General features: G+C 52.3%; 108 protein-coding genes, 1 pseudogene and 1 riboswitch (1 of these 110 running past the window's edge). Of the genes and pseudogenes, 71 read left to right on the top strand and 38 right to left on the bottom strand.

Annotated features, from left to right (window positions below; all coding sequences use genetic code 11):
- Positions 1-437 precede the first annotated feature (437 nt).
- Positions 438-653, top strand: coding sequence for a hypothetical protein (locus tag J9253_RS10815; RefSeq protein WP_210221024.1), 216 nt, complete (start codon positions 438-440; stop codon positions 651-653).
- A gap of 77 nt (positions 654-730) precedes the next feature.
- Here J9253_RS10815 and J9253_RS10810 read toward each other — a convergent pair whose 3' ends face one another.
- The 15 genes from J9253_RS10810 to J9253_RS10740 all read right to left on the bottom strand — a co-directional run bounded on the left by J9253_RS10810 (position 731) and on the right by J9253_RS10740 (position 13306).
- Complete coding sequence (locus tag J9253_RS10810; RefSeq protein WP_210221023.1) at positions 731-1039, bottom strand: hypothetical protein; 309 nt, start codon at positions 1037-1039, stop codon at positions 731-733.
- 16 nt (positions 1040-1055) lie between these two features.
- Positions 1056-2072 carry a glycoside hydrolase family 26 protein gene (locus J9253_RS10805; protein ID WP_210221022.1) on the bottom strand — a complete coding sequence of 339 codons (1017 nt, stop codon included), beginning with the start codon at positions 2070-2072 and terminating at the stop codon, positions 1056-1058.
- 147 nt (positions 2073-2219) lie between these two features.
- On the bottom strand, positions 2220-2714 hold the full coding sequence (locus J9253_RS10800; protein WP_228291353.1) for a ferritin family protein: 495 nt from the start codon (positions 2712-2714) through the stop codon (positions 2220-2222).
- On the bottom strand, positions 2711-4513 hold the full coding sequence (locus tag J9253_RS10795; RefSeq protein ID WP_210221021.1) for an FAD-dependent oxidoreductase: 1803 nt from the start codon (positions 4511-4513) through the stop codon (positions 2711-2713). The genes J9253_RS10800 and J9253_RS10795 overlap by 4 nt, the downstream gene beginning before the upstream one ends.
- Positions 4510-5682, bottom strand: coding sequence for an NADH-quinone oxidoreductase subunit D-related protein (locus J9253_RS10790; protein ID WP_210221020.1), 1173 nt, complete (start codon positions 5680-5682; stop codon positions 4510-4512). Before J9253_RS10790 ends, J9253_RS10795 begins: the two co-directional genes overlap by 4 nt.
- A complete protein-coding gene (locus tag J9253_RS10785; RefSeq protein WP_228291352.1) occupies positions 5675-6211 on the bottom strand; it encodes an NADH-quinone oxidoreductase subunit C in 537 nt (178 codons plus the stop codon). The genes J9253_RS10790 and J9253_RS10785 overlap by 8 nt, the downstream gene beginning before the upstream one ends.
- A gap of 5 nt (positions 6212-6216) precedes the next feature.
- Complete coding sequence (locus J9253_RS10780) at positions 6217-6858, bottom strand: NuoB/complex I 20 kDa subunit family protein (RefSeq protein WP_210221019.1); 642 nt, start codon at positions 6856-6858, stop codon at positions 6217-6219.
- A gap of 4 nt (positions 6859-6862) precedes the next feature.
- Positions 6863-7783: a respiratory chain complex I subunit 1 family protein gene (locus J9253_RS10775; RefSeq protein ID WP_210221018.1), complete on the bottom strand. Its 921-nt coding sequence runs from the start codon at positions 7781-7783 to the stop codon at positions 6863-6865.
- Positions 7780-10914 (bottom strand): proton-conducting transporter transmembrane domain-containing protein, encoded by a 3135-nt coding sequence (locus J9253_RS10770; RefSeq protein ID WP_210221017.1) that lies wholly within the window; start codon positions 10912-10914, stop codon positions 7780-7782. The genes J9253_RS10775 and J9253_RS10770 overlap by 4 nt, the downstream gene beginning before the upstream one ends.
- Positions 10908-11264: a sodium:proton antiporter gene (locus J9253_RS10765; protein ID WP_210221016.1), complete on the bottom strand. Its 357-nt coding sequence runs from the start codon at positions 11262-11264 to the stop codon at positions 10908-10910. The genes J9253_RS10770 and J9253_RS10765 overlap by 7 nt, the downstream gene beginning before the upstream one ends.
- Complete coding sequence (locus J9253_RS10760; protein WP_210221015.1) at positions 11264-11965, bottom strand: Na(+)/H(+) antiporter subunit B; 702 nt, start codon at positions 11963-11965, stop codon at positions 11264-11266. Before J9253_RS10760 ends, J9253_RS10765 begins: the two co-directional genes overlap by 1 nt.
- Positions 11958-12212 (bottom strand): hydrogenase subunit MbhD domain-containing protein, encoded by a 255-nt coding sequence (locus J9253_RS10755; protein ID WP_210221014.1) that lies wholly within the window; start codon positions 12210-12212, stop codon positions 11958-11960. Before J9253_RS10755 ends, J9253_RS10760 begins: the two co-directional genes overlap by 8 nt.
- Positions 12209-12547 carry a monovalent cation/H(+) antiporter subunit G gene (mnhG, locus tag J9253_RS10750; RefSeq protein WP_210221013.1) on the bottom strand — a complete coding sequence of 113 codons (339 nt, stop codon included), beginning with the start codon at positions 12545-12547 and terminating at the stop codon, positions 12209-12211. Before mnhG ends, J9253_RS10755 begins: the two co-directional genes overlap by 4 nt.
- The gene (locus J9253_RS10745) at positions 12547-12807 is read right to left on the bottom strand and encodes a monovalent cation/H+ antiporter complex subunit F (protein WP_210221012.1); all 261 of its coding nucleotides are present in this window, start codon (positions 12805-12807) and stop codon (positions 12547-12549) included. Before J9253_RS10745 ends, mnhG begins: the two co-directional genes overlap by 1 nt.
- Positions 12800-13306, bottom strand: a complete 507-nt coding sequence (locus J9253_RS10740) for a Na+/H+ antiporter subunit E (protein WP_228291351.1) — start codon at positions 13304-13306, stop codon at positions 12800-12802. Before J9253_RS10740 ends, J9253_RS10745 begins: the two co-directional genes overlap by 8 nt.
- A 287-nt stretch (positions 13307-13593) precedes the next feature.
- A riboswitch (glycine riboswitch) is annotated at positions 13594-13691 on the top strand.
- A gap of 148 nt (positions 13692-13839) precedes the next feature.
- On the opposite strand from J9253_RS10740, the gene gcvT reads away from it, so the two are divergent.
- From gcvT to J9253_RS10700, 8 genes are all read left to right on the top strand, one after another.
- Positions 13840-14922, top strand: a complete 1083-nt coding sequence (gcvT, locus tag J9253_RS10735) for a glycine cleavage system aminomethyltransferase GcvT (protein WP_028490149.1) — start codon at positions 13840-13842, stop codon at positions 14920-14922.
- 17 nt (positions 14923-14939) lie between these two features.
- The gene (gene gcvH / locus J9253_RS10730; protein WP_028490148.1) at positions 14940-15326 is read left to right on the top strand and encodes a glycine cleavage system protein GcvH; all 387 of its coding nucleotides are present in this window, start codon (positions 14940-14942) and stop codon (positions 15324-15326) included.
- A 14-nt stretch (positions 15327-15340) separates the two neighbouring features.
- Positions 15341-18238 (top strand): aminomethyl-transferring glycine dehydrogenase, encoded by a 2898-nt coding sequence (gene gcvP / locus J9253_RS10725; RefSeq protein ID WP_210221010.1) that lies wholly within the window; start codon positions 15341-15343, stop codon positions 18236-18238.
- 90 nt (positions 18239-18328) lie between these two features.
- Positions 18329-19438 (top strand): DUF262 domain-containing protein, encoded by a 1110-nt coding sequence (locus J9253_RS10720; protein ID WP_210221009.1) that lies wholly within the window; start codon positions 18329-18331, stop codon positions 19436-19438.
- Positions 19435-20088, top strand: a complete 654-nt coding sequence (locus J9253_RS10715) for an MAE_28990/MAE_18760 family HEPN-like nuclease (RefSeq protein WP_210221008.1) — start codon at positions 19435-19437, stop codon at positions 20086-20088. The genes J9253_RS10720 and J9253_RS10715 overlap by 4 nt, the downstream gene beginning before the upstream one ends.
- A 113-nt stretch (positions 20089-20201) precedes the next feature.
- Positions 20202-20951 (top strand): YhfG family protein, encoded by a 750-nt coding sequence (locus tag J9253_RS10710; RefSeq protein WP_210221007.1) that lies wholly within the window; start codon positions 20202-20204, stop codon positions 20949-20951.
- Positions 20935-21525 (top strand): putative adenosine monophosphate-protein transferase Fic, encoded by a 591-nt coding sequence (locus tag J9253_RS10705; RefSeq protein ID WP_210221006.1) that lies wholly within the window; start codon positions 20935-20937, stop codon positions 21523-21525. Before J9253_RS10710 ends, J9253_RS10705 begins: the two co-directional genes overlap by 17 nt.
- Before the next feature lie 38 nt (positions 21526-21563).
- Complete coding sequence (locus J9253_RS10700; RefSeq protein WP_210221005.1) at positions 21564-22100, top strand: hypothetical protein; 537 nt, start codon at positions 21564-21566, stop codon at positions 22098-22100.
- A gap of 157 nt (positions 22101-22257) precedes the next feature.
- Here J9253_RS10700 and J9253_RS10695 read toward each other — a convergent pair whose 3' ends face one another.
- On the bottom strand, positions 22258-22881 hold the full coding sequence (locus tag J9253_RS10695) for a hypothetical protein (RefSeq protein WP_210221004.1): 624 nt from the start codon (positions 22879-22881) through the stop codon (positions 22258-22260).
- Positions 22882-23048: 167 nt separating this feature from the next.
- Here J9253_RS10695 and J9253_RS10690 point away from each other — a divergent pair, with 167 nt between their 5' ends.
- Both J9253_RS10690 and J9253_RS10685 read left to right on the top strand, forming a co-directional pair.
- On the top strand, positions 23049-23507 hold the full coding sequence (locus J9253_RS10690; protein WP_210221003.1) for a PIN domain-containing protein: 459 nt from the start codon (positions 23049-23051) through the stop codon (positions 23505-23507).
- Between the two features lie 73 nt (positions 23508-23580).
- Positions 23581-24792, top strand: a complete 1212-nt coding sequence (locus J9253_RS10685; protein WP_210221002.1) for an RNA-guided endonuclease InsQ/TnpB family protein — start codon at positions 23581-23583, stop codon at positions 24790-24792.
- 116 nt (positions 24793-24908) lie between these two features.
- On the opposite strand, the gene J9253_RS10680 is transcribed toward J9253_RS10685, so the two are convergent.
- Together J9253_RS10680 and J9253_RS10675 are read right to left on the bottom strand one after the other, a co-directional pair.
- Complete coding sequence (locus J9253_RS10680) at positions 24909-26705, bottom strand: AAA family ATPase (RefSeq protein ID WP_210221001.1); 1797 nt, start codon at positions 26703-26705, stop codon at positions 24909-24911.
- A 49-nt stretch (positions 26706-26754) separates the two neighbouring features.
- Positions 26755-27420: an alpha/beta hydrolase gene (locus tag J9253_RS10675; protein WP_210221000.1), complete on the bottom strand. Its 666-nt coding sequence runs from the start codon at positions 27418-27420 to the stop codon at positions 26755-26757.
- Positions 27421-27551: 131 nt separating this feature from the next.
- Here J9253_RS10675 and J9253_RS10670 point away from each other — a divergent pair, with 131 nt between their 5' ends.
- From J9253_RS10670 to murB, 10 genes and pseudogenes are all read left to right on the top strand, one after another.
- Entirely contained in the window at positions 27552-30575 is a 3024-nt protein-coding gene (locus J9253_RS10670) for an SdrD B-like domain-containing protein (protein WP_210220999.1), read from the top strand.
- A 13-nt stretch (positions 30576-30588) separates the two neighbouring features.
- A complete protein-coding gene (locus J9253_RS10665; RefSeq protein WP_210220998.1) occupies positions 30589-31488 on the top strand; it encodes a DMT family transporter in 900 nt (299 codons plus the stop codon).
- 709 nt (positions 31489-32197) lie between these two features.
- Positions 32198-32299, top strand: a pseudogene (locus J9253_RS21335) (SEC-C metal-binding domain-containing protein); the annotation flags it as partial.
- Between the two features lie 9 nt (positions 32300-32308).
- On the top strand, positions 32309-32641 hold the full coding sequence (locus J9253_RS10655) for a hypothetical protein (protein WP_210220997.1): 333 nt from the start codon (positions 32309-32311) through the stop codon (positions 32639-32641).
- A complete protein-coding gene (locus J9253_RS10650; protein ID WP_210220996.1) occupies positions 32614-32973 on the top strand; it encodes a diacylglycerol kinase in 360 nt (119 codons plus the stop codon). The genes J9253_RS10655 and J9253_RS10650 overlap by 28 nt, the downstream gene beginning before the upstream one ends.
- 157 nt (positions 32974-33130) lie before the next feature.
- A complete protein-coding gene (ccoN, locus tag J9253_RS10645; protein ID WP_210220995.1) occupies positions 33131-34576 on the top strand; it encodes a cytochrome-c oxidase, cbb3-type subunit I in 1446 nt (481 codons plus the stop codon).
- A 17-nt stretch (positions 34577-34593) separates the two neighbouring features.
- The gene (gene ccoO, locus J9253_RS10640) at positions 34594-35352 is read left to right on the top strand and encodes a cytochrome-c oxidase, cbb3-type subunit II (protein WP_210220994.1); all 759 of its coding nucleotides are present in this window, start codon (positions 34594-34596) and stop codon (positions 35350-35352) included.
- A gap of 48 nt (positions 35353-35400) precedes the next feature.
- The gene (locus tag J9253_RS10635; RefSeq protein WP_210220993.1) at positions 35401-35625 is read left to right on the top strand and encodes a cbb3-type cytochrome oxidase subunit 3; all 225 of its coding nucleotides are present in this window, start codon (positions 35401-35403) and stop codon (positions 35623-35625) included.
- Between the two features lie 2 nt (positions 35626-35627).
- Positions 35628-36578 (top strand): cytochrome-c oxidase, cbb3-type subunit III, encoded by a 951-nt coding sequence (gene ccoP / locus J9253_RS10630; protein ID WP_210220992.1) that lies wholly within the window; start codon positions 35628-35630, stop codon positions 36576-36578.
- Positions 36579-36662: 84 nt separating this feature from the next.
- The gene (gene murB, locus J9253_RS10625; RefSeq protein ID WP_210220991.1) at positions 36663-37670 is read left to right on the top strand and encodes a UDP-N-acetylmuramate dehydrogenase; all 1008 of its coding nucleotides are present in this window, start codon (positions 36663-36665) and stop codon (positions 37668-37670) included.
- Here murB and J9253_RS10620 read toward each other — a convergent pair.
- Entirely contained in the window at positions 37639-39477 is a 1839-nt protein-coding gene (locus tag J9253_RS10620) for a response regulator (protein ID WP_210220990.1), read from the bottom strand. The two genes, murB and J9253_RS10620, sit on opposite strands and share 32 nt — an antisense overlap.
- Positions 39464-40606, bottom strand: a complete 1143-nt coding sequence (locus J9253_RS10615) for an FIST signal transduction protein (RefSeq protein ID WP_210220989.1) — start codon at positions 40604-40606, stop codon at positions 39464-39466. The genes J9253_RS10620 and J9253_RS10615 overlap by 14 nt, the downstream gene beginning before the upstream one ends.
- 159 nt (positions 40607-40765) lie before the next feature.
- Between J9253_RS10615 and J9253_RS10610 the strand changes: the two genes are divergently transcribed.
- Together J9253_RS10610 and ybeY are read left to right on the top strand one after the other, a co-directional pair.
- Positions 40766-41776: a PhoH family protein gene (locus J9253_RS10610; RefSeq protein WP_228291350.1), complete on the top strand. Its 1011-nt coding sequence runs from the start codon at positions 40766-40768 to the stop codon at positions 41774-41776.
- Positions 41773-42252, top strand: a complete 480-nt coding sequence (ybeY, locus tag J9253_RS10605; RefSeq protein WP_028488107.1) for an rRNA maturation RNase YbeY — start codon at positions 41773-41775, stop codon at positions 42250-42252. The genes J9253_RS10610 and ybeY overlap by 4 nt, the downstream gene beginning before the upstream one ends.
- A gap of 48 nt (positions 42253-42300) precedes the next feature.
- On the opposite strand, the gene J9253_RS10600 is transcribed toward ybeY, so the two are convergent.
- The gene (locus J9253_RS10600; protein ID WP_210220988.1) at positions 42301-43452 is read right to left on the bottom strand and encodes an RNA-guided endonuclease InsQ/TnpB family protein; all 1152 of its coding nucleotides are present in this window, start codon (positions 43450-43452) and stop codon (positions 42301-42303) included.
- Positions 43453-43691: 239 nt separating this feature from the next.
- On the opposite strand from J9253_RS10600, the gene J9253_RS10595 reads away from it, so the two are divergent.
- The 9 genes from J9253_RS10595 to J9253_RS10555 all read left to right on the top strand — a co-directional run bounded on the left by J9253_RS10595 (position 43692) and on the right by J9253_RS10555 (position 52692).
- Positions 43692-44468 (top strand): HlyC/CorC family transporter, encoded by a 777-nt coding sequence (locus J9253_RS10595; RefSeq protein ID WP_228291349.1) that lies wholly within the window; start codon positions 43692-43694, stop codon positions 44466-44468.
- A 34-nt stretch (positions 44469-44502) separates the two neighbouring features.
- Positions 44503-46059: an apolipoprotein N-acyltransferase gene (gene lnt / locus J9253_RS10590; RefSeq protein WP_210220986.1), complete on the top strand. Its 1557-nt coding sequence runs from the start codon at positions 44503-44505 to the stop codon at positions 46057-46059.
- 15 nt (positions 46060-46074) lie between these two features.
- The gene (locus tag J9253_RS10585; protein WP_210220985.1) at positions 46075-47106 is read left to right on the top strand and encodes an amino acid ABC transporter substrate-binding protein; all 1032 of its coding nucleotides are present in this window, start codon (positions 46075-46077) and stop codon (positions 47104-47106) included.
- 9 nt (positions 47107-47115) lie between these two features.
- Complete coding sequence (locus tag J9253_RS10580; RefSeq protein WP_210220984.1) at positions 47116-48069, top strand: amino acid ABC transporter permease; 954 nt, start codon at positions 47116-47118, stop codon at positions 48067-48069.
- Between the two features lies 1 nt (position 48070).
- Entirely contained in the window at positions 48071-49117 is a 1047-nt protein-coding gene (locus J9253_RS10575; RefSeq protein ID WP_038140452.1) for an amino acid ABC transporter permease, read from the top strand.
- On the top strand, positions 49117-49869 hold the full coding sequence (locus J9253_RS10570; protein ID WP_456121455.1) for an amino acid ABC transporter ATP-binding protein: 753 nt from the start codon (positions 49117-49119) through the stop codon (positions 49867-49869). Before J9253_RS10575 ends, J9253_RS10570 begins: the two co-directional genes overlap by 1 nt.
- Before the next feature lie 92 nt (positions 49870-49961).
- Positions 49962-50345: a DUF6394 family protein gene (locus tag J9253_RS10565; protein ID WP_210220983.1), complete on the top strand. Its 384-nt coding sequence runs from the start codon at positions 49962-49964 to the stop codon at positions 50343-50345.
- 15 nt (positions 50346-50360) lie between these two features.
- Positions 50361-52049, top strand: coding sequence for a potassium channel family protein (locus tag J9253_RS10560; protein ID WP_210220982.1), 1689 nt, complete (start codon positions 50361-50363; stop codon positions 52047-52049).
- A gap of 109 nt (positions 52050-52158) precedes the next feature.
- The gene (locus J9253_RS10555) at positions 52159-52692 is read left to right on the top strand and encodes a helix-hairpin-helix domain-containing protein (protein ID WP_210220981.1); all 534 of its coding nucleotides are present in this window, start codon (positions 52159-52161) and stop codon (positions 52690-52692) included.
- A 61-nt stretch (positions 52693-52753) separates the two neighbouring features.
- On the opposite strand, the gene J9253_RS10550 is transcribed toward J9253_RS10555, so the two are convergent.
- The 4 genes from J9253_RS10550 to map form a co-directional block, all read right to left on the bottom strand.
- Positions 52754-53437 carry a cell division protein ZipA C-terminal FtsZ-binding domain-containing protein gene (locus J9253_RS10550; RefSeq protein WP_210220980.1) on the bottom strand — a complete coding sequence of 228 codons (684 nt, stop codon included), beginning with the start codon at positions 53435-53437 and terminating at the stop codon, positions 52754-52756.
- 33 nt (positions 53438-53470) lie between these two features.
- A complete protein-coding gene (smc, locus tag J9253_RS10545) occupies positions 53471-56959 on the bottom strand; it encodes a chromosome segregation protein SMC (protein ID WP_210220979.1) in 3489 nt (1162 codons plus the stop codon).
- Positions 56960-57033: 74 nt separating this feature from the next.
- The gene (gene glnD, locus J9253_RS10540) at positions 57034-59679 is read right to left on the bottom strand and encodes a [protein-PII] uridylyltransferase (protein ID WP_210220978.1); all 2646 of its coding nucleotides are present in this window, start codon (positions 59677-59679) and stop codon (positions 57034-57036) included.
- Positions 59676-60488: a type I methionyl aminopeptidase gene (gene map, locus J9253_RS10535; RefSeq protein WP_028488121.1), complete on the bottom strand. Its 813-nt coding sequence runs from the start codon at positions 60486-60488 to the stop codon at positions 59676-59678. Before map ends, glnD begins: the two co-directional genes overlap by 4 nt.
- A 195-nt stretch (positions 60489-60683) precedes the next feature.
- Between map and rpsB the strand changes: the two genes are divergently transcribed.
- Positions 60684-61457, top strand: a complete 774-nt coding sequence (gene rpsB, locus J9253_RS10530; RefSeq protein WP_028488122.1) for a 30S ribosomal protein S2 — start codon at positions 60684-60686, stop codon at positions 61455-61457.
- Between the two features lie 30 nt (positions 61458-61487).
- Entirely contained in the window at positions 61488-62360 is an 873-nt protein-coding gene (gene tsf, locus J9253_RS10525) for a translation elongation factor Ts (protein ID WP_028488123.1), read from the top strand.
- A 59-nt stretch (positions 62361-62419) separates the two neighbouring features.
- Here tsf and J9253_RS10520 read toward each other — a convergent pair whose 3' ends face one another.
- The 3 genes from J9253_RS10520 to J9253_RS10510 form a co-directional block, all read right to left on the bottom strand.
- Positions 62420-62668, bottom strand: coding sequence for a Uma2 family endonuclease (locus J9253_RS10520; RefSeq protein ID WP_228291348.1), 249 nt, complete (start codon positions 62666-62668; stop codon positions 62420-62422).
- 174 nt (positions 62669-62842) lie between these two features.
- Complete coding sequence (locus J9253_RS10515; protein WP_210220977.1) at positions 62843-64054, bottom strand: RNA-guided endonuclease InsQ/TnpB family protein; 1212 nt, start codon at positions 64052-64054, stop codon at positions 62843-62845.
- A 73-nt stretch (positions 64055-64127) separates the two neighbouring features.
- Positions 64128-64340: a hypothetical protein gene (locus J9253_RS10510; RefSeq protein ID WP_210220976.1), complete on the bottom strand. Its 213-nt coding sequence runs from the start codon at positions 64338-64340 to the stop codon at positions 64128-64130.
- A gap of 92 nt (positions 64341-64432) precedes the next feature.
- Between J9253_RS10510 and pyrH the strand changes: the two genes are divergently transcribed.
- From pyrH to J9253_RS10435, 15 genes are read left to right on the top strand one after another with little or no spacing between them, the layout of a single operon-like run.
- Positions 64433-65167: a UMP kinase gene (pyrH, locus tag J9253_RS10505; protein WP_210220975.1), complete on the top strand. Its 735-nt coding sequence runs from the start codon at positions 64433-64435 to the stop codon at positions 65165-65167.
- 5 nt (positions 65168-65172) lie between these two features.
- Positions 65173-65730 (top strand): ribosome recycling factor, encoded by a 558-nt coding sequence (frr, locus tag J9253_RS10500; RefSeq protein WP_028488126.1) that lies wholly within the window; start codon positions 65173-65175, stop codon positions 65728-65730.
- Positions 65731-65782: 52 nt separating this feature from the next.
- Positions 65783-66532 carry a polyprenyl diphosphate synthase gene (gene uppS / locus J9253_RS10495; protein WP_210220974.1) on the top strand — a complete coding sequence of 250 codons (750 nt, stop codon included), beginning with the start codon at positions 65783-65785 and terminating at the stop codon, positions 66530-66532.
- Complete coding sequence (locus J9253_RS10490) at positions 66525-67343, top strand: phosphatidate cytidylyltransferase (protein ID WP_210220973.1); 819 nt, start codon at positions 66525-66527, stop codon at positions 67341-67343. Before uppS ends, J9253_RS10490 begins: the two co-directional genes overlap by 8 nt.
- Positions 67333-68529 (top strand): 1-deoxy-D-xylulose-5-phosphate reductoisomerase, encoded by a 1197-nt coding sequence (ispC, locus tag J9253_RS10485; RefSeq protein ID WP_210220972.1) that lies wholly within the window; start codon positions 67333-67335, stop codon positions 68527-68529. Before J9253_RS10490 ends, ispC begins: the two co-directional genes overlap by 11 nt.
- 3 nt (positions 68530-68532) lie before the next feature.
- On the top strand, positions 68533-69915 hold the full coding sequence (gene rseP, locus J9253_RS10480) for an RIP metalloprotease RseP (protein WP_210220971.1): 1383 nt from the start codon (positions 68533-68535) through the stop codon (positions 69913-69915).
- 2 nt (positions 69916-69917) lie between these two features.
- Entirely contained in the window at positions 69918-72209 is a 2292-nt protein-coding gene (gene bamA, locus J9253_RS10475) for an outer membrane protein assembly factor BamA (protein WP_210220970.1), read from the top strand.
- 3 nt (positions 72210-72212) lie between these two features.
- Positions 72213-72803: an OmpH family outer membrane protein gene (locus tag J9253_RS10470; protein WP_210220969.1), complete on the top strand. Its 591-nt coding sequence runs from the start codon at positions 72213-72215 to the stop codon at positions 72801-72803.
- A gap of 3 nt (positions 72804-72806) precedes the next feature.
- The gene (gene lpxD / locus J9253_RS10465; protein WP_210220968.1) at positions 72807-73796 is read left to right on the top strand and encodes a UDP-3-O-(3-hydroxymyristoyl)glucosamine N-acyltransferase; all 990 of its coding nucleotides are present in this window, start codon (positions 72807-72809) and stop codon (positions 73794-73796) included.
- 6 nt (positions 73797-73802) lie between these two features.
- Positions 73803-74255, top strand: a complete 453-nt coding sequence (gene fabZ, locus J9253_RS10460; RefSeq protein ID WP_210220967.1) for a 3-hydroxyacyl-ACP dehydratase FabZ — start codon at positions 73803-73805, stop codon at positions 74253-74255.
- A 5-nt stretch (positions 74256-74260) separates the two neighbouring features.
- Positions 74261-75031: an acyl-ACP--UDP-N-acetylglucosamine O-acyltransferase gene (gene lpxA, locus J9253_RS10455; protein WP_210224593.1), complete on the top strand. Its 771-nt coding sequence runs from the start codon at positions 74261-74263 to the stop codon at positions 75029-75031.
- A 3-nt stretch (positions 75032-75034) separates the two neighbouring features.
- Positions 75035-76189 (top strand): lipid-A-disaccharide synthase, encoded by a 1155-nt coding sequence (lpxB, locus tag J9253_RS10450; protein ID WP_210220966.1) that lies wholly within the window; start codon positions 75035-75037, stop codon positions 76187-76189.
- Positions 76190-76201: 12 nt separating this feature from the next.
- Positions 76202-76741: a hypothetical protein gene (locus J9253_RS10445; protein ID WP_028488136.1), complete on the top strand. Its 540-nt coding sequence runs from the start codon at positions 76202-76204 to the stop codon at positions 76739-76741.
- Positions 76741-77313, top strand: coding sequence for a ribonuclease HII (rnhB, locus tag J9253_RS10440; protein WP_028488137.1), 573 nt, complete (start codon positions 76741-76743; stop codon positions 77311-77313). The genes J9253_RS10445 and rnhB overlap by 1 nt, the downstream gene beginning before the upstream one ends.
- Before the next feature lie 14 nt (positions 77314-77327).
- Entirely contained in the window at positions 77328-79691 is a 2364-nt protein-coding gene (locus tag J9253_RS10435; protein ID WP_210220965.1) for a sugar-binding protein, read from the top strand.
- On the opposite strand, the gene J9253_RS10430 is transcribed toward J9253_RS10435, so the two are convergent.
- On the bottom strand, positions 79674-80216 hold the full coding sequence (locus tag J9253_RS10430) for a hypothetical protein (protein WP_210220964.1): 543 nt from the start codon (positions 80214-80216) through the stop codon (positions 79674-79676). The genes J9253_RS10435 and J9253_RS10430 overlap by 18 nt on opposite strands.
- A gap of 77 nt (positions 80217-80293) precedes the next feature.
- Between J9253_RS10430 and J9253_RS10425 the strand changes: the two genes are divergently transcribed.
- The 17 genes from J9253_RS10425 to J9253_RS10345 all read left to right on the top strand — a co-directional run bounded on the left by J9253_RS10425 (position 80294) and on the right by J9253_RS10345 (position 98636).
- Positions 80294-80632, top strand: coding sequence for a nucleotide pyrophosphohydrolase (locus J9253_RS10425; protein WP_210220963.1), 339 nt, complete (start codon positions 80294-80296; stop codon positions 80630-80632).
- Between the two features lie 226 nt (positions 80633-80858).
- Positions 80859-81029, top strand: a complete 171-nt coding sequence (locus tag J9253_RS21330) for a lmo0937 family membrane protein (RefSeq protein ID WP_407701768.1) — start codon at positions 80859-80861, stop codon at positions 81027-81029.
- Between the two features lie 47 nt (positions 81030-81076).
- Positions 81077-81394, top strand: coding sequence for a DUF883 family protein (locus tag J9253_RS10415; protein WP_210220961.1), 318 nt, complete (start codon positions 81077-81079; stop codon positions 81392-81394).
- A gap of 4 nt (positions 81395-81398) precedes the next feature.
- Positions 81399-81680 carry a hypothetical protein gene (locus tag J9253_RS10410; protein ID WP_210220960.1) on the top strand — a complete coding sequence of 94 codons (282 nt, stop codon included), beginning with the start codon at positions 81399-81401 and terminating at the stop codon, positions 81678-81680.
- On the top strand, positions 81647-81865 hold the full coding sequence (locus tag J9253_RS10405) for a hypothetical protein (protein ID WP_210220959.1): 219 nt from the start codon (positions 81647-81649) through the stop codon (positions 81863-81865). The genes J9253_RS10410 and J9253_RS10405 overlap by 34 nt, the downstream gene beginning before the upstream one ends.
- A gap of 16 nt (positions 81866-81881) precedes the next feature.
- On the top strand, positions 81882-82916 hold the full coding sequence (locus tag J9253_RS10400; RefSeq protein WP_210220958.1) for an AI-2E family transporter: 1035 nt from the start codon (positions 81882-81884) through the stop codon (positions 82914-82916).
- Positions 82913-91474, top strand: coding sequence for a GH36-type glycosyl hydrolase domain-containing protein (locus tag J9253_RS10395; protein ID WP_210220957.1), 8562 nt, complete (start codon positions 82913-82915; stop codon positions 91472-91474). The genes J9253_RS10400 and J9253_RS10395 overlap by 4 nt, the downstream gene beginning before the upstream one ends.
- A gap of 165 nt (positions 91475-91639) precedes the next feature.
- Positions 91640-91930, top strand: a complete 291-nt coding sequence (locus J9253_RS10390) for a sll1863 family stress response protein (RefSeq protein ID WP_210220956.1) — start codon at positions 91640-91642, stop codon at positions 91928-91930.
- A 145-nt stretch (positions 91931-92075) separates the two neighbouring features.
- A complete protein-coding gene (locus tag J9253_RS10385; RefSeq protein WP_210220955.1) occupies positions 92076-92300 on the top strand; it encodes a CsbD family protein in 225 nt (74 codons plus the stop codon).
- Positions 92301-92310: 10 nt separating this feature from the next.
- Complete coding sequence (locus J9253_RS10380) at positions 92311-92631, top strand: hypothetical protein (protein WP_210220954.1); 321 nt, start codon at positions 92311-92313, stop codon at positions 92629-92631.
- A gap of 56 nt (positions 92632-92687) precedes the next feature.
- Positions 92688-93872, top strand: a complete 1185-nt coding sequence (locus tag J9253_RS10375) for a DUF481 domain-containing protein (protein WP_228291346.1) — start codon at positions 92688-92690, stop codon at positions 93870-93872.
- A gap of 64 nt (positions 93873-93936) precedes the next feature.
- On the top strand, positions 93937-94149 hold the full coding sequence (locus J9253_RS10370; RefSeq protein ID WP_210220952.1) for a glycine zipper 2TM domain-containing protein: 213 nt from the start codon (positions 93937-93939) through the stop codon (positions 94147-94149).
- Positions 94150-94295: 146 nt separating this feature from the next.
- Entirely contained in the window at positions 94296-95087 is a 792-nt protein-coding gene (locus tag J9253_RS10365; protein WP_210220951.1) for a transglutaminase-like domain-containing protein, read from the top strand.
- 203 nt (positions 95088-95290) lie between these two features.
- A complete protein-coding gene (locus J9253_RS10360; protein ID WP_210220950.1) occupies positions 95291-95440 on the top strand; it encodes a CcoQ/FixQ family Cbb3-type cytochrome c oxidase assembly chaperone in 150 nt (49 codons plus the stop codon).
- A complete protein-coding gene (locus tag J9253_RS10355; RefSeq protein ID WP_210220949.1) occupies positions 95421-96704 on the top strand; it encodes an efflux RND transporter periplasmic adaptor subunit in 1284 nt (427 codons plus the stop codon). The genes J9253_RS10360 and J9253_RS10355 overlap by 20 nt, the downstream gene beginning before the upstream one ends.
- Positions 96701-97927 carry an ABC transporter permease gene (locus J9253_RS10350; RefSeq protein ID WP_210224484.1) on the top strand — a complete coding sequence of 409 codons (1227 nt, stop codon included), beginning with the start codon at positions 96701-96703 and terminating at the stop codon, positions 97925-97927. The genes J9253_RS10355 and J9253_RS10350 overlap by 4 nt, the downstream gene beginning before the upstream one ends.
- On the top strand, positions 97920-98636 hold the full coding sequence (locus tag J9253_RS10345; RefSeq protein ID WP_210224483.1) for an ABC transporter ATP-binding protein: 717 nt from the start codon (positions 97920-97922) through the stop codon (positions 98634-98636). Before J9253_RS10350 ends, J9253_RS10345 begins: the two co-directional genes overlap by 8 nt.
- On the opposite strand, the gene J9253_RS10340 is transcribed toward J9253_RS10345, so the two are convergent.
- The 4 genes from J9253_RS10340 to J9253_RS10325 form a co-directional block, all read right to left on the bottom strand.
- On the bottom strand, positions 98633-100420 hold the full coding sequence (locus J9253_RS10340) for an AAA family ATPase (RefSeq protein ID WP_210224482.1): 1788 nt from the start codon (positions 100418-100420) through the stop codon (positions 98633-98635). The genes J9253_RS10345 and J9253_RS10340 overlap by 4 nt on opposite strands.
- Positions 100421-100487: 67 nt before the next feature.
- Positions 100488-102899, bottom strand: a complete 2412-nt coding sequence (locus tag J9253_RS10335) for a DUF262 domain-containing protein (RefSeq protein WP_210224481.1) — start codon at positions 102897-102899, stop codon at positions 100488-100490.
- Positions 102896-104749 carry a DUF262 domain-containing protein gene (locus J9253_RS10330; protein WP_210224480.1) on the bottom strand — a complete coding sequence of 618 codons (1854 nt, stop codon included), beginning with the start codon at positions 104747-104749 and terminating at the stop codon, positions 102896-102898. Before J9253_RS10330 ends, J9253_RS10335 begins: the two co-directional genes overlap by 4 nt.
- Positions 104750-104856: 107 nt before the next feature.
- Entirely contained in the window at positions 104857-106644 is a 1788-nt protein-coding gene (locus tag J9253_RS10325; RefSeq protein ID WP_210224479.1) for an AAA family ATPase, read from the bottom strand.
- A gap of 118 nt (positions 106645-106762) precedes the next feature.
- On the opposite strand from J9253_RS10325, the gene J9253_RS10320 reads away from it, so the two are divergent.
- Positions 106763-109297 (top strand): cation-translocating P-type ATPase, encoded by a 2535-nt coding sequence (locus tag J9253_RS10320; RefSeq protein ID WP_210224478.1) that lies wholly within the window; start codon positions 106763-106765, stop codon positions 109295-109297.
- 11 nt (positions 109298-109308) lie between these two features.
- Here J9253_RS10320 and J9253_RS10315 read toward each other — a convergent pair whose 3' ends face one another.
- The 5 genes from J9253_RS10315 to J9253_RS10295 are packed head-to-tail and all read right to left on the bottom strand — an operon-like array spanning position 109309 to position 111932.
- Positions 109309-109596: an encapsulin-associated ferritin-like protein gene (locus tag J9253_RS10315; protein WP_210224477.1), complete on the bottom strand. Its 288-nt coding sequence runs from the start codon at positions 109594-109596 to the stop codon at positions 109309-109311.
- Between the two features lie 3 nt (positions 109597-109599).
- Positions 109600-109941, bottom strand: a complete 342-nt coding sequence (locus J9253_RS10310) for a chaperone modulator CbpM (protein WP_228291562.1) — start codon at positions 109939-109941, stop codon at positions 109600-109602.
- A 3-nt stretch (positions 109942-109944) separates the two neighbouring features.
- The gene (locus tag J9253_RS10305) at positions 109945-110856 is read right to left on the bottom strand and encodes a DnaJ C-terminal domain-containing protein (RefSeq protein ID WP_308395521.1); all 912 of its coding nucleotides are present in this window, start codon (positions 110854-110856) and stop codon (positions 109945-109947) included.
- 18 nt (positions 110857-110874) lie between these two features.
- A complete protein-coding gene (locus J9253_RS10300; protein WP_210224476.1) occupies positions 110875-111315 on the bottom strand; it encodes a host attachment protein in 441 nt (146 codons plus the stop codon).
- A 47-nt stretch (positions 111316-111362) separates the two neighbouring features.
- Positions 111363-111932, bottom strand: coding sequence for a hypothetical protein (locus tag J9253_RS10295; protein ID WP_210224475.1), 570 nt, complete (start codon positions 111930-111932; stop codon positions 111363-111365).
- A gap of 244 nt (positions 111933-112176) precedes the next feature.
- On the opposite strand from J9253_RS10295, the gene J9253_RS10290 reads away from it, so the two are divergent.
- The 4 genes from J9253_RS10290 to J9253_RS10275 all read left to right on the top strand — a co-directional run.
- Positions 112177-112542 (top strand): hypothetical protein, encoded by a 366-nt coding sequence (locus J9253_RS10290; RefSeq protein WP_210224474.1) that lies wholly within the window; start codon positions 112177-112179, stop codon positions 112540-112542.
- Between the two features lie 510 nt (positions 112543-113052).
- Entirely contained in the window at positions 113053-113436 is a 384-nt protein-coding gene (locus J9253_RS10285) for a DUF302 domain-containing protein (protein WP_210224473.1), read from the top strand.
- An 11-nt stretch (positions 113437-113447) separates the two neighbouring features.
- Positions 113448-114335, top strand: coding sequence for an ADP-polyphosphate phosphotransferase (locus tag J9253_RS10280; RefSeq protein WP_210224472.1), 888 nt, complete (start codon positions 113448-113450; stop codon positions 114333-114335).
- A gap of 17 nt (positions 114336-114352) precedes the next feature.
- Positions 114353-114456, top strand: partial view of a phosphoketolase family protein gene (locus J9253_RS10275; RefSeq protein WP_210224471.1) — the start only. It continues 2266 nt past the right edge of the window; the window shows 104 of its 2370 coding nt (coding positions 1-104); its start codon is at positions 114353-114355; its stop codon lies beyond the right edge, outside the window.

The following is a 114456-nucleotide window of genomic DNA, read 5'->3' as shown; positions in this document are numbered from 1 at the left end:
TAACTTCAAAGTGTCCCCTGAGGTGGGGTTTGATATTCAAGTTATTAGAAAAAACGATAAGTCAGGGTGCGATTGGGCAGGTTCAGGATTATTACAAGTAGGTTGTATGAATGCAGGTTTGCTGGGTCGCATGTTTGGTGGTGCTGTCGCCGAAGTCATGGGCGGGTCAGTAGCCACGGAGCAGCAGAAGTTTATCGCTTTCACTAATCAATAGGCAGCGCAATACATCCGACGAACGTTTTGAGGTGGTTGTGTCTTCAATGGGGTTGGTTCTACCGTTTGTCGGATATATCCGTCAGTTTCGTGATGGCTCGGTTTTGAGGGAGATTCTGGTTGATTTAGGTCAATCATTCTCAGGTTTTACGCGCTATCATCAGCGCAATTATTGAAAATTCTAATGGGATCACAGATTCCCACCACACTAAGGAGATTTAAGCATGGCTATTAGCAAGGCAGTGCAGCGCGGCACATTAATTTACATCTACGATCAGGACGGTCAGGCAGTCACTTCGATTTCTGCTCCGAGTCGATGGCCTACCGATGGTCTGAAGGCTTATACCGCCAGCTCGATCAGCGTGCAAAAAGGCTCGTTGCTGTACGCTTATAATAAGCAGGGACAGCAGACGGGCATTACATCACTGAATGTAAAGTAACCCGCCTCGAAATTGCCGCCCATACCGAGAATGGTGGGGCGGGTCGTCGTTGGATTGATGTGCTGTACCCGTGGCGCTCAAATATCAGGAATGAGGCGGCTTAAACGCCAATTATAGATTGCTGCGGGTGTTAACTGACGTAGCCCCTCAGCTTCAAGTGCCAGCTTTTCAACGCCCACAATGGCAGGGCGCTTGCTTAATGCTAAAGCCCTTCGTGCAGCGGCAGCAGTCTTATGGGCATCACTGTTATTATTCGAGGCAGGTCTGGTCGGTGTTGCGGAGGTTGGCACGTTTGCATTTGGCGTCGTCGATTCTGCCCATGCGCCAGTATTCACCAGCAGGGTCATGCTAAACGCGAGAGACGTTAATGTCAGGGTTTTCATCATTACTCTCCTTCATCAATTATTGGGTAATAGGGCTATAAGTGCTGCTGTAATGCGAGCTTTGAGTGGTGGCTTTGTAAGCCGTCAATCCGGTGTTATTGGGTTGATCCAATGCCCAGTTTAGCTCCTTGTTGATATTGAACCAGCTAACGGCGCGGATGGCGGGGTAAGATTCTTCAATACGGGTGAACATATTCGCAACCCAAGCTTCTTTGCTTTCATGGCGGTCAGTGTCATTACCATTTTGGCCGTAATTAGGGTTGGGTAAGTCGCTTGGTTCGGGAGCACCGACTTCGGCAATAAGAATGGGTTTGCTTGGGTAGTTGTCAATCAGCTTGTTATAGGGTGCGCTGAATACTTCATCAAAGCTTTTCCAACTGGAAAAGGAGTAATTACTGCCCCAGTTATAACCATCCAGTGATGTCCAGTCGACATAAGCGTCACCAGGATAATAACGGGTTATATCTTTAACGGAATCTACGTCGGCATTATTGGCGCACCAGACCCATTCGATATAAGGGTTAATACCAGCTTGTTCAAAGCGGTCATGAATATGCTGCCAAGCTGCCTTGAAGTTTTCCGGGTCATTGCCCCACGGATACCAGTTGCCATTGAATTCATGTCCGAACCGCAACATGATGTTTGAATGGGAACCAGCCGGTACGCCGGAGCGCCACCATTTGAAACCGTTGATCCAACGGTCGATATACGCATCCCACTGCCCGGCGGCAATTTCCGGTAGCAGGTTGGCATTCAGGCGGGTAGAAGTGGCGGGCATCCACGAAATCAAAGGTACGCCGCCCCGGGAAATAATATTGTCTGACTGGTACTTCAAATAGCCCCAGTGATAGTCAAAATTAGTAAATAAATTCGTCACTGCCATCGGTTTTCCCGTGGCTAAATTAAATTCATCCATTGCACTGAGAGACCAGCCATCGCTTTTAACATAGGCACCAAGCATGGTATCTGCTTGAATGGCGGGTGGAGTGCATAACGCCGCTGCGACGATAGCACCGAGAATGAGCCGGTTGCTCATGGGGACACCTCATTATTGTATTATTGGGGGTTTGAATTTTTCTATTAATAAATAATATAGGTAAATTGCTACTATTAATAGTGTTTTCGCCAAGGTGAACCAATAGCTTTTGGTCTGTTTGTAACCCATGAGGGTTACTGTGGTGATTTATACCCCACCGCTATGCACGATTTCGTAATAAACCTTCTCAAGCTCATTTTTGTGCTTGGTTTCCTCATTGGCAAGGAACAGGAACAGGTCGTGAATCGGCCCCGGTTCTGTGCTCTGCGCCAATGAGTGATACTGTTCCATCGCCGCGTGTTCGCGCATCAAGGCATATTGCAGCACAGCCTGATCATCGGGCTGCTCGCCGAGGTCGGGTAACTGAATGCAATCGGAAAATTTGTGATCACTGACCGGACGTTCGATCTCGGCTTTCAGTTGCCCACCAATATCATCTCGCGCCGCCAGTTCCGTAAACAGGTCGTAATGGCGCTGTTCTTCTTCCGCCAGTTCCTGCACCAGCCAGCGGATATTTTTGCGTACCTTGGGGGCGAGGTCAGCATAAAAATCGCGGGCAGTACGCTCAAATTCGGTGGCGACTTCGAGGATTTCCCCGAGTGTGGTTTTGCTTTTCAGCCTGTTGATGCTGGCTTCGCTCATGATTTTACCTCCTGCTGGGTGAATACGCGGTCGATGCTGGCGGCGACGCGGTGTCCGTCGGCAACGGCGTTGATGACATCCGGGCCTTTGACGCAATCGCCTGCTGACCAAAGCCAGTGTTCGGACGTGCGCCCGTTGCGGTCGATCTGGATGCGGCCACGGTTCCATTCCAGCTTTTCGGTGAGGGTATCGCCGAGCAAGCTGACATCCGCCATTTGACCGATGGCCTCAATCACCATGTCGCCTTCATGAATCTGTTCGTCGGATTCGTCGTATTTTGGGGCGAAACGGTGCTCTTCGTCGAATATCGACAGGACTTTCCAGGTTTTTAGGCCGAGCAGTTTGCCGTCGTCGTCAATGACGCAGGCTTGCGGGCCACGGCTGTCGAGAATGTTGACCTGCTCTTCGCCGGATTCCTTGATTTCTACCGGGTCGGCGAGGAAGTGCGCCTTGTCTTCCAGTGCCGTCAGGGTGACGCGGATTTCGCCATGTTGCTGCAATTGCAGACGTGCCATGCTGCGGGCAATGTCCATTGCCACGTTGCCGCCGCCGATCACGACTAGGGATTTGGGCACTTCGATCTTTTCACCGGCAGTAATCTGGCGCAACAGGTCAACGGCCTTGCGTACCTGCGGATGGTCGGAACCGGGGATGCGGGTGGAACGCCCCTGATGCAGGCCGATTGCTAGCATCACCGCGTCGTAATCACTTTCCAGTTGCTGCATGGCAATGTCTGTGCCAACGCGCTGGTTGTATTTGATGTCGACACCCATCGCGGTGATCACGGCAATGTCCCGGTCCAGCGCATCGTAGGGCAGGCGGTATTCGGGGATGCCGTAGCGGGTCATGCCGCCGCCAGCCGCCTGCGCTTCAAACACCGTAACCGCGTGGCCTTTGCGGGCAAGGTCAAACGCAGCCGTCAAACCAGCCGGGCCAGCACCCACAACGGCGACTTTCTTGCCAGTTGGTGCAGCAGGTTTGCCGATCAGCTCAATGACCTTTTCCTGCGGAACCTGATCAATGATGTGGCGCTTGAGCCAGCGGATAGCGATCGGGTCGCCTTCGTGACGTGACGCGCAGGAATCTTCGCAACGGTGGGTGCAAACCCTGCCGCAGACCTGTGAAAACGGGTTGGTTTCATACAGCAATTGCACGCCGCGTTCATAATCGCCGTCGCGTACCGCCTGAATGTATTGGGGAATCGCCATGTGCGCCGGGCAGGTGGCAATGCACAGCCCGCAGGATACACAGCGGTCTGCTTCCAGTTTGGCCTGTTCGATGCTGTAACCGTGGACGATTTCGACAAAGGAGTCGATCCGCGCTGCTGGCTCCAGTTCCGGCATCTCGATGCGCTCAACCGGCATCAGGTGCTTTTCTTCGTGGCGCTGGTAGCCGAGCTCGGCATTGTCCCAATGCTTCTTGTCCACGCCGGGCATGTAGAGGTATTTGTCGGGGTCGCTCTCGATCCACTTGTATTCGTTGGACATGGTGAGCGAGCCGGTCATGCACACATCCACGCACAGCGCACACCAGCAGCAGCGCCCGTAGTCGATGCGTGGGCGCAGGCCGGAATCGCCTTGCACGGTGGGAATACCTTCCACCGGCAGCATGTCGATTGCGCCGTTCTGGCAAATGGTTTCGCAGGTGCCGCAACCGATGCATTTACTCATGTCGTTCTGGTGGAAGCCGCGATAACGGGCGGAACCGGGGCGCTCGTTGAGCGGGTCTTTAATCGTTACCGGGTCGCGAAACAGGTTTTTCCACGCGGTAAACGGGGAGATAACGTCACGGATACTCATCTTTCGATCTCCGGTGGATAGGTGTGCAGTGACACCAGCAGGGCAGCGACATCCGAAATATTGGTGTTCACCACCATGCGTTCAAACAGGGCGATGGAATGGGTGTAGGACGGCCCGCGCACATTCACCCGGCGCGGGTAGCCGCTGCCATCGGTAACGAGGTAATAGCCGTATTCACCGCGCGAACATTCGCCACGCACATAAGTTTCGCCGCGCGGGATTTTCCAGTGCAACACGTTGGGCAACGCTGCCATCACGTCGCCGCTTTTGGGCATTTTCACCAGTATCTGCCGGATCAAATCGACTGACAGCAACAGGTCGCGGCGGCGCACATCGGCACGGGTGTAAATGTCGGAATCCTTGCCGGTGACGATCTCGAAATCGAGTTCGGGGTAGACCAGATAGGGCTGATCCTTGCGCACATCCTTGGCGACTCCAGCGGCACGGGCATTGGGGCCGGTGATGCCGTAACTGTCTACCCAGCCGGGTTCGATCACGCCGACACCGACGGTGCGTTTCTTGAATACGGCGTTGTGGAACATGACGCGCTCGACATCGGCCATCACGCTTTCGATTTCCTGCAAGGTGTCTTCCATGCGCCCGGCGAAACCGTCCGGCAGCCGGTCACGCACCCCGCCGGGCAGGATGAACATGTGGTAGATGCGAGCGCCAGTCAGTTCCTCGAAACGGTCGAGCATCAGGTCGCGCACGTAGGTTGTCCATTGCCCGATCACGCCGAGGCCGAGTGCGCCCGCTTGTCCGCCGAGGTACATCAGGTAGCTGTTGAGCCGCCCCATTTCGAGGATCATGGCGCGGATCCATTTGGCCATTTCCGGTGCTTCCAGCCCAGCGAGTTCTTCGACGGCGGCGGCGTAGCAGTATTCGTTGAAATCCGGTTCCGGTACGCAAATACGGCAAACGATGGGGAAGCACTGCATGAAGGTGCGGCGTTCCATCAGCTTTTCAAAGCCGCGATGCAGGTAGCCGACGTGGGTTTTGCCTTCTACCACTTCGTCGCCGCACACGGTCAGCTCAATCGCCATATTGCCGGTAATGCCGGGGTGCTGCGGGCCTTGCCATAGCTTGAGGTATTTGCCGGAGGTCAGGTCAATGTCCAGCGTGCCGTCGGCTTTCTTTTGTGGGTACTGGCTACGGTCTAGTTCAAACATCGCCTTTGTCCCCGTACAGTTGTTGTTTCATGTGCGCCGCCGGGTCGCGGGTTTCGCGTCCGGGGCGGTCACGGTAAGTTTTGCGGGCATATTCCAGTGTGTCGAAATCGCGCCGGTAGGGGGGCATATCGTTCCAGCCTTCCAGAATGAATTCCTCGTTGACGCGCGGGCTGCCGGGGAAGTCGATGCCGAACATTTCACGCAGTTCGCGCTGGTAAGTACTGGCGGCAGGCCACAGGTCGTGGATGCTTTCCATGCTGGCCTGATCACGCGGAATCATGACCCGCAAGCCCACATCCTGACATTTGGTGCGATTGTTGAGCAGGTAAGTGAGCTGGAATTGCCCCTCTTCCAGCCAGTCCACCGCCGTTAGCAGCACCAGATGGGAAAAACCTTCGTGGTCGCGCAGGTAACGCAGCAGCGGGTACAGCCGCACCGCTTCCAGCGTGATGAACGCCAGATTGTCACGTTGCGCGGTAAATTCGCCCAGCGGGAAGCGTTGTTTCAAGGTGTCGTAAAGTGCCTGCATAACCATCACCAGTTGTAGTCCGGCATATCCCAATCGTGGATGACGCTTTTCTGGTTTGCCTTGTACCATGCAAAGTTCTCGGCATATTGATTAGCGCCTTCCGCTTTGCCTGCGCGGATAATCTTTTTCAGTTCTTCAAACCCGGCGAGCAAGGCTTCCGGGCGCGGCATACAGCCAGCGATGTACACATCCACCGGCAGGTAATCGTCCAGCCGCTTGATGGTGTTGTAGGAATCCCAGTACATGCCGCCGTTGATGGTGCAGGAACCCAGTCCCACCACGTATTTCGGCCCTTGCATCTGCTCGTAGGAGCGGATCACGCGCTTGAGCGTTTTCACCGACAAATAGCCGGAAATCACGAACAAATTGGACTGCCGAGGCGTCGCCCGCCACTGAATGCCATAACGGTAAGCGTCGAAACGCGGTGTCATCAGTGGGCGCATTTCAATCGCCCCGCAGCCGGTGCCGAAACCCAGAATCCACAGCGACTCGGAACGTGCCCAGTTGAACAGCTTTTCGATAATCGCGGTGTAAGCGGGCGGCTGTACTGTCGGGCCTTCCTGACAGTAATAATCCAGCAGCGGCTCGATCTCGATTTCCTGACCATCAGGCGTTTTCACGATACGTTTGAGTAATTCTTCTTTCATAGCCTTACACCATTACCACGGCGATGATGCCCAATGGCACCGCCCAGATTAAAAACCAGCGGATCGCCTGTTCCACCCGGAAACGCGGGAATACCACACCGACAAACGCCGACCACATGTACAGCAGGAATACCTTGAGGAAAAACACCGGCCAGCTTGCCGCCCCGCCAAAGAACAGGCTGGTATACACCGCCATCTTGGCGATTGGGAACAGTGCCCGGTTGGTCTGCATCATCGCCAGAAACGAGGAATGGTATTCGGTCGGCGGGCCGATAGGGATTTCCTGCGGTGCGAGCACCACGTCAAACGGTGGGCGCATCATCGAGCCAAGGAACGACAGCATCGCCGCCGCCACTGCAAACGGATTGGTGAACACTGTCCAGTTGAGTACGCCGCCTTGTTGCGCCGCCACAATGTCGGTGATGGAAAGCGTTTGGTATTGCAAGGCCACCGAAAACACTGCCAGCGCAAACGGCAGTTCCGCCGCTGTCATCAGCGACAGGCCACGGGTAATGCCAATGGCGGAATAGGGATGCCCGCTTTCGGCAGCGCCCAGCGCCATGCCCAGCGTACCGAAGAACACGAAATACAGCGCCAGAATTAAATCACCCGCAAACGAGAAGTTGCTGAACATGTCCGAGCCATAAATGATCGGCACGAACATCAACAACCCGATCCCACCGGAGAGCCGGAACACCGGTCCTAGATAGAACATCACCCCGTGGGTAATGGAGGTGCGCATCGCATAGTTCTTAATCATGTCGACATAGTTTTGCCAGATCGGAATGCCATGCCGCCGCCCGACTCGCGCCGCGATTTTCTGGATCGTGGCGTTCATCAGGAAACCGAAGTTGAAGACGATAAAAATCGTCAGTAACGCCCACGGGATCCGCATCCAGTTGAATTCCACCAGTGATTCCATCATGGCTTACCCCCCATCCACAGCACGTAGACAATGATGACAAAGCCCAGCAAATGAATGGCGTAAGTCTGGCCATTGCCGGTATAGAAACGCCGCAGGATGTCGGCAGCCGAATGCAGCAGTTCCACCACGGTTTCCCAGAAGCGCGTGACCAGCGGTTCGGTCAGGAAACCCAGCGCCTTGCGGTACGGTGCAAAGAAGTTCCACGCATAATGGGTGGTTTCCGGGCGGAACGGACGTTCACCCGAATACACGATATTGAACTGTTTCACCGGCTGCGCCTTGCGGTTGACGAACAGCAGCCACAGCAACAGCGTGGTGAAAATCACCCCGATAATGAGCATGATCGCCACCGGACTCCAGTAACCAAACTCGCTGGTAATGGTCAGCCCTTCCCAGTGCAGGCTGCCGTTGCCCGCAAAGAATGGCGACATGTAAGCATCCACCTTGCGCAGTGCCATGCCCGGCACGACCGCAAACACCAGCAGGGCAACGACGAAAATCATCTGCGGCAGAATGATCCAGAAAGGTGCTTCCTTGATTTTGCGGAACTCATCCTTCAACTGCCCCAAGAAAATGGTGTGGATCAGCCGGAACAGGTAGAGGAACGCAATCGGCCCGGCGAGGAAAATGATCACCATCGGCAAGCGGTAATCGGCTGTCATGATCGCGTTGTAGAAAATCCAGCGCCCGCCAAAGCCGGACAGTGGCGGTACGCCGGACATCGCAATAATGCCGACCATCACCGCAATGTACGACAGTGGCATCAGCGTGATCAGCCCGCCCATGCGGTACATCAGGCGCGTGCCAGTACGTTTGGCTACGCCCCCGACGGACAGGAACAGCATGGATTTGTAGATGAAATGGTTGATGACGAACATCAGTGCCATCAGCCAGCCCAGATGGTTCATCAGCGCCAGACCGAACACCGCGTAACCCATCTGCCCGATCGAGGAATAGGCCAGCAGGCGCTTGGCATCTTCCTGAAAAATCGCCAGCAAGTTACCCGTCAGCGCCGAAATCGCGCCAATCCACAACATTACGTGGGTCAGTTCCACCCCGTAAAGCTGCTGCTTGCCCATGGTAATCAGCAACATGAACAGGCCGAACAGCCCCGCTTTCAGCAGGATACCGGACACCAGCGGCGATACGTCGGTTTCCGCCTCGGCATGAGCGCCGGGCAGCCAGATATGCACGCCCACCGCCGCCGTTTTGGTCATGAAACCAATCGCCAGCATTGCAAATACCCACGGTGCATACGGTTGCGCCACCTGTGCCAGCGCCGCCAGCGGGAATTCCGGCACACCTTGCGCCGCAATGGAGAACCCCGCCAGGATCAGGAACGCCCCACCCAGCGAGAACACCAGATAAGACAGCGCATGAGGTTCAGAATGCTTGCCACGCAGGATCAGGAAATACGACCCCACCGTCAGCAATTCCCACGCCGCAAAGAAATCGAAAGAGGTCTGCGCGTTGATCAGCATTGCTAACCCGGCAAACATCAACATCGCGGCAGGATAGAAGCCAATGCGCCGTTGCTGCGTCTGGAAACTGGCGAGCAGGATCAGCGCCCCACCCGGCAGCATTACCGCCGCAAAAATCAGTTTCAGCGGGTCATAGGCCGGATAGTTGAGGTAGAACCAGTACAGTAGCCCACTAATTGCCAGCACGTTTTTGAGTTTCGCAGGCAACCAGTCCAACGGCAGGAAAGCCAGCGCAAACAGCAGCGGAATCGCGTGCAACAGGTTGCCATGACCCGACAATTCTCCCCACAGGTACGCCAGCAGCCAAGCCACAATCACCGCACTGAAAGCCACATCGGCTTTGAGGGGCTGCCATGTCAGGCCATGCTCATCCGCTTCACGCTTGATCACATAGCCAAACCAGCGGAACAGGTAAGCCGCTTCCACCAGCGCCCCGAACAGGATCAAGCCCAGCAGCCACAGCCTGCCTTCAGCCGCCAGATGATGCGCCAGATCCCACTTCGCATAGAAACCGGGGAAGGGGGGCAAACCCACCAGCAAGGCAAGGAAGGTCGCAAATGCAAATACCAACACCGGCTGACTGCGCAACGCAGCCCAGTCGGTCAACTCGCGTTTCGCCACCAACCCGGACAGCCAAAACAACCCAGCCTTGGACACTGCATGAGCCAGCAAAATACCGCCTGCAATGTAGTAGTAAGCCTCACCCAGAATGTCACGCTGCCCCACCACCGTCAGCAGCAAACCAATCTGCGCTACAGAGGAATAACCCAGCAGCCGCCGATCATTGTTTTGCACCAGCGCAAAGGTATTGGCAGCCAAAAAGGTAATGATGCCGATCGCCGTTGTTGCGGGTAGCCATTCCGTGCCACCAATCTGCAACATCTTGTCTGCTGCATAGATAGTCGCGCCACCCGTTGCGGTCGAAAAAATTGCCGAAAACGCTGGATGTGCCGACTCATAAATATCCAGCCCCCAGCCATTCGCCGGGAACGGTTTCAACTCAGCCAGCACTGCAATGAACAGCAGGAAAAACGCCATCGCCCCGCCTTGCAGTAGGTTGACCTGCGCAGCCGCCATGCCGTCGATATTCAACGTGCCCGTCGCGTGATACAGGAAGATAATGCCGATCAGCAGCAGGATCGACACCAGTTGCGACACGATCAGGTACTTGAGGCCAGCGCCCAACGCCCGGCGGTCAGCCGACAGCAGCACCAGCCCGGCGGTGGCAATGACCACCAGTTCCATGAACACAAACAGGTTGAACACGTCGCGGGTGAAGATCACCCCGCACAGCGCCATGATGAAAATCAGCAACACCGCCATCGCCCGCCGCCCCTGCTTGAACAGGGTGTCTTTCATGTACAGCGCGGAATGCAGCCCAACCAGCGTGGTCAGCAGCGCCAACGCCGCTTCCGCCAGCCCGACCCGGAAGTTGATGGCAAACGGTGGTTGCGTGCCTGCGGTGAAGATTTCCACGCTGGCAACGCCATTGACGGTGAAGGCATACAGCCAGCTTCCGGCAATCCACGCCATGCTGGTCAGTGCCAGCAGGATCACGGCGTAAGCGGTATTGCGCCATTTGTTGGGCAACAGACCCAGCAGGAAAGCGCCGCTCAGCCCGACAGCAATGATGTAGATTGGGCTTACCATTTCAGATCCCTGCATTTGGAGATGTCGAGCGTGCCTTTTTCTTCATGCAGTTTGTAGGCATAGGTCAGCATCATTGCGGTAATGCCAAGGCCGATCACGATTGCGGTCAGCACCAGCGCTTGCGGCACCGGGTCAATAATGCGCGTCACGGCGTCGGCGGCAGAGACCGCCTTGTCCAGAATCGGCGCAGTACGCCCGTGCATGTAACCCACCGCTACCAGCACCAGATTTACCCCGGTATTGGCAACCGTAAACGACACGATGATACGCAGGATATTGCGGTCAGTCAGTGCGCCATACAGCCCCATCAGGATCAGGATGAACCCCGTGGTCATTGCAATCCAGTCCATTATGATTTCTCCGTTTCTGCCAGATGGGTCAGCATTGAAGTGAATTCCGCGCCAACTTTCAGGCCGACGAAACTGTAAATCAGCGGGATGGCTCCGGCAGAGAACAGCGCCCCGAATTCACCGATCGGCAGGATGCGATTATCCAGAAACCCGCCCGCCAGCAGCAGACCCATTATGCCAACCCCAATAAATACCAGCCCGGATACCGATTCCACCACCGCAATCAGCTTATGGCTGAAGCGTTGGAGCGGGTTAGTCAGCAATAACAGCAAGGCTGCCGAAGCAAGGATTGCCCCACCCTGAAAACCGCCACCGGGTGTCAGATGACCATTCACAAACACATAAGCGCCAAACAGCAAGATCAGCGGAACCAGCAAGCGGCTACCCGTGGTGAGCAATTCTCCGGCAGGCGGCAGTTTGCGTTGCAGCGCCCGCTGACGTTTGCCACCTTGCGCCAGCACCATGCCGATGATGGTGGAAGCCAGGAACAGCACGGTGACTTCCCCGAGCGTATCCAGCCCCCGGTAGGTGACGATGATGGCGGTAACGATATTGGCAGCACCCAAATCGGGCGCGGCGTGTTCCGCGTAGTAACGCGCCGTCTGGTTGAGTTCGGTTGCGGGTGCATAACCTTGCAACAGGTGCAGGAAAATGCCCCCCAGACCCAGCAGCAACAGGAAAACGGCAAAATTCCTAATCATCGCTGCCTCCCCGTACCCGTCCGAGCACAAAGAAAAACAGGAAGGTGGTCAGGCCGCTGCCAATCGCGGCTTCGGTCATCGCCACATCGGGAGCCGCCAGAAACAGGAACATGACCGAGGCAAACAGGCTGACCAGCCCCGCCGCGAGCATCGCCGTCGCGACCTTTTTGGCACGGATCGTTACCCATGCCGCGCCGATCATGGCGACTGCCAGTAATACGCTGATGGCAAGCAATACCATATTCATACCTTGCCCTCCCGCTCTTCAGCCAGTCGGTCGACCTTGGTCAACGGGGATTTCGCCGCCCCACGGCGGTGGGCAGTACTTGCCAACACTTGCGCCGATACCGGGTTGGTAAAGATCAGGAACACGCCGATCAGCAGCAGTTTCAGGCTCCACGCCGGTTGCAGACAAGCTGCGCCCGCCAGCGTCAGTAAAGTGCCCAGTGTGGTGGTTTTCGCACCGGCCTGGATACGGTTGTAAATATCCGGCATCCGCACCAGCCCCAGCCCGCCAAACAGCAGGAAGGCCGCGCCGCCCACCAGCAACAGGCCACCAATCATGTCGAGGATCAGACCCATCAGAAACGTCCCTCCAGATAGCGGGCAATGGAGATAACACCGAGGAAGGACAACAGCGCGTAGACCAGCGCCGCATCCAGATACACGCCCCGGCCTTCCAGCAGTGCCGCCAGCACAATGAAGGTGATGGCAATGACGGTCAGCACGTCAAACGCCACGACCCGATCCAGCCTTGAGGGGCCGCGCACAAAACGCACCAGCGCCAGCAGGAATGCAGCCCCGGCAAGCCCGGCAGCCAGCATGATCAGCACATCAACCATACATCACCTCTAAATAGGACTCGAAACCACTGACAATGCACGCCGTGGCCTCCTCAATATCGTCGGTTTCCATTCTCACCCAGTGGATATACAGCCATTCGCCATCCATCTCGACGCTCAGCGTCCCCGGTGTCAGGGTAATGGAATTGGCCAGCATCAGCCGCCCCATGCGGCTTTTCAGCTTGGTGCGTACCTTGACGATGGCAGGTTTGACCGGCAGGGAAGGTGACAGCACGATAGCGGCCAGCTTGACGTTGGACTTGAACAGTTCCTTGAAGAAATAACCGTAGTAGCGGAAGCCAGCCATGAAGGCGGCAGGCGTGAAACGGAATTCGGTGAAGAAAGACAGGCCGTCGCGGTACATCAGCGCGATAACGAAGGAAACGACCGTGCCAACGATGAGGACATCAGTATCCAGCTTGCCGTTCAGCATTAGCCAAAACAGCATCAGCGTGATGAATAGAATGGCGACATTGCGCCCTTTAGTTGTTTTACCCATGAGCATACTGGTTCTCCCTGACATCCAGCCATCTGCGATTATTGTTATGCTTCGACTGCACTATATTCGCAGTCTCTAATAGATGAAAAGGGAAAAAAGGGCTTTTTGAGTGTCTTCTGATAAATAGCAAGGAATGCGAAGGTTTCAACAAATTATCTTCCCCAGGATGGTGCAGGCAGTAGGCAAAGGTGCATAAATAGTCCTGTTTCAAGGCATTTTTGCGTGGAAACTCTTGTGCATGGCACTTCCGTTGTTGCACTGCATTCCGTACAATGCCGCACATTCAGTAAACACTGGCAGGAGAGTGTTGCACCCACATTCGGGGCAACCGCCGAAGGCGCAATTCCGCCCGGAAACGCTCAGGCAAAAGGACTGCCAGCACTAGATCTGACTCTGGAGAGCAGCGCGGAAGCGCTCACCGAAGGGTAGTAACCTTGTAAATCAAGGGAATCTCTCAGGTAAACGGACAGAGGGGCGGCAAGCTTAGCGGCTTGCCGCCCTTTTTTTGTGCCTAAATACTGGGAAGAACAACCATGCAACGTACTGCTCTCTACGCCAAGCACCTTGAATCCGGTGCCAAAATGGTCGATTTCGCGGGCTGGGAAATGCCTATCCACTACGGTTCCCAAATGCAGGAACACCATCAAGTGCGCAACGACGCGGGCATGTTTGACGTGTCGCACATGGTCATCCTCGACCTCGTGGGGGCGCAATCCAAAGCTTTTCTGCAATACTTACTCGCCAATAACGTCGACAAGCTCAAAGAATCCGGCAAGGCGCTGTATAGCTGCATGTTGACCCCGGAAGGCACGGTCATCGACGACCTGATCGTGTATTTCATCACCGATACCCAATGGCGCATCGTGGTTAATGCCGGTACACGCGACAAAGACATTGCCTGGATGCAACAGCAAATCGCCACCTTCGACGCGACGTTGACCGAACGTGACGACTTGTCGATGATTGCCGTGCAAGGTCCCAACGCCCGCGCCAAAGTGCTGGGCATTATGCCTGCCAATGAAGTCGCCATCGTCGAGCCACTGAAAGCGTTTTACGGCGCATTCGTCAACGACTGGTTCATTGCCCGCACCGGCTACACCGGCGAAGACGGCTTTGAAATGATGTTCCCCAATGAACAAGGCCATAAAGTCTGGGATGCACTGCTTGCCGCCGACATCAAACCCATCGGTTTGGGCGCACGCGACACCCTGCGTCTGGAAGCAGGCATGAACCTGTACGGCACGGACATGGATGAAACCACTTCCCCCCTCGTTTCCGGCCTTGGCTGGACGATTGCATGGCAACCCGAAGACCGCAACTTCATCGGGCGTAGCGCGTTGGAAGCCTTGAAAGCTGCCGGAGTCCCGCAAAAATTTGTCGGGCTGGTGCTGGAAGGTAAGGGTGTTTTGCGCAGTCACATGAAGGTTGTGTGTGCAACAGGTGATGGAGAAACCACCAGCGGCACTTTTTCGCCTACACTCGGCGTAGCGATTGCGTTGGCTCGGGTTCCGGCAGATTGTGGCGAGACTTGCGAAGTGGATATTCGCGGCAAACTGCACCCGGCCAAGGTTGTGAAGCCGAGCTTTGTGCGTAATGGCAAATCTGTTTTAAATTAAGTGTTTAGGAGTTATTTATGAGCAATATCCCATCTGACCTGAAATACACCAAATCCCACGAGTGGGTACGTGACAATGGCGACGGTACGGTGACTGTTGGCATTACCGACCACGCACAAGAACTGCTGGGCGATCTGGTACACGTTGATCTACCAGAAGTGGGCACTGAATTCGGTGCAGAAGACGGTTGTGCGGTAGCAGAATCAGTGAAAGCGGCTTCTGATATTTACGCGCCAGTACCGGGTGTGATCATGGAAGCTAACGAAGCGGTGACGGATTCACCTGAACTGATCAATTCCGACCCTTACGGCGATGGCTGGTTGTTCATGATGCGCGTAGACGACGAAGACGCGCTGGGTGAATTGATGGATGCAGAAGCGTATCAAGCAGAAATTGACGAGTAAAAGGCAAACATTACATGACAACTTTGTACGAACTTGAACAACACGACGACTTCGTTGCCCGTCACATTGGGCCATCAGCGGCGGATACTGCTGCGATGCTGGAAGCCGTGGGCGCGGACTCACTGGATGCGCTGATGCAAAGCACCGTGCCAGCCAGCATTTTGCTGACTGAGCCGCTGGCGATGGAAGGCAGCCGCACGGAAGCCGAAACGCTGGCTTACCTCAAGCAACTGGCGGGGCAAAACCGTGTTGCCAAATCGTACATCGGCATGGGGTATTACGATACGTTTGTGCCGCCGGTTATTTTGCGTAATGTGCTGGAAAACCCCGGCTGGTATACCGCGTATACGCCGTACCAGCCGGAAATTTCCCAAGGGCGGCTGGAAGGCTTGCTCAATTACCAGCAAATGATCACGGATTTGACGGGCATGGACATTGCCAATGCCTCGTTGCTGGACGAAGCGACCGCAGCGGCAGAAGCGATGACGCTGTGTAAGCGTTCCAATAAGCTCAAATCCAAGCAGTTTTTTGTTAGTAGCGATGTGCATCCGCAGACTATCGACGTATTGAAAACCCGTGCGGAACACTTCGGTTTTGAATTGATTATCGGCAACCCTGCCACCGAGCTGGCACAGCACGAAGTCTTCGGCGCTCTGCTGCAATACCCCGGCACGACGGGTGAAGTCGGCGATCTGGAAGCGCTGATCAAACAGGCACACGCGCAAAAAGCCTTGGTGTGCGTAGCTTCCGACCTGATGGCGTTGGTGATGTTGAAAGCACCGGGCGAGATGGGGGCGGATGTGGTGGTCGGTAACTCGCAACGTTTCGGCGTACCGATGGGCTTTGGTGGCCCTCATGCGGCGTTTTTTGCGACCAAGGATGCGTTCAAGCGCACCATGCCGGGTCGGGTCATTGGTGTTTCCATTGATAGCCACGGCAAGCAGGCGTTGCGGATGGCAATGCAGACTCGTGAGCAGCATATTCGTCGTGATAAGGCGACTTCCAATATTTGTACTGCGCAAGCGTTGCTGGCGAATATGGCGGGTTTCTACGCGGTGTATCACGGGCCAGAAGGCTTGAAGAAGATTGCGGGGCGCATTCATCGCTTGACTAGCATTCTGGCGAAGGGTTTGCAGCAGAAGGGTGTGGAGCTGCTGAATGATACGTGGTTTGACACGATCACCGTCACCACCCCTCTTGCTCCCTTCACCCCTTGCGGGGGAAGGGCTGGGGATGGGGGGGATTCTTCGTCCTGCATTAATTTCCGTCATTTTGCTGATGGCAAAATCGGCATCAGTATGGATGAAAACAAAACCCGTGCTGACATCGCTGAGTTGTTCGATGTGTTGCTGGGTGCTGGCCACGGTTTGGATGTGGAGGCGCTGGATGCGGCTATCGCGGCGGAAGGTTTCAGCGGTATTCCGGCAGGTTATGCGCGGACTAGTGATTTCCTCACCCACCCGGTATTCAATACGCACCATTCCGAATCGGAAATGTTGCGTTATTTGAAGCGTTTGGAAAACAAGGATTTTTCGTTGGCGCATGGCATGATTCCGTTGGGTTCGTGCACCATGAAGCTGAATGCGACCACGGAAATGATTCCGGTGACCTGGCCTGAAATTGCCAATATCCACCCGTTTGCGCCGCAGGAGCAGACCGTGGGCTATCGCGCCATGATCAAGGAGTTGGAAGATTGGTTGGTGGAAATCACCGGCTACGATGCGATTTCGATGCAGCCGAATTCGGGGGCGCAGGGTGAATACGCCGGGTTGGTGGCTATCCGCCGTTATCAGGAAAGTTTGGGGCAGGGGCATCGCGATGTGTGTTTGATTCCGAGTTCCGCGCACGGTACGAATCCGGCGTCGGCGGCGATGGTGAGCCTGAAGGTAGTGGTGGTCGAATGCGATGCCAACGGTAATGTGGACGTGGCGGATTTGCGTGCCAAAGCTGAGAAACACGCGGCTAACTTGTCGTGCTTGATGGTGACTTATCCGTCTACGCACGGGGTGTTTGAGCAGGAAATCGTCGAGATTTGCGGCATCGTGCATCAGTTCGGCGGGCAGGTGTACATGGATGGCGCGAACATGAACGCGCAGGTGGGCATTTCCAAGCCGGGCAAGATGGGTTCGGATGTGTCGCATTTGAACTTGCACAAAACCTTTGCGATTCCGCACGGCGGCGGTGGCCCTGGTATGGGGCCGATTGGGGTGAAGGCGCATTTGGCACCGTTCCTGTTCAGCCATGTGGTGACACCACCGGATGGGGTGGCGTTGGGGAATAGTGCGGTGTCGGCGGCACCTTATGGGAGTGGGGCTATCCTGCCGATTTCGTGGGCTTACATTAAGTTGATGGGCGCGGAAGGCTTGAAGCGTGCGACTGAAATGGCGATTTTGAACGCTAACTATATGATGCAACGTTTGTCTGGGCATTATCCGGTGTTGTTCCGGGGGGCGAATGGGCGGGTGGCGCATGAGTGCATTATCGACATTCGTCCGTTGAAGGCGGCTTCGGGGATTGATGAGTCGGACATTGCTAAACGCTTGATGGATTACGGTTTCCACGCGCCTACGATGTCGTTCCCGGTGGCGGGGACGCTGATGATCGAGCCGACCGAATCCGAGCCGAAAGAGGAGCTTGACCGTTTTTGCGATGCGATGATCGCGATTCGGGAAGAGATTCGCAAGGTGCAGGAGGGCGTGTGGCCTGCGGACAATAATCCGCTGGTGAATGCGCCGCATACGCTGGATGATTTGGTGAATGCTTGGGAACGCCCTTACAGCCAGACCGAGGCGGTGTTCCCGCAGGGTGTTAGCCCGACGGCGAAGTATTGGCCTACCGTGAACCGGATTGATAATGTGTATGGAGATCGGAATTTGATGTGTTCTTGTCCGAGTGTGGATAGTTATTGGTAACGGAACTCATCTATAATATCTGCTGGATTGCCAATTGGGAGTTCAGCTTTCTTAAGAGCATGATAGATTAGCTATACAGGACAACGACTGATGTCAACACTAGATCAACAAATAGAGCAAAAGCGGAAAGAGATTCATACTGATGCTTATCCGATGTCTATTGGCGAAGTTATAAATCTTTACACTGATGGGGATTTAGATATACATCCTGAGTTTCAACGTGTTTACAGATGGAGTCAGAAGCAAAAAAGTCGTCTAATAGAATCTATTTTGCTTGGCATTCCTTTGCCATCTTTTTTCGTTTCTCAAAAAGAAGATGGTATCTGGGATGTAGTGGATGGATTGCAAAGGCTTTCAACTATATTTTCATTTTTGGGGATTTATAAAAATGAGGAGGGTAATCTAGAGCCACCATTGCAGCTTACTGGCACTGAATATTTGCCGGGTCTTGATGGAAAGTATTGGAATGATGATTTTGGCGTTGATCATATTTCAAAAGAAGTGCAACGAGCATTTAAGAGGGAAAAAATTGATTTGAAAATAATTAAAAAAGAGAGTGATGAAAATACTAAGTATGAATTATTTCAAAGGCTGAATACCTTCGGGAGTTCTCTTTCAGACCAAGAAGTTCGAAACTGCCTGTTGATTATGCTTAATAAGCCATTGTATAAATGGATGGTTGACTTATCTAAAAATGAAGATTTTCAATCTGTTCTGCCATTAACTGACAAGCAAAATGATGAGCAGTATTACGTTGAGCTGGTTTTGAGATTTTTGGCTTTAAAAGATGTAGGTATTGATAGAATAAAAGGTTTGGAGGATATGGGTGACTTCCTAACGAAACGTATGAAGGAAATTGCTTTAGATCAATCTTACGATATGGAAAAAGAAAGTGAAGCATTTAAAAAAGCATTTAGAATTTTAAATGCTTCTTTGGGTGAAAATGCGTTCAGGAAGTATCAGGGTGATAAGTACACTGGTGCATTTTCGTTGTCAATTTTTGAAGTTATTGCTCTGGGAATTGGATATAACATTAATTTATATGAAGAGGGTAATGAAGAGTATTTGGATAAAATAAAAGCCGTCTCTATGAATTTGCTTTCTAATCAGACCTTTACAAGGAAAAGTGGTTCTGGGGCTAGGGCTTCATTTAGATTGCCTCATATTTTACCTATGGGGCGAGAAATGTTGATGCCATGAAAATTAGATCACTAGATGAGTTAGAAAATGCAATTGCAATGGATTTTATTTGGAGAAGGAAGGAAATAACAAATTTTAGAAACTTAGCATTGTCATCTAAGCATCATACAAAAACTATGCTTATGAAGGTAGGTATTGCGTTGCTATATTCGCATTGGGAGGGTTTTGTGAAAAAATCGGCCATGATTTTTTGCGAGTACATTAATGGAAAAGGTGTTAAGTATAAGGATTTGATTTGTAACTTTCATGTTTGTTCAGTGATTGAATATTTTCAAGGACAATATCCATATCAAAACTTTAAGTCTACCTTTAGACTGGTTGATGGCTCTGCTGTATCTCTAGATAGTAAATGTAAAATAGATGCAGAGAAGTATATTGATACTAAGTCAAATCTTAAGTCTGAAGTTTTAAAAGAGATTATGGAGAAGCTGGGGCTTGATTATTCACATTACGAACTGAAAGAAAATTTACTTGATGAAAGATTTCTTGGATTTAGGAATGCTATCGCTCATGGAGAATATAGAGAAATTACAGAAAGTGATTTTATTGATCTCTTTGATGAAGTAACAAACTTAATTGATATATTTAAGAGTCAAGTTTTAAATGCAGCAATTCAGTCATCATACTTGGTTAGTGTTAAGGCGAGTTAATCTATTTTTACAAATGATCGCCTTGATGAAAGAAGCGAGAAATCAATCGCAAGGAAATAGGATGTGCAAACTCATAAAGCCAGATTGGTAATGACCAAAACCCGGAGTAAACGATGACCACGGTATTCCTGTCAGGCTCAATCACCATTACCCGTTTGAACAACGTCATACTGGCACGTTTGCAAAACATCATTGATAAACAGTTTGCTATTGTGGTGGGTGATGCCAACGGCGCAGACAAGGCATTGCAAAAACACCTGACTACCTTGCAATACCCACACGTCACGGTATTTTGTGCCGGAAATGTTTGCCGTAATAATCTGGGTAACTGGTCTGTCAAACACATCAGCGTGGATGCCAATATAACCGGACGCGCCTTTTACACCCAAAAAGACAAAGCAATGGCGCAGCTTGCCGATTACGGTTTTGTGCTGTGGGATGGCAAAAGCCCCGGTTCATTCAATAATGTGCTGGAATTCTTGAAACAGCGCAAAAAAGCCTTGGTCTATTTCGCACCCGATAGCGCGTTTTACCCCGTTTCCAGCGCAGACGATGCCCGCACCTTATTGGATAAATGCGACCCCGCAGCCGTAACGGAAATAGACAAAAAGATCAAACTGACAGCCACCTTGCAAACATTGGATGGTATGGCACAAAACACCCTCAGCTTTGCCGCACCATCGCCGGATGAGCGCAAACAGCGTTATTATCAAGCAACCCGCAACCACAATTACCGCGCCAGTTTGCGGCTGGAAGGGCTATCCTTACCGGATGACATTGCCGCTTTGCCCTTGCCAGCAACTGCGCAAGGCATGGCAACCCTGATCCAGCAAACCAAAGACCGCTATGCACAGCAAGCATGAGATAGCCGAAGACCCCGCCTGTTACAGCGGCACAAGCACGCTGGTTAACAAGCTGGGCTTGCAGGATAGCCGCACCTTGGCAGAGGCGGAAGCGGTGTTGAGCTACCTACGCGCTGAATCCTTCGATACGCGCTTGCAGGTATTTGATTTGCCTGCCTTGCAAGCCATTCACCACCACCTGTTCCAAGACCTGTACCCGTGGGCAGGCGAGTTGCGTTCCACCGACCTCAGCAAGGGCAATACCCGCTTTTGCGCCGCCGCTTACATTGCAACCGAAGCCAACAAGCTGCTGGGCGAGCTGGCACAGGAAAACTGGCTGGTCGGTTTGCCACTACCCGCCTTTGTGGAGCGGCTGGCGCATTACTACTGCGAACTGAACGTGATTCACCCCTTCCGCGAAGGTAACGGACGGGCGCAACGCCTGTTCTTCGATTTGCTGGCAATCAACGCCGGATTCGGGCTGGATTGGGCAAAGGTCGAGCGTAGCGAATGGGTGGGGGCGAATATCGCGGGGTATGCGGGTGAGTTGCAGCCGTTACAAGCCTTGTTTGGGCGGATTGCGGTGTCTGTGTAAGTTTTTCACGAGGAATTGGGTTTTTTGAGGACACATTCATGCAACTACAATTGAAGCCAGAATTTGAGGAAATACTCGAACCGCTAGGCGAGAATGCAGCCGCTTTCTTTCTCGCTGCTGGTTTGTACTTCGCGCACAAAGTCAGCTTTGCCGCTGCTGCCGCGCTTGCCGATCTGAGTTTCAATGAATTCTTGTACCGCCTACAAGAGCATTTCGGCGTAGGTTTTCAGGTGTCGGATGACTCGGTGCTTGAAGATTTGCAAACTGTAGCCGGACAACGTGTCGCGGATGATCTGGGAAAGGCACTACACGACAGAGCCACTCGCGGTTTACCGCTATCAGACGAAGAACGTGCGCAGTTGCAACGCTGGTACGACGAACAAGATGCCGAAGAAGCCGCCATGTTGGGGCAGAGAGTCGGCGACTTAATCCAAAAGCTCAAAAACACGAGCCTTTCGCCCGAAGAACAAATAGAACTGGATTACTGCATGAAATTGGAACACCAGATGCGCTTGTTTAAAGCCCACGCGCAACAACTCAAGTCGATATTCGATGATTGCCCTATAAAGGGTTAAGTACTTGTCCTGAAAGAATGTCCTAAAGAGGGCGTATGCAATACGCCCCTACGAAACCCCCCCTCCGTAGGGGCGTATTGCATACGCCCTCTTCAATGACGACAAGAATAGTGGGAAATTATTCCAGGACAATTCCTAAGCTACTATATAATAAAAATTATAACCGATAATCCTCCAACGCATCCCGCTCCTGCTGCGAACACCACCAAAACCTACTTGCTTCAGGTTTTTTCAGCACCGATTCCAGCACATCCAACACCTCTTCCCCAGCATCTAACCGCTTGTCTTCCTCACTCTTGAAGAGTGCCGAAAATTTGCCGGACATATCCTCACCCGCCCGCAACCGGCGTGCATGGTCAATCACCGACAAGCTGCGATTAATGCAACCGCGCAAGCGGGCTTTTTCATCCTGAGCGTTACGCAAAAATTCAATCCAGCGCAAAGTGACGCGGGCAGTATCGCCCCACAAGTCTTTCAACTCACAAACGCGGCGTTCGATGGCTTCACGTTCCCATGCGCCATCCATCACCTCGTATTCGGTGAAAATGCCATGCACCAGCACGACAAATACCGTGTGGCGGGCAGTAATCTTGTCATCCTGATAGGCATGTCTGCCGTCGGCATCGAGTTCTACCGCATCGAAATAGATGCCAATACCGCCCGGTGCACCGCAAACTGCATCACCGGGATGGTAACGCCCCAGCCTATTTTCAAAGCGTTTGGTTTGTATCTCAATCTCGCGGTCGTTGATTTTGACCATCAGTGAGTCAAACATGCCCATGCGTCAATCCTTCTGGCAATGTGGATACCGCAAGCATAGGGCATCTACGCGGACGTTGAATGGGATAATTTTCGTCAGGTGTAGGTGTTGATCATTTATCGGAAATAATTGACCCGTGTGCTTCCCTCCGCAACCATGCCCGTAAGTTGCAAGGAATAAGCAAAACAATGGAAAACCCCAAACGTACCCACTACATCTTCGTCGATTTTGAAAACACCCAAGTGATGGATGTAAGGTTGCTTAGCGGCAAGCCTGTCATCCTGCTAGTAGTGACCGGCGATAAGCAAAAACAGTTACCGATCCCCTTGATCAAGCAGCTATTGGCTAATGCCGATCAAGTGGGTTTGATTGAGGCAAATTGTTCGGGGAAGAATGCGTTGGATCTTGTCCTCGCTTACCACATGGGGCAATGGGCGAAACAAGACCCAACCGGCTATTTTCATATCGTATCCAAAGACAAAGGCTTCGACCCGCTGATTACGCACTTGAAGCAACTGAAAGTGTCAGCGGCACGGCATGATGAGTTTACCCAGATTCCGCTGTTTGTTGATCAGGTTGCGCGGCAAACCCCGTCCTTCAGGTCGGGGAGGATAGCGCGGGTGGCGAAGCCGCCCTATGTTCGGTAGTTTTGTCGGATAATCCGCGCAGTTTAACGCAGAATACCCACTCAAGCCGCTCTTGTTTAGCTACACTCCGAAGATGCAACGACTACAAGCCTTCAAATACGAACTCATGCCCCATGGTGAAACACAGCGTCAACTACGCCGTTTTGCGGGGTCATGCCGCTTCGTTTACAACAAGGCATTAGCGTTGCAGCAAGCCAATCATGAAGCGGGTGAAAAATTCATCGGTTACGTCGCAATGGCCAAGCACCTGACCGCATGGCGCAACGGTGTGGAAACCCCGTGGCTGAAAGATGCCCCTGTCCATCCCCTGCAACACGCGCTCAAAGATCTCGACAAGGCTTACCAAAACTTCTTCGCCAAACGTGCCGACTTCCCCCGCTTCAAGCGTAAAGGCAGCGGTGACAGCTTCCGTTATCCTGACCCCAAACAAATCAAGCTCGACCAAAGCAATGGCCGCATTTTCCTACCCAAACTCGGCTGGATACGCTACCGTAATAGCCGCGATGTGTTGGGAGAACTACGCAATGTCACGGTTTCCAGCAAAGGCGGGAAATGGTTTGTCAGCATCCAAACCCAGCGCGAAGTGGAATTGCCAGCCACACCCGCGACCACTGCTATCGGTATTGACCTTGGTATAGCGCGTTTTGCGACGCTCTCCGACGGCCAGTACATCGAACCACGCAACAGCTTCAAGAACAAACAAGCGAAACTCGCCAAATATCAACGGCGCATGGCGCACAAACAAAAGTTCAGCAACAACTGGAAAAAAGCGAAAGCCAACGTTCAAAAAATTCACATGCAAATCGCCAATGCCCGCCGTGATTTCCTGCACAAGGCGACGACCACGCTCAGCCAAAACCACGCGTTCGTGTTCATCGAAGATTTGCAGGTCGGTAATATGTCGAAGTCAGCGGTAGGCACGGCAGAAAACCCCGGCAAGAACGTTGCCCAAAAGTCCGGCTTAAACAAAGCCATTCTCGACCAAGGCTGGGGTGAATTTCGACGGCAACTCGACTACAAAATGGCATGGAAGGGCGGGATGTTGTTCACTGTGCCACCGCATTACACCAGTCAGGAATGCCCCGAATGTCACCATGTAGCGGCGGACAATCGTCAGACGCAAGCGCGGTTTGTGTGTGTGCAATGCCATTACGAAAATAACGCCGATCATGTCGGCGCGATCAATGTTTTAGAGCGGGGATACCGCTTGTTAGCCTGTGGAGATGCGGCCTTAAGCCGCTCTGTGAAGCAGGAACCCGCCGAAGTCAGTCAGCTATCTAGCTGAATGCAGTAGGAATCCCCTTCCTTTAGGGAGGGGAGGATGTCAATGTGATTGGTGCTGACAATAAGGTCGTATACCACGTGTAAAACGCAGGCGAGAGATCACTAAGGTACTTCCCTCTACGAATCGAAAACTCTAACCTCTTCCCACACCAGCCGTTCAAACCCCAAAGCCACCACCGCGATACAGCGCAATCGCTGCGGCTCTTGGTACTTGTTCACTAAAATGGTACGGTATTCCTGCAACTGTTGCGTGGCGTTCGCTAATGCTGCCTGCACCGCCGGTAATTGTTGCGTCACTTCCCGGCTGTGTGTACGGACTTGTTCAGCAGTGAGCTGTAATTCCTTAAGCGTTAGGTATTTGAATTCCAGAATGAAATCCAGCAGAGCGTATTGGCGCATATTCGGGCGCACAATCATCACGAGGTCGCAATAACGCCGTTTGAGGGCGCTTTCCGAATCCATGATGTAGTAGGTGTCATTGAATAGCAGCGTCAGAAATGCCGTTTTGACGGTGAGTTCATTGCTCCAGCGGTAGTCACGGTTATCCAGTGCGGCGAAATAGCGGGTTTCGATGAATTCCACCAAGGGCTGCAAGTCAGCATATTGGTAAAAAGCTTTGGCAGCGGCTTGCATGGTGTCGCTGTCTTGCGTATTGGGCAATAACTTGCGTTTCAGTTCTTCCAGATATAAGCCTCGAATCACCAAATTGGGGGCATTCAATTCCAGTTCCCCAATCGCGCTGCGCCCGGTGATGGTCAGTACCCCGAAATAGTAGAGCAATGACCCCATAAAGCGTTGGTCACGCGGTATATCCCGTAAAGATTCCACGCCGAAACGGTCTTCCAGCGAGGTGACGCCCAAGGCTTGCTGTTCATCCAGGATGTGGGCAATCAAGGACTGACCGCCGGGCAAGTCGGCAATGTAACGGATTTTGTTGGCATCCATCGACAGGTTGCTGTCTAGCAATTGTTCCGGGGCGCTACAAAACTCCTGATAGTGTTGCAGGAAATAGAAAACCAAAGTGGGGTTGTAAACGCAGGGCTGCTTAATGTCGGTGCAAAAACGGTAGCCGTTGTAAAACAGTCGCAGGGTTTCCAAAATAGTCGCATAGCCCTCTGTCTGCTGGCAGTCTTCCAACACTTGGGTAACGCTGCTTTCTAACTCTGCTTGAGTCAGCCCACACAAGGCATTGAAGCGCGGGTTCAGGTAAATGTTTTTCGCCACATTGTAACCGCTGGTCATGTCGCTCATGACCACGGGCGACACCCCGGTGATGAATACCCGTGTCAGTTTGCCTTCAGAGGCACTGGCCTTGATGATCTTGAACAGTGATTTGAGGATACCTTCACCCTCTAATAACGCCTGATAGCGGCGGCTATTGTGTGGGTCACTTACCAGTACTTCGTTGGCAAAGTTGTCGTATGCGTCGATCAAGAGGTAAAGCTGCTGCCCGCTCCCCTGTATGGCGTTGGTGAGAGATTGGAAAGAAGCCAAGGCATCCTCATCCCGAATGTGTACCGGAAAGCGCAATAACTCCTGATACTTTTGGATAAAGCCTTCCACATGGGCATTGAGGTGATTGAACAGGCTGTTTTTGATGTCCTCAAGACTACCTTGTGCCGATACCTTTGAGAAATCCCAACGCAAGATCAGGTATTGGTTGCGTTCCTCGGTGGGGTTTTTGCCAATCGCCAAATCACCAAACAGGCTATCAAATTCCTCTGCTAGCTTGATGTCGTAATAATTTACCAAGGTAGAGAGCAATAAGGATTTGCCAAAACGGCGTGGGCGCAGGAACAGGAGTTGTTGCCCAGCCTGTTCCAAGGCGGAGATCAGGTGGGTACGATCCAGATACAGCATGTTTTTGGTACGGATACTGTGAAAATCGCTGTTGCCGTAGGGGAAGCGGATCATGGTGCTGTGCCTAACGCTGGAAATCATGAGGAGAGTTTAGCATAGCTAATCAATCAGGTTTCAGCCACGCCCGCAAACACCGCCCTATCGCCGCAATTTCTTCCGCACACACATTATGCTCCATCGCGTATTCCGAATACGCAGGCGCATAGCCATGTTCCTCCAGCCAGCGCTGCGCTTTGTGCGCCAGCACCACCTGCACCACCCCATCCTGCTTGCCGTGGAAAATATGGGTCGGCAGTGTTGCATTCGCCGTATTCAAGGCAATCGTCTCCGCCGTGGCAAAATACGTTGACAGCGCCAGCAAGCCTGCCAGCGGTTTGGGGTAACTCAGTGCAGTTTGGTACGCCACTGCGCCGCCTTGCGAAAAGCCCGCGAGCACGATGCGTTCGCTGGGAATGCCGCGTGCGATTTCGCGCTCAATCAGTTTGCCCACTTCCTGTGCCGAGGCTTGCAGTTGTGCCACATCCACCTTGCGGTCGAGCGACATTTCCAGAATGTCATACCACGCGGGCATCACATAACCCCCGTTGATGGTCACGGGCAGCGCAGGTGCATGTGGAAAAATAAAACGGATACCGTGGTCGCGTGGCAAACCCAGTTCCGGGATAATCGGCACAAAGTCGTGCCCATCCGCACCCAAGCCGTGCAACCAGATGACCGTAGCCGTGGCGGGGGATATGGGTTCAACGTCGACAGTGGGTAAATAGTCCATCAGCATTCCTTGCGCAGTTAAGTGGCGTGTAATGACAAAATAGTAGCATAAACCTGTTTGTGCTCTCCCAGTATTCGCGATAGACTTTACTTATTATAAATCTTCCAAAAAACACACCAGCAGGCTTGCTCATGCAGAATAATAATACTCGCCCCAGCGGGGTGAAAGCCGCATTGTGGCTTGTCGTTGGCGCACTTTTCCTGTGTTTCATGCCGTTGAGTTACGCGGCGGATGCTGATTTGTTGGTCGTGAAGCAATTCAGCACCACCACACCCGCCGCTGGCGAAACCTTCATCTATACCATCCGTTACCGTTGTGCGAGCATTTCCGAGCTGTATTGCAGTGCGCCAACCATTACGGAAACGTTTCCTGCACCATTAAAAATCGTCAGTTATACCCCGATGGGCGGCAGTATCGCCGAGGCGACGCTGCTGAGCAAAACCCTGACCTGGCGTTTGGCAACACCGCCCGATAGCTTGCCGGAGGGTGTGCCCGCCGATGGTTTGGCAGCGGGTTCGACGGGGATTATCAAGGTGCAGGTGAAATTTCCGACCTGTGGCAGTGCCGCGCTGCCTGCTACTGTGCTGGGGGTGACGGTTCCGGCGGGGATTGAGGCGGCTTGCGTGACAGTGCCGCCTGCGCCCAGCCCTGGTTTCAGCAAGACGGGCAGTGCCGCATTCGTGCAGCCGGGCGGGCTGGAGCGCTGGAGTGTCAAGTTGCCCGACAGTGCCACCGCTTACACCGTGACCGAAGTGGTTCCGGCGGGGATGCAGGTTTATAGCGCGACGGCCAGCAATACGCCCAAGGTGATGGGCTACCCGGAAGTCGATTGCACGGATGACGGCGTGGATGATTTCCACACGTCAGGTTGCAACACGGCCGTGCTGCCTTCGGGGATGACGGTCAGCAGCATCAAGCGCTTGCGTTGGGTGGTGAATGCCAACAGCGGGGCGCAAACGCTGGATCTGCGTTTCGTGGTGAATGGCGATTACGTCGGCGATGCCATCCGCAATTGCGCGGTGTCGTCGCAGCACGGTACGGCTTGCGCTACCGATATTCCGGTGATGGGGCTGGGTGAGCCGATCCTGAGCATCAGTAAAATCACCCCGACGGGCGGCGCGGCTTCCCCGGATGGCTCGACCATTGTGTATGCGGTTCCAGCGTGGAAGCCCACGGTTGCGCCTGCGCCGACCAGCAATGACCATGTATACCGCGTCTCGATAGGGGTGGATGAGCTGTCCGGCACAGCGACGCAATACCCCGTGGTGGAAGATGTGTTGCCCGCCGGTCTGGATTATGTGACGGGGCAGGGCGGTAACTGGTGGCGGGTAGCCGTGCCGAGCAGTGGGGTAACGACGGATCAGGCGGCGTGTACGATTCCGCACTTTAGCCGCACGGTGCAGGCGGATGGGCGCGTAGCGTTACGCTGGGAATTCCCCGGTTGCCAGTTGCCGATCGGGGTGTCGGACAGTGCGCTGGCGGTGTATTTCAGTGCGCGGATTCGCCCCGGTGTGGGGTCAGGCACGCGCATTACCAACGTTGCCAGCGTTGCCACGGGCGACCATCCGCAAGTGACGTGTGTGAATGGCGCGGATGGGGGCAAGACCGGGCAGGCGTTTTGCCGCTCCTCCAATGTGAATTTTGATGTGCCGCAACTGACCACGCTCGACAGTGTGAAATGGGTCAAGGGCGAGTTGGACAGCGCCTTTAGCCGCACGCCGAATACTGGTAAAACCGGCTTGAGCGGGGCGGGAACGTATGTGCTGGAAATCCGCAATACCGGCAACGTCACCGATACGCAACTGGAGGTGGTGGATGTGTTGCCTGTGATCGGTGACACCGCGCAAGTGAGCGGCGCGGCGCGTGGTTCGCAATGGAGCGTGGAGCGCAGCGCGGACATTAGCCTGCAACGGGTAGCGGCAGATGGCAGTGTCAGCGCGATTCCACCGGGTGAAGTGCCGGATGGGGTGCAATACAACGCCAGCGGTGCGCAGTCGTTCCAGTTGCGTTGGTTGCCCACCGGGGGCTTGCAACCGGGCGAAAAACTGCGGGTTAACGTGCCCATGCGCCATGCCACGGGCGAAGCGACGCCGGAAAATTTGAGTGTGGCATGGAACAGTTTCGCCTACACCGCCAGCTATTACGACACTATCAGCAAGACCACCGAAACCCTGTTGACCACCGAACCACCCAAAGTCGGTTTGGTGATGGTGGATACGGCAAGGGTGGCGGGTTTGGGGGATTACGTGTGGTTTGACCGCAATGGTGACGGGCAGCAGGATGCCGATGAAGCGCCGTTGGAAGGCGTAACGGTGCGTTTATATGACGACGCAAGTCTGGTGGCGGAAACCTTGACCGATGCGGCGGGGCATTATGCTTTCTGGGGCTTGCTGCCTAACCATACCTACAGCGTGAAGCTGGATAAGCCCGACGATTATCTGGCAGGCAATCCGTTGGGTGGGATGCAGCCCAAGGGCATTGAGACAGCGACTACTGGCGCAGCGGGCAGTTTTGCGGCGGATTACGACATCGGTTTCACCCTGCCAGCGGCTGTAGGCGACAAAGTGTGGTGGGATGCGAATGGCGATGGTGGGCAGGATGCCGATGAAGCAGGCGTACCGGGTGTCACCGTGACGCTGAAAACGGCGGAAGGTAACGAGGTTGCGGTGGCGCAAACCAATGCAGCGGGGGCATATTGGTTCGATAATCTGCCACCGGGCCGCTATTTTCTGGCCTTTACCGATGGGCCTGCCGGGTATGTGCCAAGCGGCTTCAATATGACGGGCGACAAGCAGACGGATAGTGATGTGGACAGCACTGGCAAAACACCGTTATTCACGTTGGTCGCCGGGGCGCGTGATGTGTCGTGGGATATGGGGTTGGTGACACCGCGCCATAGCGATCTCAGTTTGGGCAAAAGCGTGGACAAGACTGATGCGCGGCGCGGGGATACGCTGGTTTACACCCTAGAGGTGAGTAATGCGGGGCCGGATGATGCTTCCGGGGTGCAAGTGCGCGAGGTGTTGCCAGATTCCTTGTTGTTCCAGAGCGCGAGTCCGTTGGGGGAATACGACCCGCTGACGGGGGTGTGGCGTGTCGGTTGGTTGGCAGTCAAAGATAGCAGGCGTTTGCAGATTACGGCACAGGTGCGGTGATATACTGCGGCGCATGAAAAATGCTTTCCTTGACCGCTTTTCCCCCTATCTGTTGTTGGTGTTGACCGTGCTGTTCTGGGCGGGCAATTTCAATCTGGCGCGGGCTATCCATGTGGATGTGCCGCCGTTGGGCTTGTCGTTCTGGCGTTGGGCAGTGGCGGCGCTGATTTTGTTGCCGTTTGCGTGGGCTTCGATGCAGGCAGCGTTACCGTTGGCGCGTGTGCATTGGCGTTTGGTGCTGGCCTTGGCGGTGCTGGGGGTCGCGGGGTTCAATAGCTTGGTGTATATGGGCTTGCAGACGACGACGGCGACCAATGGGGTGTTGTTGCAATCGGTTGCTCCGATCACGATGATTTTGCTGGCGGGGCTGGTGCTGCACGAGGAAAGTACCGTGATGCAATGGCTGGGGATTGTGGTGTCGCTGCTGGGGGTGGTGGTGATCATTACCCGTGCAGATGTGGCCGTGTTGCAGCACTTGGCCTTTAACCGGGGCGATGTGTGGATTCTGGCGGCAACGCTGGATTGGTCGTTGTATACGGTATTGTTGCGCAAGTTGCCGGAGGGCTTGAAGGGCTTGCCGATACTGGGGTTTACGGTGGGTTTGGGGGCGTTGGTGATTTTGCCGTTTTACCTGCATGAAAGTTTAACCTTCCAGACGATGCCTATCACGGCGGTGAGTGTGGCGAGTATTGCGTATGTGGCGGTGTTTCCGTCGTTGTTGTCGTATATGTTCTGGAATCATGCCACGCAACGGCTGGGCGTGAACCGTACCGGGCAGTTCAGCCATTTGATGCCAGTGTTCGGGATTTTGCTGGCAACGCTGTTGTTGGGGGAACGCTTGCAGTTTTATCATGCGATAGGGATGATATTGGTGGCTGCTGGGTTGGTGTTGACGAATATGAAAAGGATTTGATGTGGACAAGCAAAGCATTATCAAGGTATTGGCTCCGCTGGGTGAGCCGAAAGACAATAAGCCGTGGCGCGATTATTCCGGCTACGGCTTGACGGCGGCGGATGCGCCGACGCTGGTGGCGCTGGTGGCGGATAGCCGTTTTCTGGAAAGTGAGGAGGCGGATTATTGGGTGCCGCTGCATTCGTGGCGGGCGTTGCAGCATTTGATGCCTGCGGGTTTGCATGAGCTGATCGGGATTTTCGATGTGTTGGCGGAAGACGATTGGGCGCATGATGAAATCCCGTCTGTGATGGCGGCGGCGGGCAGTGTGGCAATGGATCCACTGGTAGCGTATGTGCTGGATATGACTAACGATGAGTTTGCGATTCCGCTGGCGTTACAGTCGCTGGTGGAAATCGGCAAGCGGCAGGGCAAGTTGCGCAAGCCGGTGATTGAGCGGCTGGTGTATTGCCTGCAACATACGGCGAAGCAAGATCAGGGTTTGAATGGGTTGATTGTGGCGGAACTGGTCAGCTTGAAGGCGGTGGAAGCGATGCCTGCCATCCGTGCTGCGTTTGCTGAGGATGTGCTGGACTGGTCGGTGTGTGGTGATCTGGAAGATGTGGAGCTGGGCATGGGCTTGCGCACGCAACGGGATACGCCGCGCCCGAATTACCAGCAGCCGGTGGACGATGACACGGAGTTTGAGGATGATGATGAAGATTACGAGCCGTTGGTGGAGCAGGTGATCCGCGCCGAGCCGAAGATCGGGCGTAATGACCCTTGCCCCTGCGGTAGCGGCAAGAAGTACAAAAAATGTTGTATGCCATGAAGGATTTCCATGCCGCTGCTTGACTGGCTGAATAAGCCCGATTCCCTCCAGACGGCGTGGCGTGTGCCGTACCGCTTGCTCGAAGCTGTGCCGGAACGCGGTTATGGTGAGTTAAAAAATTACACCTTAGCCGCTGCCGCGCTGACCGATAAAATGGTGCAAAGCGTGGGTTTTGACCCGCTGGAAATCCCGCAGCATTTGCAGCACGGTAATCAATACAGCTTGTTTGATGGCAACGCCGAACCCACCGAACCTGCCATCGCGGAAGAGCGCAGCGAATTCACCCTCCCATCTTTTTCAGTAAAGGACGACCAATGGCATACAGTGGTAACACCGGCCTGACCCGCATCATCAGGGCGGGGCAATATTCCTGGCAAGGCTTCCGTGCCGCCTACAAGCATGAGGAAGCCTTCCGACAAGAGGTGTGGGTTTTGTTGGTAGCGGTTCCGTTGGCGTTATGGTTGGGAACGAATGGCGTCGAAAAAGCGCTGATGATTGGCAGCATCCTGTTCTTGCTGGTGGTGGAATTGCTCAATTCAGCCATAGAGGCGGTGGTGGATCGCACCGGCATGGAAAAGCACACACTCGCCGGTCGGGCGAAGGATATGGGGTCAGCCGCTGTCACGGTTGCCATTTTGAATGTTATTATCATTTGGCTGTTCATGCTTTCTTGATCTAGGTCAAAATGCGGGATGGTAATGTGTGTACCTCCCTTACGGTGTGTGGTTTCACACAGTATTAACGTTTTCTTATCTGGTTTTTTACTGTATCCTTACGCCGTTTTACAGCTTCTTTTAATCTTTTCAACTTTTGTTAACCAGAGGGCAAACGATGGCTCACAGTGCTGCACTCTCCTCGGAGCAATACAACTACGACATCGTGAAGAAATTCGCGATAGCCTCAATTATCTGGGGTATTCTCGGCATGACTGCCGGTGTTTATATCGCTTCAGAACTGGCTTGGCCATTTCTGAATTTTGATTTGGCCCAGATCACCTTCGGGCGTTTGCGTCCGCTACACACCAGTGGTGTTATCTTCGGTTTCGGTGGTAATGCACTGTTTGCGACTTCTTACTATGTGGTTCAGCGTACTTGTCAAACCCGTTTGGCAGGTGGCACCTTCTGGCCTAACTTTACCTTCTGGGGTTGGAACCTGTCTGTACTGATTGCTGGCCTGCTGTACTTGCAAGGCTTCACGCAAGCGCGTGAATATGCTGAGCCAGTCTGGTTCGTTGACATCGCTATCGCTGTGGTTTGGGTTGTTTACTTCCTGATCTACACAGTTACCTTGGTCAAGCGTAATCAGCCGCACATCTATGTTGCCAACTGGTTCTACATGTCGTTCATTCTGGCGACAGCGCTGCTGCACATTTTCAATAACTTGGCAGTGCCTATCAGCCTGACGTCACCTGTGTCTTACAGCCTGTTCTCCGGTGCACAAGATGCGATGACACAGTGGTGGTATGGTCACAATGCGGTAGGTTTCTTCCTGACAGCGGCGTTCTTGGGGATGATGTACTACTTCGTGCCTAAGCAGGCGGGTCGTCCGGTTTACTCTTACCGTTTGTCCATCATCCACTTCTGGGCGCTGAGCTTCATGTATATGTGGGTTGGTACTCACCATCTGCACTGGACGGCGATTCCTGACTGGACTTCTACACTGGCGGCGACATTCTCCATCATGCTGTTGATGCCATCTTGGGGTGGTATGATCAACGGCATCATGACGCTTTCCGGCGCATGGGACAAACTGCGTACTGACCCGATCATGATGTTCATGATCACGGCGTTGTCATTCTACGGTATGTCGACCTTTGAAGGCCCGATGATGTCCCTGAAGAGCGTTAACGCCCTGTCACATTACACTGACTGGACCGTGGGTCACGTTCACTCCGGCGCTCTGGGTTGGGTTGCAATGATTACCTTTGCTTCCTTCTATCACATGATCCCGCGTCTGTGGAACACCACCTTGTACAGTATGCAACTGGTTTATACTCACTTCTTCTTGGCAACTATCGGTACTATCCTGTACATCACTGCGTTGTGGGTATCCGGTATCGGTCAAGGTTTAATGCTGCGTGCCTTTGATGAATACGGCAATCTGGCGTACACCTTCGTTGAAACCGTTGCCTTTATGCACGGCCCGCTGGTTGCACGTGCCGTTGGTGGCTTGTTCTTCCTGTCTGGCATGTTGCTCATGGCATACAATATTTACATGACCATCTCGCGTGCAAAGCAGGAATCCAATGTTCCGGCGACTGCTGCGGCTCAGGCATAATCAGGGAGAGTTGAGATATGTTTAAACATGAAAGTATCGAAACCAACTCCGGGATGTTGATTGTCCTGACGTTGGTGGCGATTAGTATCGGTGGTCTAGTTGAAATTGTTCCGTTGCACTATATCAATGGAACCGTGGAAGATGTCAAAGATCCGGCAACCGGTCTTGATTCAGTGCGCCCTTATACGCCACTGGAGCAGCGTGGTCGTGATATTTATCTGCGTGAAGGTTGCTACCTGTGCCATTCGCAGATGATCCGTCCGTTCCGTGATGAAGACCTGCGTTATGGTCACTATTCACTGGCGGCTGAGTCCAAATACGATCACCCCTTTCAATGGGGTTCCAAGCGTACTGGTCCGGATCTGGCGCGTGTAGGTGGTAAATATTCCAACGAATGGCAGGTTCAGCATTTGACTGCACCGCGTTCGGTTGTGCCTGAGTCCATCATGCCTAACTATCCGTGGTTGAAAGTAACCGATCTGGATATGTCTGATCTTAAGGATCGCATGGTTGCTTTGAAGCGGGTAGGCGTGCCTTACTCGCTGACAACGGTGGAATACGAAGCCAATGTGAAGAAATTTGGTGAATCAGTCGCCAAAACGCTCGATATCAACCGTGCTGAAGACAACTTGATGGCTCAAGCGCAAGCAGGCAACTATGATGGCAATCTCGCGAACGTGAGTGAGATGGATGCCTTGGTTGCCTACCTGCAAGTGTTGGGTACGATGGTTGACTTCAAAAAGTTCGATGAAGATTACTTCATCCAATTCCGTTAATTTTCTGTGCCACTGGATAGTGGCTTTTGCTGACAAGGTGAATATCAAATGCTGACAGACTTTTGGACATGGATCATGGATATAGGCAACAGCCAAACCGTGGCCCTGCTTATCTTCTTCAGCGTTTTTGTGGGTATCTTGTTCTATTTGTATGCAAGTGGTAAGCGTGGCGAGAGGCTTGAGTCCTATCGCTACACCCCCTTTCTCGATGAGGACGAGGCTGACAAGCGCGTCAAGGCAGCAGAAGCTTCTCAAGCTAAAGGTGAAAAATAGTTATGGCTAATCCTGTAAAAGACCCATTGACCGGCGCAGAAACTACCGGTCACGTGTGGGATGAAACGCTGCAAGAGTTCAACAATCCACTGCCACGCTGGTGGTTGTGGACATTCTACGGCACCATCCTGTTTACCATTACCTACTGGATCATGTACCCATCATGGCCAATCGGTAAAACCTACCTGAAAGGTATGGGCAACGACATCACGTACAAAACCGATGCGGGTGAAGAAAAATCTACCCATTGGAATATGCGTGCGTTGTTGGCACATGATATGCAAAATGGTACAGAAGCACTCAAGCAACAGGAATACCTCGCTAAGGTTGGCGCGGCTTCCTACGAGCAGATTGCCCAAGATCCTGATATGTCTTCCTTCGTGCGTTCTTACGGCGTGGGCATGTTCGGTGACAACTGTGCCGCTTGCCACCAATCTGGTGGTCAGGGTGTGGTTGGTCAGTACCCGAATCTGGTGGATGATGACTGGTTGTGGGGTGGTGATACTGCCGCGATGGAAACCACTATCCGTGGTGGTCGTCTGGGCTTTATGCCTGCTTACAGCAAAACCTTTGATGCTACCCAAGAGAATCAGGTTGCCAACTATGTGCTAACCCTTTCGGGTGAAGCACCTGTTGATGCAGCAGCGGCAGCAGAAGGCCAGAAAATCTTCCAAGGTGAGACAGGTGGTTGCTACATGTGCCACACCAAGGAAGGCAAGGGGATGCACGCGCAAGGTTCAGCTAACCTGACCGATAAGGTCTGGACGATTGCCAATGTACCAGCAGCAGAAACCCCTGAGGCCAAACTGGAAGCGGTCAAAGCTGTTATCCATAATGGTGTAAAGCGTCAAATGCCAGTGTTTGGTAAAGCGGGTCGTAACCTGTCTGATACCGAAATCAAGGTATTGGTTGCTTACCTGCAACAGATGTCTGGCGGTGCTGGCGCACAGTAAGACAGCCTGTTTTCAGGTATGATGGAGGCCGGACTTGTTCCGGCCTTTTTGCGCCAATAACGCTTTATTCAGACCATCCCCCACATGAAAATTCGCGAACATTATTCCCTGAAAGCCCTGAATACCTTTGGTCTGGATGCCAAAGCCCGTTATTTCTGCACCTTGCACAAACTCAGCGGGGTACGCACGCTGATGGCGTGGCAACAGGAACACCCCGATTTACCGCTGCTATTTCTGGGCGGCGGCAGCAATATGCTGTTCGTAAACGATTACCCCGGCCTCGTGGTACAAGTACGTCTGGAAACTCTGGAAGTGTTGGGACAGGATACTGACTACCATTATGTACGTGCCGGAGCGGGCAATAACTGGCACGAATTTGTCCGTTGGACTATCGACCAGGGCTTTGCCGGACTGGAAAACCTGTCGTTGATTCCCGGAACCGTTGGCGCAGCGCCCATGCAGAATATTGGCGCTTACGGTGTAGAGCTGAAAGATCATGTGTATGAAGTGCAAGCGCTGGATTGGCGCACCGCTGAAATCCGTGATTTTAGTGTAGAGGAATGCCGCTTTGCTTACCGTGACAGCTACTTCAAATCGGTAGAGCCGGAGCGTTGGTTGATTGTAGCCGTGGTGTTCCGCTTACCACGCCAGCCACAATGGAAAACCGATTACGCCGGGGTGCAAGAACAGCTCGACGGTAAGGTTTTGGATGCACGTAGTATCAGCGATGCCATTATCCATATCCGCCAAAGTAAGTTGCCTGACCCTGCCGAGATTGGCAATGCGGGCAGTTTTTTCAAAAATCCGCTGATTTCGGTAGCACAATGGGAAAGTCTTAAGGCGCAATTCCCGGCGATGCCCGGCTGGCCTCAGCAACAGGCTGTGAAAATCTCAGCAGGTTGGCTGATTGACCAATGTGGCTGGAAGGGTCAACGTGAGGGTGATGCAGGCACGCATATCAAGCACGCACTGGTGTTGGTGAACCACGGCAATGCTAGCGGGACAGAACTATGGGCTTTTGCCCAGCGCATTATTGCGTCGGTGCAGGACAAGTTCGGGGTTACGTTGGAGCCTGAGCCACGGGTGCTTTAAGCCATTGCCCGACAATTTTCAGTAACTCGTCTTGCTTGACGGGTTTGGCGAGGTAGTCGTCCATCCCCATTTTCAGGCAGCGTTCCCGATCGCCTTTGAGTGCGTTGGCGGTCATGGCAATCACTGGGGTGTGGTATTTGAGGATGCCGTCTTTTTCCCATTTGCGGATGTAACGGGTGGCGGTGTAGCCATCCATTTCCGGCATATTGATGTCCATCAGTACCAGCTTGTAAGGCTTGCTGCGCATGGCTTTGAGTGCTAGCTTGCCGGTGGTGACGTGATCAACCTGCATGTCGAGCTTTTCCAGCATGGTGACAGCAATCAGTGCGTTGACCGGGTTGTCTTCTGCCAGCAGGATGGCGGGGGGAATGCTGGGAGCTGGCGGTTTCAATACCAGTTCAGGGAAAGGTAGTTTCAAGGCAGTGCTCGGGATGCTGTCAGCACTGTGGCGTCGCAAGGTGTCGGTAAGTACATCCCGCAAGGTGACGGAACGTACTGGCTTGGTGACGGCAGCTTGCACGCCTGCTTGTTGCTGCTTTTCCTGCGAGATGCCATAAGAGGTCAGCATGACAATCGGCGTTTTGTCGTGGCGTGCGTCATTGCGGATGGCTTTTGCTAGGGCGATGCCATCCATTTGTGGCATGAACCAGTCGAGTAGCAGCAAGTCGATGGGGTTGTGTTGGGTGATGGATTCTTCCAGTTTGAGGAGTGCATCGTGCCCGTTGCTGACAATGACAGCTTCCGCTTTCCAGGCTTGTAGGTAGTTTTCCAGAATGCGCCGGTTGGTTTCGTTATCGTCAACCACCATCACGCGGCGGCCTTCCATGTGGTGTGCATGGCCGGGGACGTGGTGGTTGGTGGTGATGGGGACGCGGATTTCAAACCAGAAAGTGCTGCCCTGACCGGGGATGCTGTCAAGGCCAATGCGCCCCCCCATCATTTCGGCGAATTCGCGCACGATAGTCAGACCCAGCCCGGTTCCGCCGTAACGCCGGTTGATGGAGGCGTCGACTTGCACGAAGGATTCAAAGATGCTTTTTTGCATGGCGGGTGGAATACCGATACCAGTATCGCGCACTTCAAAGCGCAGCACAGCCTCTTCCCCATGAATTTCCCGCAGTTCCAGCCCGGTATACACTTCGCCGTGTTCGGTGAACTTGATGGCATTGCCGACCAGATTCATCAGCATTTGTCGCAGGCGGGCGGGGTCGCCTTTGACCCTTTCAGGAATGTCTTCAGGGATGTAGCACTGGACTTCGAGGTTTTTGTCCTGCGCCATGGTCGACATGATGCCGCTGATGTTTTCGACCAGTTCGCGCGGGGAAAACTCGATAATTTCCAGTTCAATGCCGCCTGCCTTGAGCTTGGAGAAGTCGAGGATATTGTTGATGACATCCAGCATGACTTCGCAGGAGGCGTAAGCGGTGTCGATGAAGAGTTTTTGCCGGGAATCCAGCTCGGTATCCTTGACGATTTCCAGCGAACCCAGAATGCCGTGGATAGGGGTGCGTAATTCATGGCTCATATTGGCCATGAAGCGGGTTTTTTGTTCGGACTTGTGCAGGGCATCAATGCGTTGTTCAGTTTCTGCTTTCAGGTCGTCGTAGAGTTTACGCATTTCCTGTGAGGAAACTTCCAGCGAACGTTCCAGCAAGTACTGGGCGTCACTGGTGCCAGAGTAGGACAAATCAATCAGATGCAGAAAGTGTTGCCATTTATTCGGGTCATCCGGCAGACCGTTCTGGAGCAGGTCACTGCGTTTAAGCTGCTTTTGTAAACGGCGATGGAGCGGTTTAACTTCCTTCATACAGTACCGTTAATGTCATGGTTTCGTTGTGTAGGCCACATTGTCCCCCTTCGGCAATAGGTGCCAGTTCACCGAAGGAGTAAAAGCCCAGTTGCTGGCTGCCAGCGGGGAGGTTTTCCAGAGTGGCTTCGAGTTCCTGATCGGTATCATCTGCCATCACCAGCTTACGCCCGGAGCAACTGATGGTAAGTGCCAGTACCGGTTGCTGGGGGGGAAGCCTTTTTGCCAGATTGCGGGCTGCCAGTTCTGCGCCATCGAGCAGGTTGTCGAAACTGCCATACATGAGTTGTGTGTGATAGCCAACCGGGATGTCGGCGATGAATTTCAGGCTATTGTCGGTTTCGTCTATGCTAACGATCGTGCGTACCACGTAATGGTCTTTTGCTTCGTTCCAGATGGCTAGCGGGAAATGCAAGGCTGTTGCTGGCAGGTTATGGGCGTGCTCGCCTAGGTATTCCTTGTAGAGTTCGAGAGCTGGGTGTCCATCAATTTCATACAGGACATTATTGTCTGCACGGGTGATCATGCGTTCTGGGCCAAACGGCTTGAAGCCATCCTGGGCGTGGCTGGCAAACACCAGTTTTTCGCCATAAAAACCAATGCCTATTGCCCGATGCGATGTTGCTTGCCCGTTAAATAATACCCAGGTGCGTTCAAATTGCATTTTGTCGCTGGCTAGCCCACCGACAATGGTGACTTTCTGCTGGTTGATGACGGAGGCTGCACCGTTTATCAGCTCATTACCTTGGGTATTGAGGCCATCGCTGAAGATCATGATGCCTTTCAGGTCGGGTGCATTCAAGTCGTTGGCAATGGCTCTTCCCGCTAAATAAGAGTCTTCCAAGTAATGCAGTTCGGCAGTAGCCAGAGCCAGATAGCTGCTGTGAAAGTGGATGATGCCGACTACCAGGCCATTGTCGATCAAATGTTCATTGAAAATACCCGCCACGGTGGAACAGCCTGCGATGATGGAATGGGCATATTTTTCCTGCAAGGTATCAAAAACTTGTTGGTATTGCTGGTTATCCGGCTCACTGAATACCAGTACCAAAGTTTGTGGGGAATCTATATCGGGCAAAGGTTTGTGCCAACCTGTTGCATGGGTGAAAAAAGTAAGTGTGACTTGCATTGGTGGTCGTTCCCTGCTGCATGGTTGGCAACGTTATATTGTTTTCATTATGCTAAATTGCCTAAAATAATATCATAAGTAAGATTGATAGGCTCTACCATTTGTCGGAATGGTTGAACCTTATTGACGCTGTAGCTATACTTTTAACATTATTCATTCATGGAATTGCACACTTTCTTGACTACCACGACTATTGCTGTAACGGAAAGTGACAGGCACACCGTCCAGTTTGAACTCGAACCTGCGGATACCGAGCGTCTAATGAATCTCTGCGGTCAATTTGACCAGCATTTGCGCCAAATCGAACATCGGCTCGGCATTGAGCTTAGCAATCGCGGTAACCTGTTCCAGATTACTGGAACGGCGCTGACTGTGCCGTTAACGATTAACCTCTTAAAGGACCTCTACCGCGAGGCTGCCGATACGGTGCTTAGCCCGGAAAGCATCCATTTATTTCTTCAAGAAGCCAATCTCGACAAGGTACAAGCCAATACCAGCGATGATGTGCGCATCCGTACCAAACGCGGTTACATCAAGCCCAAGGGGTTGGTGCAAAGCCAATATATCCAGAATATCCGCACCCACGATATTACCTTCGGTATTGGCCCCGCCGGTACAGGCAAAACCTGGCTGGCGGTAGCGTGCGCGGTGGAGGCTTTGGAACGTGATGAAGTACGCCGTTTGGTGTTGGTACGGCCTGCGGTAGAAGCGGGGGAACGCCTCGGCTTCTTGCCCGGCGATCTGTCGCAGAAAATCGACCCGTATTTACGCCCGATGTACGACGCCTTGTATGAAATGATTGGCATCGAAAAGGTCAACAAGCTGATTGAACGCAACGTCATCGAAGTTGCCCCGTTAGCGTATATGCGTGGGCGTACCCTGAATGACGCTTTCATCCTGCTGGACGAAGCCCAAAATACCACCACCGAACAGATGAAAATGTTCCTGACTCGCTTGGGGTTTGGTTCTTCGGCGGTGATCACGGGGGATATTACCCAGATCGACTTGCCGCGCCACCAGACGTCCGGCCTGCGTCAGGCGGCGGATATTCTGGAAGGTGTCAAAGGCATTAGCTTCAACTGGTTCAGTGGGCGTGATGTGGTACGCCACAAACTGGTGCAGAAAATCGTGGAAGCTTACGAAGGGCATGACCGGGAGCTGTTGCGATGAGTTTGCAACTGGATATTCAGAACCCGGAAGATTACCCGAACATTCCCGCAGAAGCTGATTTGCTACGCTGGGCACAAGCCGCATGGCCGGGCGGTGCGGATGCCGAAGCCGGTGTGGTGGTGCGCATTGTCAACGCAGCGGAAAGTCAGGAACTGAACCGAGCTTATCGGGACAAAGATTACCCGACGAATGTGTTGTCCTTCCCCTACGATGAGCCATCTATCCCGGATGAGGAAGATGACGCTGACGATATAGAGTATCTAGGCGATCTCGTCATCTGCTTGCCGGTGATAGAGCGCGAAGCGGCGGAACAAGGCAAAACGCCTACCCAGCATTGGGCGCATTTGTTGATACATGGTTTGTTGCATTTACAAGGTTATGACCATATAACGGATGCCGAAGCTGAAGAGATGGAAGGTTTGGAAACCGACATCCTCGGCAAACTTGGCTTTCCTGACCCTTATCACTCACCCTAAGAGGAAAATTGACTTCCTCCCCTCCCTAAAGGAAAGGGAATTCCTAATTCACCGAGAACAGGACAAGGACACCGAAATGCCATCACCGCTAACATTCTCTCCAAAGGCTAACACCGCCAGTCCGGCGGCTAAAATGTTACGTGCTGCATTCACGTCACGGTCATGGGTTGCGCCACATTCGGGGCACTCCCAAGACCGCACATCCAGCGGCATGTTTGCTTTCACGAAACCGCAGCCGTTACAGCGCTTGCTGGAAGGGAAGAAACGGTCGATTTCGACATACGTCCTGCCTGCCCAGTGGGCTTTGTATTCAAGCTGGCGGGTGAATTCCCCCCAACTCGCATCGGCAATGTGCTTGGCTAATGTTGGGTGTTTAATCATGTTTTTCACGGCGAGGTTTTCAGCGCAAACCACTTGGTTCTCGTTAATCAGTTTGCGGGACAGCTTGTGCAAGTTGTCCGACCGGCAATCGGAAATCTTCGCGTGAACACGGGCAACGTTGCGTTTAGCTTTCAGCCGATTCTTGCTGCCGCGTTTTTTCTTGGCAAGACGGCGTTGGTACTTCGCCAGTTTAGCCGCGTGTTGGGCGGTGTGGCGGGGATTACCGGACTTGAAGCCGTCGCTAGTGACGAACAAATCCTTGATGCCCACGTCAATGCCAGCCTTTTTGTTGGTGACGGGCAACAGCGTGGATTCAAATTCACACAAGCAGGACACGAAGTAGCGTCCGGCCTGATCTTTGGAAACAGTAACGGTGGTCGGGGCAGCAGGAAGTGGCTGGCTCCATCGAATGTTCAGCTGCGCAGCGCACTTCGCCAGCTTCAATTCACCGTTGCGGTATGTAAAAGCACGGTAAGTAAATTCTGCCGACTGGCGATGCTTTTTGGATTTAAAAACAGGGTATTTTGCCCGGCCTTCAAAGAAATTCTTGAATGCCGATTGTTGGTTCCGCAAGCATTGTTGCAGCGGAACACTGGAAACGTCGTTCAGAAAAAGCAGTTCGGGCAGCTTCTTGATGGCTGTCAACCGCGCATTAGCACCCAGGTAACTGACCTTTTCCTGAGTCTGATCGTAAGCATCGATGCGGTAACGCAAGATGCTGTTGTACACGTAACGCACACAACCAAACGTCTGCGCCAGCAACTTTTCTTGTTGCAGGTCTGGGTAAAACCGGAATTTGTAGGCGCGTTTCGTTGGCATGACTCACAGTGTAGTCCATGCCGTGTTCGTTGTGCCTGTTTAACCAAAATAGCGTAAACGAAAAGAGGAGCGAGAACAGGGTCGGCTCCGCCGACGCGCTATCCCTCCCCGACCTGAAGGACGGGGTATCTCGCGCAAGATGGATGAAAACTGACATAGGTGACTCGCGACCTCGACCGCGATGGAAACAATGGTTAATAAAACAACTCGACCTCACTTCCCAATGCACGGAAGATTTGATGGAAGATTTACAACGGGCTAATGAAAAAAATCTGCTGCCAGGGGAAATGGCAGGAATGCTACAAGGGGTGCTGGAGTTTGGTGCGCTGCAAGTACGCGACATCATGGTTCCCCGTTCCCAAATCAACTTCATTTACCATGAAGACAATTTCACCCAAATTCTTGCCCGCATTGCACAAACTGAGCATTCACGTTATCCGGTGGTGGATGAAGACCGTGATGATTTGGTCGGCGTGCTGTTGGCGAAGGATTTGCTCAAATACAGTGGGCGTGAAAGCGAGTTCCAGATCGACGACATTATCCGCCCTGCGCTGATCGTGCCGGAGAGCCAACGCCTGAACCGCTTGCTGACCGAATTCCGCAGAACCCGTAATCACATGGCTGTGGTCATTGACGAGTACTCCGGCATTTCCGGGCTGGTAACGTTCGAGGATGTGCTGGAACAAATTGTCGGCGACATCGACGACGAGCACGATGATAAGGAAGATGTTTCCAGCAATATCGTGCCGCAGGGGGACGGGCGTTTTATCGTCGAGGCCATGACCCCGATTGATGAGTTCAATAGCATTCTCGGTACCACCTTTGACACCAATGAGTTCGATACCATCGCAGGGATCATTATCCATGAGCTGGGTAAAATTCCGCGTCAGGGTGATGAGCTGGTGTTGGATGGCTGGCTATTCCGGGTATTGAGCAGTGACTCCCGCCGCATTCTGTTGCTGGAAGTGCTGCCTAACATTGATTGTCATATCTCGGAACAGACGCCTGCGTTATAATCCCGACAGTTTTTTTGGTTGGAATATTAACACTATGCTGTCTTTTCGCGATTCTAGTGAATCCCTCTCGAAACTGGATTACCTGCTGGCTTTGCTGGCAGGTTCATCCATGGCTTTGGCATTTGCGCCCATTGAATGGTTGCCGTTTGCCTGGCTTGCTCCAGCCGTATTCTTTTGGTTGAACCTGAAAGCCATGCCGTTGAAACAACGTTTGCGTTTGGCGTGGGTGTTCGGGATTGGGTTGTTTGCCGGAGGGGCGCACTGGATTTACGTTAGCATCCACTTCTTTGGTGGTGCGAATACCGCGATTGCGGTGCTAATGGTGACGATTTTTGTGGTCATTATGGCGCTGTTCCTGATGGTTTTTGGCTGGCTGGCGTCGTATACCGCGTCTGTTTCCTTGGCGATGCGTTTATTGGTGGCTTATCCGGCGATTTGGGTATTGACCGAATGGTTTCGTGGCTGGTTTTTGACAGGTTTTCCGTGGCTGCAACTGGGGACTACCCAGATTGATACGTGGTTGGCACATTACGCGCCAGTAACGGGCGTGCTGGGGGTTAGCTGGCTGGTGGCACTAGGTGCGGGTGCGCTGGTGTTGCTGGTGGTGGGCACATCGCGCGAGCGGATAATCGCGCTGTCGTTGACCGTTGTCACCGTTGCAGGTGGTTTCGGCCTAGGACAAATCCGCTGGACGCAACCTGCCGGAGAGCCGCTGTATATCAGTATGTTGCAGGGGAATGTGGATCAACTCACCAAGTGGTCGCCCGAATTTCGCACTGACAATATTCAGGCGTATCTGGATTTGATGGATGGCGATAAATATCCCAATGTGGAATCTTCACACTTGGTGATTTGGCCGGAAACGGCATTGTCAGATTATTTCCCGCTATCGCTGGATGTCATGCTGCCGCTGCAACAGTGGGCACGCGATGCGAAAGCCGATTTATTGGTCGGCGGTTTCCATGTCAACCGTGATACCGAAGCGGTTTACAACGCAGTGATGGCGGTGGGTGGCGATCGTGACGTGGAAACGTCGATCAATACCGGCGAAAACGTGTATGCCAAGCAGCATTTGGTACCGTTCAGTGAATACATTCCGTTTCTGAAACACTTGAGTTTTCTGGAAAGCATTATCAAGCTACCGTCTGATAATGTGACGCCGTGGCATGGTACTAATACTCTGAACGTCGCAGGCCAGCCGATGCGTATATCAGTTTGCTACGAAGATGCGTATGCGGAAGAAATGATTGCCGGGTTGCCTGCCGCGACCATGCTGGTGAATGTCAGCAATGACGGCTGGTTCACCGGGTCTATCGAGCCTGCCCAACACGCCGAAATTGCGCGGATGCGGGCGCTGGAAACCGGGCGTTACCTGCTGCGTGCCACCAATAACGGGGTAAGCGCGATTATTGATGAAAAGGGCAAAGTGACGGCTACCGCCGAGCCACAGGTTGCGACAGTCATCAGCGGTTATGCTACCCCCATGCAGGGTGCAACGCCGTATGTACGTGTGGGTAACTGGCTGATTATTCCATTAATGTTTATACTGTTGGGGCTTCCAGTGCTGCTGAGACGCGTCCAGTTCAATTAACAAAAAGGAATACCCATGTTAAAAAGCACCCTTTCTCGCACCATCGCAGGCGTTGCCCTGTGCGCCACCGCTGTCGTTAGTCTGCCTGCTCATGCGGGGAAAACGCTCGATGCCATCAAATCACGCGATCAATTAGTGTGTGGTGTTAACGTCGCGCTGGCAGGCTTTTCCTCTGCCGATAGCGAAGGCAAGTGGAGCGGTATGGATGTGGACTATTGCAAAGCGCTTGCCGCTTCCATCCTCGGCGATGCCAATAAAGTGAAATACGTGCCGCTGAATGCGCAACAACGTTTCACCGCACTGCAATCTGGCGAAATCGACATCCTTTCTCGTAATACCACTTGGACACTGACCCGCGATGCTTCACTGGGTGCAAACTTTGTCGGTGTCATGTATTACGACGGTCAAGGCTTTATGGTGAAAAAGGAACTGAAAATCGCCAGCGCCAAAGAACTCAATGGCGCGACCGTGTGTACCCAGTCGGGCACGACGACCGAAAAGAACCTGAGTGATTTCGCCCGCGTCAACAAGCTGGACATCAAACCCCTGGTCTTTGAAAAGAACGAAGCAGCCACCGGTGCTTACCAGAGTGGGCGTTGCCAAGCCTACACCACCGATGCTTCCGGTCTGGCCGCAGAGCGTTCCATCTCCAAGAGTCCCGATGAGCACATGATCCTGCCGGAGATCATTTCCAAGGAACCGCTGGGGCCGTTGGTACGCCGTGGCGATGACGAGTTTTTTGCCATTTCCAAATGGGTGTTGAATGCACTGCTGGAAGGCGATGAATACGGCTTGACCCAAGCCAATCTGGATGAGATGAAATCCAGTGATGACCCCAATATCCAGCGCATCCTCGGTACGGATGAAGATATGGGTAAATTGCTCGGGTTAGACAAGGAATGGGCTTACCGCGCACTCAAAGCGACTGGCAATTACGGTGAAATCTTCGAGCGCAACGTCGGTAAGGATTCCCCCTTGAAGCTGGAGCGGGGTTTGAACCAACCGTGGAATAAGGGTGGGATTATGTACGCACCACCGATCCGTTAAAAGGTGATTATGGCATTTTGGCGTAACCAAAAAACACGCGGCTGGCTGTATCAGCTTGCCGCCTTGTTGGTGGTGGCGGCCTGTATCGTCTGGCTGGCAGACAACACGCTGGAAAACATGCGTAATCGTGGCATCAAAAGCGGTTTTGACTTTCTGTCAGAGCCTGCCGGGTTTGCTATTAGCGAAAGCCTGTTTGGCTTCCAATCCACCGATAGTTACTGGCGAGCTTTCCTTGCTGGCTTGGGCAATACCCTGAAAGTTGCCATTGTTGGCATTATCCTTACCACTATCCTTGGCGTATTGCTGGGGGTAGGGCGGTTTTCCCACAATATCTTGATCCGTGGCTTATGCCTGACGTATGTGGAAGTGTTCCGCAATGTCCCACTGTTGCTGCAATTGTTGATGTGGTATCTGGTGTGCGTGGAATGGTTGCCCAATGTGCGCGAAGCGGAGCCGTTTCTGGGGATTTACCTGACCAAGGCGGGGCTGGCGTTGCCGTGGTTTGGGGATGTGCCGGTCAAGGCGGGTTTCGGGATCAAGGGCGGGGTGAATCTGTCACCGGAGTTTTTCGCCTTATTGCTGGGGCTGACGATTTACACCGCGTCGTATATTGCGGAAATTGTGCGCAGCGGCATTGCGTCTGTGCCGCGTGGGCAGCGTGAGGCGGCGCTGGCGCTGGGTTTGAGCCGTGGGCAAACCATGCGTCTAATCCAGTTGCCGCAAGCCTTGCGGGTGATTATTCCGCCGCTGACCAATCAGTATTTAAATCTGACCAAGAACTCGTCGCTAGCAGTGGCGGTGGGCTACCCTGAATTGGTGTCGATTGCGAATACCTCGCTCAATCAGACCGGGCGGGCGGTGGAGTGCATTGCGGTAATCATGGCGGTTTATTTGACGCTTTCCTTGCTGACATCGGCCTTCATGGGTTGGTACAACCGCCGTTCGGCTATCAAGGAGCGTTGAGATGGTCACTTGGTTACGTGCCAATCTGTTCAATAACGTTTTCAACAGCGCCATCACCGTATTGCTGGGGACGTTGTTACTCTATGTGCTGTCGCAGGTGTGGGGTTGGGGAATCAGCCATGCGGTGTGGGTGGCGGATGCCGAGCAATGCAACACGGCGCGTGGCGCTGGTGCTTGCTGGGGCGTGGTGGCGGAAAAATACCGCATTATCATTTTCGGGCGTTACCCGTTTGAAGCGCAATGGCGTCCGCTGCTAGCAACCCTGTTGTTGATGGCTTTGTTGCTGGCAAGCTGTGTGCGGTTGTTTTGGAAACCGTGGTTAGCAGCGTTGTGGGTTGGCGTACTGGTTGTGTTTTTCATCCTGATGCACGGTGGTGTGTTGGGGTTGGCAACGGTGACAACCGACCAGTGGGGCGGTTTGCCCTTGACCATTTTGTTGGCATCCTTGTCGGTAGTGGGCGCGTTTCCGCTGGCGGTGTTACTGGCGTTGGGGCGTATGTCTGACCTACCGGTGATCCGTTCACTGTGTACGGTTTACGTGGAACTGATCCGGGGTGTACCGCTGATTTCGGTGCTGTTCATGGCCTCGTTCCTGTTCCCGCTGTTCATGCCTGTGGGTACGTCGATTGATGTGTTGCTGCGGGTATTGGTGGCGATGATCCTGTTTGCGGGGGCGTATCTGGCGGAAGTGATCCGGGGTGGTTTGCAGGCGATTCCACGTGGGCAATACGAGGCGGCGGCATCTTTGGGGCTGACGTATTGGCAGATGCAAGGCAAGATTATCCTGCCGCAAGCTTTGGCAACCGTGGTGCCGGGGATCATGAATAACTTCATTTCCACCTTCAAGGATACCTCGTTGGTGACGATCGTGAGCTTGTATGAACTCACCGGCTCGCTGGATCTGGCGGTTAACAGCGATCCCGACTGGTTGCCGTACAAGCTGGAAGGTTATCTGTTTATCGCCGCCATTTATTTCGTGTTCTGTTTCAGTTTGTCGCGCTACAGCCAGTGGGTGGAGCGGCAGGTGAGCCGGGGGAAAGTGCATTAATGTCTAACAATCAAGCTGACTACATGATCGAATTCGCCAAGGTCAACAAATGGTACGGTCACTTCCACGTGCTACGTGACATCGACTTGCAAGTGCGTCGAGGTGAACGCATCGTCATTTGTGGCCCTTCCGGTTCTGGCAAATCGACCCTGATTCGCTGCATTAATCGCCTTGAAAGTCACCAAAAAGGCAAGTTAACGGTAGATAGTCTGGAACTCAGCGATGACGTGAAAGTGCTACACGAAGTCCGCCGCAAGGTCGGCATGGTGTTCCAACAATTCAATCTGTTCCCGCATTTGACTGTGCTGGAAAATCTCACCCTCGCGCCGATTCAGGTCAATAAACTGTCCAAAGCCGAGGCGGAAGAACGTGCGATGGAACAATTGCAGCGGGTACAAATTGCCGAACAGGCGCACAAATACCCTTTGCAATTATCTGGTGGGCAGCAACAGCGCGTTGCCATTGCGCGTACCTTGTGCCTGACCCCGCAAGTCCTGCTGTTCGACGAACCGACTTCCGCGCTCGACCCGGAAATGATCAAGGAAGTGCTGGATGTCATGACCGAACTGGCGGAGCAGGGCATTACCATGCTGTGTGTGACCCACGAAATGGGTTTCGCCAAATCGGTGGCTGACCGGGTGATCTTCATGGATCAGGGGCAGATTGTGGAAGAAAACAACCCGCACGATTTCTTCAACCGCCCGCGCAATGAGCGTACCCAGGCATTTTTGGCGAAGATACTGACGCACTGAGGCTTTACCCAAGGCACGGGGTAACACAGAGTTCTCAGCAAGTGGCATTCTGCTGTGCTATGTTTGCTGGAAAGTTTCCACCAGAGGTTTTCATGAACGCAGAAAAGGTCGTTTTTGGTTTCTTTATTGTATTGGCGCTGACCCTCAACTTCGGGTTTTTCCTCGGTGATATTGATAGTCTGGCGCACCATAATGTTTATGAGTTGTTTGCTGCCCTTGTGGTTAGTCTGATTGCGACGGTGCTGAAATTCGGTGACAGAACCCATTTGGGCGCTATTTTTCTGGCTACCAGTTTGGTGGCCGATTTGCAGTTGATTATTGCAGCCTTTATCTGGGGCTATGCGGCACATGTGAGTGCGGCAGGTTTGGATGAGGAAGCAGCGGTTGCCATCGTGTCGTTTTCCGGCGGTGCATTGCTGGCGAACATCGTTTCGGTGGTGTTGCTGGTGGCAGAAACCATGACGGTACGCCGCTAACCGAAGGGGTGGCCTGTGCCTGATATTTTCTATGTGCTGTTGCGGCGGATGCGCACCCCGTTGGTGGTGCTGATCCTGATGTATGCGGTGTCGGTGTTGGGGTTTACCTTGATTCCGGGGCAGGATGCAGAAGGGAAGCCGTGGCATATGTCGTTTTTCCACGCGCTGTATCTGGTGAGTTATACCGCGACAACCATTGGTTTTGGGGAAATTCCTTACGCCTTTACTGAGGGTCAGCGCCTGTGGATGATGTTCGTGGTACATCTTACCGTGATTGGCTGGTTGTACAGCATCGGCTCGCTGCTGGGGGTATTGCAAGACCCGGCTTTTCGCAAATTACGCGTTGAATATGTGTTCCAGCGCAGTGTGAAAAGCTTGCGTACCCCGTTTTATCTGGTGTGCGGCTATGGTGATACGGGTGGCATCCTGATCAAGGCACTGGCTGATGAGGGCATCAAGGCGGTGGTGGTTGACAGGAATGAAAACCGTATCAACGAGTTGGAACTCAGCGACTACATTCGCCGTCCGTTGGGTTTGCTGGGGAATGCTGCCAAGCCTGCGGTGCTGGAAATGGCGGGCATTACCAATAGCTATTGCATTGGCGTGATCGCCTTGACCGATTCCGACCAGACCAACCTGATGGTGGCATTGACGGCGCACTTGCTTAACCCTGACTTGCGGGTGCTGGCGCGGGTGGAATCGCCCGAGCTTGAGGCCAATATCCGTTCCTTTGGCACAAACGAAGTCATTAATCCGTTTGAAACGTTTGCCGGGCGTTTGGCAATGGCCATCCATTCACCCGGCATGTATACGCTGTTTACCTGGATGACCGGCGTTCCGCATGAGGCATTGCGTGAACCGCTGTTTCCGGGGCAGGGCTTGTGGATCATTGCGGGTTACGGGCGTTTTGGCAAGGCATTGCACAGCAGGCTACAAGGTGCTGGCATTCCTGTTCAAGTGATCGAGCCTGACCCGCAACGTACCCATGCGCCGCCGGGAACCATTGCTGGTCAAGGCACTGAGGCGAACACTTTGCTGGAAGCGGGTTTGCGCAAAGCGGTAGGGATTGTGGCTGGCACGAATAACGATGCTGATAACCTTTCCATTCTGATGACGGCTCAGGAACTGATGCCGGATATTTTCAGGGTCGCCCGCCAAAACCAACGGGATAACGGTATTATTTTCGATAAGGCTGATTTCAACCTGATCATGAAACGCGGTGATGTGATTGCCCATAAGATTTTTGCCCTGCTGCGTACCCCGCTGATCAGCGACTTTCTGGAGGCTATTCGGGGGAATGATGATGACTGGGCAAATCTGCTGGTCAGCCGGATTCTGGGCGTTACCACCGATGAAGTACCGTATTTATGGGAAATCAAAATCAATAAAGCCCGTACCCCTGCTTTGTACAAAAGTTGTTTGATGCAAACCGTCACTTTGCACCATATCTTGTGTGATCCGCGCGAACGTGAACACTTGTTACCCGCCATTCCCTTATTGCTCAAACGCAAGGGCAAGGTGACTGTGTTGCCAGAAACGGATACGCATCTGGAAGTCAGTGACCGTGTATTGATGTGCGCTTCTTACCCCATCAGCCATGATATGCAGTGGGCTACCCAGAATGAAAATGTCCTGCACTACTTATTGACCGGGCAGGAAACCTCTGGTGGGGATATTTGGCGGCGATTATTACGAAATCGTTAAAATGATCAAAATACAATCAATTTTGTCATCATGTTTGGGAAAGGCTAATGTTAAAATTTTGTGACACAAGAATCCCTCCCATGTAACAAGATCATAAGGAAAACCAACAATGGAACTAGAAGTTGCTGCCGTCAAATATGTAGGCCCTGCCACCGTCAAACGTCTGGCAGAACATGGTATTACCACCGTGGAACAATTAGCGGAAATGTCGGTAGAAGCACTCACTGCTTTACCCGGTATTGGTGAAAACACTGCCCCACTCATCATTGCCAGTGCTCAGGAAACCTTTGCTCGCCCCCCCCAAGAAGATGCCGTTGCCGAAGTGGTGCTTGTCGATGAAGTAGCCCCGACCGAAGTGACAGCAAGCAATGTACTGTCCATTGATGAAGCGGCTATTGAAGTGGTACTGGTGGCAGCACTTGAGCTGGGGATTTCAGATAGAATCTTGAAAAAACAGGCAAAAAAAGAGGGAAAGGCAAGAAAATCTGCCAAGAAAGCCGAAAAAGCCCTAAAGAAAGCAACGAAAAAAATTGCCAAAAAAGCTGAGCAAGAAGCCAAAGCAGAAGAAAAAGCTGTACGTAAAGCTGAGAAAAAAGCCGCGAAACATGCCAAGAAAGACACCAAGAAAGCCAAGAAGAAATAGGGACTGAAGAAAATTCCTCTCTTGTTCCTCCCCTGATAAGGGGAGGTTAGGAGGGATTTCTTTACGCAGCCATTGCCAGCAGACCTGCCCGCAGAGCAGGGGTAATCGGTTGCTGGTTATGGTCTTTCAGAATGCCATTGAGGTCAGCCGTCAGCCGTTCAGCGGTAAGCAGGAAGTCATTGATTGCGTCGCCATCATCAATCTGGCTGGGTAAGTTGAGGATCATCGACAGCCCCGGTGTGGTTTGCATCACCAGTTCTTCGGGAACGAGTGTCCACGGTTTTACGCCATTAGCAACGCTAAACAGGCTGGTTTCGCCTTGAGCACTCAGGACAAACCGATGGAAAATATCCATATCACCAAAACTCAAGCCAGCATTATCCAGCGCCCGCAAGACTTCTTCGCCTGAAAATCCGGCTTCAATATCCGCCGCAATAAACAAAACCAGTTGGGGGGGCAGTGCCACCGCATCGGCTATTGGCTGGTGAACGCCTTTAGATTTGCCTGAAACATTGGACATCATCACGTCAGACATATCACGGGCATTGGCTGACGGACGTTTACCATCGCGAGCAGCTACGTCGTCACACACGCTGGAGAGTTCGTTGCCATCCGCATCACGCAACACGGGAATGTTTTCGTCGCGTTTTTGAGGGGAATGTTGGCGTGAGACGCGGCTGATAACGTAAATACCTACCAAGGCCGCCAGCCCTAACACCATGATAATCAGGCTTACCAGTTCCATTTAAGATCCTTTAATCCTTGTTTGTCGTCGTCTTCAGCCATTTGCCAGCTTGACCGCTTCTGCCATATCAACCGCTACCAGCCGCGAGACACCCGCTTCACGCATGGTAACACCGATGAGGTTTTCGGCAAGTTCCATGGTGGTTTTATTGTGGGTGATGAAAATAAATTGTACCTGTTCTGACATATGCCGCACCAGTTCACAGAATCGCCCGACGTTAGCTTCATCGAGTGGCGCATCCACTTCGTCCAGCATACAAAAGGGTGCGGGGTTCAACTCGAAAATAGCGAACACCAAGGCTACTGCTGTTAAGGCTTTTTCGCCACCCGACATCAGGTAAATGGTCGAAAGTCGCTTACCGGGCGGACGCGCCATGATGGCAACGCCCGTGGTCAGCAGATCATCGCCGGTCATTTCCAGGTAGCATTCGCCGCCACCAAACAGGCGCGGGAACATCTCTTGCAGGCGGCTATTTACCTTGTCGAAGGTTTCTTTGAAGCGGGCGCGGGTTTCGCGGTCAATCTTGCGGATGGCGTTATCCAGCGTTTCCAGTGCGGCGACCAGATCGTCGTTTTGCTGATCCAGATATTGTTTGCGTTCGCTTTGTTCGCGGAATTCGTCGATGGCGGCAAGGTTGATCGCGCCTAAACGCTGGATGCTGCGTTGGATGTTGTCCAGTTGTTGCAGGAAATGTTCCGGGCGGGCATCCGGCGGTAAGCTGGCTTGCAGGTTGGCGGCGTCGAATTCGGTTTTGGCAAATTGTTCGGCGATGGTTTGTTCGCGTACTTGCACGGCTTGCCATTCGAGTTTGCGGTTCTCTTGCTCGGTGCGGGTTTGTTCGACAAGGCGTTCGGCTTGTACCCGTGCGGTATCTTGCTGGCGGATGTCGGCTTCCAGCGCTTGCAAGGTTTGCCGGGCTTGAGTCAGGCGCTGTTCGACTTCGGCGCGTTGCGTCAGCGCGGTATCGCGTTCGGCTTGTAGGTCGGCGGCGGGGTCGTCCTGTAAGTGCATTTGTTCCAGCAGGGTATCGCGTTGCTGTTCCAGCAATTCGAGGCGGCTGGTGAAGCGTTCAAGCTGGCGTTGGCTGTTGTCGCGTTGGGTACGGTTGGTTTCGAGATGCAGGCGGATGTCTTGGGCTTCATCTTGTAGCTCGCGCAAGGTGCGCCGCGCATCATTGACGGCGTGTTGCAAGTGTTCGCGGCTGGCGGCGAGTCGATCACGTTCGGCTTGTACTGTTTCCAGCAAGGCTAGTGCGGCATTGCGTTGTTCGGTGGCCAGCAGGTGATCTTCTTCTTGCTGCATCCGTTGCGCGTCGAGTTCGGCGCAGTCGGCGTCGATTTGCTGGCGGCGGCTGTGGAGTTGTTCGATGCGCTGTTGCAAGGCCAGCAAGCGGCTGCGTTGTTCGGATTCGGTACGGTGCAGGCGGTTGGTGTCGGCTTGTGCCTGATCACGTTGCTGTTCGTGGCTGCGGATGCTGTCGCGCAAGCTGTCAGCGCGTTGTTGCCAGTCGGCAAGGCTGGTTTCTAGCGTTGCCAGTTGTTCGCGTAAGGATTCGATTTCCTGCTGGCGTTGCAGGATGCCGCTGTGTGCATCGGATTGGCGGGGGCTGCGTAACCAGTTGATGCCGAGCCACAGGCCGTCACGGGTGATGATGGATTCGGTTGGGGCTAGGCTGTGGCGTTGCGATAGGGCTTCTGGCAGGGTTTCGGCACAGCGGATGCCCGCAAATAAGGTGCTGGCATGTGTGGGGTGCTGGATTTTGCTGGCCAGCATTGTCGGACTGGTGTCCGGCCTACTGGCGTGGTTCTCTAGCAAACTGATGCCAGACGCTGGAAAGTCGTTAATAATTGGTAGGGAATCCAGGCAAATAGTATCTAAGCCTTCGCCCAAGACGGTTTCAACTGCTGTTTCCCAACCACTGGCGACGCGTAATTGTTCGGCGATGCGCGGGGCTTTGTCCAAGCCTTTGGCGGTGAGCCATTGCTGGCGGGCTTTGTCGGTTTTGTCCAGCCCGGCTTGTTGCAAGGTGTCCAGCGAGGCCAGCCGCCCTTGCAGGGCTTGGCGTTGTGAACGTGCTTGATCCAGTTGCGCTTGTACGTCGCGATAGGCTTGCTGTTGTGTGCTGAGCGTGGCGCTGAGGTCGGCAAGCTGTTCGGTGGCGAGCAGGTGGGCTTCGGCGGCTTCTTGCTGTTGTGCTTCGAGCAGTTGCAGGTCGTCAAGGAAGCGGGTGGTGGACAGGCTGCCGGTTTCTTGTTGCAGGCGCTCAAAACGCTGGTTGGTTTGGCTCAGTTGGCGTTCGAGCTGTTCCATGCGGGCTTTTTCGACTTGCGCGTGCCGGGTGGGTTCGGCAATGCGCTGCTGGATGCTGTGCCAGTGTTCTTGCCAGTCGTTGAGCTGGTCTTCGGCATCTTGTTGGTGGGCTTCTGCCATTTCAAGCTGTTCGCCGAGGGCTTCTTCGCGGGGTTCGAGGTCGGCAAGGGCTTGTTCGCACGCGCTGAGTTTGTCGCGGTCTTCGCTGGCGTGGCGCTGGGTTTCTTCGATGCTTTGTTCGGCACTGCGCAAGGCATCTTGCTGGCGGCGCTGGATGTCGCGCTGGTGCTGGATGCTTTGTTCGATGCGGGCAATGTCTGCCCCGGCTTGGTAATACTCGCCTTGTACCGTGTTGAGGGTTTCGTTGGCATCGCTGTGCTGGTTGCGTAGCGCTTCGATGCTGGCTTCGAGGTGGCGGACTTGGGCTATCTGTTCCTGATAATCGGTGGAACGTTGGCTAAGGTCGCGCAGGCGCTGTTCGCCGTCGGCTTTGAGTGCCGCCCATTGCAGCACGAGTACGCTGGCTTCGAGGTGGCGTTCTTCTTCGCGTAATTCGCGGAAACGTTGCGCGGCTTTGGCTTGTTTGTCGAGGCGTTCGAGCTGTTTTTCGAGTTCGTCGCGCAAGTCCGTGAGGCGTTCGAGGTTTTCGCGGGTATGCGCCATGCGGGTTTCGGTTTCGCGGCGGCGTTCCTTGTAGCGGGAAATCCCGGCGGCTTCTTCGAGGGTATTGCGCAATTCTTCGGGTTTGGCTTCGATCAGGCGCGAAATCATGCCTTGTTCGATAATGGCGTAGCTGCGGGGGCCTAAGCCTGTGCCGAGGAAGATGTCGGTAATGTCGCGGCGACGGCATTTCGCGCCGTTGAGGAAATAGCGGGAATCGCCGTCGCGGCTGACTTGGCGCTTGACGGAGATTTCGGCGTAGTTGGCGTATTCGCCGCCGAGTGTGCCGTCGCTGTTGTCGAATACCAGTTCGACGGAGGCTAGGCCAACCGGCTTGCGTGAGGAGGAGCCATTGAAAATGACATCCTCCATCGACGCGCCGCGCAAGTGTTTGGCGGAGGATTCGCCCATGACCCAGCGCACGGCATCAATGGTGTTGGACTTGCCACACCCATTGGGGCCGAGGATGCCGGTGAGGTTGCTGCGTAAATCCAGCGTCACGGGGTCGACGAAACTCTTGAATCCGGCAATGCGGATTTTACTTAGACGCACGGTTTTGGGGTCTTACCTGTTACTTGGGGTGCTGATTTTACGGGAGCACAGGGTAAAAAGGCTAGTGATGTTGTTCACTCGGCCTCCAGTGCGCCTGCTAGCACCTGCCGGATATGCTGCTGTTGCTGCTCATCCATAATCATGCCGCCTTCCCGCGTGGTCACGTAGAAAATATCTTGTGCCTGTTCGCCTAGCGTGTTGATGCGGGCGTTATGCACACGAATTCCCAGCCCATCCATTGCTTCGCCTAGCCGTGACAGTAGCCCTGGCATATCACCCGCGTTGATTTCTAGCAAGGTCAGATTTTTTTCTGGCTGCTGGCTAAAGGAAATGCGGGTGGGTATGTCGAAATTGCGCAAAATACGTGATTTGCGGTGGGTACGGTGGTAAGGCGTTTCGCGTTCTAGGTTATTGGTGATCGTGTCGATGATATATTCTTGATCAACTTCACTGATAATCGGGTGATTATCTTGGCCGAGAATGTGCAGCGTGTACAGGTCGAAACCGTCTGTGGTGGAGACTATCCGTGCTTGCACGACGTTGAGGTTGAGTTGCTCCAATGAGGATACGACCCGTGAAAATAAGTCATCCTGATCTTTGCTGTAAACAAATAAGACATTGCTGCTGCCTGAGACGGTACGACGGATGTGAATGAGGGTGGGTTTGCGTGCTGCCTCGATAAGGATGTGGCGGGTATGCCAGTGCACCGATTCTACCGAGTGCTGGAGGTGGTAATCCGCCCCGAATTTATTCCATAGCGCGTGGCATTCGGCTGCGGAAAATCCTTCTTGCAACAGTTGTTCCAGTACGGCGTTGCGTTTTTCCTCAATCAGCAATGTCCCTTCATGGGTAATCAGGGTGCGATTACTCAGGACACGTCGGGTAGAGTGGTATAGCTCATGCAGCAAGGCTTGTTTCCAACCATTCCATAGCTTGGGATTAGTACCACGAATGTCCGCAATAGTGAGTAGAAAGAGGCAATCCAGACGGCTTTGTGAGGCGACAATTTCGGCGAATTCCTGAACGATCGCGGGGTCACTAATGTCTTTACGCTGTGCAGTCATGCTCATCAATAAGTGATGGCCTACGAGCCAACTGACGAGTGAGGAATCATGCAGGTCTAGGCTGTGTTCCCGACAGAAACTGTAAGCATCGTGTGAGCCTAATTCGGAATGGTCGCCGTTACGCCCTTTGGCGATGTCATGAAATAGCCCGGCAAGGTATAACAGCTCTGGGTTACGAAAGTTCTTGAAAACTTTTGCACACAGGGGAAGTTCTTGAGCGCCGATGGCGGTACTGTAACGTCGTAGGTTGCGTACCACGAGTAGCGTGTGTTCGTCCACGGTGTACATGTGGAACAAATCGTACTGCATCCGCCCGACGATATTGGCGAAGGCGGGGATGTACGCGGCAAGAATGCCGTAACGGTTCATGAGTCGCGTGACAAAAGTAATGCTTTTGTGTTGGCGCAAAATTTGGATGAACAGTTGGCGGTGGCGGGCTTGCTGGCGGAAGCTGGCATCAATCCGGTGCAGGTTGTGGCGGATCAGGCGGGTGGTGTCGGGGGTTAGCCCGGTTACGCCCGGTGTGATTTGTAGTAGTAGGAAAATTTCCAGCAAGGCGGTTGGATACAGCACGAAGACATCCGGTGAATTCACCGAAATCAGGTTGCCGCGCTTTTGATACCATTCGCCCAACATTTCTGGCGGTGGTGGGTGCAGGGTGAGAATGCGCTCGCGGAAAATACCCATCAACATGTCGCTTAAACGTTCTAGCGCGGTGATGGTGCGATAGTAGCGTTGCATGAAGGCTTCTACGGCTGCATTGTTGGCATCGTCGGTATAGCCAAACAGGTGCGCAAGATTGCGCTGGTAGTCAAATAACAGGCGATCTTCCTTGCGCCCGGCCAGTTCGTGTAGGGCGAAGCGAATACGCCACAGGAACTGGCGACCTTCGCGTAATGTTTCAAATTCGTCGTATTCTACCAATCGCTTTTCGTAGAGTTCCTGTAAAGACAGTGTGCCGTATTCGCGGTGTGTGACCCAGCTAATGGTTTGAATGTCACGTAATCCGCCGCGTCCTTCCTTGATATTGGGTTCCACGCGGTGCGAGGTGTCGCCGAGTTTGACGTAGCGTTTTTGTTGCTCTTCGAGCTTGGCTTGGAAGAAGTCGCGACTGTTCCACATGTGCGTCGGGGCGATGGCATCACGTAAGGCGTGGAAGAGTTGTTCATTGCCGCTAAGGTAGCGTGATTCGATGAGGTTGGTGATGACGGTTTGATCCGTGCTTGCCAGTTCTAGGCATTCGTCAAGGGTGCGAACGCTATGCCCAACATCCAGTCCGATGTCCCACAGTGATGTGATAAAGGCGGAGATGCGTTCGCAGCCTTCTGGGCTTGGTGATGCAGGCAATAGCAGCAGTAAGTCAATGTCGGAGGCTGGGTGTAATTCTCGGCGACCATAACCACCCACCGCAATTAGTGTGGCTTGTTGATGTTGAGGAATGCCGTTTTTTGCCCATAAGTGCTGGAGTAGTAGGTCGATAAATTCGGCATGGTTAAACAGCAGGCTACGAATTTCTTTCCCCGCGTGGAAGGCTTCCCCTAGCAACTTACGCGCGTCACGGATGGCTTGGGCATAATCAGCAATTTGCAGGTCATCACGTGCCATTAGCGCATGATAAACCGTCAGCAAAGGGTTGGTTTGCAGAATCGCCATCATAGTGTTTCGCGCCAGTTAGCCTCTTCGGCACGTAGCGTGAGAATCTCAAAGCCATCATCGGTCACTAAAATGGTGTGTTCCCATTGCGCGGAAAGCTTGTGGTCTTTGGTGACGGCTGTCCACTGGTCAGGCAGGATTTTCAGGTGGCGTTTGCCTTGGTTGATCATCGGTTCGATGGTGAAAATCATGCCAGCTTGAATGATGATTTTGTCGCTGTCTTTGCTGTAATAATGCAGGATTTGCGGTGCTTCATGGAATTTACTGCCGATACCATGCCCACAAAACTCTTCCACCACGCTGTAATGATGGGCATGAGCATGGCGTTGGATCGCCTTGCCAATATCACCAAGGGTTGCGCCGGGGCGTACTTGCAGGATGCCGTGGTACATGCATTGCTGGGTAATCAGGCTCAGGCGCTTGCCTGCAATGGTCGGTTCGCCCACATGGAACATTTTACTGGTGTCGCCGTGGTAGCCATCCTTGATCACGGTAATGTCGATATTCAGGGCATCGCCATTTTTGAGCACTTTGTCGCTGGGTATGCCGTGGCAAATCTGGTGATTGACCGAGGTGCAGATGGATTTGGGGAAGGGTGGTTGACCATATCCCAGCGGGGCGGGGATTGCTTGCTGCACATTAATAATGTAATCGTGGCAAATCTGGTTCAAGGTATCGGTGGTGACGCCCGGTTTGACGTATTCACCGATCATGTCCAGTACATCGGCTGCCAGCTTACCTGCTACCCGCATTTTGGCGATTTCATCCGCCGTTTTGATCGTTATTCCCTGATCACGTTGTGTCTTTGCCATTTCTAATTGTTCCCTGTAGCACTCAAAAGCGTTTCATGGTATAAAGCGCCCGCGAATTCCGCAAATAGTTTTACATGTTGTTTGACTGTTTATTTAAATCCACACATACATCGACACGACACGCAGGGTGCCTGACCAAAAAACAGGTTGCGTTTGCCGGGATGTATGGAGGCATAACCCATACAGGAGCTTATCATGCCTAAAGTTACTATGCGCCAAATGCTCGAAGCAGGCGTTCATTTCGGTCATCAGACCCGTTACTGGAACCCTAAAATGGGTCAGTTCATCTTTGGTGAGCGCAACAAAATCCACATCATCAACCTTGAGCAGTCTCTGCCAATGTTCAATGATGCGACCAACTTCATTGGTAAGCTGGCTGCGAAAGGCGGCAAAATCATGTTCGTCGGCACCAAGCGTTCTGCACGTGAAGCCGTTAGCGAAGCTGCGACTGCTTGCAAAATGCCTTACGTCAACCATCGCTGGTTGGGTGGGATGCTGACTAACTTCAAAACAGTCAAGCAATCCATCAAGCGCCTGAAAGATCTGGAAAAAATGGCTGAAGACGGCACTTTCCAGAAATTGGGCAAAAAAGAAATCCTGACCTTGAGCCGTGAATCCGAAAAGCTGGAACGCAGCCTCGGTGGTATCAAGGATATGCGTGGTCTGCCAGACGCGATTTTCGTTATCGACGTAGGCTACGAAAAAATCGCTGTGCAGGAAGCCAACAAGCTGGGTATCCCGGTTATTGGTGTAGTTGATACCAACAACTCCCTGCAAGGTATTGATTATGTGATTCCAGGTAACGATGACGCTATCCGCGCCATCCAACTGTACGTTTCAGCCGCTGCCGATGCGATCAACGAAGGTCACACTTCCGCTGCTGTTGCACCAGAACCTGAAGCCGCTGCCCCAGTTGTTACTGAAGCAGTCGCTGATGAAGCACCGACTACAGACGCTGCTGGCGCTTAAGCCAGCCCGTTCAAACAAGGAGTTACCCTAATGGCAATTACTGCTGGAATGGTGAAAGAACTGCGCGAACGTACCGGCGCAGGCATGATGGAATGCAAAAAAGCCCTGACTGAAACCAATGGTGACATGGAAGCGGCTATTGACCTGATGCGCAAATCCGGTGCAGCGAAAGCTGACAAGAAAGCCGGGCGTGTTGCCGCAGAAGGTCGTGTTGTGATTGCACTGACGGCTGATGCCAAACGTGCAGTCGTCGTTGAAGTGAACAGCGAAACAGACTTTGCTGCGAAAGACAGCTTCTTCGTCGCATTTGCTGAAGAGGTTGGTGCAACTGCATTGGCAAACAATGTAGCAGACGTTGAAGCGCTGTCAGCGATGACAGAAGCTAGCCGTACTGCACTGATTGCTAAAATCGGTGAAAACGTGCAAGTACGCCGTTTGGTTTGGGTTGATGCAGGTGCAGGCCAACTGTCTACCTATCAACACGGTGCCAAAATCGGCGTTGTGGTCAGCATGACTGGTGGCGACGATGAAATGGGTAAGCACATTGCGATGCACATCGCAGCGAGCCGCCCAGCTTGTGTCGATGAGTCCGGTGTACCGGCTGATTTGGTTGAGCGTGAGCGCGAAATCCAGATCGACATCGCTATGCAAAGTGGCAAGCCCCGTGACATCGCTGAAAAGATGGTTGTCGGCCGCATGAAGAAATTCTTGGGCGAAATCACCTTGGTAGGCCAGCCGTTCGTTATGAACCCTGACCAAACCGTTGGCGATTTGCTGACATCCAAAGGCGCAAGCATTGCTGAATTTGTGCGTCTGGAAGTCGGTGAAGGCATCGAGAAAAAGCAAGATAACTTTGCTGAAGAAGTAGCGGCGCAAGCGGCTGCGGCAGCAGCGGGGAACTAAAAACCTTCGGGTTTTTGTGAAAAAGGGGCACTGGTTGCCCCTTTTTTATGCTTGTTTTTTTAGTCCAAGCCTACTTCTTTGCGGACGCGTCGATAGATGGTGTCTACTGTCATTTCCAGTCCGACTGACTCTAAGGTGAAGGTATCACCTGAGTAATAGTATTCCACTTTCCAGTTGCAGCGTCGCCGGAAGATTTGCAGGTGGGGGGTGTCTTGCGAGACGATGACGTATTCGCGCAAGGTCGGTATTTGTGTGTAATTCTCAAATTTTTCGCCTAAATCGGTGCGTTTGGTGCTGGGGGATAGCACCTTCCCAAGATTGCACCAAACAATTCTGCACTGACGGTGTTGTGTAATTCACTCGCGCCGCTCATTGCGTAGATTTGCCCATCCACATATTCGCTGCGCACATCGACATCTCGCTCACCGGTGAGATAGTCTTGACATCCTCCCCTCCCTAAAGGAAGGGGATTCCTACTGCATTCAGCTAGATAGCTGACTGACTTCGGTGGGTTCCTGCTTCACAGAGCGGCTTAAGGCCGCATCTCCACAGGCTAACAAGCGGTATCCCCGCTCTAAAACATTGATCGCGCCGACATGATCGGCGTTATTTTCGTAATGGCATTGCACACACACAAACCGCGCTTGCGTCTGACGATTATCCGCCGCTACATGGTGACATTCGGGGCATTCCTGACTGGTATAATGCGGCGGCACGGCAAACAACATCCCGCCTTTCCATGCCAGCTTGTAGTCAAGTTGCCGTCGAAATTCACCCCAGCCTTGGTCGAGAATGGCTTTGTTTAAGCCGGATTTCTGGGCAACGTTCTTGCCGGGGTTTTCGGCTGTGCCTGCCGCTGACTTCGACATATTACCGACCTGCAAATCTTCGATGAACACGAGCGCGTGGTTTTGGCTAAGCGTGGTCGTCGCCTTGTGCAGGAAATCGCGGCGGGCGTTGGCGATTTGCGTGTGAATTTTTTGAACGTTGGCTTGTGCTTTTTTCCAGTTGTTGCTGAACTTTTGTTTGTGCGCCATGCGCCGTTGATATTTGGCGAGTTTCGCTTGTTTGCTCTTGAAGCTGTTACGCGATTCCATCCATGTGCCATCGGAGAGCGTCGCAAAACGCGCTATCCCAAGGTCAATACCGATAGCAGTGGTTACGGGTGTGGCTGGCAATTCCACTTCGCGCTGGGTTTGGATGCTGACAAACCATTGGTCGCCTTTGCTGGAAACCGTGACATTGCGTAGTTCTCCCAACACATCGCGGCTATTGCGGTAGCGTATCCAGCCGAGTTTTGGCAGAAAAATTCGGCTATTGCCTGGGTCGAGCTTGATTTGTTTGGGGTCAGGATAACGGAAACTGTCACCACTGCCCTTGCGCTTGAAACGGGGGAAGTCGGCACGTTTGGCGAAAAAGTTTTGGTAAGCCTTGTCGAGATCTTTGAGCGCGTGTTGCAGGGGGTGGACAGGGGCATCTTTCAGCCACGGGGTTTCCACACCGTTGCGCCATGCGGTCAGGTGCTTGGCCATTGCGACGTAACCGATGAATTTTTCACCTGCTTCATGATTGGCTTGCTGCAACGCTAACGCCCTGTTGTACACGAAGCGACATGACCCAGCAAAACGGCGTAGTTGACGCTGTGTTTCACCATTGGGCATGAGTTCGTATTTGAAGGCTTGGAGTCGTTGCATCTTCGGAGTGTAGCTAAAAAAGAGCGGCTTGAGTGGGTATTCTGCGTTAAACTGCGCGGATTATCCGACAAAACTACCGAACATAGGGCGGCTTCGCCACCCGCGCTATCCTCCCCGACCTGAAGGACGGGGTTTGCCGCGCAACCTGATCAAAGTTGATGTATTCGTGTTTGACTGCGTGCATGGCTACTTCCTGCTTGGCTATTTTGCCAAAGTATAGTGGCTTGCGGTTGGCTTGTCCGCAAGGTGATGGTATCCGCGCGTGTGCGTGGCTGTAAAAAATCATGGATTGTTGGCTTTCTGTATTAGCCCGTAGCTTGCCCCCTATCCTTGTCACCTGTATAAATGCATCCACGATACCAATAGCAGGAATACTTCATGTCATCGACCCCAGCCAGCCCCGAACTTCGTTTCCGTCGCATCCTTTTAAAACTCAGTGGGGAAGCCCTTTTGGGCAATCAGGATTCCGGCATTGACCCTGAAATTCTTTATCGCGTCGCAGGCGAAGCCATCGCTGTACAACGTTCTGGTGTGCAAGTCGCTATCGTGATCGGTGGCGGCAACCTGTTCCGAGGGGCTGGCTTAGCGGAAAAAGGCATGGATCGAGTGCGTGGCGACCAGATGGGGATGCTGGCAACGGTAATGAATTCCTTGGCGATGCAAGATGCGCTTGAAAAGCTCGGCGCTAACTGCCGCGTATTGACCGCGCTGGGTATTGATCAAGTGGGTGAACGTTATTCCGCGCACCAAGCCCGCCGTTACCTGGAGCAGGGTGATATTGTTATTTGTGCTGCGGGAAGTGGCAACCCATTTTTTACCACCGATACGGCTGCCAGCTTACGTGGCGTTGAATTACAATGCGACTTGTTGTTGAAGGCGACCAAGGTGGATGGCATTTATGATGCTGACCCGAAAAAAAATCCTACGGCGAAACGCTTTGATCGGTTATCCTTCGAGGACGCTATCCAGCGCCAGTTAGGGGTGATGGATTTAACGGCGATGGTAATGTGCCGTGATAATAAACTTCCGCTCGGTGTATTTGATATGTTTGCGCCCGGAGCGCTCGCTGCGATGGTGCGTGGTGAGATTGTTGGAACTTTGGTTGAGGTTTAAGGTAAATGATTGCAGAGATTAAACAAGATGCAGAGCAACGGATGCAGAAAAGCATTGAAGCCTTGCGCAATGATTTGACAAAAATTCGTACAGGCCGTGCACACCCCAGTTTGCTGGATCAAATTACGGTGGATTATTACGGTTCAGAAGTTCCGCTTAGCCAAGTTGCCAATGTCAGTACCGAAGATGCACGCACCTTGAAAGTGGTGCCATGGGAAAAGCCGATGGCGGCCAAAATTGAAAAAGCTATCCTAACCTCTAATTTGGGTTTGAACCCGTCTAGTGATGGCAATGTTATCCGTGTGCCTTTGCCAGCATTGACGGAAGAACGCCGCCGTGACTTGGTGAAAGTGGTAAAAAGCGATGCAGAAGGGGCGCGGGTCGCGATTCGCAATATCCGCCGTGATGCCAATTCTGATTTCAAGGCATTGTTGAAAGAGAAAGAAATCTCGGAAGACGAAGAGCGCCGCGCTGCTGACGACATCCAGAAGCTGACCGACCATTTCATCAAGGAAGTGGAAACGGTGCTGGAAACCAAAGAAAAAGAATTAATGGTAGTTTGATGATTGCTTCCGCCCCATCTCTTGGGGCGGGATTGCATACGATGGGGCCTGAATGACAAATACAACGCCAAAAGACGCTGTTCCCCGGCATGTTGCCATTGTAATGGACGGGAATGGGCGTTGGGCAAAAGCCCGCTACCTCCCACGCCTGATGGGGCATCATCGCGGGGTCGAAGCTGCACGCAAGGTTATCCGTGTCTGTAGTGGTGCTGGTGTAGAGTGCCTGACCCTGTTTGCCTTCAGCAGTGAAAACTGGCGTCGCCCGGAAGAGGAAGTCAGCGGCCTGATGTCCTTGTTCATGTCTGCGCTGGAACGTGAGTCAGCCGCTTTGTTCCGCCATAACGTCAGGCTGTGTTTCATCGGCGACCGCAGCGGATTTTCAGCCAGCTTACAGGAAAAAATCCTTCAGGTTGAGGCACTGACTGCTAGTTGCAGCGGAATGCGCTTGCTGATTGCTGCGAATTACGGCGGTCGTTGGGATATTCTTCAGGCAGTACGTACCCTTGCCAGCCAGATTAATGCTGGCGAACTGGATGCCGACAAGCTGGATGAGGCAACGTTTGGACGTTTGCTGTCAACGGATGGCGTGCCGGAACCCGATTTATTTATTCGCACAGGCGGAGAAAAACGCATCAGTAATTTCCTGATGTGGCAATTGGCATACGCGGAATTGTATTTCACGGATGTATTATGGCCGGAATTCGACGAACAATGCCTGCGCGATGCCTTCAGGGACTTTGCCAGTCGGCAGCGGCGGTTCGGAATGACGGGTGAGCAGGTATCAGGAGAAAAACATGCTTAAACAACGGGTTATTACGGGATTAGTGCTAATTTTACTGGTATTTGCGGGAATCCAGTTTTTACCGACCGAACTGTTTGGCTTGTTTTCATTGATGTTTATCGTTGGCTTGGGTGCCTGGGAGTGGGCAGGGCTGACCGGTTGTTATCTGCCTGAAAAGCGTATGGCGGGAACCATGATGATCCTATTGGCATCGGTTCCGTTGGTATTTATCCGCCCTGACCCGGTAATCGTGTTGGCGGTGAGCATCCCGGTGTGGCTGGCGGTGTTAGTGGCCTTGAAAATTTATCCGCGCAATGCGGGTTTTTACAAGAAACACGCGCTGTCGATGCGTTTGTCCGGCATCTTGGTGTTGTTGCCTGCTTGGTATGCCTTGATGGAGCTGCATGCCATGCATTATACCTATGTTATGTATCTGATTACCTTGGTGGCGCTGGCGGATACGGCAGCTTACTTCACCGGGCGCACGTTCGGTAGAACCAAGCTGGCACCTGATTTAAGCCCTGGCAAGACCAATGAGGGTATGTCCGGCGCGGTGCTTGCGACAGCGTTATGGGCGTGGTTGGCTTCCTATTGGCTGGCTATTCCCGAAGGTAAACATTTGATGTTCATGGTGCTTTCCCTGTTTGTGGTATTGATGTCGGTAGCGGGTGATTTGTTTGAGAGCTTGCTGAAACGCGAAGCCGGGGTGAAGGATAGCGGGAGCATTCTGCCGGGGCATGGTGGCATCCTCGACCGTATCGACAGTCTGTTAGCCGCAGCGCCGTTGTTTACGCTGGGTTTGTTATGGCTGGGGATCTACAGTGGCGTCTAAAGGCATTACGATTTTAGGAGCGAGTGGCAGCATTGGTGTCAGTACGCTGGATGTGTTGGCACGTCACCCCGAGCGTTTCCATGTGTTTGCCTTGACAGCAAACAGCAATGTCGACAAGTTATTTGAGCAATGCCAACGCTTTCAGCCGCGTTATGCGGTGATGGTGGATACCGCCGCTGCCGCTGTGCTGGAAAAGCGTTTGCAGGCAGCAGGCAGCGAGGTCGTGGTGCTGGCGGGCGCGGAAGCGCTGGATGCCGTGGCCAGCCACTCGGAAACCGATTACGTGATGGCCGCGATTGTGGGGGCTGCGGGTTTGGTGCCGACGCTGGCCGCCGCGCGTGCGGGCAAGCGTGTCATGCTGGCCAACAAGGAAGCGCTGGTGATGTCAGGGCAATTGTTCATTGATGCAGTGCGCGAGCACGGTGCAGAATTATTGCCAATCGACAGTGAACACAATGCAGTATTCCAGTGTCTACCGAATGCGTTCACTGAGCGTAGTCGAAGCGAACATGGCGGCGTTGAAAAGATTTTGCTGACAGCTTCCGGTGGCCCATTCCGCACCTGGTCGGTGGATGATTTACAAGGCGTAACCCCCGAACAGGCGGTGGCGCACCCGAATTGGTCGATGGGGCAAAAGATTTCCGTGGATTCCGCTACCCTGATGAACAAGGGGCTGGAAGTGATTGAGGCGTGCTGGTTGTTTGGCCTGCCTGCCGAGCGGGTGGAGGTGGTCGTTCACCCACAAAGTACCATTCATTCGATGGTGTCCTATAATGATGGTTCGGTGTTGGCTCAACTGGGCAACCCGGATATGCGTACCCCGATTGCTTATGCGTTGGGGTGGCCTGAACGTTTGGTTTCGGGGGTAGCACCACTGGATTTGTTTGCTACCGCGCGATTGGATTTTGAACAGCCGGACAGGGAACGTTTTCCGTGCCTACCCTTGGCCTATGATGCACACGCACGTGGTGGTTATGCCACGATTGCTTTGAATGCTGCGAATGAAGTGGCGGTAAAAGCCTTTCTGGGGCGTGAAATCGGTTTTGCCGATATTCCGCTGCTGGTGAGAGATGTGATGCATCAGGCGTCGGCGGGTACTCCGATGAACCTTGACGATATACTTATTCAGGATGAGGAAAGCCGTGTGCGTTCACTATCATGGATAAAAAGCAAGAAAATACACTAAATCATGAACTTGTCGACTAATTTATTGCTGATAATTCCTGCGTTTCTCGTCGCCATTGGTGTACTGGTAACGGTACACGAATTTGGACACTTCTGGGTTGCCCGTAAGCTGGGCGTCAAAGTGCTGCGTTTTTCTATCGGTTTTGGTAAACCGCTGTGGCGGCGCGTGTCCAAGGATGCGGATAAGGTTGAATACGTGGTAGCAGCACTGCCTTTCGGTGGCTACGTCAAAATGCTGGACGAACGTGAATGTGAGGAGGGTTGCGAGGTCGCTGCCCACGAAGTCCACCGCGCTTTCAATCGGCAGAAGCTTTGGAAGCGTGCTGCCATTGTCGTGGCTGGGCCGGTTGCCAATTTCCTGCTGGCGATGGTCATTTACGCGCTGGTATTCATGATTGGTCAGAATGCGATGCGCCCTTATGTCGATGTGACGCAAGATTCCCCCGCCGCACTGGCTGGATTGCAGTCTGGCGATCAAGTGACTGCCATTAATGGGGTGGAAACCACTTCATGGGAAGATATGCGCATGTTGCTGGTGGAGGAGTACCTGAAATCCCCGCAATTGGCTATCAATGTCACCACCCAGGATGGTGTGTCCCAGCAGCGCACGCTGGATTTGCAAAGCGTTGCCATGTTCGATGATGAGGCGGGTGCGCTGGATAAAATCGGGCTGAAGTCGTGGTTGCCGCCCTATGACGTGGTGGTTGAGACTGTTGTGCCTAACTCTCCGGCGGCTGGAGCAGGCTTGCAGGCACAAGATAAAGTCTTGTCGATTGATGCATTGAAACCTACCGGAGCGCGTGGTTTTGTTGAGTACATCCGAGCTCACCCCGATCAGCCCGTTGTGTTGACGGTTGATCGTGCCGGGGCAATGCAATCCATTTCTGTTACCCCGCAAATCAGTGCTGGTCAAAGTGTGGCGACGATTGGCGCAGCATTGGCACCGCCGCCGCCCGATTTGCGTGATAAGGTTTATTTCACTGAGTCTTACGGGCTAGTGGATTCTCTGTGGCGCGGTGCTGCCAAGACATGGCAAATGTCGGCACTGACCTTAAAATTGATGGGGCGGATGTTGACGGGTGAGGTGTCGTTGAAGAATGTTAGTGGCCCGGTGACCATCGCCCAGTTTGCAGGCGTATCGGCGGCGTATGGCCTGACGTATTACCTGGGGTTCCTCGCGGTTGTGAGTGTAAGCCTCGGGGTGTTGAACTTGCTGCCTGTTCCGATGCTGGACGGCGGGCATTTGCTCTATTACCTGGTTGAATGGGTAAAAGGTAGCCCGGTTTCAGCAGAAACGGAAGCCGTTGGTTTTCGGTTAGGAATGGTAATCATTGGCGGACTCATGGTGCTTGCCTTGTATAATGACTTTACGCGGTTATTAAATTAATTATGAAAAAACATACACTCGTCATTTCGGCTGTGAGCTGCTTGCTGGCAGTTTCTCAGGCTGCGTGGGCTGCTGCATTTGTAGTTCGCGATATTGAAGTTAATGGTCTGGAACGGGTTGCCGCAGGCACGGTGCTGAATTACTTGCCTGCCCGTGTGGGTGAACAATTTAACGATGCCAAATCAGCCGATGCCATTCGTGCGCTATTTCAGACTGGCTTGTTTGAGGATGTGCAACTCGGTCGCCGGGGCGATGTGCTGGTGGTAACGGTGGTAGAACGCCCTGCCATTGGTGAATTGAATATCAAGGGCAACCGCCAGATTCCCACTGATAAACTGACGCAGGTTTTGAAACTGCGTAATATCAGCAAAGGCGACACCCTTGACAAAGCGGCTCTAGCGACGATCCAGCGTGAGTTGGAAGAGCAGTATCAGGGCATGGGGCACTACGGTGTCGACATCAAAACTACCGTTACGCCACTTGAACGTAACCGCGTGGCGGTCAATATCACTATCAATGAAGGCAATGTTGCCCGTATCCAGAAAGTCAATATCACTGGTAACAAGGCATTTTCGGACGCGGTACTGTTGAAGCAACTGGAATCAGGTCCACGCGGGGCATTTTCCATCCCTTTCCTCAGTGACAGCGATAAATATTCCAAAGAAAAGCTGATGGGTGATCTGGATGCGTTGAACAGTTTTTACCGCGACCGTGGTTACATCAATTTTCAAATTACCTCGGCCGATGTGTCGATGTCACCGGACAAGAAGAATATTTTCCTGAATGTTGGTGTCAACGAGGGTGCGCAATACCGGATTGGCGATGTCAGTGTGTCTGGGAACCCCGGCCTTTCCAAAGAGCAATTGGGGCAGGCGATCAAGTTACGCAAGGGTGAAGTGTTTTCCCAGAAAGCGCTGGAGGAAACCCGCAAGAATTTATCCAGTAAGCTGGGTGCGCAGGGTTATGCTTTCACCAAAGTGGCAGCAACCCCGGACTTTGATGAGGCCAAGAAGCAGGTCGGCATTTTGTTGTCGGTTGACCAAGGCAAGCGGACTTACGTGCGTCGCATTGATATCCGTGGCAACAACCGCACCAAGGATGAAGTTTACCGTCGTGAATTGCGTCAGGTGGAAAGCTCATGGTTCTCGAAAGAGCAGGTGGAGCGTTCTAAAACCCGTCTGGAACGTTTGCCGTATGTCGAAGAGGCAACGATCGAAGCTGAACCTGTCGCCGGTACCAATGACCAGATCGACTTGATTGTCACGGTCAAGGAACGTTCTTCCAACCAGTTCCGGGTGGGTGCAGGTTACTCGCAATCACAGGGTGTGTTGTTCAACGTCAACCTGAATCAGGATAACTTCATGGGGACGGGTAAACAGCTTGATGTGAATGTCGATAACAGTAAGGTTAACCAGAATTACAGCGTCGGCTATACCAACCCTTATTACACACCGGATGGCATCAGTCGTGGCTTTAGTGGCTATTACAAGGAATACGATGCAGAAGAGGAAGACATTGCCAGTTATGCATCCAACCGTTACGGTGGTAGTGTCAACTACACCGTACCCTTGAGTGAGCATGATTCTGTGTATGCCAGTGTGGGCGCAGAAAAGCGTAAAATTGTACTGGGCACGGAGCCAGCGCAGCGTATTACCGATTTCGTTGATAAAAATGGCGCAGAATATACCCAGCTTCCCGTGACCGTCAGTTACGTACATGACACCCGCAACCGCACGATTTTCCCGACTGAGGGGCAACGTCATCGGGTCTCCTTGCAAGCCAATGCGCCGGGTAGTGATCTGCAATACCAAAAGCTGAGTTATGACGGTGCTGCTTATAAACCGATTACGGACAACGTGACGTTTGCCATCAAGGGTAAAGTGGGAGCCAGTAATGCATCAGGTCAACTGGATGAAACGCCATTCTTCGACAAGTATTACGCGGGTGGCATCGGCAGTGTACGGGGTTTTGATGACAATAGCCTAGGTACACACGACGAGAAAGATGACCCGATCGGTGGTGACTTAATGGTTACGGGTACGGCTGAAGTGCAATTCCCCATGCCGCTGGCAGCGGATGTGAAAGGCTTGAAAATGAGCACTTTCGTCGATGGCGGTAATGTTTTCAAAAGCTCTGGTGACTTCAAAAGTGATGAGCTGCGTTACTCTGCGGGTGTTGGTGCGGTATGGCTTTCCCCGATTGGGCCGTTCGAGGTCAGCTATGCGAAGCCTTTGAATGCCAAAGAGGGTGACAAGGAACAAAAAATCCAGTTCAGTATCGGAGCATCCTTCTAAAGTATGAACAAGCGGGCTGCATTATGGCTGTGGTTGGTGTTGGCCTTGTGGGGTCAACCCGCCGCGTCGGCGGATGAGGCGGCGAGGCAGTCGGTACGTATTGCCATTGTCAACGTGGGAACTTTGCTGGATAACGCCCCGCAGGCGAAAGCTGCGGATGCCAAACTGAAACTGGATTTTGTACCGCGTGAACAAAAGTTGGAAACGGATCAAAAAGCCATTCAGCAACTGGAAGACGAACTGACCTTACGCAATGATGCCGGTTCTTTGCCGCAGGAAGAGAAGGTGCAACGCCAACGTGAGTTACGTGACCTTCAGCGCAATTATGCCCGGCAAATGGAAGATTTCCGTGAGGAAGTACGGGTTGCCCGCGATGCCGCGATTGATGCGCTGCAAGCCAGTATTATTCAAGCCATTGGGGATGTGCGTGAGCAGGAAAAGATCGACCTGGTGTTACGTGAAAGCAATTACATTGTTGCCAGTGACCGGATCGACATTACCAGCAAGGTTATGCAACATCTGGAGCAAAAGTTTCAGGCGCAAGCGACGCTCGCTGCTCCCGTTCCAGCCCCCGTTCCTGGCAAACAGGAGTAAGCGATGCCCTCAGGTTGTACGCTACAGGAACTGGCGGATTACACGGGTTCTCGTCTGCAAGGCAATGCTGCACTACGCTTACGAGCCGTTGCTTCCATCGAAAAGGCGGGGACGGGTGATATTAGCTATATCCGTGACGCCAAGTACCGCCATTACCTGCAATCTTCCACCGCTAGCGCCCTGATTCTGCCACCTGATATGGCGCAAACTTATGCGGGTGATTGTCTGGTGCACCCTAACCCTTACCTCGTTTATGCCAAGGCTGTGACCTTGTTGCACCCTGTGCCGCGCCCTGCGGTGGCGATTCACCCCTCAGCCGTGATAGAGGAAAACGTCAGTCTGGCGGATGGCGTGGTGATTGAGGCGGGTTGTGTGATTGGGCGGGGTTGCCGCATCGGGGAAAATAGCTGGTTGCACGCCAATGTGACCTTGTACGCGGATACTGAAATCGGTAAGCGCTGTATCATCCACTCCGGTGCGGTGCTGGGCGCTGATGGTTTCGGGTTTGCCCCGGATCAGAAAACCTGGTTCAAGATTCCGCAAGTCGGTAACGTGGTGGTGGGTGATGACGTTGAAATTGGCGCGAATACCACCATTGACCGTGCCGCGATGGGTTCAACCCTGATTGGTCATGGCGTGAAACTGGATAACCTGATCCAGATCGGGCATAACACCCAGATTGGTGACCATACGGCGATAGCAGCCTGTACGGCGGTGGCAGGCAGTGTGCAAATTGGCAAGCACTGCCAGATTGCAGGCATGTGTGCAATTGCCGGGCATCTGAGTATCACCGATAATGTCGTGGTGACGGGGACGAGCATGGTTTCGCACTCTATTACCAAACCAGGGGTATATTCTTCTGGTACGACAATAGAGGAAAATGCGCTCTGGCGTAAGAACGCTGTGCGTTTTAACCAGTTGGACAAGTTAGCCCGCCGCTTGCAGGAGTTGGAAAAACAGCTTGCGGCTTTACACAATAAAGGGAGTGATTGAACCGCTATGGGCACGATGAACGTTGAACAAATTAGAAATTACCTGCCACACCGTTACCCGTTTTTGTTGGTAGACCGAGTGTTGGAATACGAAGTGGGCAAGTCACTGACAGCGATTAAAAATGTCACGGTGAACGAGCCGTGGGTCAACGGGCATTTCCCGCATCAGCCTATCATGCCGGGCGTGTTGATCATTGAAGCCTTGGCACAAGCCACGGGCTTATTGGGCTTCCGCACCATGGGTGAAGAGCCGCAAACCGATACGCTGTACCTCTTGGTGGCAGTCGATAAGGCGCGTTTCAAGCAAGCCGTTGTACCGGGTGACCAGTTGGTGATGAAAGTAGAATTGATCAAGCGCAAAGGCATTATGTGGGTTTTCAGCGCCGAAGCACGGGTTGATGGCAAGCTGGCTGTATCGGCTGAACTCATGTGTGCCGCGAAAAAAGAGACGCCAGCTTGAGTGGTCTGATCCACCCCACGGCGATCGTGCATCCATCCGCGCAACTGGCGGATGGGGTGGAAGTGGGCGCATACAGCATCATCGGTGCGGATGTCAGCATCGGGCGTGATACCCGTATCGGCTCGCACGTGGTGGTGGATGGGCCAACCCGCATTGGCGTAGAAAACCAGATTTACCCGTTTGCTTCCGTCGGTGCCGCCCCGCAGGATAAAAAATTCAACGGTGAACCCACCGAGCTGATCATCGGCGACCGCAATGTTATCCGCGAATGCTGCACCCTGAATCGGGGCACAGTGCAGGACAAGGGTAAAACCGTGCTTGGTAATGATAACTGGATCATGGCCTACGTCCACATCGCACACGACTGCATCATCGGTAACAACACCATTTTTGCCAACAATGCCACCTTGGCGGGGCATGTTGAAATTCGCGACTGGGTGATTCTGGGTGGTTTCACCTTGGTGCACCAGTTTTGCACGCTTGGCGACCACGCCTTTACCGGCATGGGTTCAGCGATTTCCAAAGATGTGCCGCCGTATACGATGGCAACGGGTGCGCCCGCCGAACCGCGCAGCATTAATCTGGAAGGTTTGAAACGACGTGGTTTTAGTACCGAAGCAATTCACCGCATTAAAGAAGCACACCGCATCCTCTACCGCCACAACCTGACCACACAGGAAGCCTTGGCCAAAATCGACGTGGATTATGGCGAGTTTGCCGAAATCCGCCTGCTACTGGATTTTTGCCATAATAGTCAGCGGGGGCTGATTCGTTAAGGCATGAAGCGTATTGCTATCATCGCCGGGGAAGCATCGGGAGATCTGCTGGCAGCACGTCTGATCTTGGCGTTACGTCAGCGTTGCCCGGCACTTCAGTTTGAAGGCATCGCCGGGGTTGAAATGCAAGCCGCCGGTTGCCATAGCCTGTTCCCGCTGGAAAAGCTCTCGGTCATGGGGCTGGTCGAAGTGCTGGTGCATTTGCCTGAGTTGCTCTCCATCCGCAAGCAGTTGTTTGAGCGTTGGCGGGATAACCCACCCGACCTGTTCATTGGTGTGGATGCGCCCGATTTTAACCTCCCCCTTGCTGCCAAATTACACGCCATCGGCATTCCTACTGTGCATTACGTCAGCCCTTCGGTATGGGCATGGCGAGCGAAACGGGTGCGCAAAATGCGCGTTAATATCGACCTGATGCTGACGCTGTTTCCGTTTGAAGTGGATTTTTACCACGAACATGGTATTACCGCCGAGTTTGTCGGGCATCCACTGGCGGATGAGGTGGACTTCGATGCCAGTCGTGGAACTGCGCGGCAACAGCTTGGCCTGCCGTTGGATAAACGCATCCTTGCCATTTTGCCCGGTAGTCGTAGCGGTGAAGTGCGGCGGCTTGCGGCTGATTTCTGGCAGGCTGCCTTGCAATTGCAACAAAAATACCCTGATCTACAGTGCGTAACCCCCGCTGCCAGCCCGCGTTTGCGGCAGGAATTGGAAGCTATCCGCCAACAGACAGCGCCCGGTTTACGCCTGACGGTGCTGGATGGCCAATCACGCACCTTGATGCAAGCAGCCGATTACATCCTGCTGGCTTCTGGCACAGCAGTGTTGGAGGGAATGCTGGCAGGTCGTTTGATGGTGGCCGCCTATCGGGTTGCGCCGTTGACTGCTTGGCTGATCCGCACCTTCAAATTGTTGAAAGTGCGCTTTGTGACTTTACCCAATAATCTAGCGGGCGAGGAACTCGTGCCGGAACTGCTTCAAGAACAGGTGACCCCCGCCCATTTGGTGGTAGCATTGGAAAACCTGTTTACCCTTTCAGCCGAACGTCAGCAGTATACCCTGCAACGTTTTCAGGCTTTGCACCAACAATTGCGAAAAACGGCTAGTGACAGCGCCGCTAATGCTATTCTTACTCATTTTTCGACCACGAAATTCTAGAGACAGCAACACATGGTCTACCTAACCAAACTCAAACACACCGGCTCCGTTATCAGTTCCAGCGATAAGTTCGGGGCGAAAATGTTTGACGTCGCGGCGCGTTATTTTTCCCAGTATGCCCGTGGTATTTTTATTGGCACAGGCAGCGGGGTGGTGGCGCAATATTTCATGCAAGCCCCTGTACCGTTTGCCTTTGTGGAAAAACACCCGGCGTTTGTGCGCCAGTTCCACGAACGTTTCGGGGCAGATACCCCCTTGTTGGCGAAGGACTTTTTCACCTTGCCGATTGATGAAAGCGGGGAAGGTTTAGCCAATTGCGTGATGGTGTCCTGTATGCCAGTGACGGGTATGTTCTATTCCGAAAAGCTGGTGGAGCAATTTCGTGATGCCCTCAATAGTGGCTCAACCATTGTGCAAATGAGCTATACGCCGTTTATTAAGCAAATTCGTTTGTTTGACCGCTTGCAGCGCGAGGGCTTTAAAGTGCAGCGGGTGAGCACGGTGTTTTTCAATATTCCGCCTGCCTCGGTGTTTGTGCTGAGGAAAGCGTAATGCTGATTGCAGGTGTTGATGAAGTCGGGCGCGGGCCATTGGCGGGCGCGGTGGTGGCGGCGGCGGTGATTCTTGATCCGGCTCGCCCGATTGCGGGTTTGAACGATTCCAAAAAGCTGACCGAAAAACGCCGCGAGAAACTGGCGGTGGAAATCCGTGAGAAAGCACTGGCATGGAGTTTGGGGCGAGCGGAAGTGGAAGAAATCGACAGCATCAACATCCTGCAAGCCACCTTTCTGGCAATGCAACGCGCATTGGAAGGGCTGCATATCCAACCCGATCTGGTGAAGATTGACGGCAACCATTGTCCGAAGCTGGCTTATAACATGGAAGCGATTATTGGCGGCGATGCGACGGTTGCGGAAATCAGTGCTGCGTCGATCATCGCCAAAGTAGCGCGGGATGCGGAACTGGTGGCGCTGGATGCGGTGTACCCGGAATATGGGTTTGCCAAGCATAAAGGGTATGGGACGGCGGTGCATTTGGCAGCGTTGCGGGCGTTTGGCGCAACACCCATCCATCGGCGAAGTTTTGCACCGGTTCGGAAAGCCCTAGCCAATACCGAAAAATAACCTAAACTCCCCGGATGCTAAGAAAACCCCTTAAGATCCTACTCATCCTCGCCCTGTTGCTGTTCCTGCTGCAACTCGGCCTGTATCTCTACCACGAATGGCGCAAACCTGAGCCTGTTGCGCCGACTCCCTCGCCGCCCATCGGGAAGGTGGAGTCTCCTGTGATCAAGCAGGAGCCCCTCCTCGGCATCAATACCAATGAAATCAGCTATAACGATGCCAGTATTCCCTTCATTGACCTGTTCCGTTCTGCCAACCCGTTTCAGGAAAACATCCTGCGCTTGAAGGCTGAAAACGTCACCTACGACGCCAACGGTTGGCCGAACAACCTCAATGGCGGCGAAGTGGGAACCCGTTTCCTCGGCGAATTGCCGCCGGATACCATCCCCGCTGGTGAATACACCGTGCTGTACGACGGTGATGGCGAGATTCGCTACGGCAACGATGCAGTGCTGGTTAACCACCAACCGGGGCGCGACACCATCACGCTGGATGCCGGAACCAATGAACGGTTGGATGCCAGCCTGATTATTGCCCGCAGCAACCCGGATGATTACCTGCGCAATATCCGCATCCTGCCGCCCGGCGGCATTTGCCAGAATAACCCGTTCCAGCGCGTCGCCGATGCCAGCGCGTGTTCTGGTAAAACAGGCATGTATTTATCGTTCGTAGACCATTACAGCAGCATTGTTTTCAACCCGGACTATCTGGATTTCATGAAAGACTTCGGCGCTATTCGTTTCATGCCGATGTCGGGGATTACCCGTAACCCGGAAGCGCACTGGCAAGATCGCCCGAGTCTAGACGAAGCCACTTGGGGCGGCACGTATGGTGCACGCGGCACTCCACTGGAAGTCATGGTTGATCTCGCCAACCGCTTGCATAAGGATGCGTGGTTCAACATTCCCCACGCTGCTGATGACGATTACGTGCGCGAATACGCAGCCTACGTGCGTGACCACCTCGACCCGGAACTGAAAATCTACCTCGAATATTCCAACGAAATTTGGAACACCAATTTCAACCACGGTGAATACACCCAGAAAAAAGGCATCGAAATGGCGCTGGGCTTGAATGCTGCTGATGTTGGTTACGAGTATTACACCATCCGCGCCCGTGAAATTTTCGCCGCATGGGAACAGGTGTTCGGCGGGCGGGAACGCTTCGTGCGGGTGCTGGGCGGCTGGGATACGCGCCCAGATTTTGCCGAAAAAATACTGAGTTACGACGATACCTATAAGCAAGTGGATGCGCTGGCGATTGCGCCGTATTTTGGTGGCAATATCAAAGGCTACCGCGAAACCACCACGGTGGATGATGTTTTTGAGCTGACTACGGCAGAAGATTCCTACCGCTCCTTACCAGAAGTGTTGGAAAAAGTGCAGAAACACGCCGAACTGGCCGCCAAGTTTGGGGTGGATTTGCTCGGCTACGAAGGCGGGCAGGGGCTAGTGGACTGGGCAACCCGCAAACCTGATCAGCACCCCAACCCGTTGTTTTTCGCTGCCAATCGTGACCCACGCATGGGCGAGCTGTACACCGAATTCCTGAATGGTTGGGGCAAAGCGGGTGGTAAGCTGATGATGTTATTTTCTGCCCCGCGAATCTGCCAGTGGTACGGTTGCTGGGGTTTGAAGGAATACATTCGCCAGCCGCGTGAGCAAGCACCCAAGTATGCCGCTGTGCTGGATTTTATCGCTCAACATCCTGCGTCTGCGCCAACGTCAACCCCGCCAAAACCAGCACAAAATCCGCTAGCAACAGCACCGCGTAACCCAGATGATCCGGTCATTGTGTGGCGTCCGGCCTTTGATCCAGAGCGGGTATTCTTCATCGAAAATCCCATTACGCTGGATTTGCTGCTGGAAGGCAACGCGTGGGACAAGCGTAACCTGTTTGGTAAATGGCAAGGCCGCTGGGATGATGATTCCCTGTTCCTGACGGTGCGGGTCTACGACAGCAAGCGGGTGTGGGATTCGGAAGATCCTGAGGAGGATGATTCCGTGGGATTCCTGATTGATACCGACAACAGTCGCGATGCCAAACTGGATGGACGCAAGGATTTCCACCTGATTTTTGCCTGTGACCGTGATCAGGTGGTGTTGGCGAAAGACTCCGCACCCTTGTCCGCTGCTGCCTTGCGCAGCATCCGCTTTGATACGCGTGAGCTGTACGATGGCTATGTGCTGGAAGCGTGGATTCCTTGGCAGGCGTTGGGCATGAAACCCGCTATCAAAGATCGGGTAAGCGTCAATGTCGAAGTCAACGACGACGACGATGGCGGTACACGCGACGGCAAGATCGCGTGGATGGCGCAAGATAAACAGGCACTGACCGACCCCAAACAATGGGGGGTGGTGCTATTTAGCGGGCGGTGAAGCATTAATCAGGCGTGGCTTGCTGGATGGTGCGGATGGCGTGGGCAGGTTGTTGGCTTTGGCCTTTTCCTGACGAATGCGCATAACGTAACCACCCAATGCGCCGCCTGCGGTGGTCAGCATCAATAAACCCAGTGTGATGAACTGGGTCAGCAACAGTAAACCACCAATGCCCGCCGCGCCCGCAAATGCCATGCCCACCTTGATATTGGCTTCCGTGGAGGTACGGCGTACCTCCTGCATGGTTTCCTGATGCGCCTGTTTCATCACTCTGGTTTTGGCACGTTCAGCATTCACCCGCAGGGATTCACGCTCTTTAGCGTGGCATTCCTGTAAACGGCTGATGTCATCCTTATGCTTGTGCGCCACGGCTGCGCCCAGCCAGAAGGCGGTGAGCACGCCCACGATCACGACCGGAATCAGCAGCCGCAACCAGCCCCAATTTTCTAGGTCGGTGGGAGCCATCAGCACCAGTGCAACGGTCACTGCCTGTAACAGCAGGATGCCGGGAAGAAATTTCAACACAATGACTATCCTTTTTTATTCTGTCAGGTTCACATTCGCGGATTATAATACGGATTGTGCTTCAATAGGATATCACCATGTTACCGAAAGACCTTGTGGACGAACTCATGCAGTTCCGCGCCGAACGCGACTGGCAGCAATTTCACACCCCACGCAACCTTGCCATTTCGCTTTCCTTGGAGGCGGGCGAAGTGCTGGAGCTGTTCCAGTGGGAAGACCGGCAAGGCGAAGCGCTGGAAAGCGTCATGCCGCGTCTGCGCGATGAAGTGGCCGATGTGGCGGTATACCTCACCTATCTGTGTACTGACCTTGGTATTGATCTGGAAGCCGCCATCCGCGAGAAAATGCTGAAAAACCGGGCGAAGTATCCAGTAGCTTTGTCCAAAGGATCAGCGAAGAAATACACTGAATTGTGAATCGACATTACCCCTGTCATGCATGAGGTATTTCCAGTGATATAACTTGCTATAACAGAAAATATAGCGCTTAATGGAGATAGCCCTTCTTAATATGTTAATTTAGTACACGTAGTGCCGCTTAATACAAACCCTATTAAGCCATTGAAAGCTTTAGATTATTGAGTATTGGCGCGTAAATTATTTTATGTTAAGCGACATTATATCTTAATTCGGTATTTGCCAAATGTCTGGCGAAGTGAGAATTCGTATGCTCGAAACGATTGCAATCATTTTAATTGTCCTTTGGCTGTTGGGGTTTGTGACCTCATACACCATGGGTGGACTCATTCATATTCTATTGGTTATCGCCATCGTGGTTATTCTGGTGCGTGTTATTCAAGGCAGACGCTTATAACCCCTGGCAATCAGGATTCTGATAATTTTCTATAAGGAGAATAAACCATGCCACACCACAAAATAACAGCGACGGAAATTGACTTCCGAGAGGAATTTGACGCACTACGCACCCAAGTAAATGACCTGTTACAGTCCCTGAAAAGCAAGTCCGAAAAAACCGCCGACACCTTGGTTGAAAATATCGAAAGCAAAGCCGAGCATTATCAGGATCAAGCCGAACAAAAGCTGCATGACGTGTACGAAGCTGGTAATGCTGGCTTGCATGATGTAAGTGAGCATGTCCGTAAAAACCCGGTTGCCAGTATGTTGATTGCCTTCGGCGTTGGTTATGCCCTTTTTAAGGTTTTAGGGCAAGGCAAATAAAACCGTGAAAGCCCTGACTGACGTTGTTATTAGTCTATTTGATTTGGCTGAAGCTGAAGGACGTTTGCTACAAAGCAAAGTATTGCAGACCACCAGCCAGATTTTATACCTGATGATTGCCACCTTATTTATCATCGTGGCAGCAGGGCTTTTTATGACTGCCAGCTATCAAGTGCTAAGCCTTTATTTATCGCCAGCAGGCGCTTTATTTATCATGGGAACGGTTTGCTTGCTAGTAGCAGGAGTAATGATATGGTTCACGAGGTATATAAATCGCCAACAGTAGCAGAAGCCAAACAACAATTACGCACCGCATCTGCCAATACTGACTATTTTGATTTTATCAAAAAGCATCCCCTTGAATCACTCGGGGTATCACTTCTGGTGGGCGTTTTATTCGGAAAGCTTAATAAAGGTCAATTATCCCCCAGTTTGTTGGGGTTGGGGGTGCAGTTATTAAAGCATGTTTGAACATTGGATAAATACTATGGAAGGCAATTCGGCCAATACATTGAAAGTTCCCGTATGGGGTATTTTCATCATCAGCATGGGGGTGGTTCTCTACCTTGCCAAATCCATTTTTATTCCGATTGTACTGGCAATCATTGTCTCATTCTTATTGGCTCCTGCGGTCAATTACCTGAGAAAAATGCGTATTCCCAGCACGATTGGCAGTTTTCTGATATTGCTATTGTTCTCCACCTTGATGGTCACGGCATCCAATTATCTTGTCGACCCTGTTGGTGTTTGGGTAGAGCGTTTACCTGCTGAACTGACACATATTGAAGATAAATTGCTCATATTCAAAAGCTCTATTGCCAATATGCGCGAGACGACGGATAAATTCGGGGAAATAGCGGCTGCCGGGAATAATGCCCCGGTACGTGAAGTCGTGATACGTGGGCCAAATATGTTGTTCATGCTGCTGGACAATACCCAATCCTTTTTGGTGTCGGTCGTCTCTTTTGTGATGTTGCTGTACTTCCTGTTGGCCTTTGGTGATTCAACCATCAACAGCGCCAACCAGTATTGGGGCAGCAAGGAATCCAGTGCAACGGTCATCCGCATTGTTCAGGCAGCCCAACAGCAGGTTGGTCACTACCTGTTGCTGATTACTGCCATCAATATCGGCCTTGGCGTACTGGTAGCCCTTGCCATGTGGGCATTGGGTATGCCTAACCCGATTGTTTGGGGAGCCTCCGCCACCGTCCTCAATTACATCCCCTATGTTGGAGCGGCCATTAACCTCGTGATCATCACGCTGGTTTCCTTGCTGACATTCAATCATTTTGGCCAGATATTACTGCCACCCCTAGCCTTGGTGCTGCTGAACCTGCTGGAAGAGTTTGTATTGCCCTTGTTCGTGGGCAAGCTGTTTACCATCGACCCCATCCTGATTTTTCTGTTTATCCTGTTCTTGGGATGGTTATGGGGCATGGCCGGTATTTTCATGGCTGTACCGCTATTGATGATCATGAAAATCGTCTTTGACCAAACCCACCAAGCAAGAGATCCCGCATGAAAGCCAAGCCTAAAACCCTGTTAAGCAGTATCCGTGTCTGGGGGGCGCAATCTTTCCGTGTCAATGCAGTGCGGGATCACACCAAAGAAACCCAACCGTTACGTGCCGAACTCTTCAGCGCCGACCAGATGGAACGCCACGGCAGAACCTTGGCAGACACGCACCACCTCACCCAACAATCGGTGCAGGATCAACTTCTTGACCGCCTCTCTGACAACGAAGCCGTGCTGGTGGAATGTTCCCGCGTGTTAACCGCCACGGTCAGTGCCAACCGCAGGCTCACCCCGGCGGGTGAATGGTTGCTGGACAATTTCTATTTGATAGATGAGCAAATCCGCACCGCCAAACGCCATTTGCCGCAAGGTTACAGCCGCGAACTGCCGCGTTTGTCGGACGGCGTATCCAGCGGATTGCCGCGTGTGTATGACATTGCGCTGGAAAACATTGCACACGGCGATGGGCGCGTTGACCCTGACAGCCTCAGCCGTTTCGTCACGGCTTACCAGAGCGTCACACCCCTCAAGCTGGGGGAGTTGTGGGCAATCCCCATCATGTTACGCTTGGCACTGATCGAAAACCTGCGGCGCATTGCCGCACGGATTACGGCTGACAAAATTGACCAGGATCTGGCCGATACGTGGGCAAATCGCATGGTTGAGGCAGCGGAACAAGACCCCAAAAGCCTGATTATTGTCATTGCGGATATGGCGCGTTCCAACCCGCCGATGACCACCCCGTTTGTGGCGGAATTGGTGCGCCGCCTGCAATGGCAGAGTGCCGCGTTGGGCTTGCCATTGAGCTGGATCGAGCAATTGCTGGCAGAATCACACCTGACCATTGAGCAACTGGTGCAGATCGAAAGCCAGCAACAAGCCGCTGATCAAGTGTCGATCGGCAACAGCATCGGCAGCCTGCGCTTTCTTGGCTCGATGGATTGGCAGGCATTCGTCGAAACCATGAGCGTGGTCGAGCAAACCCTGTGCAACGACCCCGGCAGTGCTTACCGCGCCATGGATTTTGCCACCCGCGACCGCTACCGCCACGTAGTGGAAAAAATTGCCAAATACACCGATTATTCCGAAGGCGAAGTCGCGCAATTAGCCGTGCAATTGGCGCACGCCGCCGCAGCAAGTCATGGCGAAACTGATCGTACCGCACACGTTGGCTTTTACCTGATCGACGCGGGCTTACCCCAGCTCGAACAAGCCGCACAAACACGGCTACCCTTACTCGCGAAACTGCAACGGGTGGTTTGCTGCTTACCTCTGCTCTCCTTTGTGGGCGGTATTGCGCTGCTGACGCTGCTGTTTACCGGCGGTTTATTGCTGCAAGCCCATGCCGAGGGTGTACAGGGTTGGCATCTCGTGCTGCTGGGTATCTTGTCGGCGCTAGCTACAAGCTACCTGTCGGTGGCGCTGGTGAACTGGCTGGCAACCTTGCTGACTACCCCGTATGCCTTACCGCGCATGGACTTTTCCGAGGGTATTCCGCTGCCGTCGCGCACCTTGGTGGTTGTGCCCACTATGCTGAGTAACGCTGCCAGCATTGAAAGCATGATGGAGACGTTGGAAGTCCGCTTCCTCGCCAATCGGGATGCCCACCTGCATTTTGGGCTGTTGACCGATTTTCTGGACGCGCCGGAAGAAGTGCTGGCAGGCGATGCGGCGCTGTTGCAGCTAGCCCAAACGGGCATCGACCATCTGAATGCCAAATATCCGGGCGAATCGGGTGACACTTTCTTCCTGTTTCACCGCCCGCGCCGCTGGAATCCACACGCTCAAGTGTGGATGGGCTACGAACGTAAACGCGGCAAACTGGCGGATTTGAATGCGCTGCTACGCGGCGGTGCAAAAGACGCTTTCGCGCTGATCGTGGGGGACATCACGCCGCTCGCTGGGGTCAAGTACGTGATTACCCTCGACACCGATACCCAGCTTCCGCGTGACGCTGCTCGCCAATTCGTCGGCACGCTGGCGCATCCGCTCAACCACGCGGTTTACGACCCTGCCAAACAACGGGTGACGCAAGGTTACGGCATCTTGCAACCCTGCGTCAGCGTGAGCCTTTCCGCTCCGAACCTGTCGCATTATGCCCGTTTGTATGGCGGCGATTCTGGCATCGACCCTTACACCCGCGCCGTTTCTGATGTGTATCAGGATGTGTTTAACGAAGGCTCGTTCATCGGTAAAGGCATCTACGACGTGGATGCGTTCGAGCAAGCCTTGGGCGAACGGCTGCCGGAAAACCGCATTCTCAGCCACGACCTACTGGAAGGCTGTTATGCGCGATCAGGGCTGCTCAGTGATGTGTTGTTGTATGAAGAATATCCCAACCGTTACAGTGCCGATGTGAACCGTCGGCATCGCTGGATTCGCGGTGACTGGCAGTTACTGGGCTGGTTATTACCCACCGTGTCGGGCTTGGGGCAAAAGCGCCACAAAAACCCGTTGTCGTGGCTGTCACGCTGGAAAGTATTCGACAACCTGCGGCGCAGTCTTACGGCGGCGGCCTTGACGCTGTTGTTGCTGCTGGGCTGGACAGTGTTGCCAGACGCGGGTTTCTGGACGCTGGCAGTGCTGGCGATTTTGCTGATTCCCTCGGTGAGTGCGTCCTTGTTGAGTCTGGTGCGCAAACCGACGGATCTGCTACTGAGCCAACACCTTGCGGCTGAAATGCGGGCGGCGGAAGGGCATTTTTCCCAAGCAGCACTGACGCTGATTTGCTTGCCATACGAAGCCTATTTCAGTCTGGATGCGATTCTACGCACGCTGTGGCGGATGGGAGTTTCCAAGCAACGGCTGCTGGAATGGAACCCGTCGAGCGAAGCCAACCGCGACAGCACCAAGCTGGTGGATACTTACCGCACCATGTGGATTGCGCCATTCATTGCCGTGACCGCTGGCTTGTATTTGGTACTGACCCGCCCGGAAGCCTTGCTGGTGGCAGCGCCTATCCTGCTGGCGTGGTGGTTAGCGCCTGCCATCCTTTGGTGGGTGAGTGAACCACTGGCTCGGCGTACCAGCAAGCTTACACCAGACCAGACCGTGTTTTTGCGGAAGACTGCCCGCAAGACGTGGGCTTACTTTGAGCATTTGGTCGGGGTGCAAGATAACTGGCTGCCGCCGGATAACTATCAGGTGTACCGTGAGGTGGGCGTGGCGCACCGTACTTCGCCGACCAATATGGGCATGGCGTTGTTGGCGAATTTGGCGGCTTACGATTTTGGTTACTTGCCGCTGGGTGGGCTGATTGAGCGCACTGCGAATACGTTACGCACAATGGAGCGTCTGGAGCGTTACCACGGGCATTTTTACAACTGGTATGACACGCAATCGCTGCAACCCTTGTTGCCGATGTACGTGTCCACGGTGGATAGCGGCAATCTGGGTGGTCATTTGCTGACCTTGCAACCGGGGTTGCTGGCTTTGCCGGATCAACCGATTCTGGCGGTGCGTTGGCTGGAAGGCTTGCAAGATACGGTCGGGGTTTTGCTGGATAATACGTCTGATCTGACGCCACCACCCTTGATTCCGCTGCGCACGGCGTTGGAAGCGGCGGCTAGCACGCGCCCAACCACACTCACAGCGGTCAAGCGCTGCTTGGAACACCTCAGCGACCTTGCGGTAGGCGATACCAGCGAATGGGCGCTTGCTTTGGCTTGGCAGTGTCGGGCGCATCTGGATGATTTGCGCCTGCTGGTGCCGGATGGGGTGGGTGATGACTTTGCGGGCATTCCGACCTTGCGGGAATTGTTGCTGATTCCGGCCAGCCGTCAGCAGGCGCAGGAGCGCATCGCGGCGCTGGAACAATTGGCGTTACAGGCCAGTGCTCTGGCGTGTATGCAATACGATTTCCTTTACGACAAGCCGCGCCGCTTGTTTGCTATTGGCTACAACGTGACGGAACGCCACCGCGACGCGAGTTATTACGACTTGCTGGCCTCGGAAGCGCGGCTGTGCAGTTTCGTGACGATTGCACAGCAACAAGTGCCGCAAGAAAGCTGGTTTGCCTTAGGGCGGCTGCTGATTACCACCGATGGCGAGCCAACGCTGCTGTCGTGGAGCGGCTCGATGTTTGAATACCTGATGCCCTTGCTGGTGATGCCAACCTATGCCAATACCCTGATTGACCAGACCTACCATGCAGTGGTGCAACGCCAGATTGCGTATGGCAAGCAGCGCGGCGTGCCGTGGGGTACGTCGGAATCCGGCTATAACATCGTCGATGTGCATCTCAATTACCAATACCGAGCGTTCGGTGTACCCGGTTTGGGGTTGAAACGCGGGCTGGCGGAAGATTTGGTGATTGCTCCGTATGCCTCGGCGATGGCGCTGATGGTTGACCCCGAAGCGGCCTGCCAAAACCTGCAACGCCTCGCGGCTGATGGCATGGTGGGCAAATTTGGCTTTTACGAGGCGGTCGATTACACCCCCTCCCGGCAACGGCGCGGGGAAGAGCGGGTCGTGATCCAGTCGTTCATGGCGCACCATCAAGGCATGAGTTTGTTGGCACTGGCTTATTTGCTGCTGGATCGGCCGATGCAACGCCGTTTTGCGGCGAATCCGCCGTTTCAGGCGACGCTGTTGTTGCTGCAAGAACGCATTCCCAAAGCCACCGCCTTCTATACGCAAGCGGCGGAAGTTTCCGAAATTCTGCTGGCTTCCAGCGAACCGCAAATCCCTATCCGCGTCCTCAATAACCCGAATACGTTGCTCCCGGAAGTGCAGTTGCTTTCCAACGGGCATTATCACGTCATGGTGACCAATGCCGGTGGCGGTTACAGCCGTTGCAAAGATTTGGCTGTCACGCGCTGGCACGAAGACACTACCCGCGATCATTGGGGCACGTTCTGTTACATCCGTGACGTAGCGAGTGGCGCATTCTGGTCAACCGCACATCAACCCACACTGGTTCCGGCAGAGCATTACGAAGCGATTTTCTCGGAAGGTCGTGCGGAATTCCGTCGCCGTGACCACGATTTCGATACGCACCTCGACATTGTGGTGTCGCCGGAAGACGACATTGAATTGCGCCGGGTGCGTATCACCAATGACTCACCGCTACGCCGTACCATTGAAGTCACCAGTTACGCCGAAGTTGTGTTGGCTTCAGCGGCTTCTGACACCTTGCACCCGGCGTTCAGCAAGCTGTTTGTGCAAACCGAAATCGTTGACCCGTTGCAAGCCATTCTGTGTACCCGTCGCCCGCGCGCCCTCGATGAACACAGCCCGTGGCTATTCCATTTAATGGCGGTACATGAAGGCGATTCCAGCGGCATTTCCTATGAAACCGACCGGGCGCAATTCATTGGGCGGGGCAAAACCCTCGTTGCCCCGCACGCCATGACCGCCGTCGATCATCTGTCCGGCAGCGTGGGCGCAGTGCTTGACCCCATCGTCGCCATCCGCCACCGCATTACCCTCGAACCCGAAGCCTCGGTCACGCTCGATATGGTCATCGGCATTGCCGCTACCCGTGAAGCTAGCTTGCAACTGGTGGAAAAATACCGTGACCGCCGCCTCGCTAACCGCGTATTCGATCTGGCGTGGACGCACAGCCAAGTGGTATTACGCCAGCTCAATGCCAGCGAAGCGGAAGCGCAACTCTATGCACGCTTGGCCAATTTAGTGATTTATTCTCACGCCTTGCTGCGGGCGGATGCCAGCACCTTGATCAGCAATCACCGGGGGCAATCCGGCCTGTGGGCGCACGCCATTTCCGGCGACTTGCCGATTGTGCTGTTGCAAATCAAGGATCTGGACAATATCGAGCTGGTACGCCAGTTGGTCAAAGCCCATGCGTACTGGCGCTTGAAAGGCTTAACGGTCGATCTGGTGATCTGGAACGAAGACCGCGAAGGCTACCGTCAGGTGCTGCAAGAACAAATCATGGGGCTGATTGCGTGGGGTGTGGAAGCGCACGTGATCGACCGCCCCGGTGGTATTTTTGTACGCCATGCTGACCAGATTTCCAGCGAAGACCGCATCCTGATCCAATCCGTTGCCCGCGCCATTCTCAGTGACAGCAAAGGTTCGCTGACGGATCAAGTGAATCGCTGGAGCTTGACGGAGGTGCGCGTGCCGCCTTTCAAACCCAGCCGTTATCCTTTCCATGACCCGCAAGCTGTGGGCAGTTTGTTGCCGCGTGACGACCTGATCCTGTTCAACGGCTTGGGCGGCTTCACCGCTGATGGGCGCGAATACGTGATGACCCCCGCCGCCGACCAGACGACACCCGCGCCGTGGGTGAATGTGCTGGCTAATCCTCACTTTGGCACGGTGATTTCCGAGAGCGGACAGGCGTATACATGGCGCGAAAATGCCCACGAATACCGCCTGACCCCGTGGCATAACGACCCGGTGAGCGATTTAAGCGGCGAAGCCCTGTATTTGCGTGATGAAGACAGCGGCGAGTTCTGGTCGCCCACCGCGTTACCGTGTCCGGGAGCGGGGGCGTATATCAGCCGCCACGGTTTTGGCTACAGCGTGTTTGAACACAACGAAAACGGCATTTATTCGGAACTCACGGTGTTTGTAGCGCTGGATGCCTCGGTCAAATTCTCGGTATTGAAGGTGCGCAACGCCTCAGGCCGCACCCGCCAGCTTTCGGCGACGGGTTACGTGGAATGGGTGCTGGGCGATTTAACCCCGAAATCAGCCCCGCATATCATTACCGAATGTACCGCCCCTATCGGCGCATTATTCGCCCGCAACCCTTACAGCATGGAATTTGCGGAACGGGTAGCGTTTTTCGCCGTGGATGATAGGAATCACACCTTCACGGGCGACCGTGCCGAATTCATCGGGCGCAATGGCACGCTGCGTCACCCGGCGGCACTGCAACGGGCTTACCTGTCCGGCAAAGTCGGCGCAGCACTTGACCCTTGCGCGGCTATTCAGGTGTCGTTTGAACTGGCAGCGGGACACGAGCGGGAAATTGTCTTCAAGCTCGGCGCGGGGCGTGATATGCACGATGCTCAAGCCTTGGTGCAACGTTTCCGTGGGGTAGAGGCCACCCGCAATGCCCTCAAACAGGTGCAGGATTATTGGGTAAAAACCTTGAGCACGGTGCAGGTGGAAACGCCCGATGCGGCGGTGAACATGCTGGCCAACGGCTGGCTGTTGTACCAGACGCTGGGTTGCCGTTTGTGGGGGCGCAGCGGTTATTACCAATCCGGTGGCGCATTCGGTTTCCGCGATCAGTTGCAGGATGTGATGGCGCTGGTTCATGCCGAACCGGATAAAGTTCGTGAGCATTTGCTGCTGTGTGCGGGGCATCAGTTTGCGGAAGGCGATGTGCAGCATTGGTGGCATCCGCCATCCGACCGGGGCGTGCGCACCCAGTGTTCCGATGATTATTTGTGGTTGCCGCTGGTGACGTGCCGTTACATCCTGACTACGGGCGACAGGGCAGTGCTGGATGAGCCACGCGGTTTCCTCAGCGGGCGGGCGGTGAATGCCGGGGAAGATTCGTACTACGACTTGCCGGGGCATTCTGCTGAAGTTGCCAGCCTGTACCAGCACTGTGTCCGCGCCATTTTGCACGGCTTGCGCTTGGGTGAACACGGTTTGCCGCTGATGGGGTCGGGCGACTGGAACGATGGCATGAATCTGGTCGGCATCGAGGGCAAGGGCGAAAGCATCTGGCTGGGCTTTTTCCTGTGCGAAGTGCTGGGGCAATTTGCCGAACTGGCACGGCTGCACAATGACATTCCTTTCGCTGAACGTTGCCAGCAGGAACGTTACCAATTGCACCAGAATCTTGAGCGTCACGGCTGGGATGGCGAATGGTATCGCCGCGCTTACTTCGATGACGGCACGCCGTTGGGTTCCAGCACTAACCCGGAATGCCAGATTGATTCGATTGCACAAAGTTGGTCGGTACTCTCCGGGATCGGTTCGCCGGAACGCAGCTTACAGGCCATGCAATCGCTGAATACCCATCTGGTGCGCCGCGATCATGCGCTGGTGCAATTGTTAGACCCGCCGTTCAATACGTCTGACTTGAACCCCGGTTATATTCGGGGCTATGTGCCGGGGGTGCGCGAAAACGGTGGGCAATACACCCATGCCGCGATTTGGGCTGCGATGGCGTTTGCCCGTTTAGGCGACAGCGAACGTGCGTGGGAATTGCTGGGCATGATCAATCCTGTGAACCATGGGACATCCGCAGATGGCATCGCCACCTACAAGGTCGAGCCATACGTGGTAGCGGCGGATGTGTATGGCATTGCACCGCATACCGGGCGTGGTGGTTGGACGTGGTACACCGGTTCGGCAAGCTGGATGTACCGGCTGATCACCGAATCGTTGCTGGGATTGCGGCGCGAAGGCGATAGCTTACGCTTTGAGCCGTGTTTACCGCCAGACTGGGCGGGATTCAAAATGCTGTATCGTTATCGGGAAACGCTTTACCACATTGTGATTTCGCTATTAAACGCTGAAGATAATGACAGTAGGGTGACATTGGATGGTGTGAATCAGCCTGACGGTATTATTCCCTTGCTGGATGACCATATTGAGCATTACGTTGAGGTTAAAATAACCTCTATTTATTGAGTACCTAATGGGCTTGGATAGCTAGGATTATTTTTATTTTTAATGAACTTGATTATTTGATTTTCTCTTTATGATTTGCCTTGCTATAGTAAAAAATATAGCGCCTAATATAGGTATAAGGTTTTTAGAAAAAATTAATATCACCTCCGATAAGGGAAATGCATTATGAATACTAAAGAAGACTATCAACAAAAAGTCGAAGCCGAGTTAGCCTTGGCTCAAGCTAAATTAGCCGAGTTCCAAGCCCATGCCAAAGTAGTGTCAGCCGATACCCGCATCAGCTATAACAAGCAGATGAGTGAACTTGAACAACGGTTTGATGACACCAAAGCCAGATTGAAAGAGCTGGGCGAAGCCAGTGATGGCGCATGGGAGGATCTTAAAGAGGGTGTGGAAACAGCGTGGAATGCGTGGAGTACTTCCGTTCAACATGCTGCCGCCAAGTTCAAAGCCTGATTCTACTCCTCTTCTGATAAGTTTTACTGACAGTCTGGCATATTTAAGGTAACTCACTTATTTCTCCCCTCAAAGAAAAAAGTGGGTTGCCTTACTCTTTAATTTCTATCAAAAAAGCTAACAAGCGCTTTAAAGGATCAACACCATGAATACGAACTATATGTCAGCAAACTGGCATCAAGTGAAAGGCAAAGTGCGCGAGAAATTCGGTAAATTGACTGATGATGATTTACTGGAAATCGGCGGCAAGGTTGAAGTGCTTGTCGGTAAATTACAAGAACGTTATAACTTTAGCCTTGAAGAAGCTGAAGCCGCCATCACTGGCTTAAAAATTGATGCCGAAGGCATGAAGCTCGAAACGAATCTTTAATGGAGTTTTTATGAAAATTAATCTTGTTTTATTTCCCCTGTTAATTGCAGCAACTTTGCTTGGCTGTGACAATGATACTGAAAAGAAGGCAATGGATGCTGCTCACAACGCGAATGAAAGCGTGAAAGATGCCGCACATGAGGCCAAAGAAAACATGCAAGATGCGGCCGATGAGGTTAAGCAGAAAGCAGGTGAAGCCGCCGATGCGATGCGGGAGGAAGCCAATAAAGCTAAAGCCGCCACTTCGGATGCTGTCGGGAATACCGCTGAAAGTATTGCTGAAAAAGCGGCACGAGAAAAACAGGAAGCAGAAGCTGCCTTGAAAAAATAAAGCTCTACGGAACTTCCCGTGATGAGTTTTGGTAGTGACTTATGGATATGAATAAAATGAAAAAATCAATGCTAGCTCTCGGTGTTGCCTCTGCGCTGTTGGGTGCAACTGCGCCTGTTATGGCAGAAGAGGTGACGCTATTCGATTATGAACAACCCACTAGCGCCTATGAAGATGCTTATGTGTCAGGCCGTTTGAATGTGAATAGCGGCAATCAGGATCAAACCAGTCATGATTTGAATCTGGACATGAACTATGAACGGGTTTTCAGCTCGCCTGACCGTGATATTAAAATCAACGGCGATCTGCAAGGCTCTTCCAAGCGTGGCTCTAATGCCGGGGATGCCACTCAGGAAAATTATATTGGCACGGGCGGGGGAAGTATGAACAAATATTTCCAGCCCAATAGTAAAGGTGCTTTCTGGTATGGTGCGGGCGAAGTCGGTGTTAAAAAGGGTGCGGACGACCCGCGTGTGAAAGCGGGTGTCGGTATTGGTTATGGTCGTGTCGTCAATGTTACCCCGATGGCACAAGCGATTCGCATGGTAGAGGCATTGACGGATAAAAAACGCCTGACTGGCAGCTTAACCAAGGCGGAATATAACCAAGTCGCCAATATTATTGCCAAAGAGGCCGAATACCGTACCCAATATGGTGCAGTGGATTACCAGCAATACTGGATGGCCGATATTGAGAAAGTCCTGCAAGCGACAGGTAAAACGGCAGGTGAACTGGGTGCTATTGGCATTCTCAAAGCGCGTGACGTATTGGTGAACGAACGTATTTCCACCCGTAAATACGGCTGGTTAGCGAAAGTGGGCGTGAGTGAAGTCCTCAAGGATTATGATGGCAGTGATACCAAACCCGCTTTGGATGTGGGTGCGGAATATCACCGACCGCTGAGTAATTTGACGCAGTTTTCCAATGAAGCGTCCGCCTCGGCTATTTTGCAAGACAGTGATAAAAGCTATACCGCCAAAAATGCCATGAGCCTGACACACGAATTATCGGATCGCGTGGATTGGTTGAATAGCTGGGCACTGGATTATGACCATAACGATATAACGGATCTGGATACGACCACCAATGCGGTGAGTTCTACCTACCGTTATTACATTAGTAATAAACTGGCATTTGATACGGTAGCTGCTTTATCCAAAGTCAGTGACGACATTGCTGGCAACGGTAATGACGAAATCGACAAGTCATTATTCATGGGCGTTACCTATCGTCTGAAGTGATAGTGATGCTGCCTGAATAATTTGTTTTATCGTTTTCCCTATTAATGGGTATGAGGTATTTGAAATGAAAACGTTACGTAAATTAACTGCTAGTGCAGTGACTCTTACAGTCTTACTGAGTATCGCGGCTTGCGCCGATATGACAACTCGCGAGAAAAATACCGCGATTGGTGCGGGTGTCGGCGCGGTTGCCGGTAGTGCGGTGACAGGTGGATCAACCGTCGGTACTGTCGGCGGTGCAGCCGTCGGTGGGGTCATCGGCAATAGCGTCCGCTAAGGTCGCTACGATTTAAGCAAGGAGACATGCGCTATGCGTAGCAAAGAAAAAGGCAAAATAGGCTGGATATTGCTTTGGCTCGTAGGAATTCCGGTTCCGATCTTGCTAGCGCTGTATTTCCTACGTGGATGCACCTGAGTAACACTATGCGCTTATATACAAGTTGTGATTTGGCGTTCGAGATTCCTACACCGACGCCGTTTGTGCTGATGTTGCGACCCCGCAGTGGTATGCAGCAATGGATTACCCGTGAAGAATATCGCCTCGTGCCCAGTGTACCGGTGTTTGAATTTACTGATAACTACGGCAACCTTTGCCAGCGGTTGGTTGCACCGCCGGGCATTTTCACGGTGTACACCTCGGCCGAAGTAGTGACCGCTGATGAGGTGGATCAAGCACCGGGAGCGCCGTTTGTTGCCGTTCAAGATTTGCCCGATGCGGAACTCAGTTACTTGTTGCCCAGCCGTTACTGTGAATCAGACCGCTTTGGGGAAATGGCAACCGAAATTACCGCAGACCAATTGGTGGGTTACGATCAGGTCGCCGCGATTGTGGCGTGGTTGCGTGCCAATATCCTCTTTGCACCGGGCAGCAGCAATGTTCCAGTGTCGGCGGTGGAAGTTAACATTAAGCAATCGGGTGTTTGCCGCGACTTTGCGCACCTTGGTATTGCGCTGTGCCGCAGCTTGAGCATCCCCGCACGCATGGTAGTGGGGTATCTCTACGAGCTGGAGCCAATGGATTTACACGCTTGGTTTGAAGCCTATGTGGGCGGGCGCTGGTATACATTTGATGCGACGCAAGCTGAGCTAAAAGGCGGCTATGTGGTGCTTGGCTACGGTCGGGATGCGGCGGATGTGGCAGTCTATAATCAGTTTGGTCCTGCGGTACACGCCACCTCTCAGAAAGTTTGCGTGCAGCGCCTCAAAGAAAAGTAGGTTTTTCACATGAAAACGTCATATGCATCTGCTGTGCGGGCAGTCATTATTATGGCTATAGTAGTCGGTATAACAGCGTGTTCCGAGACGCCTGTCCGCGAAGCAGCAGACCAGCGTTGGAAGCCTGCTTCAGCGTGTCCGCTCAACTCTGGTTTTCTGTGGAATCAACCAGATAGCGAATGTTTAATCAAGGAGCAACAACAATGGACAACTGGATATATTACCTGATACCACTAGCTTTCATCGCCGTTGTGGTTTACGTGTATCGCCCAGGGGCAAAAAAAGGCTATCAAAAAGACGCCAAAATCCCGTTTGCAGATGATGACGATAAAAGTGACAAAAGCGCTAAGTAACGTTTCGGCAAAAATCGCCGTTCCCACCATTGCTCCGATTCCCGCCGTCACCAGAGTTCCACTTTATTGGCTGAAAATCGCCATTGCCGTTTTGATTGTGCTACTCCTCAGCGGCTATGTCGCCCGCAATCTGATCTTCGGCACACCCGTTGAAGCCCATGCCGTCATGAAGGGCGAATTGCGCCAAACCGTCGTTGCCAGCGGGCGCGTCACTTGGCCGCAGCGCGTCTCCGTGGCGGCGGAAGTCACCGGGCGTGTTAGTCACATTCCGGTGCAAGAAGGCCAGCAAGTCAAACGCGGGCAATTACTCATCCAGCTCGAAGACAGCACCGACCGCGCCAGCCTCGCGCAAGCAACCACCGCTGTGGCATTGGCCGAAGCCAAGCTGCGCCAGCAACGTGAAGTCAGTCTGCCCACCGCGCAAGAAACACTGCGCCAAGCACAAGCCGATGTCGACCAAACCCGCTTGCAACTCACCCGCATCCGCACGCTCAACAACCAAAAATACATCAGCAAAACCGAACTGGATACCGCCCAGCGCAACCTCGATGTCGCCAACAGCAAACTGGCGGCAGCCCAATTACAAGTACAAAGCAACCAACCCACCGGCAGTGATGCTCTGCTTGCCACAACCGCCTTGGCACAAGCCCGCGCTTCCTTGCAACTCGCACAGGTCAAGTTGGCGCAAGATACTATCCTCGCGCCCGCTGACGGCACGCTGATCAGCCGCAGCATCGAACCGGGCGATATTGCCAGCGCAGGCAAAGCCTTGATGGTGTTGGCGGCGCAAGGCGAAACCCAGATCGAAGTGCAAATCGACGAAAAGAACCTCGCCAAACTCGCCCTCGGGCAAGCCGCGTTGAGCTCCGCCGATGCCTTCCCCCAACAACGTTTTAATGCCGAAGTCGCCTACATCAACCCCGGCGTAGATGCCACACGCGGCGCAGTAGAAGTAAAGCTGCGCGTCAAAGACCCGCCGGATTATTTGCGCCAAGACATGACCGTTTCAGTCGACATAGAAACTGCCCAAAAGCCTGACGCACTGGTGATTCCCACCGGGGCATTACGGGAGGCCAGCAGTGATGCGCCGTGGGTGCTGGTGGTGCGCAATAACCGCACTGTCCACCAAACCGTCACACTGGGCTTGCGCGGCGACGAAAACGTGGAAGTGTTAAGCGGTCTAGCCGCAGGCGAACCCGTGATTCTGGCAAGCACCCCTCTGATCAAAGCTGACCAGCACGTGCGGGTGACATTGCCGCCATGAATACTGTCTTCCCGTTTGAATGGATTCTGGCGATTCGCTTCATGCGTGAAGCCCGGATGCAAACCTTGCTGATCATGTCCGGTGTGGCGCTCGGTGTATCGGTGATTGTGTTTATCTCTGCCCTGATTAGCGGCCTGCAAACCAATCTGTTTCGCCGCACGCTGGATTTTCAGGCGCAAATCGTGATTCTGCCCCCCAAAGAAGTGTCCCGCCCCTTGCACAAAGCGGGGGAAGGGATGCTCGCCACGCTGGTACAACCACGGGCGCAACGCTTGCAGTCGGTCGACCAATGGCAAACCGTACTCGCCCAAGTAGCTAAAATGGACGGGGTTAGCGTGGTCGCTCCGGTGGTAGCGGGGGCGGGTTTTATCGTGCGCGGCGAAGCTAACAAAGCCGTCGGCTTGACCGGTATTGAACCCGAAACCTACCTGCAACTTATTGCCCTCAATAGCAAAATCATCGCAGGCACAGCCAATATCACTGGCACGGACATCTTGGTCGGTATGGATTTGGCGAAAGACTTGGGCGTGTGGACAGGCGATAAACTCAATTTGCAAACCGCTTCCGGCGGCACGGCAACCTTGAGCATTCGCGGCATTTTCGATTTCGGCAATAGCGGGATGAATTCACGTTCGGTGTACATCGCGTTGCGTACTGCGCAAAGCCTGCTCGATTTGGCGGGCGGTGTCACCAGTGTCGAAGTTAATCTGGAAGCGCCGTTTACAGCGGAAACCGTGGCGCAAACCATTCAGGCGCAAACCGGCTTGAAGGTCGACAGTTGGATTGCCACCAACGCGCAATTCTTTAGCGCATTGGAGGCACAGTCCATGTCTAACACCGTGATTCGCTTTTTCGTGGGGCTGACTGCCGCCTTGGGTATCGCTAGTGTACTGGTGGTGTCAGTGGTGCAGAAATCTAAAGCGATTGGCATCTTGCGGGCAACGGGCACGTCGCGGCAGCAAATTTTGCGGCTGTTTTTACTGCAAGGCGCGTTGACGGGCTTGATGGGTTCGCTGTTAGGTGCGGGGGTCGGTTGGCTGTTTTTAAATGCGTGGCGCAAGATTGCGGTTAACGCCGATGGTACCCAATTGTTCCCGATTACGTTTGACCCGATGCTGTTTGTGTACGCAGCCGTGGGCGCAACATTGGTGGGAACACTGGCCGCGCTGTTCCCGGCATTGCAGGCGGCGCGGCTTGACCCGGCGGTGGCGATTCGTGGCTGACCTTAACGCCATTACCCTGCAACTTAAGGGTATCCGTAAAGCCTACAATATCGGTTTGCCTGCTGAAACCGAAGTGCTGCACGGGCTGGATTTGACCATTGAACGTGGCGAATTTGTTGCGCTGATTGGCCCTTCGGGGTCGGGCAAAAGCACGCTGCTAAACTTGATTGGTTTGCTCGACAAACCCACTGCGGGGGAGCTGTTCATCACCGGGCAGGCGACTAGCCACTTGCAGGATCGTGAACTCACGTTGCTGCGTGCCAAAGCCATCGGCTTTGTGTTCCAGTTCCACAATTTACTGTCTGAATTCACCGCGCTGGAAAACGTGATGTTGCCCATGCTCGCCGCTCGTGGTCGTCCCGATGAGGCGATGCGCTTACGCGCTGCGGAGCTGATTGAGCAAGTAGGGCTGAGTAAAGTGGGCAGGCACATGAGCAATGATTTGTCGGGTGGGCAACAACAGCGCGTTGCCATTGCCCGTGCGTTGGTGATGCAACCTGCGCTGGTGCTCGCCGACGAACCCACTGGCAACCTCGACACCCAATCTGCCGATAACGTGTTTGATTTGCTGCGCCGCGTGAATGCAGCCAGCGATACCAGCTTTTTAATCGTCACCCACGACCCGCGTTTGGCGCAGCGTTGCGACCGCATTATTGAGTTGGTGGACGGGCGCATTGATTCGGATAAAGCCAATAGCGTCGAACGTTAGCACGCTTCCCATAGCACCCGCTCAAAACCCAGTGCGACTACTGCCAGACAATGCAGACGTTCTGGCTGCTGGTATTTGGTTTCCAATGCCTGCCGGTAATCCCGCAACTGGGTCAACGCTGCCTGCATCGCTGCCTGTACCACGGGCAATGCTGCCAAGGTTTCACGGGATTGATTGCGCACTTGTTCTGCGGTGAGTTTGGCATCTGCCAGCGACACGTATTTGAATTCCAGCACAATGTCTTTCAGCAGCGGAAAACGCCGCATATTGGGGCGAATAATCATCAGCAGATCGGAATAACGCCGCTGGATCACCGCTTCCGAATCCATGATGTAATACAGATCGTTGAACAACAGTGTCATGAAGGCGGTTTTCACCGTGAGTTCGTTACTCCAGCGGTAATCACGGTTGCTGAACACGGCGAAATATTTGTTCTCGACGAATTCGACGACGGGTTGTAAGTCAGCCGTTTGGTAGAAGTCTTCTGCCAGATGTTGCGCGGTTTGCTGGTCTTCAAAGCGTGGTAGGGTTTGCTCTTTGAGTTGCTCCACGTATAAACCACGGATCACCAGATTGGGAATGGCCAGTACCAGCCGCCCCATGCCATCCACATCCGCTATCGTCAACACCCCGAAAAAGTACAATAGCGAAAGCATGTAGCTCGGATCGTGTTGCACCCGCTGCAATTGCTCAACTCCGAAACGGGTTTCCAGTTGTCGCAGGGGCGTGGTGCGGGTTTCATCCAGAATTTGGTCAATCACGGCTGCACCCACCGGCAGGTTAGCAATGTAACGGATACGCCCCGCATCCATGGCCAAATTACCGTCGAGCATTTGGTCGGGCAGTTGGGCTTTTTTCTGGTAATGGCGTAAAGCGTAAAAACACAAGGTCGGGTTATACACCGTGGCTTGCGTCAAATCTTTACAGAAGCGGTAGCCATTGTAAAAGCGGCGCAAGGTTTCCATCACCTCGGTGACGTGTGTTTCGGCTAAACCATGCCCGTGCATAATCTGTTGCACAAGCCCCTGTAATTCCACTTCGGGGATGCCACAAAGTGCGTTGAAGTCTTCATCCAGATAAATACTGGTGGCGACGTTATAACCGCTGGTCATGTCGCTCAAGACCACGGGGGAAACGCCGGTGATGAATACCCGTGAAATTTTGCTCTCGGAAGCACTGGCCTTGATCACTTTGAACAAGGTTTTCAACACGCCTTCGCCTTCCAGCAGGTCGTGATAACGTACCCGATCATGCGGGTCACTGGTGAGGATTTCATTGGCGAAATTGTCGTATTCGTCGATCAACAGGTAGAGAGTATGCCCGCTGTTTTTCACACTGTTGGTTAAAGAATCAAAACTCGCCAACGCATCTTCTGGATAAACCGTGATCGGAAACTGGAGGATTGCCTGATACTTTTGCGCAAAACCCTTGATGCACTCGTTCAGATGGCGGAATAGGTTGCCAGTAATGGCGGCAAGATCACCCTGAGCCGACACTTTGGAAAAATCCCAACGCAGGATCAGGTACTGGTTATGTTCGGCGGTAGGATTTTTGCCAATGGCAAGGTCGCCAAACAGTGCTGGAAATTCATCGGCGGTGTGGCGGTCGTAGTAATTCGCCAGCGTTGACAACAGCAGGGATTTCCCGAAACGACGCGGGCGTAGGAATACCAACTGATCCCCAGCGGCTTCTATCGCCGGGATGTGGGCAGTGCGGTCAAGGTACAACATACCTTGGGAGCGAATTCGCTGGAAATCACTGATACCGTAAGGAAATTGGATCATAGCGTGGCAACATTTTGGTTGGGGTATGCAGAGAGTTTAGCACGGGCTGCCACAAGGCTTAGGTCATTCATGCAACACCCTCCGCACAACCATCAACCACTTTATTTTTATCCAATGGATTGTCTAGCTGATATAATTCGCAAATAAAAGCAACGGCAACTTCGATCATGTCCATTTTTTCTGTTGGTTTGAGCCATGCCTTTCCAGCTTCTATTTGAATATTAGGAAGATTGGTAATCAACCAACAGTCGATGAAACATGTATTGTTATGAGTAGGAATGTCAGTAATCTCTACCCTCCAGCCATTTTCTTCACAGAATAATTTTATATCATCTTCTTTCAAGCATAATGGATTCTCTTCATTGCCTGAAGAAAATGTTTTGCTCTCATCAATATGCTTATTAACTATAGATTTAACCGTTCTAGCATACGGATTCACATGTTCTGCACTTGATCTAATTCCTGAGAAATCTTGCACTCTAAATCCATATTTATTTTTCCAAGCAAATATATTTTTATAACGCCCTCCCGCACAAGTCATCCAACTATATTTTATAAAGTAATATTTCCACTCTAGCTCTCCTTCACGATCACATGAATTAATATAATTATTTATTAAATCATCAAGCGATAAATTATTTTTGCAGCATTCACTCAAATACTTTACCAAGAAATCTTTATTTTCGTTATTGGTGTTCTTTGCAAGAATAACATTCCAATTATTTTTAATCCCAAAAAACCACAAACCGCCTAAATTAGAAGATCCACCTGCCCAGGTGCTATAATTGCTAACTACCAAAAATCCTCTTACAATTCGCGAACAGTTTTGACTCCATATCTCATTAAATGCTTTTACACGTTTTTGAAAAGTTACAATGAATTCACTACTGAAGCTTTCTTCTATTTCTGGCATGAAGTTATGAATAGCTCCCTTAACTTCAAGATGATCTTCAAGCTTAAAGATAGCCTCCCTCAATTCTGGATATTGTGTTATCAATTTAGCTTTCTTAATTTCAGAATGAATAGAATACAACTGCTCATTATTAATCAAGAAATTTTCATGAGGTTCATTTTCTAGTATTCTGTAAACATTTCCATCACAAGTTAGGCTACGCATGACATTAATGCAATTATACATTTTTTCATCATTTAAATCTGAGAAAAACGAAATGCCAGATTGTTTTCTTACTCTAACTAGTAAATTCCTGACAACACGAACTAAATCATGTAAGTGATCATCACCTAGCTTTTTTTCATCAAAGTCATGATATACATAATTTATTATTGCAAACAAAATTAACTTGCTTTGATGATCAATTCTTTCTGTCCCCTTTTCTGTTTTCATGACTTTAGCAAGAAGATCAAAGTTCTTTGTAAATAAAGAAACTTTTCCTTCTTGATGTTCATAGGATAAAACACCATCAATTAAAGACTTTATTATTTTTATTTTATTTAAAATCTTGAAAAGATAGTGAATATTTCCTAGATTACCATCATACACTTCGTCAACAACAGCATAATCAATATCTGGATCACCATCATGATCATATTTGAAATTATGTATCTTTAATTTCCCACTATTGCTTTTTAAAAAATTGCCACTTTTAAAATAAAGCATTTCAGTGATATACCAAAAGAAACGCATGAATGACTTATCAATCGTCAAGTATTTAAGATCACAAATTTCTTTTTCTTCAACATATTCCCAAAGATTTTCAACCCAATCAGTTTCAATCTTATTTGAAAAATAGTCTTTTAGAAAATACTTCTTTGGATTTTCTTCAAATGTTTCTTTTTTTAATTTATCAGATAAAAGTAGCTTTTCAAATTTTGACTTAAAATTTTCAAACGGTGTTAATGGAACACCTCTCGCATTCATTTTTATATATAAATCATCGGTTAACTTGAAATCATCAAGATTTATAAAATCGAATGTTAGCTTGTTAATATTTACTAAAGAATCAATTTTTCCACAGAATTTCTCATGGATTGCATCCAGTATTACTAACATCGCCGATACTGTTGGGTCATGTTCCCAAGATGAAAAAAACCATGTGCAATCTTTGATTTTTTCACTAAGGTTTTTCTTAGATGTATTTTCTACTGTTATACTTCCAATACTATCAACCAGTGCTGCTATGAAATCTGTGGAACTTATTCTTGTTTCGTATCGAAATTTTGTTAGCCTATTCTTTTCATTATCATTCAAATAGTTATTTCTCGCTGCCACATACCAATGTAACAAGAATAACGTTGTTAAACGTTGTTGGCCATCTAAGGGAGTAAATATGAGCAGTTTCTCGTCAACAGAACCGTATATAAAATCAAGATGTAGACCAGTGTTAATATTTTTATCTACATCAGACAATAGTTCCCTCCTGATGTTTCCTTCTGCTGCTGATTTCCTCCCTTGAGCATAATCACGCTGAATCATAGGAATCGTAATGGTATATTTTTCAATAAGCTCACAAAAATTCATTTATTTTCACCTTCTTCAATCAGCAAAGACTCTTCTAAATTTTTCTTAATAGCTTTTAAATAAGAATCTGCATCAGATTTACTCCAAAAATAAAATTGAGAAGGATAGTTAGTAAAGTACTTAAGAAACACATGACGAGTACAGGGAGGAATAAAAACATTATTCTTATTCAAATCCATTTCAATAATTTTTTGACGTTTTACTGCAAAAATCGAATTACTCAGTGCTGTATTTGAACGACCATCTAACAATGCAAGATTTTCGATGCCATCTGATTCAATACCAAACAATGAGAAAACTTGAGCATAAATGCCTAAAAACCTTTTCATGGTTTCACTTTGATAATCTATTTCCTCTTGAATATTTTTATCTTTACGTGCATCATCAATATTTTTAATTTCATTTTTAATTTCGGCAATAATTACTTCGTTAGAGTTTGTGGTATCTTTTTCCAAAAAGAGTAAATGATCTGAAAACCAAATTCGCCACTGCTCTAATTTTTTGAGATGTTCGGACTTCTGTGCATGTATATGCTCTAAACTCCAAGGCGTGCTTTCACAAACACGATTGTAATATCCGAAGGGGAAGCGGTATATTTTATTGTCTTTATATTGAAGAGATGTATATGTCACATTAAACCATAGCAGAATATTTCCAATTAATTTTTTATTATCCTTATCATAATATTTTAACTTATCAATAAAGCTCAAATCCGAATGACTATTCCACAAAGTCTTTTTTATCTCTTCTTTTAGATTTTCTTCAAAGAGAACTTTTGACTTGTTATTACTGTTCAATTTAATCAAATCATGAGTTTTATGTGTTTTTGCAGCAATCATAAAACCAATCAATTGATAAAGTTTATCATCTTCAAACCATTCTTTAAATATCATATATTTATTTTTAATACAACTCCACATAACCTCAATTGGATCTTTTTTAAATCTCTCCTGAAAATAGAAAAACGTGTAAAACTTATCGGAATTAATATACTTATTTTTCTTTTGATTTTTTGCTTCATCTTCATCAGAATCTCTAATCAAATCAAAGATGAATTCGATTCTAGTTGGTGTTTCGCACTTTTCTGTATTCAAGAAATACCAAAAATCATCATCTTGTAGAGCAAGTTCAATCGTATCCCACTCCATAGCTATTTCAAGTTGCTTACGTCTAATCGTTTCCGCATGATCACCAAAGTTCTTTCGTTGCAAGAACAATGCTTTAATAAGTTCTGCATTAGTCAGTTGGATTTTTCCCATATTTAAGCGGGCAAAGACATAATGAGAATCTTCTTCTTTATGATCTTTTCTGTTGACATCGTACCAAATAAATCTAACATTACTCAATAAAACATCGACATTAAACTCATATTTTCCACACCATTTTTCTATGGTTTTGTAAGCGTTAGACATATGTAGAAAATCAACGTTATTTTTCGCTTCAAAATCTGACTTTCTATTGATATTTTTTAGAAAATCAGCACTATTGCACCCTTGTTGCTCTCTAGTTTCATAACGAATTTCAAACTCTTCAAGGTCAATGCAAATGGGGAGTCTTTCTTTGGATAATAAATAACTAAAAATAATGTATATAGTTGTCAGACGTTGTTGACCATCTATAACCTCCCAAAAGCCTTGATAGTCACCATTTTCTGTTTCTTTAACAATTAAAGGTTGTAGACAATAGTAACTGTCTACATTATTTTGGGAGAATTCTAAAATATCATCGAGTAAATCGTTGACCTGACGACACGTCCAGCGGTAGCCACGTTGGTAGGATGGAATTAAGAATTTTTTATTCAATAAATCTTTAACTGGTACAAGTTTATTGTTTTCAATTTGTTCAGACATAGCCCTATTTCCCGTCAAAATGAATTTAGCCTGAACACTTTATCATCAATTAGTGAGTACGCTCAATCATTAGAATTAGTTATCGGGATGCTGGTAACCCTTTCACATCATGACGCTTCCCACAGCACGCGCTCAAACCCCAGTGCCACCACTGCCAGACAATGCAGACGTTCTGGCTGCTGGTATTTGGTTTCCAATGCCTGCCGGTAATCCCGCAACTGGGTCAACGCTGCCTGCATCGCGGTTTGCACCACGGGCAAGGCTGCCAAGGTTTCACGGGATTGATTGCGCACTTGTTCTGCGGTGAGTTTGGCATCTGCCAGCGACACGTATTTGAATTCCAGCACAATGTCTTTTAGCAACGGGAAACGCCGCATATTGGGGCGGATAATCATCAGCAAGTCGGAATAACGTCGCTGCACCACCGCTTCCGAATCCATGATGTAATACAGATCGTTGAACAGCAGTGTCATGAAAGCCGTTTTTACCGTGAGTTCGTTACTCCAGCGGTAATCACGGTTGCTGAACACGGCGAAATATTTGTTCTCGACGAATTCGACCACGGGTTGTAAGTCAGCCGTTTGGTAGAAGTCTTCCGCCAAATGTTGCGCGGTTTGCTGATCTTCAAAGCGCGGCAGGGTTTGTTCTTTGAGTTGCTCCACGTACAAGCCACGGATCACCAGATTGGGAATGGCTAGCACCAGCCGCCCCATGCCATCTACATCCGTTATCGTGAGCACCCCGAAAAAGTACAGCAGCGAAAGCATATAGCTCGGATCGTGTTGCACCCGCTGCAATTGCTCTACCCCGAACCGGGTTTCCAGTTGTCGCAGGGGCGTGGTGCGGGTTTCATCCAGAATCTGGTCAATCACGGCTGCACCCACAGGCAGGTTGGCAATGTAACGGATACGCCCCGCATCCATGGCCAAATTACCGTCGAGCATTTGGTCGGGCAGTTGGGCTTTTTTCTGGTAATGGCGTAAAGCGTAAAAACACAAGGTCGGGTTATACACCGTGGCTTGCGTCAAATCTTTACAGAAGCGGTAGCCATTGTAAAAGCGGCGCAAGGTTTCCATCACCTCGGCGACGTGCGTCTCGGCTAAACCATGCCCGTGTATAATCTGTTGCACAAGCCCCTGTAATTCCACTTCGGGGATGCCACAAAGTGCGTTGAAGTCTTCATCCAGATAAATACTGGTGGCGACATTGTAACCGCTGGTCATGTCGCTCAAGACCACGGGGGAAACGCCCGTGATGAATACGCGTGAAATTTTGCTCTCGGAAGCACTGGCCTTGATCACTTTGAACAAGGTTTTCAACACGCCTTCGCCTTCCAGCAGGTCGTGGTAGCGCACTCGATCACGCGGGTCGCTGGTGAGGATTTCATTGGCGAAATTGTCGTATTCGTCGATCAACAGGTAGAGAGTATGCCCGCTGTTTTTGACTGCGCCTGCCAAGGATTCAAAGGAAGCAATCGCATTATGTGGCAAGATCGTGACGGCAGAGGTCAGGGTGTTGCGGTACTTTTCCACAAACTCCTCTACCGCAGCGTTAATATGCTCAAACAGATTGCGCTTAATTTGTTCAACATCACCTTGCCCCGACACTTTGGAAAAATCCCAACGCAGGATCAGGTATTGGTTACGTTCGGCAGTAGGATTTTTGCCAATGGCAAGACCGCCAAACAGCGCAGGAAATTCATCTGCGGTGTGGCAGTCGTAGTAATTCGCCAGCGTTGACAGCAGCAAAGATTTCCCGAAACGGCGGGGGCGCAGAAAGACCAACTGATCCCCAGCGGCTTCTATCGCCGGGATGTGGGCAGTGCGGTCAAGGTACAACATACCTTGGGAGCGAATTCGCTGGAAATCACTGATACCGTAAGGAAATTGGATCATAGCGTGGCAACATTTTGGTTGAAGTATGCAGATAGTTTAGCATGACCTTGACCGCTTGCCGCTAACAGAGGATAAGAGATGTTAACGGGCAGAATATGCCGGAAATTCGGGATGAGGTATGAAAAAAAATATAACGGGGCTTAGCCAAGCTGAAGCCGCCCGCCGTTTGGCATCTGAAGGCGGCAACCTGCTTCCCGGCAGTACCCCCAAATCCTTGTTCAGCATCGCCTTGAACGTATTCACCGAACCTATGTTCCTGATGCTCTTGGTGGCGGGCGGTATTTACCTCGCGCTGGGGAGTCGTGCCGAAGCTTTGTTCCTGCTCGGTTTCGTGTTCATCATCATCGGCATTACCTTGGCACAAGAGCGCAAGACGCAACGGGCGCTGGAATCCTTGCGTGACCTGTCCGCGCCGCGTGCCTTGGTGATACGTGATGGGCAGGAAATTCGCATTCCGGGGCGCGAAGTGGTGCGCGGCGATGTGCTGGTGCTGCACGAAGGCGACCGCATTCCCGCCGATGCCTTGCTGCTGGACGGGCAGTTGAGCGTGGACGAATCCCTGCTCACGGGCGAAGCCGTGCCCGTCAACAAGTCGTCCGCAGCGGCAGGAACCCGCTTTGCCCAACCCGATGGCGAAAGCACCGCCTCCCTGTATGCCAGCACCGTCGTGACCAAAGGCGTGGGGATGGCGGAAGTATACATGACCGGCATCAATACCGCCGTCGGGCGTATCGGGCAAGCGTTGTCCTCCACACAGGAAGCGCCGTCCGGCTTGCAACAAGCTTCACGTAAACTGATTCTCACCCTGACCATCGTGGGTTTGGCGCTTGCCACATTGCTGGTGTTGCTCGGCTGGTTGTGGGATGGGCGGGCGTTTCTGGATAGTTTGTTGTCCGGCATTGCGCTGGCCATGGCGATTTTGCCGGAAGAAATTCCAGTAATCCTCACCGTGTTTCTGGCTTTGGGTGCATGGCGTATTTCTCGGCAAAAAGTATTAACGCGACGGGTGACAGCCGTTGAAGCTTTGGGCGCAATCACCGTATTGGCGGTGGATAAAACCGGCACGCTCACCCAAAACCGCATGAAGATGGCGGAATTGCTGGTAGCTGGTGAAACCTTCCGCGACGACGGCGCAAACGCTTTGCCCGAAGCCTTCCACGAACTCGCCGAATTCACCCTGTTAGCCACGCCGCTTGACCCTTTCGACCCGATGGAAAAAGCCATTCAAGTGTTCGCGCAGCAATGGTTGAGGGACACGGAACATTGGCATTCGCAAGCGCCGGAATTTCAGTACGATTTGTCGGCGGAAATACTGGCGATGACGCAGGTGTTCTCCAGCACTGAACCCAGCAAACACTTACTGGCGTGCAAAGGTGCGCCTGAAGCGGTGGCGGATTTGTGCCATCTGCCTGCCGCTGAGCGCGACACGATCCAGCAGCAAGTAACCCAAATGGCAGAGCGTGGCTTGCGTGTCTTGGGCGTCGCCAAAGGCCAATGGCAAGGCACTGAGTTGCCGCAAAGCCAGCATGATTTCACCTTTACGTTTCTGGGGCTGGTGGGCTTTGTTGATCCGCCGCGCCCGGAAGTGCCTGCCGCGATTGCCGAATGCCGCGCCGCTGGGGTGCGCATTATCATGATGACCGGCGACCACCCCGCAACAGCTCGGGCGATTGCACAACAGGTCAGCCTGAGCACGCGTTCGGCAGTCATGACAGGCGCGGAAGTCGCCGCACTTAGCGATGCGGAATTGCATGAGCAGTTGCAGCAGGTGGATATATTCACCCGCTTGCAGCCAGAACAAAAACTGCGGCTGGTGCAGGTACTGCAACAAGGTGGCGAAGTGGTCGCCATGACCGGCGATGGCGTCAACGATGCGCCTGCGCTCAAGGCCGCCAATATCGGTATTGCAATGGGCGAACGCGGTACGGATGTTGCTCGCGAAGCCGCCGCGCTGGTGTTGCTGGATGACAGTTTTGCGAGCATTGTCGCGGCAATCCGCCAAGGGCGGCGCATTTACGACAATATCACCAAGGCAACCGCGTTCACCTTTGCGGTACACATGCCGATTATTGTGCTGGCACTGATTCCGGCCTTGTTGCATTGGCCGTTGTTGTTGTTGCCCATGCACATTGTGTTGCTGGAATTGCTGATTGACCCTGCCTGTTCGATTGTATTTGAGGCCGAACCGGAAGCCAGCGGCATCATGACCCGCCCACCGCGCCAACTAACGGATTCGCCGTTTGCTTTTAGCACGCTGCTTTATCCGCTGCTGCAAGGCATCGGTGTGGCGGAAGTGTTGCTGTTTGGGCATTGGCTGCTGGATGGTCAAGGTTTCAATGCGGCGGAAATGCGCGGTGTTATCTTCATCGGTCTGGTGCTGGGTTTATGCTTGCTCATCCTTGCCAACCGCAATGTATCGAAATCGGTACTGCATGGCATCACGGGTGGGAATCCGTGGATTGCGGGGATATTTGGGGCAGTCGTGGTGTTGCTAAGCGTGGTATTTACCGTGCCTTTCCTGCGCGACATTATGGGGTTTACCGCGATGGGTGCACCCCAGTTGCTGGCTGGTTTTGCCTTGCTGTTGGGGATTGGCGTATGGCTGGAAATCTTGCGCTGGGTCAGTGGCCATGTCAGGGGCTACAACCCCTGACATTCAGGCGTTTACGGGTGCGCGATGGGTTTGTCGGTGAACAGGTAATCCTTGAGTTCCTTGGAAAACCTCGGGTCTTTGCGCCGAATCCATTCCAGCACCATCGAGGCGTGTTCCTTTTCCTCGTCACGATTGTGTTCCAGAATGGCTTTGAGTTCTGGATCTTTGCAGGCATCCGCCCGCTGGTTATACCAGTCGACCGCTTCCAGCTCTTCCATTAGCGAAACAATGGCGCGGTGCATATCGCGGGTTGCATCCGACAGTTCTTCGATGGGTTCGTGATAACCGACACTCGACATTTTCTACTCCTTAACATCCATTAAAATTTGCTGAATAGGCTTGAGATTGTGACGCAATACCTTGATTTCATCCAGTAATTCCACCGCTAATGCTGCGCCCGCCAGATTCACGCCCAAATCTTGCTGAAGGTGGATCACGGTACGCACCCGTACCACACTTTCCCCGGCAAATTGCCATTGGGTGGTGGTTTGCTGGTAGTCGAGGGGTTCAATAATGCCCTCGTCCACCATTTGCAGCAGTTCTTCCGCAGGCAATGCGCAGGTACGGCACAGATCTTCCAGCGAAAACAGCGCGTCTTCTTCGAGAATAATGCCTGCCAGTGCTTCCAGTTTGCTTGTTTTCATCACTTACACTCCCATTCCGGCGCGTGGATTGAAGGTTCGTTCCTGTGCCAATTCACTGTACAAAGCCTTGGCCTTGTCGCTGAGGGTATCCGGTAGCACGACTTTCAGCGTGACGTAAAAATTGCCCGGTGACTGCGCTGGAATACCGCGCCCTTTCAGGCGTAACTTGCGCCCGCTGGATGAACTCGCCGGAATCTTCATGTCTACCGACCCATCCGGGGTGGGGATTTTGACACTGCCGCCCAGCGCGGCTTCCCACGGGGTAATGGGCAATTCCAGATACACATCGAGTTCCTCAACGCGGTACAGTGAATGCGGGTTAAAGGCAATTTCCAGATACAAATCACCCGCGCTGCCACCCCCGACGCCGGGATTGCCTTGCCCTTGCAGACGGATATGCTGGCCTTGCTTAACCCCTTTGGGAATTTTGATATTCAGGGTACGCTCTTGCAAGAAGGGGCGACCATCCGCACCGCGTTCGGTGGTTCGCATAGTCAAGCTGCGGGTAGCGCCGTGATAAGCATCTTCCAGATCAATCGACACCTTGGCGTAACTGTCTTCACCGTTGGCTTGATACGCCCGACTACCTGCACGCGCTCTTTGCGCAAACAGGTCGGCAAGGAAATCATCAAAGTCGGCGGAGCGCCCCGCACCCGCATTGCCACCCGGCGGCGGGCGGGAATGGCGCTGGGCTTTCAGGTCTTCGCCCAATTGGTCATAGGCAGCACGTTTTTCCGGGTCTTTCAGCACTTCGTAGGCTTCGCCCACTTCCTTGAACTGTTCCTCGGCGTTGCTTTCCTTGCTGATGTCAGGGTGGTATTTGCGCGCCAGCTTGCGGTAAACACGCTTGATGTCATCCTGCGTGGCTTCTTTGGTCAGCCCGAGAACTTTGTAGTAATCCTTGTATTCCATCATGCTCCCCCTGGCATTTCATTACATAAAATCAGGCAGATGGGTGCGGATGTCTTCCACCGCATGTTGGGTAAGGTCTTTATCCAGCGTATCCGCAATCAACTGCGTCACACCGTTGCTGAAATGCCCGCGCAACAAGCCAAGGAAATGCGGCGAAGCGATGATATACAACTTGCCATAACGGTTGGCATTGCGCATTTCTTCTAGATAGTTGCTCAATTCAAGCGCAAATGCTTCGGCTTGTTGCTCTTTTATATCGGTGGGTGGTTCCACCGCATGACGACCTTGCCCCTGCGAATCAAATACACTCGAAGGTGAATCGGTTTCCAGATCGCGCCCATGTAAACGTGAGCTGGGGTGAACCCTGTCTTCCAGCTCAATAAGCGGAGCATTGGCGTTTAAGGGTGCGACGCTAAAAAAACGCGCCCGTGCTGCATTGGCAACAATAATCCATACAATCATGATGTTAACTCCTAATATTACTAAAATAGCGCACTTAACTCTTTCATTTACGGGTAAGAACGTATTTTCCATGCTACAAAAACCAGCACTAATACGATTAATACAACAGCCACTAACACGATGATCCACAGAAACTGCCAGACATAAGCAGCCATGAGCAGTGTCAACAGCAACAGCGCACCCACCACATGCAGTTTCCACGACACCAGCATCCCGTCGACAAACGTAGCGAAGGTCAACATGAGTAACACCAGCAAACCCGTCGTGCTAACGTTGATGCGTCCTGCATCCCGCAGCCAATAAATTACCACCACAGCGACCAATGCCGCACCCCACAAAACAGCTTGCTGGTACAAGAATTTGCTAGTTTCCAATAATCCTAGTTTTTTTGAGCGCCACATACCCCACGCGGTGGTCATCAGTGCCAGAAATACCAGCATGTAGCTCCAGTAGCTGTAGGCACTGTCTGCGCGGTAATTGGTAATGCCCACGCCTAACAGGGCAAGAAAAACGATGCCGATAAACAGCACAGTATCCACTTTCAAAACTTGTTTAAACGTAGTGCTCGGTTCTACCACCGGCAAATTAGCAGGAGGCTCAGGAATAGCAGTGTCCATCACTTTCTCCATTTAATGGTTATTATAGTGCGAAATAGGTTAATTTTATTAAAATAGACAACTTCTGTATATAAGAATGACAGAAGCTTGCAACATAAGCAAATTTAGCGCCTAATGAAAATAGATTTAGTTTTTATGGTTATCTAAAAAATCCTCTGGCATTTTAATGTAAAAATCTATGTGTTTTTATCATGACTCATAGAGCATCATTATGCTCAAAAATACCGTTCAAAAAGGTGTTGTTATGTCGAATCTTGGACCAAAAAATGAAAGACTGTTGTACCACTCGGTTGAAGGCGTATCGCTGACAGAAATTCACCAGCGGGTGAAGCAGAATGCTGCATCCCTGAATGTTATCCCCAGCGCAGAAGTGCTTGAGGTAGTGGAGACCCTGTTCAAGCATTATCAGGCAAATACTGACAATGACCAGTGTGAGGATGTCCACGCTGATGCGCGTTTCCTTGATCAGGCGTTTGCCCATAAAGGTGGCAGCAAGTATCTGGAAGAGCTGTTTCCAACAGGGCAGGGCGTCATTCACACCATTCATGCTTTGGCGGGTTTATCCCAACTGCAAATGGATGTCGACAAAGGCATTGGCACGGCTTTCTGATAAGCACTGTCTCTGGACAGGTACCTTGCTGAGAATGTGACCCCGTTCATCGTAGGTGTAAATCATCGCTCCTCTCCGTACATGGACGACAGCAGAAGTATGCCCCACCAGCCCGTCATTGGGGGAGCATCCTGTGGATGAGAGTGACGTGGTTTGTTTGAGATTTTCATCATAAACATAAACCAGCGTTCCGTGCTGTACTGCATTTCCGATTGCCATGTTAAGTTCCTCTCAAGTGGTTTGATAATATTTTTACTAGTCATTTCTTAAGGCGGAGACGGCATGATATATAACACATGTGACACTGCTATTTAAGCATGGTTAACTAAATTTAATGTATTGCGTTATTGCAACAGGTGTTGGAATAAACTCACAGTTTCTCTCGTCAATCCAGGTGTTGCTACACGAGTAAATAGAGCGCCATAATAGAAGCTGCGTAACCTTGTTAAATAACCACTGTGGCAGTGGATACGTTTTTATTAATCCGACTCATAATAATTCAGGTGCTTTATGTATTATATCGTTGAAACCCCAAAATCCTTCAGTCAAGCATCGACAGACCTTGAAGCAGCCGTCATCCGGCATGGCTTTGGGGTGCTACATGTACACGATTTGGGAAACACACTGCGCAGCAAAGGCATGGCTTTTGAAGACGAATGCAAGGTGTTTGAAGTCTGCAATCCCGGTCAGGCCGCCAAAGTATTAGCCATCGACATGCGCCTGAACATGGCCTTGCCTTGTCGTATTTCCGTGTTTACGGAGCATGGCGCAACCAAAATCGGCATGATCAAGCCCGCGCCAATGCTGGAATCGCTATCCCAGGATGCTGCGCTCGTGCAAGTTGCCCGAGAGGTTGAGGAAAAGACCATCCAGATGATTGACGAGGCAAAATAAGCGAGGGAAACATGAAAATTGACCCAAAGGATTTTCGGGTAAAGGAAGGCGAATCAGTCGACCTCAAAAAGTGGCCAACGTTGGTAAAGCCAGCCTACAAGTCGAAGGAGCAGTACCACGAACTCCTCGACGAGCAGGTGAGTGAACTCAGCGACCTGCAACGCCTGCTCTACGCTTCCAACCGTTACTCCGTATTGCTGATCTTTCAGGCGATGGACGCGGCAGGTAAGGATGGCGCGATCCGGCATGTGATGTCTGGCATCAATCCGCAAGGTTGTCAGGTGTTTAGCTTCAAGCACCCCAGCGCCGAAGAACTGGATCACGACTTTTTGTGGCGTACCACGCAAGCACTGCCAGAACGCGGGCGCATCGGCATCTTTAACCGCTCTTACTATGAAGAAGTGCTGATCGTGCGGGTGCATCCAGAAATTCTGCTCGGCGAAGGGCTGCCCGATGAGGTGCTCAACGAGGAAACGATCTGGCAAGAGCGCTACCGTTCCATCACGGATCTGGAGCACCATCTGCACCGCAACGGTACTCGCATCATCAAGTTTTTCCTGCATCTGTCCAAGGAAGAGCAGCGCCAGCGCTTCCTTGCGCGTATCGACGAACCCGACAAAAACTGGAAATTCAGCCTTGCCGACATTGTGGAGCGGAAATTCTGGAAACAGTATCAGCAAGCCTATGCTTCATGCCTGAGTGCAACCAGTACAAAAAATGCACCGTGGTATGTGGTTCCAGCGGATGACAAGAAAAACGCCCGGCTGATTGTGTCCCGCATCCTTCTGGAGACCTTCAAGGCGCTTGACATGCACTACCCCGAAACCGATGCCAAACGCCAACAGGAATTGCTGTCGATCCGCCAACAACTGATGACGGAAGCGCCGGATGACGACTGAACACTAAGGACAAAACCATGACAAGCAACACCCTCACCCCCGAACTGCTCAACAAAATGAATGCCTATTGGCGAGCCGCCAACTACCTGTCAGTCGCGCAAATTTACCTGTTCGACAACCC

It is taken from the genome of Thiothrix litoralis (genome assembly GCF_017901135.1).
In the GTDB taxonomy this organism is placed as follows: Bacteria; Pseudomonadota; Gammaproteobacteria; order Thiotrichales; family Thiotrichaceae; genus Thiothrix; species Thiothrix litoralis.
Note: the sequence above shows the minus strand (reverse complement) of the source record. Positions and strands in the feature narration are given on the sequence as shown.

What these genes read in the sequence shown, in the direction of transcription:
- J9253_RS10815 (WP_210221024.1), top strand. Translation starts at nt 438, where the DNA reads ATGGCTATTAGCAAGGCAGTGCAGCGCGGCACATTAATTTACATCTAC.
- J9253_RS10810 (WP_210221023.1), bottom strand. Translation starts at nt 1,039, where the DNA reads ATGATGAAAACCCTGACATTAACGTCTCTCGCGTTTAGCATGACCCTG.
- J9253_RS10805 (WP_210221022.1), bottom strand. Translation starts at nt 2,072, where the DNA reads ATGAGCAACCGGCTCATTCTCGGTGCTATCGTCGCAGCGGCGTTATGC.
- J9253_RS10800 (WP_228291353.1), bottom strand. Translation starts at nt 2,714, where the DNA reads ATGAGCGAAGCCAGCATCAACAGGCTGAAAAGCAAAACCACACTCGGG.
- J9253_RS10795 (WP_210221021.1), bottom strand. Translation starts at nt 4,513, where the DNA reads ATGAGTATCCGTGACGTTATCTCCCCGTTTACCGCGTGGAAAAACCTG.
- J9253_RS10790 (WP_210221020.1), bottom strand. Translation starts at nt 5,682, where the DNA reads ATGTTTGAACTAGACCGTAGCCAGTACCCACAAAAGAAAGCCGACGGC.
- J9253_RS10785 (WP_228291352.1), bottom strand. Translation starts at nt 6,211, where the DNA reads ATGCAGGCACTTTACGACACCTTGAAACAACGCTTCCCGCTGGGCGAA.
- J9253_RS10780 (WP_210221019.1), bottom strand. Translation starts at nt 6,858, where the DNA reads ATGAAAGAAGAATTACTCAAACGTATCGTGAAAACGCCTGATGGTCAG.
- J9253_RS10775 (WP_210221018.1), bottom strand. Translation starts at nt 7,783, where the DNA reads ATGATGGAATCACTGGTGGAATTCAACTGGATGCGGATCCCGTGGGCG.
- J9253_RS10770 (WP_210221017.1), bottom strand. Translation starts at nt 10,914, where the DNA reads ATGGTAAGCCCAATCTACATCATTGCTGTCGGGCTGAGCGGCGCTTTC.
- J9253_RS10765 (WP_210221016.1), bottom strand. Translation starts at nt 11,264, where the DNA reads ATGGACTGGATTGCAATGACCACGGGGTTCATCCTGATCCTGATGGGG.
- J9253_RS10760 (WP_210221015.1), bottom strand. Translation starts at nt 11,965, where the DNA reads ATGATTAGGAATTTTGCCGTTTTCCTGTTGCTGCTGGGTCTGGGGGGC.
- J9253_RS10755 (WP_210221014.1), bottom strand. Translation starts at nt 12,212, where the DNA reads ATGAATATGGTATTGCTTGCCATCAGCGTATTACTGGCAGTCGCCATG.
- mnhG (WP_210221013.1), bottom strand. Translation starts at nt 12,547, where the DNA reads ATGGGTCTGATCCTCGACATGATTGGTGGCCTGTTGCTGGTGGGCGGC.
- J9253_RS10745 (WP_210221012.1), bottom strand. Translation starts at nt 12,807, where the DNA reads ATGGTTGATGTGCTGATCATGCTGGCTGCCGGGCTTGCCGGGGCTGCA.
- J9253_RS10740 (WP_228291351.1), bottom strand. Translation starts at nt 13,306, where the DNA reads ATGGGTAAAACAACTAAAGGGCGCAATGTCGCCATTCTATTCATCACG.
- gcvT (WP_028490149.1), top strand. Translation starts at nt 13,840, where the DNA reads ATGCAACGTACTGCTCTCTACGCCAAGCACCTTGAATCCGGTGCCAAA.
- gcvH (WP_028490148.1), top strand. Translation starts at nt 14,940, where the DNA reads ATGAGCAATATCCCATCTGACCTGAAATACACCAAATCCCACGAGTGG.
- gcvP (WP_210221010.1), top strand. Translation starts at nt 15,341, where the DNA reads ATGACAACTTTGTACGAACTTGAACAACACGACGACTTCGTTGCCCGT.
- J9253_RS10720 (WP_210221009.1), top strand. Translation starts at nt 18,329, where the DNA reads ATGTCAACACTAGATCAACAAATAGAGCAAAAGCGGAAAGAGATTCAT.
- J9253_RS10715 (WP_210221008.1), top strand. Translation starts at nt 19,435, where the DNA reads ATGAAAATTAGATCACTAGATGAGTTAGAAAATGCAATTGCAATGGAT.
- J9253_RS10710 (WP_210221007.1), top strand. Translation starts at nt 20,202, where the DNA reads ATGACCACGGTATTCCTGTCAGGCTCAATCACCATTACCCGTTTGAAC.
- J9253_RS10705 (WP_210221006.1), top strand. Translation starts at nt 20,935, where the DNA reads ATGCACAGCAAGCATGAGATAGCCGAAGACCCCGCCTGTTACAGCGGC.
- J9253_RS10700 (WP_210221005.1), top strand. Translation starts at nt 21,564, where the DNA reads ATGCAACTACAATTGAAGCCAGAATTTGAGGAAATACTCGAACCGCTA.
- J9253_RS10695 (WP_210221004.1), bottom strand. Translation starts at nt 22,881, where the DNA reads ATGGGCATGTTTGACTCACTGATGGTCAAAATCAACGACCGCGAGATT.
- J9253_RS10690 (WP_210221003.1), top strand. Translation starts at nt 23,049, where the DNA reads ATGGAAAACCCCAAACGTACCCACTACATCTTCGTCGATTTTGAAAAC.
- J9253_RS10685 (WP_210221002.1), top strand. Translation starts at nt 23,581, where the DNA reads ATGCAACGACTACAAGCCTTCAAATACGAACTCATGCCCCATGGTGAA.
- J9253_RS10680 (WP_210221001.1), bottom strand. Translation starts at nt 26,705, where the DNA reads ATGATCCGCTTCCCCTACGGCAACAGCGATTTTCACAGTATCCGTACC.
- J9253_RS10675 (WP_210221000.1), bottom strand. Translation starts at nt 27,420, where the DNA reads ATGGACTATTTACCCACTGTCGACGTTGAACCCATATCCCCCGCCACG.
- J9253_RS10670 (WP_210220999.1), top strand. Translation starts at nt 27,552, where the DNA reads ATGCAGAATAATAATACTCGCCCCAGCGGGGTGAAAGCCGCATTGTGG.
- J9253_RS10665 (WP_210220998.1), top strand. Translation starts at nt 30,589, where the DNA reads ATGAAAAATGCTTTCCTTGACCGCTTTTCCCCCTATCTGTTGTTGGTG.
- J9253_RS10655 (WP_210220997.1), top strand. Translation starts at nt 32,309, where the DNA reads ATGCCGCTGCTTGACTGGCTGAATAAGCCCGATTCCCTCCAGACGGCG.
- J9253_RS10650 (WP_210220996.1), top strand. Translation starts at nt 32,614, where the DNA reads ATGGCATACAGTGGTAACACCGGCCTGACCCGCATCATCAGGGCGGGG.
- ccoN (WP_210220995.1), top strand. Translation starts at nt 33,131, where the DNA reads ATGGCTCACAGTGCTGCACTCTCCTCGGAGCAATACAACTACGACATC.
- ccoO (WP_210220994.1), top strand. Translation starts at nt 34,594, where the DNA reads ATGTTTAAACATGAAAGTATCGAAACCAACTCCGGGATGTTGATTGTC.
- J9253_RS10635 (WP_210220993.1), top strand. Translation starts at nt 35,401, where the DNA reads ATGCTGACAGACTTTTGGACATGGATCATGGATATAGGCAACAGCCAA.
- ccoP (WP_210220992.1), top strand. Translation starts at nt 35,628, where the DNA reads ATGGCTAATCCTGTAAAAGACCCATTGACCGGCGCAGAAACTACCGGT.
- murB (WP_210220991.1), top strand. Translation starts at nt 36,663, where the DNA reads ATGAAAATTCGCGAACATTATTCCCTGAAAGCCCTGAATACCTTTGGT.
- J9253_RS10620 (WP_210220990.1), bottom strand. Translation starts at nt 39,477, where the DNA reads ATGAAGGAAGTTAAACCGCTCCATCGCCGTTTACAAAAGCAGCTTAAA.
- J9253_RS10615 (WP_210220989.1), bottom strand. Translation starts at nt 40,606, where the DNA reads ATGCAAGTCACACTTACTTTTTTCACCCATGCAACAGGTTGGCACAAA.
- J9253_RS10610 (WP_228291350.1), top strand. Translation starts at nt 40,766, where the DNA reads ATGGAATTGCACACTTTCTTGACTACCACGACTATTGCTGTAACGGAA.
- ybeY (WP_028488107.1), top strand. Translation starts at nt 41,773, where the DNA reads ATGAGTTTGCAACTGGATATTCAGAACCCGGAAGATTACCCGAACATT.
- J9253_RS10600 (WP_210220988.1), bottom strand. Translation starts at nt 43,452, where the DNA reads ATGCCAACGAAACGCGCCTACAAATTCCGGTTTTACCCAGACCTGCAA.
- J9253_RS10595 (WP_228291349.1), top strand. Translation starts at nt 43,692, where the DNA reads ATGGAAGATTTACAACGGGCTAATGAAAAAAATCTGCTGCCAGGGGAA.
- lnt (WP_210220986.1), top strand. Translation starts at nt 44,503, where the DNA reads ATGCTGTCTTTTCGCGATTCTAGTGAATCCCTCTCGAAACTGGATTAC.
- J9253_RS10585 (WP_210220985.1), top strand. Translation starts at nt 46,075, where the DNA reads ATGTTAAAAAGCACCCTTTCTCGCACCATCGCAGGCGTTGCCCTGTGC.
- J9253_RS10580 (WP_210220984.1), top strand. Translation starts at nt 47,116, where the DNA reads ATGGCATTTTGGCGTAACCAAAAAACACGCGGCTGGCTGTATCAGCTT.
- J9253_RS10575 (WP_038140452.1), top strand. Translation starts at nt 48,071, where the DNA reads ATGGTCACTTGGTTACGTGCCAATCTGTTCAATAACGTTTTCAACAGC.
- J9253_RS10570 (WP_456121455.1), top strand. Translation starts at nt 49,117, where the DNA reads ATGTCTAACAATCAAGCTGACTACATGATCGAATTCGCCAAGGTCAAC.
- J9253_RS10565 (WP_210220983.1), top strand. Translation starts at nt 49,962, where the DNA reads ATGAACGCAGAAAAGGTCGTTTTTGGTTTCTTTATTGTATTGGCGCTG.
- J9253_RS10555 (WP_210220981.1), top strand. Translation starts at nt 52,159, where the DNA reads ATGGAACTAGAAGTTGCTGCCGTCAAATATGTAGGCCCTGCCACCGTC.
- J9253_RS10550 (WP_210220980.1), bottom strand. Translation starts at nt 53,437, where the DNA reads ATGGAACTGGTAAGCCTGATTATCATGGTGTTAGGGCTGGCGGCCTTG.
- glnD (WP_210220978.1), bottom strand. Translation starts at nt 59,679, where the DNA reads ATGATGGCGATTCTGCAAACCAACCCTTTGCTGACGGTTTATCATGCG.
- map (WP_028488121.1), bottom strand. Translation starts at nt 60,488, where the DNA reads ATGGCAAAGACACAACGTGATCAGGGAATAACGATCAAAACGGCGGAT.
- rpsB (WP_028488122.1), top strand. Translation starts at nt 60,684, where the DNA reads ATGCCTAAAGTTACTATGCGCCAAATGCTCGAAGCAGGCGTTCATTTC.
- tsf (WP_028488123.1), top strand. Translation starts at nt 61,488, where the DNA reads ATGGCAATTACTGCTGGAATGGTGAAAGAACTGCGCGAACGTACCGGC.
- J9253_RS10515 (WP_210220977.1), bottom strand. Translation starts at nt 64,054, where the DNA reads ATGCAACGACTCCAAGCCTTCAAATACGAACTCATGCCCAATGGTGAA.
- J9253_RS10510 (WP_210220976.1), bottom strand. Translation starts at nt 64,340, where the DNA reads ATGATTTTTTACAGCCACGCACACGCGCGGATACCATCACCTTGCGGA.
- pyrH (WP_210220975.1), top strand. Translation starts at nt 64,433, where the DNA reads ATGTCATCGACCCCAGCCAGCCCCGAACTTCGTTTCCGTCGCATCCTT.
- frr (WP_028488126.1), top strand. Translation starts at nt 65,173, where the DNA reads ATGATTGCAGAGATTAAACAAGATGCAGAGCAACGGATGCAGAAAAGC.
- uppS (WP_210220974.1), top strand. Translation starts at nt 65,783, where the DNA reads ATGACAAATACAACGCCAAAAGACGCTGTTCCCCGGCATGTTGCCATT.
- J9253_RS10490 (WP_210220973.1), top strand. Translation starts at nt 66,525, where the DNA reads ATGCTTAAACAACGGGTTATTACGGGATTAGTGCTAATTTTACTGGTA.
- rseP (WP_210220971.1), top strand. Translation starts at nt 68,533, where the DNA reads ATGAACTTGTCGACTAATTTATTGCTGATAATTCCTGCGTTTCTCGTC.
- bamA (WP_210220970.1), top strand. Translation starts at nt 69,918, where the DNA reads ATGAAAAAACATACACTCGTCATTTCGGCTGTGAGCTGCTTGCTGGCA.
- J9253_RS10470 (WP_210220969.1), top strand. Translation starts at nt 72,213, where the DNA reads ATGAACAAGCGGGCTGCATTATGGCTGTGGTTGGTGTTGGCCTTGTGG.
- lpxD (WP_210220968.1), top strand. Translation starts at nt 72,807, where the DNA reads ATGCCCTCAGGTTGTACGCTACAGGAACTGGCGGATTACACGGGTTCT.
- fabZ (WP_210220967.1), top strand. Translation starts at nt 73,803, where the DNA reads ATGGGCACGATGAACGTTGAACAAATTAGAAATTACCTGCCACACCGT.
- lpxB (WP_210220966.1), top strand. Translation starts at nt 75,035, where the DNA reads ATGAAGCGTATTGCTATCATCGCCGGGGAAGCATCGGGAGATCTGCTG.
- J9253_RS10445 (WP_028488136.1), top strand. Translation starts at nt 76,202, where the DNA reads ATGGTCTACCTAACCAAACTCAAACACACCGGCTCCGTTATCAGTTCC.
- rnhB (WP_028488137.1), top strand. Translation starts at nt 76,741, where the DNA reads ATGCTGATTGCAGGTGTTGATGAAGTCGGGCGCGGGCCATTGGCGGGC.
- J9253_RS10435 (WP_210220965.1), top strand. Translation starts at nt 77,328, where the DNA reads ATGCTAAGAAAACCCCTTAAGATCCTACTCATCCTCGCCCTGTTGCTG.
- J9253_RS10425 (WP_210220963.1), top strand. Translation starts at nt 80,294, where the DNA reads ATGTTACCGAAAGACCTTGTGGACGAACTCATGCAGTTCCGCGCCGAA.
- J9253_RS21330 (WP_407701768.1), top strand. Translation starts at nt 80,859, where the DNA reads ATGTCTGGCGAAGTGAGAATTCGTATGCTCGAAACGATTGCAATCATT.
- J9253_RS10415 (WP_210220961.1), top strand. Translation starts at nt 81,077, where the DNA reads ATGCCACACCACAAAATAACAGCGACGGAAATTGACTTCCGAGAGGAA.
- J9253_RS10405 (WP_210220959.1), top strand. Translation starts at nt 81,647, where the DNA reads ATGGTTCACGAGGTATATAAATCGCCAACAGTAGCAGAAGCCAAACAA.
- J9253_RS10400 (WP_210220958.1), top strand. Translation starts at nt 81,882, where the DNA reads ATGGAAGGCAATTCGGCCAATACATTGAAAGTTCCCGTATGGGGTATT.
- J9253_RS10395 (WP_210220957.1), top strand. Translation starts at nt 82,913, where the DNA reads ATGAAAGCCAAGCCTAAAACCCTGTTAAGCAGTATCCGTGTCTGGGGG.
- J9253_RS10390 (WP_210220956.1), top strand. Translation starts at nt 91,640, where the DNA reads ATGAATACTAAAGAAGACTATCAACAAAAAGTCGAAGCCGAGTTAGCC.
- J9253_RS10385 (WP_210220955.1), top strand. Translation starts at nt 92,076, where the DNA reads ATGAATACGAACTATATGTCAGCAAACTGGCATCAAGTGAAAGGCAAA.
- J9253_RS10380 (WP_210220954.1), top strand. Translation starts at nt 92,311, where the DNA reads ATGAAAATTAATCTTGTTTTATTTCCCCTGTTAATTGCAGCAACTTTG.
- J9253_RS10375 (WP_228291346.1), top strand. Translation starts at nt 92,688, where the DNA reads ATGAAAAAATCAATGCTAGCTCTCGGTGTTGCCTCTGCGCTGTTGGGT.
- J9253_RS10370 (WP_210220952.1), top strand. Translation starts at nt 93,937, where the DNA reads ATGAAAACGTTACGTAAATTAACTGCTAGTGCAGTGACTCTTACAGTC.
- J9253_RS10365 (WP_210220951.1), top strand. Translation starts at nt 94,296, where the DNA reads ATGCGCTTATATACAAGTTGTGATTTGGCGTTCGAGATTCCTACACCG.
- J9253_RS10360 (WP_210220950.1), top strand. Translation starts at nt 95,291, where the DNA reads ATGGACAACTGGATATATTACCTGATACCACTAGCTTTCATCGCCGTT.
- J9253_RS10350 (WP_210224484.1), top strand. Translation starts at nt 96,701, where the DNA reads ATGAATACTGTCTTCCCGTTTGAATGGATTCTGGCGATTCGCTTCATG.
- J9253_RS10340 (WP_210224482.1), bottom strand. Translation starts at nt 100,420, where the DNA reads ATGATCCAATTTCCTTACGGTATCAGTGATTTCCAGCGAATTCGCTCC.
- J9253_RS10335 (WP_210224481.1), bottom strand. Translation starts at nt 102,899, where the DNA reads ATGAATTTTTGTGAGCTTATTGAAAAATATACCATTACGATTCCTATG.
- J9253_RS10330 (WP_210224480.1), bottom strand. Translation starts at nt 104,749, where the DNA reads ATGTCTGAACAAATTGAAAACAATAAACTTGTACCAGTTAAAGATTTA.
- J9253_RS10325 (WP_210224479.1), bottom strand. Translation starts at nt 106,644, where the DNA reads ATGATCCAATTTCCTTACGGTATCAGTGATTTCCAGCGAATTCGCTCC.
- J9253_RS10320 (WP_210224478.1), top strand. Translation starts at nt 106,763, where the DNA reads ATGAAAAAAAATATAACGGGGCTTAGCCAAGCTGAAGCCGCCCGCCGT.
- J9253_RS10315 (WP_210224477.1), bottom strand. Translation starts at nt 109,596, where the DNA reads ATGTCGAGTGTCGGTTATCACGAACCCATCGAAGAACTGTCGGATGCA.
- J9253_RS10310 (WP_228291562.1), bottom strand. Translation starts at nt 109,941, where the DNA reads ATGAAAACAAGCAAACTGGAAGCACTGGCAGGCATTATTCTCGAAGAA.
- J9253_RS10305 (WP_308395521.1), bottom strand. Translation starts at nt 110,856, where the DNA reads ATGATGGAATACAAGGATTACTACAAAGTTCTCGGGCTGACCAAAGAA.
- J9253_RS10300 (WP_210224476.1), bottom strand. Translation starts at nt 111,315, where the DNA reads ATGATTGTATGGATTATTGTTGCCAATGCAGCACGGGCGCGTTTTTTT.
- J9253_RS10295 (WP_210224475.1), bottom strand. Translation starts at nt 111,932, where the DNA reads ATGGACACTGCTATTCCTGAGCCTCCTGCTAATTTGCCGGTGGTAGAA.
- J9253_RS10290 (WP_210224474.1), top strand. Translation starts at nt 112,177, where the DNA reads ATGTCGAATCTTGGACCAAAAAATGAAAGACTGTTGTACCACTCGGTT.
- J9253_RS10285 (WP_210224473.1), top strand. Translation starts at nt 113,053, where the DNA reads ATGTATTATATCGTTGAAACCCCAAAATCCTTCAGTCAAGCATCGACA.
- J9253_RS10280 (WP_210224472.1), top strand. Translation starts at nt 113,448, where the DNA reads ATGAAAATTGACCCAAAGGATTTTCGGGTAAAGGAAGGCGAATCAGTC.